Genomic DNA, 88,161 nt, shown 5'->3' on the forward strand with positions numbered 1-88,161 from the left:
GCCATCAAACAACGTGAAGTCGACGAGAAGATCACTCTGACCGACGACGACATAGTGGCAGTACTGACGAAAATGGTAAAACAGCGTCGTGACTCTGTGGCTCAGTATGAAGCCGCAGGCCGTCAGGATCTGGCCGATGTTGAGCATGCTGAAATCGCCGTACTGGAAGAATTTATGCCTCAGCCGCTGAGCGACGACGAAGTTGCCGCTCTGCTGGAAGACGCTATCGCCAGCACCGGTGCCAGCACTATGCAAGACATGGGTAAACTGATGGCTGTGCTTAAACCACAGCTGCAGGGCCGCGCCGATATGGGGAAAGTTAGCCAATTGGTCAAAGCCAAACTCGGTTAAAACTGCCCCAACTCTACAGCAAGCCGTGCTATCCTCTCGGGAATGCGCGGCTTGTTTGTATCTCTTCCCAGTTAATTTCAGGTAACACTCATTGTATGGCAGGAAAGATCCCTCGTTCATTCATCGATGACCTCATCTCACGGCATGACATAGTCGATGTAATTGATGCGCGGGTGAAACTCAAAAAGCAAGGCAAGAACTACGGTGCCTGCTGCCCTTTCCACAATGAGAAAACCCCGTCTTTTTCTGTCAGTCCCGATAAACAGTTCTACTATTGCTTTGGGTGCGGTGCAAAAGGCAACGTACTCGATTTTGTGATGGAGTTCGACCGGCTGGACTTTGTGGATGCCATCGAAGAACTGGCGTCTCAGCTTGGCCTTGAAATTCCGCGCGAACAAGGCACCAGTGGCCAGAGCAGCATCAAGCGACAAGAGAAACAAAGCCTTTATGACCTGATGGGTCAGGTCGCCCAATATTATCAATCGCTGTTGCGTCAGAGCGATGCGCAGGTGGCGATTAACTACCTGAAAGGACGCGGCCTGTCTGGCGAGATCGTCAAACAGTTCGGCATCGGCTATGTGCCTGACCAATGGGATCTGGTGCGCAGCCGTTTTGGCCGCAACGAGCAGGCACAGCAAGATTTAGTCAGCGCCGGCATGCTGATCGAAAACGAGCAAGGCCGTCGCTATGACCGTTTCCGTGGCCGGATTATGTTTCCGATCCACGACCGCCGCGGCCGGGTGATCGGGTTTGGTGGCCGGGTACTGGGCGAAGGTACGCCCAAGTATCTCAACTCACCGGAAACACCGATTTTTCACAAAGGCCGCGAGCTCTACGGTTTGTATCAGGTGATGCAAACCTACCGGGAACCTGAACGCGTTCTGGTCGTCGAAGGCTATATGGATGTAGTGGCCCTGGCGCAATACGGCGTCGACTATGCCGTCGCCTCACTGGGCACCTCGACCACAGGGGAGCACATTCAGACCCTGTTCCGGCAAACCGGTACTGTGGTGTGCTGTTATGACGGTGACCGCGCCGGTCGCGATGCGGCCTGGCGGGCGATGGAGCAGGCACTGCCCTACCTGACTGACGGCCGCCAGCTGAAATTTATGTTCCTGCCCGACGGTGAAGACCCGGACAGTTTCGTGCGTCAGCATGGCAAAGAAGCCTTTGAGCAGGCCATCACACAGGCGATGACCCTGTCTGATTTCCTGTTCACCACCCTGCTGCAACAGGTGGATACCAGCAGCCGGGAAGGCAAAGCCAAGCTCAGTACGCTGGCTGTGCCACTGATTGACAAAGTGCCGGGCGGCACCCTGAGACTATACTTACGGAAAGTTTTAGGACAAAAACTCGGTCTTCCTGATGAAGAGCAGCTCAAACAGCTGATCAGCGAACACGGAGACAACAAGCCGGTAAGAATGGCTCAGCCCGCCATCAAGCGTACACCAATGCGCATCGCGATTGCGCTGCTGCTGCAAAACCCGGGCTTTGCCACTGAACTGGGTTTGAATACCCATGACTTCGCCGGCACAGAGCTGGCGGGCTTAAAATTATTATTGAAAATAGTTGATAAATGTCGACTTCATCCCAATATCACAACTGGACAGTTGCTAGAAGATTGGCGTGAGACCGAGCAAGCATCGCTGATGGCCCGTTTGGCCAGCTGGGAAATACCGCTCGGCAGCGATGAAGACAGTTTACACACTGTATTTTTTGACGCGATGGATAAAGTTATCGATCAATGCGTCACACAACAAATTGAGAAGTTGCAGGCTAAATCGAACACCGTCGGCTTATCAGTCGAAGAGAAGCGGGAGCTTCAGCTATTGCTGTTAAATCGCCCCGTCTAAAAAGTAGTCAACAATTCTGACATTTGTTATAATTACTGGTTTGCATTTCTGCATCCTTTTTTCTCACTCAGACCCTAAGTTGGATATCGTCTATGGAGCAAAATCCGCAGTCACAGCTAAAGTTGCTTGTTGCCAAAGGCAAAGAGCAAGGTTATCTGACCTATGCCGAAGTTAATGACCACCTGCCAGAAGACATTGTTGACTCTGATCAGGTTGAAGACATTATTCAGATGATCAACGACATGGGTATTAAGGTGGTGGAAACCGCCCCTGATGCCGATGAACTCATGATGACTGAAGATAACGCCGATGAAGACGCCATTGAAGCGGCGGCTCAGGCATTATCGAGCGTAGAAAGCGAAATCGGCCGTACCACTGACCCGGTTCGTATGTACATGCGCGAAATGGGTACAGTTGAGCTGTTGACCCGCGAAGGCGAAATCGACATCGCTAAACGCATCGAAGATGGTATCAATCAGGTTCAGTGTTCTGTTGCTGAGTACCCGTCAGCAATCTCGCATCTGCTTGAGCAGTTTGACAAGGTTGAAGCAGAAGAGCTGCGTCTGACTGATATCATTTCAGGCTTCGTGGATCCTAACGAAGAAGAGACAGCCGCTCCGACAGCCACGCACATCGGTTCCGAGTTAAGTGAAACTGATCTTGAAGATGAAGACAAAGATCTTGAAGACGATGACGACGATTCAGAAGAAGAAGACGACGGCAGCATCGATCCGGAAGTGGCACGCGAGAAGTTCAAAGAACTGCGTATCTCTTACGAAAATATGGCCAAAGCCATCGATGCCAATGGCCGTCATCACCCGGACACTGAAGTCGCTATTGCCGAGCTGTCTGAAATTTTCAAACAGTTCCGTCTGATCCCGAAACAGTTTGACCGTCTGGTCAGCTCACTGCGTGATTCTATGGATAAGGTGCGTACCAATGAGCGCCTGATCATGCGTATGTGTGTCGACAACAGCAAAATGCCGAAGAAGACCTTCGTACAGCTGTTCAGCGGTAATGAATCTTCTTCTGCGTGGATCGACGAAGCACTAAACTCAGGCAAACCGTATGCCGAGCGCCTGAAAAACTACGAAGAAGACCTGCGTCGTGCCTCGCTGAAGCTGCGCATACTGGAAGATGAAACCGGCCTGTCGATTGAGCGTATCAAAGACATCAGCCGCCGTATGTCTATCGGTGAAGCCAAAGCACGCCGCGCCAAGAAAGAAATGGTTGAGGCCAACCTGCGTCTGGTTATTTCTATCGCCAAGAAATACACCAACCGTGGCCTGCAATTCCTGGATCTGATCCAGGAAGGTAACATTGGTCTGATGAAAGCGGTCGATAAATTTGAATACCGTCGCGGTTACAAGTTCTCGACTTACGCCACTTGGTGGATCCGTCAGGCAATCACACGTTCAATCGCAGATCAGGCACGTACGATTCGTATCCCTGTTCACATGATCGAAACCATCAACAAACTGAACCGTATCTCTCGCCAGATGCTTCAGGAGATGGGCCGTGAACCACTGCCGGAAGAACTGGCTGAACGCATGCAAATGCCGGAAGACAAAATCCGCAAAGTGCTGAAGATTGCCAAAGAGCCAATCTCGATGGAAACCCCAATCGGTGATGATGAAGATTCACATCTGGGTGATTTCATTGAAGATACCACGCTGCAGCTGCCAATGGACTCTGCCACGGCAACTAACCTGCGTGCGGCCACCAACGAAGTACTGGCTGGCCTGACCCCACGTGAAGCCAAAGTACTGCGTATGCGTTTTGGTATCGACATGAACACAGACCATACACTGGAAGAAGTGGGCAAACAGTTTGACGTTACCCGTGAGCGTATCCGTCAGATCGAAGCCAAAGCCCTGCGTAAACTGCGCCACCCAAGCCGTTCCGACGTGCTGCGCAGCTTCCTGGACGAGTAAGCCACTCACCAGAAACACCACATCACAAAGCGGGCTAAACAGCCCGCTTTTTCTTTGCCTGCCGCACATGCGACCTCGCTCACACCCCTTGCCACTCAAGGGCTTGCCCTGCATTTAACTGCCTAAGAAACAAACAAAACTTGCCCCTTCGCACCTAGACAATGCCCCACCCATCCCATATAATCGGTGGCACATTTGGCCCCTTAGCTCAGTGGTTAGAGCAGGCGACTCATAATCGCTTGGTCCCCAGTTCAAGTCTGGGAGGGGCCACCAGATTCCAGAAGGCTTATGGAGAAATCCATGAGCCTTTTTTCGTTCTGGCCGGTCTATATCCGGTCCGTCTTTCCTTCCGGTCACTCAGCTTTTAGTCCACTTCATCGAAACCTTGCATTAAGGTTCCATCACTCACCATTTCTGAGATTACATCCATGTACTGAATAGCTACGCTGATCTGTCTGTGGTTCATACATCACATTGATCAATATCCAGCCCCTTATCTAACAGCGCACTCACAGGAAAATTTCTAGCTGTTAATCAATAAATTGGTATTCATACTGGCAACGGCAATTCATGAGCAGGATCTGATTCTGGGAGCAATCTGCTATGAGTCTGGAGTGTGATTCTGCTGAGTTGATAGTGACGAGCTTAGCGGAAATTCAGATGTGATTTTGTCGTCGTCGACGACGGCAAACCGCCTAAAATCGGGGTTAAAGACCGGATCCGGACAGGAACGACGACAGCGACAGCAAATCAGTGGAAAAATTATGGGTTGAGAGTCAGGCAGTGTAAGGGCTGGGAGGTAGTGACTGGGCCTGTCTGGTGTGACCGACCCAGCGATCTAGAATTTCAGTGTGGAGGTAGCTCCTCTTCCAGAGCTTTTTGGGCAATACGATTCTCTCTGACCAAGATATCTCTTGTTGTTTGAAAGTAAAGAGGGGCATCTTCACCCGCCCATTTACGCAGCATAAACTTGAATTTCTTCATATCTTTAGACTTTCTGAAGGACGCTATCAACTTCTCAAAACTAATATGGACTTCTCTTCTTACAAGATTTAGTCGATCACAATTCAAATTAAGCTTTTCGAGAGTAGACTCAAGAAGTTCTGAGCTTGTTTCGAAATTATTGTGCTCGAATGCTTCTAAATTTGCAGCATCTACATTAACTTCAAGCTTTCCAGTGGCTAGAGAATAGTTAAACATATCACTACTCAAATTATCTTCTAAGGGAGATACAATTTTCCCTAGCCACTTTTTACTTTCGCTATGATTAGTTTCGAGGTGCTCTTTATATGAGTCGCATGACTTATTGTCTGGCATAACGAATTGTTCGATGTTATTTCTATCAGTTCCACCAATACACACTCCAATAACATTATTCCAATCTAGGTGCCAATTTGGCTGTGTTTCTCCTACAACCCACCCAGATTTAGAATTGAAGTGTTCAACTCTTCGATGGTGCTCATGAGTATTATTTTCAGATAGGTCAATTTCACAGTACGCGCAAATATAATGCTGCTCTTCAAAAATTTTCTTTTTTATTTTTTTTGCATCTCTACCATTATTACTTCGAAAGTTATCCCAAGTATCATCAGGATTACATATCGCATAAATAGTAAGCTCATTAGGAGCTTGAGACTTATTAATCTTCCTCATACTCTTTCTCCCACTTACGATTATCTATATATAAGTCTAATTGGACTAAGTCCTCATATGCAGAACCAAAATGGCGAGAGAGTTGTTTTCTCAATTCTAAAGCATCCTCAGAGTCATACTTGTCATCATAAACAAGCTCTCTATAACGCTCTAGATTTTTTGTTATTTCATCTTCTGGTGGGCGTACCTCAACCTCAAATAAGTTCTTTAATACCCAAGATGACACTGCCCCCCTAGTGCCTTTGGGAGCTCGATACTTTTTTCCATCCTTTAACAGCCAGATAGATGAACTATCGACAGTATGGCAGACTTGTGGACTGTGGGTTGTTACTACAAACTGAATGTTTGGAAAAGTAGACTCAAGCCTTTTAATAATTTTCTGTTGCCAAGAAGGGTGTAAATGCAGATCTACTTCGTCTATCAGAACGATTCCTGATCCCTCTAAAGGTGATAACGATTTAGGGTTAAGTAAAGTAAGTCTTCTCGCAATATCTGCAACTAAGGCCAATATGGTTTTTTCCCCTTGGGAAAGTTGCAATACACTTAGTTGAGTTCCATTCTTATCAAGCGTTAAGTCTAGAGGTTTTCTCTGGAGTTTCAAGTTACTAAAACCTGGCAGAAACTTATATATAGCACCCTTGACAATATCTAATGATTTCTCATCTATAGAGTATATAGTATTTAATTGTTTCTTATAGTTTGCCAATTCTTTTTTGTGAGAATCTAAAAGGTGCTCCAACTCAGGATGCTTAGTGATTAGCTCCTTCAATAGTGGGCTATTTATCTCTGCCTCTTTAGCTTGAATCTTTATTCTTAGCTCATCGGTGTTACTTGAAATTTCGTTATCACTTTCAATTAATTCCTTGAACCACCTAAAAAACAGCTTAAAATCTGCTTTACCAGATAAACTTTTACTGTATGCCTTAGCTTTATTCCATACATGTTCATCTTTAATTTCGTCAGATTCTTCTATGTCTTTGGTTGTAACATCATTTGCTCTTTCCACTGTATATGAGCAGAATAGGGGTAGTGATAGTTGGGGATCAGACTCATTTGCTTGCCGTAAAATTTGACATATATCGTTGATCTGCGTGTAACTGCCTCGAACTCTTTTTGAACTCAAAGAACTCTTCTGCATCAATTCCATATTGACGACTTGATTTTCTATTTCGAATTCCGTACTAATACTCGAGAAATCTTCACCATTCTTTATTTCAATTTCATCTATCAGATCACCATTTGTTGATTTTGTTCCTAACCTAGAATTGAGATGAGTTAAACATTTTTTAATGGCTTCTAGTACAGTTGACTTACCACAGCCATTATTTCCCACTAGCACAGTAGTGGAGCTTTCAGTGGAAAAAGTCAAATCTAAAAAATCGAATCCTTTATAGTTGTTCAGCTTGATTGATTTTATTCGAAATTTATTGTCTTTCAGTTGATTAGCGCAAACGGTTAAGTAGTGTTGTGACTTTTCTTTATCTCTTTCTACACTAAAGCCTTCATCATAAGATTGTGCTAGTTGGAAAGATGCGGAGAAATCACCTTTATCAGATCTAGACATCAAACGTCGAATTATTTTACTAACTTTTTCTTCCATCTAATTACCACCACCGCATCTGAATAAATCAATAAAAACTTTTTCACCATATCGAATTTTCATTTTATCTAAAAAACTTGGTTCTACCATTTTAGCAAAGCCAACAAGCCCTTTTAAATGATTTATATCCTCTTCATTTTCAAGTGATTGTATAGAAAACTTATGCAATAAAGCTCGAATATATCTTTTTCTATCCCGGCCAAGAGATAATTTATTATTATTAGATAATGTTATTCCAGTAACGTGACGATTGTGAGCCTTGGAAGAAAAAAATGACTTAGCGTGATTTAGTTTTATTTTTCTATCAAACAAATCACGTAAAGTACTTTCTATAAACTTAGGGATAGTAAATAATACATTCTTCTCTGAAGTGGAAAACGTCAAATCATCAGCATATCTGGAATAGTTAATATGTAACTTAGTGCAGTGGCTTGTAACTACTTTGTCAAACTCATACATGATAAAGTTCGATAGAAAAGGTGAAGAAGGAGCTCCCACGCTAAGTACGAGGTTAGGATTTTTCTTTTTAGTCCTGTTCCAGAATAGTAATTCCATCAACGGCTCAACATCTTTATTAATCAACTCTATCTCCTGATAGTTAAGAGCACTCAGAAACATAAATGGTGTTAGACTATTAAAGAAGTTTTCCAAATCCAATTTTAGCAAATAGCTGGACTTAACATGTACACTCGCATTATCTTTAATGTTGATCCCTTCTACATAAGCTTTAGCTGAACTATGAACCTGCACGTAAGGCTTCATCTGTTCAACTATAGCTCTCTGAATGCGTTTTAACTCAGGCGTAGGTTGTGCTATCACTCTAAAGCCAAATGTTCGTTTTGGAATCTTATAAACTTTATAGTGACCCGAAGGTTTCTTAGCCAAATAATGGCTAAATTCACTAGGAAAAACTTCAGGTGGTATGCGGCTGAGGACTGGAAGCTTCATTGATATAGTTGCTTACTTTGAAAAATAAGTGTGATACAGGTTTCCCTGTATCACGATAGCTCTTTACTTAAAGACGCGGAGCGGCATTTCCGATCTGCAATCGTTGCGAAAAATGAGTAACTATTGCAGTTCGGAAATGACGTTCCGCAGCTGCAAAACCACTCAATAAATTAGAGTTTGGCGCAACGCCAAACTAGATTAAATCATAAACTTAATCCAAATTACGCTAAAGAGCCTCTTCAAGTTAGCTCATTTTGGCATCCAAATCAATCCTAAAAGAAAGCATTGAAACTAAGGTCTCCATGGTTCTAGAAAACTTTCTAAAACAACTACTTCTCAGGGTAACTACATCATAAACCAACTCAGTCACACTAATGCTCACCTCCCTCAACCGGCTAGAAGCCAAATGAGCATACCTCGTACTGGTCTGCGGAGAGTGATGCCCTAACATCATAGAGCGTTACATTCCCTGAGTTGAGCAGTATCAATGCAAAGCTATGCGTTAAATCATGAATTCGGAAGTTGTCTGTAATCCCAGCAGCTTTCTTGATTCGATCACATACCTTCTTAGGATGAGCGATAGATCTACCTGCCGTTATCGCGTTCCGGTTCTCTTTCGGTCTTAAGCTGCGTTTTAAGACGCTGTATAAATATCGAATGAAACCTGATAGTTTGGCTGGAACACCTGCGCTTCTCGTTTGCAGAACACACCACCAAGCTACTGACATTGCCCTTTCCCCAGCACACTACCGAGTAAACACCACATTTCGCCCATCATCGAAGTATCCTTTTTTCACCTCGCTATATTGAGCCAAACACACTGACATTCAGAAGGATAAGACAATGATCGCGGTTCTTTTTGAAGCGACAGCCGTGCCTGAAAAGCAGGCTCGCTACTTCGAGCTGGCTGAACAGTTGAAGCCGCTGCTGAGCCATGCTGAGGGGTTTATTTCTGTTGAGCGCTTTCAAAGCCTGACCCATCCAGAAAAATTTCTCTCGCTGTCATGGTGGGAGAACGAGGAGGCCATTTTGCAATGGAAGCACAACATGCTGCACCGATCGGCACAACAGGAAGGAAAGGAGTCCATTTTCTCTTTTTATCGCATTCAGGTACTCAGCCTGATCAGAGAATATTCATCATCCCAGTAAGCAAGGAAGCTATCGCTATGTATGACATTCATGTCGTTTTGAAGAATCTGCCGGGAGAGCTTGCGCGGTTAGGCGAAACACTCGGATCAAATCACATTGGCTTGGAAGGTGGCGGCGTCTTTTCCGTCAACCAGCAAAGTCACGCCCACTTTTTGGTGGAAGATGGCGAAAAAGCCAGAGCGGTACTCATCGAACAGGGTTTTGATGTCATAGATATCTGCAGGCCGCTGATTCGGAAACTCAGGCAGGAACAGCCGGGCGAATTAGGCGCTATTGCCAGAGTGCTGGCGGATAATGGCGTCAACATCATCACCCAATACAGCGACCACGCAAACCGTTTGATCCTCATCACTGATGACTATAAGGTTGCAGAAACAGTAACCCGACACTGGATGGTCTGATTGTGAAGCCTCACCCGCAAGTCCCGCAGGAACAGGAAGAATTTCAGCAGGAGTTATCTATGGCAGCCCTTGCGGCTGCTATGTCTGATGCGTCACGCATGAAAATTCTTTGTGCGCTGATGGATGGCCGCGCCTGGACAGCCACTGAATTAAGCGCTGTGTCTGATATCGCACCGTCAACCACCAGCGCGCATCTGTCCCGATTGCTGAAAGCCAATCTCGTCACTTGTTTATCGCAAGGGCGTCACCGGTATTTTCGTCTCTACAGTGCCAGTATTGCCGCCCTGCTTGAAAATATGATGGGAGTTTCGTTTAGCGCGATGCAGCCACCAAAAACACGGGTGCCGGCCGAATTACAACGGGCACGAACCTGCTACGACCATCTGGCAGGCGAAATCGCCGTCGGTATTTACGATTACCTTTTCGCGAATGCATGGATTACCAGCGACGGAAATGCGTTAACTCCTTTAGGTAAGGCGCAGTTCAGTCAATTAGGTGTCATGCTCGATGCAAAGACCAAACGTAAAAAGTGCTGTGCATGTTTAGACTGGAGTGAGCGAAAATTTCACCTTGGCGGCCATGCCGGGGCGGCACTTTTTCAGTGCTTTGAGCAGCAAGGATGGATAGAAAAAGTGCCGGGATACAGGGAAGTCACAGTGACAGCAAAAGGCCAGGCGGCTTTCAGCCAGTATTTTGGCTTGGCTAACGTTCTAAACTAAACACGCAGATTACCGTGCAGTCTCCAACTTTCTTCTTTTAAAATTCTCTCTTCTTTTCAAATTAAAGTATCAGATCTAGTCTGAACTAATACCGTTTCCAGTACTGACGTTTATCATCTGCCTGAGCCTGCATTTGATATGTGCTGATATCGGTTTCTGATAACACAGCCGTGAGCATGAAACATTACGGCCTCTGTAGGCAACATAGTTTCCAGCCCTATCAGCGCTAACATTGAAAATCAGGAAGCAACATGGATAAGCAACCAGAACAGCATCAAAACAAAGTTTTCATCGGCAATATGGTGGAATCCGCGATCCGTATCGGCTTACTGCTGGTACTACTGATGTTCACGTACGACATCATCAGGCCATTTATCATTCCTGTGATCTGGGGGGCCATTATCGCTGTCGCTCTGATGCCACTGACGTTGAGAATCCAGCGCTGGTATGGCAATCGCCGCGGATTAGCGGCCACAACCGTTGCCCTGTTAGGTATTGTGCTATTAGTGACGCCGTTAGTGATGATCTCGGTTTCCGTCTACCACGCATCAATCCAGATACTGGAGACGCTGCAACAGGGTCAGGTGACTCTTCCGGGGCCAGACAGCAGGATTGCGGATATTCCGGTTATCGGCGATAAGCTGTTCGACATGTGGAGTATGTTCGCCAGTAATCTGGAAAAAGCCATTCAAACCTTCCTGCCGGAAATCAAGTCTGCACTGTCCGCTTTAATTGGTGTGCTGGGCGGTGCGTTGGGCGACATGCTGATATTCATCCTATCGCTGGCTATCGCTGCCGGTTTTATGACTTACTCAGAAAAAATTACCGCCTCGTTAAAGACCATTGCAGTGCGCGCAGCAGGTACTAACGCCAGGCATTGGACTTCACTGATTGCCGCAACGATCAAAAGCGTCTTACTTGGGGTTGTTGGTGTGGCAGCCATTCAGGCGCTACTGATTGGTGCCGGCTTCTTTGTTTTTGGCGTCCCGGCGGCTGGCCTGCTGACGTTACTCCTGATCATTTTATGTATCGCCCAGTTGCCGGCTCTGATAGCCGTTCTGCCCGTGATCATTTACATGTACCTGACCCAGGACGCCACCACAGCAACACTGTTTACCGTCTGGGTCGGTATCGGTTCGCTGTCTGACAACGTGCTCAAACCTATGTTGATGGGCCGCGGGGTAGCTGTACCTATGCCCATCATACTGATAGGTGCAATTGGCGGCATGATGTATTACGGCATGACCGGCCTGTTCCTCGGCGCAGTCATTCTGGCTATCTGGTATGAACTGTTTGTTTTTTGGATCAAGTTAGAGAAGCAGGAAGCAACAGAAGCCAGTATATCCCCTCAACAAGACGCCATAAGTTCAGAGAAATCTGACACATAACGGATTTCTATACCACGCTGAGAACACGTACCGGGATACAGAGAAGTCACAGTGGCAGAAAAAGGCCGGGCGGTTTTAAGCCAGCACTTTGAAATGGCTTAGTATTGAAGAACAAGCTAGCAGCGAAGCGCCACATTGAATCACAAAAAAGCGCTGCAGGTTGCCCCCGCAGCGCCATATTGAATGGTATTTCGGTATTGATTACAGGTAGTAACGCATACCGATAATCCACATATCATCTTCAGGAACATTGATATCGTTACCCAGATCAAACTGGTAACCACCGAAGCCGACGAAAGTTGGTGTGAAGTTATATTCTGCCTGCAGCGCCATCTGGCTGAAGATGGTGTTGCTGTTCTTGTCATCTTCAACAGATTCGTAGTTCACGCTCAGGTTCAGGCTGCTTGGCAGGGCATAGGCCAGCAGGCCTTCAATCGCCACTGACTCTTCGAGACCACGGTTCATGTATTCGTTCATCGCATACACAACCGCCACGTACAGGCCGTCACCATAGGTGCCGTAATTGGCACTGAACATGTGTGAAAGCGCGGTTTCATCAAATGTTGTATTTGGTATCTGAACATCACCGGTGTTGAAGGCATAGTTCAGGCCGAAGCCCATGATCGAGTAGTTCAGTGCAATCTGGAAGCGGTCATCATAGTCTGCTGCCGTACCTGCCAATTCCTCACCCGTTGTTGCCCCCTGCCAGCCCAGACCAAACAACAGATCGCCGGCATCATTTAAGCTGAGGCTATTGCGGTAGGAGATCATACGCTCGGCACGTGCCGTACCCAGCGGGCCTTGATCGTCATACAGGAAGTCGTTCGCAAACGCGATAGGCAAATCGGCGATCCCTGCACCATCATAGTAAGGTGACCATTGCGTGCCCACCACGCCGCGGCCATAAGCATTGTGTGAGACACCAATGTAACCCAGACGGGTGGAGAACGTCTCTTCGCCGCCTTCCAGATAGTTCAGCGCCCATTCGCCTTTTGCATCGGCGGTAAAACCGTTCCCGATATCTTGTGCCGCATTAATGTTGATACGCGGCGACACTTGCTTCACTTCCGTTTCGCCCTCTTCAGAGCCGCCAAGACCCACAGAAACATGACCACCTATGGAGAGCGTAGTATCACCTTCGTTGTATAACTCAACCGCGACTGCCTGAGATCCATAAAATGCAGCTGCCACTGCAATTGCCAAGTGCTTTTTATCCATAATCATCTTTCCATCTTTTGTTGTGTTCTTATGCGCCGTTACACAGCGTTATGACAAAAATGTGAACATTTGAAACGAGCATTGAAAGCGTAGATAAGGAATGACATAAACACATAAAATAACGACAACAAATTTATTCAAAACTTGTGTTATGTCCCATTTGTGAAAGGTATGTGGTGTGAGCATACTTTGAACACATTATTGAACATGTGCCATAGCAAGAGGTTGAACGCGATTTGGGGTCAATACGGGCTTTAAGCCTGCCCGGCTGGGTGAGCGGATGTATTACACATCATGATGACGTTTTTGTGCTTGGCGAGTGAGAAGTGTGTTGTTTATTTGAGGGTTAGACGAAAAAGCCGCTGTCGTTACACACTGGATGACAGATAAAAGACAAGAGTTCAAAAATCCCAGTCCGCCATGATCTGAACGGACTGGGAACAGCGTTTAGCGGTGCTTCACAAACCTTTGTTATCGCTGACCCAGAAAAGCCAGCAAAGATTTCACTGCGCCCAGAAAGAAGGGAATAGCGATCAGGCCCGAGCCGATAGAGATAGCAATATAGGTGTAGCTGGTGCTGGTTGACGTATATTGAAAGGAGGCTAAAAAGTTCTGGTATGCCTGCAGGCAAAAGAAAAAGCAACCTATGGTTGCAATAGTCATTCCCAGTAAGCTTTTGATCTTAGACCATAAAAAATCATTGTTCGCGATATTATTTTCTTGCATCCGGTACTCTCTTCAAGATCCAAAGCCAAATCGGTCTACCCGGATGATCTCAAACTCGCCCGTGCAGGTGCCGGTACCTTGAGGTCACCCGAATGTCAGGCACTACTCTCATAATGCGGATGTTTTCCACTCAGATTAAATCAGCAGCCGTCTCATTATCGGACCCGCCGGGTAATGTCTTGTCTGAACAGGACAATTCACTCTGAAGCATGCCGTTGCGTATGCCATACTTGGGAGCAAGGTTTGAATCGTGGAGCGAGACTATGTCAGCAGATAAGCCGTCAGAAGAAAAAACGCAGCGCAGTTCAACAATCCTGATCCCCGTCTTTATCCCCGCCGTGGCGGTCATCTTACTCATGGTGATAGGCACCATCAGTAATCCGACTCTGGCCGGAAAAGTTTTCTCGGAAACCCTCAGTTACGTTACCCAGAGCTTTGGCTGGTTCTATATGCTGTCCGTCGCCATCTTTCTGTTTTTTGTCGTCGCCGTCGCACTGACTAAATGGGGAGAGATCAAGCTCGGTCCGGACCACGCCGAGCCGGAATACAGTTTTCCGGCCTGGTTTGCCATGCTGTTCTCGGCCGGTTACGGGATTGCCCTGCTGTTCTTTGGCGTCGCCGAGCCTGTGCTGCACTATGCCTCGCCGCCTGATGGTCCGGCCATGACAGTGGATGCCGCCAGGCAGGCAATGCAAATTGCCTTTTTCCACTGGGGGTTTCACATCTGGGCCATTTACGGCCTGGTCGGGCTGACACTGGCCTATTTCGCCTTTCGTCATGGCCTGCCGCTATCGATGCGTTCGACGCTGTATCCGCTCATCGGCGAAAAAATCCACGGCCCGATTGGCCATACCGTGGATATCTTTGCCATCCTCGGCACCCTGTTCGGGATTGCGACCACGCTGGGCTTGTCGGTGGCACAGATCAATGCCGGGCTGAATTATCTCTGGCCATCGATACCTGTGAATACCACAGTACAAATCATTGCGATTGTGGTGATCACCGCACTGGCGATTTTCTCTGTGGTCGCCGGCATGGACAAAGGGGTTAAGCGCCTGTCGATCCTGAATATGGTACTGGCGATATCGTTAATGTTGTTTGTGTTTGCCGTCGGACCTACCATCTTCATCCTCAATACTTTCATGCAAAACACCGGCAGTTACCTGAGTAATATTGTCGAGCGTACATTTAATTTACAGGCTTATACCGCCAGCGACTGGATTGGTAACTGGACATTATTTATCTTCGGCTGGACTATTGCCTGGGCGCCTTTCGTCGGCTTGTTCGTGGCGAAAATCAGCCGCGGCCGCACCATTCGCCAGTTCGTGGTCGGGGTGATGGTTGTCCCAACCATTTTCACTTTTCTGTGGTTCTCGGTATTCGGCGATACCGCGCTTCATATGATCATGGTCGATGGCTACACCCAGCTAATTGAAGACGTGCAGGCTGATCAGGCCATTGCGCTGTTTAAATTGCTGGAACAGCTACCACTGACTTCGATCGTGTCCTTTATTACTGTCCTGCTGATCATCACTTTCTTCGTCACCTCGTCAGACTCCGGCTCGCTGGTTATCGACTCGCTGGCCTCTGGCGGCGTTGCCCATACACCGGCCTGGCAACGGGTATTCTGGGCTTCGATGGAAGGGCTGGTCGCCGCTGTACTGCTGCTGGCCGGCGGCCTTGGTGCTCTGCAAACAGCATCGATTGTCAGTGCGCTGCCCTTTGCAATCATCATGCTGATCGCGGCAGTTGGCATGTGGCGGGCGCTGGTGATTGAAAGCCACCACAGCCAGAGTCTGGAGCAGCACGTGCAATCCCGCTCGCGACAGAGTGGCGGGAAAACCGGACCGGGATACTGGAAAAAACGTCTGGCCAATATTGTCGATTTCCCCGGACGCCAAGAAGTCTCAGGCTTTATTCAGAAGACAGTCTACCCAAGCATGGAGAAAGTAGAGCAGGAGCTTGAGCAGCAGGGCTGGGTGGCCGAAGTGATTTACGATGAAGATCAAGGCAGAGCCAAATTCGAGGTCTATCAGGAAGGCAAACTGGAATTTCTGTACGAAGTCAGACTGCGGGGCTACCTTATGCCTGATTTTGCCTTCCCTGAAACTGATCATAACCCGGAAGATCCGGAGCATTATTACCGGGCGGAAGTCTTCCTGCGCCGCGGTGGCCGGGCCTACGATGTTTACGGCTATGAGCAGCAGGACATTATTTCCGACATTCTGGATCAGTTCGAAAACTACCTGCACTTCTTGCATGTGTCGCCCGGCATCCTGCCGTGGAACATGGAAGAAGAGGAAAACGACGATCAGCAACAGGCGAAAGAGTAATCAAAGCCGCCCTCTCGCTGCGAGGGCGGCTTAGCTTAATTTTCCCAGCGCTTCCCGTAGGCCGCGCGGTAATCCGGCGTCGGGATCGCTTCGTGCAAACCCGCCGTCGCTTTGAGCGGGCCAACCACAGTACGATACGGGATAAAACCCGCCCAGACCGGCAAATCCAGATCCGCCGGATCGTCGCCCACTTCTTTATTGCTGATTTTCACCGAGGCCTCGTTAAGCGGCATCCGCAGCACAGTCGTCGCTGCCAGTTCCTTGCTATTACTCAGCCGGATGTCCTGCGTCCGTCCGGGGGCGATCTGCTCAACAAAATGGTTCAGCACCCTGTCTTTTTCAGCGTTATCCTCAATCACCTCAAACTGGCCGAACACCACAGCCGAGCGGTAATGGGCGCTGTGATTAAACGCCGACCGCGCCAGCACCCAGCCATCAAACAGGGTGAAGGTTAAACAGGTTTGCACCTCCTGCCTGAGCTTGCGCAGCAAACGGCTGTTGTTGGCGCCATGAATATAGACAAAATCCCCCACCCGCCACGCCAGCATAGGGATCACCACTGGCCCCTGTTCTTCCTGTATCGCCACATGCGCCACCAGGCTTTCATCGATGATCTGATACAAGGCTTCCTGTTCAAACACCGCCTTGTGGGCTCCTTTCTTAATGTCGGTTCTCTTGCTGGTCGATAACATAGCTGTCCCTGATTCCACTGCAACTCAAATAACCATGAAAAGATACCGGCAAACCGGTATGATTTTCATAGCCAGTTTTAACCAAATGACAGGTCCAGTTATGCCTCACATTACTCCTACACTCATAGAAACCGGCGATCTTTCGATCACTGGTGGTTCGGGTACGCGCCAGGATCGACTTTTTCACGCGATCCGTGAAAAGATTGTCGGTAATTTGTGGCCAATGGGCGGGAAATTACCGTCAACGCGCAAACTGGCTGATGAATTATCCCTGAGCCGCAATACCGTCACGGCGGCTTATGAGCAACTGGTCGCGGAAGGCTATATCGAAAGCCGGTTGGGCTCGGGATTTTACGTCTCTGTTGAGCTGCCGGAACACTATCTGACGGCGCAATCACCACGAGTCGAGAGCAAGCCGCCAGCCACCGCGCAGACCTTTCATCTGAATGCGCCTTTTGCGCCCGGTGTGCCGGATCTGGATGCATTTCCGGCGGCCAAATGGCAAATCTTATTGCAGCGCCACGCTGGTCGGCAATCACTGATGGGTAACCAGGATTTGCAAGGGTTACCCGTACTGCGACAGGCGCTGTCTGACTATCTGGCTTCCAGCCGCTCGGTTCATTGTGATCCCGATCGAATCATCATTACCAGCGGAGCACAGCAGGCGCTGTCTCTTGCCCTGCTGGCGACACTCAACCGGGGTGATCGGATACTGATGGAGCAGCCGGGCTACACCCAGATGCGCAAGATCATCAACTGGCAGGGTTATCACTTACAACCGCTTCCTGTGCGGGCATATCAGGGGCTGGATGTAGAATCCGTGCTGGCCTGTGAGTCAGAGGCACTCTACTTAACCCCCAGTAATCAGTACCCGATGGGCACGACTCTGAACACAGAACAAAGACTGAAGCTGATTAAGTGGGCTGTACAGGGCAAGCGCTGGATCATCGAAGATGACTACGACAGTGAATTTCAGTTTGCCCACCGCCCTTATACCAGTCTGCAGGGGCTGGCCGGCCAGATGGGCTGTGATGATCAGATACTCTATGCCGGCTCATTCAGCAAGGTGATGTTCAACAGCCTGCGGCTGGGTTATCTGGTGGTGCCGCCCTCGCTGGTATCACCTTGTCTGATGATCAAAGATGCCCTGACCGGCGACACCCAGGCGCACACTCAGGCCGCACTGGCCGATTTCATTCAGGAAGGTGATCTGCTGCGCCATATCCGAAAAATGCGTCGGCTGTACAAAGAAAAGCATCGCTTGATGCTGGATGCCATCAGCCGATTTTTCGGGGATCAGGTTGAAGTGATCAGCCAGCCTGCCGGACTGCACATTACGCTCAGGTGGCAGGGCGGGATCAATGAGCATGACTGGGCGGAGCAAGCAGCGGCCGCCAGCATAGTGCTGCGGCCGCTGAGTTATTACGAACACCAGCAGCACCAGGCCAGAGACTGGCACGGAGCAGTGCTCGGCTTTGGCAATGTGGCTCCCGCAGACATCGAACCGCGGGTTGCCCGCCTGGCTGCACTGTTCCACAGCCAGCCATGACGGACAATCTCTCCGGGATCAACGTATCTGGTCGCCGCGGTACTGAATGCGCCCTTGCGGCCCGACATCGATCTGATAGGGCGTGGCATGTACGCCATACGCTTTGTACAGTGCATTGTCCGTATCAAAGATCAGCGGGGCCGTCAGTCCAAATTTTTCCGCAAAGCCTGCTGCGATGCCGGCATCAATGTAATATCCGCTGATCACGCCAACCCACTGGCGTGATTGATCCGACTCGACCTGCTGCTGCCACTGTGCCAGCTTGTCCTCACAATCCGGGAAGTGCGGCATCGGGCACAGGGCATCAACAAAGACCAGAGACACAGATTGCTTGCCTTTGTTTTGCGCCAGCAATCCCGCCAGCGACACAGTCTGATCAGATAAAGTCTGGCGCTCAAACCGGGGCGCTTCAGCACCTATCTTCGGCACCACATAAGACGCAGGCTGTTTACGCGTCATACTTTCTGATTCAGTTGGCGGCTGGACCGCTTTCCAGGCGTAGGTTTCTGCATCCCGCGCCGGGGGCGCTTCAGCCTTGGCCGCTGGATTCAGGTAAGCCAGCAGGGCGTCATTCCCGCCCGAAAACACGACTTTTCCGTGCTCAATCAGCACATGTGCCGGGGTTTGCCAGAAGCCGAACTGCTTGAGCAGCGCCTGCTGATGGTCGAGCACCAGTGGTGCGACTTGCGGATAATAGCTCTGAAATTCCTGCAATTGCGCACGCGTCACATTAAATTCCGGCTGTATCCAGATTTGATGTGTCGATTGCCGGAATGATGCTGGCAGCTGTTCAACAAAAGCCTCCGTCCCCCCACCGGCATAGCTGGTCCAGATATCCAGAAACACCAGATGGGTTCGTGTCTCATCAGACAAATCTATCGGCTGGCCGGACAGGGTTTGTTGCCGCTCCAGTAATGCCACGCCTGATTCAGCCTGAGTCACCGCCGGTGTCAGCAGGCAGGCCAGCACAGAAAATGTGTATAAAAAACCCGATCGTTTCATGCGTTCATCCTCTCATTTTCGTTCGTAGAACACTTCAGTCCTGAGCCCATTGCTCGATGATCTGATCCAGCTGGTCAGTGGCCAGAAAAGTGCGGTAGGCCACTTTTCCGTCTTTGTCGATCAGAATATGGTGCGGGGTGCCCACCACCTGATACTTCTGGGTGATCTCCCCGTTGGCATCAAAGATGGTCGGAATGTCATACCCTTCCTGACTGAAAAACTGCTGAATATTTGCCACCGAATCATTGAAACCAACATTGATCGACATCACTTTAATCTCATCACCAAATTGCTGCTCAATGGCATTCAGATGCGGCATCTCAGCTTTGCAGAAGCTGCACCAGGTCGCCCAGAATTTGAGATAGACAGGTTGTTTGCCAAGGTAATCCGATAAATCGAATGCTTGGCCAGACAGAGTTTTAGCCTCAAACAGCGGTGCGGTCTGATCCGTCTCCGCGGCCTGGACTGCAGACATTGACACGGCAACTGCCAGTACCATGACTTGCCACCCTTTGTTGATTAACACAGAAGCTTTCATATCATCTCCGTTTACATTACCTGAAAGAAAAAGAAGGTCCCGGCGCCGGCCATCAGAGCGGCCATCAGCCATTTCACCCGGTTCATCCACTGACCAGAACGCGGCAGCGACGTCAGCAGGCCACCGAAAGTGCCAGCCAGCACCAGCAGCGCGCTCATTCCGAGCGCAAACACAAACATCAGCAAAGCGGCCCAATACGCATTACCGGAGGAGGCGACGTACATCAGCAGCATGCCCAACACCGGAGAAGTACAGGGCGCCATTACCAGCCCTGAACAGGCACCGGCCAAAAATGTGGCAATCACGGGCTGACGGACAAACTGAGGCAGAGGCAGACCCAGCGAGAGGCCCGGTAACTGAAGCCAGCCGAGCATCCAGGCGGCCATGGCGAAACAAAACATCCCCACCAGCATCAGGGTGATCGGGTGGCTGGCCACAACACCAAACAGTTGCCCGGTCGTCGCCGCCAGTACCCCCAGCAAGGCGTAAATCACAGCAAGGCCAATCACATAACTCACAGAAAGGCCGAAGGACTGCCAACGTCCTTTGGCATGGCTGCCAACCACAGAGACAGTGATAGGCAGCATGGGATAAACGCAAGGAGTCAGGCTGGTCAGCAGCCCGGTAAGAAATACTGCGCCAACAATCCACAACCCGAATTGCTGATTGAAAAGCGCGGTCTGAATAGCGGTTTCCATAGGAGGTCGCATCCTTTGTTAATAAAGATGCAACGGTTATATCGAACAACTCAGTTTGAGTTCTCAAATCGGCCTAAAATGGCGGTAAAATCTAAATGAAATCAATATAAAACAAAAATAATCAATAACTTAAAGCTTGAGCATTTTCCACTATCAGATTGATTTCAAGTTGTTTGTCCGTAAAATGAAGCATCATAAATCAACACTCAACCGGACAATTTATGGCCTGCTTTCAGTTTGCTGCCTTTACGTTTGATCCCGAAACAGGACAGTTGTGCCAGCAGACGTCCGCAGGTCAAACCGACATCCACCTGCGCCATAAAGTGTCACAGTTACTGACCTATTTACTGACCCATCCGGATCAGCTCATCAGCAAAGACACCCTGTTGGACGCTCTCTGGGAGCACAGCGAATACCGGGAAAATTCCCTCACACAAAGTATTCGTGAGCTGAGAAAAGCGTTGGGTGACAGTGCCCAGAACCCGCAGTTCATCCGGACCTATCCTCAGCGGGGATATCAGTGGATCTGTCCAATCAGCGAACCGAGGCGTCAGGACGTACCATCACCCACACGACAGGAAGCGCGGCCTGAAAAACGAACCCGCCAGATATCCAGACCCGTTCTGCTCTCAGGCCTGTTCACTTTACTGGTTCTCATTTCCGGATTGTGGCTGATGCAACGCCCGGTATTTCTGACGGCTCATAACCCGCCGCCACTCAACGCCCATCGCAGCACCGGGCTGGTCGTGTTTCCCATGATCAATGACACAGGCAAAGCCGAGTACGACTGGGTTCAGCTCGGGCTGGCCGATATGCTGTCAGTGCAATTGAATCAAAACGGACCACTGAGCGTGATTCCGCCGGCCCTTGCTAAAGCCTGGCTTCTGGATGCGGAGCTCAGCTGGCCTGCACTTCCGGCTCAGATACGCACGCTGCTCAAACAGCGGGGCTACGAGGCAGCATTGTTTGCCAGCGTCCGCCTGCACAATAAGCAGCAGGTGCTGACATTTCAGGTGATTTATGCGGACGGCCGGACTCAGCAAGGCAGTATGAGCTATCCGCAACTGGCATCAGCCATGCATTCAGTCAGTCACCAGCTAAACCGACTGCTCAGCCCCGGCGACATACGGCCCGAACCTCAACAGGCTCCGGCGATTGCCGTACAGACGCTGGCACAAGGGCGATCATTGCTGCAAACACAAGGCGCTCAGGCGGCCAGGAAATACTTCGAAGCGGCGCATATTCTGGAACCAGAGAGTCTGTGGACTCAGATCCAGCTGGCCGGTACGGAAGTACTGCTGGGGCAGTGGCCGCAAGCAGCGCTTCGGCTTCAGGCTCTGCCGGAAGCACTGGTGCGTAAGGAACCGGCTTTGTATGCGGCGCAGCGCTACTGGCTGGCTGAACTGAGTTACCGACAGGGCGATTCGGATGCTGCCACTTTGACTGATGAGGCTGTTCGTGCCGCAGATCAGTCGAATGATCCACAGATGCGCATCATGGCTTACCAGCTACAGGCGCAGCTGGCGTGGAATGAGATGGACTGGGAAACCCATAACCAGATCACGCAACACATCACTGCACTGTTAGGAAAAGGACAGGCACTGCGTCAGGATGCCGATCAACAGTTTTACCTCGGCCGTCCCGCCAGTGTCGGGCTGGAAAGAAGCCCAGACAATGACCTTGCGGCCAATAAAGAGCGCCTGTTTAAGGCACTGAATTTTTATCGTCAGCTTGCTGATCAACCACGTCAGGCTGCTACATTACTGGCCATCGCACAAAATGATCAGATTGAGCCACCGATCCGCGAATCTTCCTTGAGCGAAGCCATCGCAATGTACCGTGATCTCGGCCAGCCTTATGAGCTGGCGCTGGCATTGATTTATCAGGGATTTTATTTAATGCAGTCCCATCAGGGCCGAGCTGCGGACACTTTTTTCACTGAAGCCAGGGCTTTGGCTGAACAGCTCGGTGCGCGACGCTTGCTCCTCGACAGTGAGTTCTACCAGGCCTTTGCCACCATGGATCAAGGGTTGGATCTGCAGTGGCTGGGCAAACACGGGCAACAACCCCAACAACTGGCACGCGCTGAGAAAGCTTTTTCACAACTGCTGACAAAAGGGGTATCTCCTCTTTTGCAAGCCAATATCGCTTTATTTCAAGGCTGGATCGCAGCCGATCAACACCAGATATCGTTGGCAATGGAACATCTTGATCGTGCCGGGCACCTGGCACAATCGCTGAACCTCCCGCTGACCCAGAGCTATATCCGCTACAGCAAAATGCGGATTCATTTAGAACAGGGCAACTATGCTGCCGTGATTGCATTGAGCAGTGTCACGCCTATCACCCGACTTGAAGCAATTTACACCGCCCGGGCCCATTACGAGCTGGGGCAGCCTGCCCGGGCAATTGCCACTCTGGCACAGTTTCAGTCAGATTTTCCCGAGCAATGGCAACCTGAAGACGAACAGCGGCAGCAACACTATCAACAGGCTTTACAAGGCCGTTCTATCGTACTGTCAGCTGAGCCCAAAGCCCATCTCGTCTATTGCGAGAGCGGCTGGTTGTAGACTTCACGAACGATCGCCCCTCCGTCTAACCCTGAGCGCCGAAAGCTGATCGGGACGGTAAAGGTCAAGCGCTCACCCGCCATACCGGACGGCGGCCTGGGCAGAGGCTCGGCCCGTTTAACCAGCGCCTGAGCTGACCATGCATAGGCGCTGTGATCGCCTCGGCTTTCTCTTGGGCTTTCACGCCTGTTGGCGCACTGGCCGCTGTTGCCGCCGCCTGTTGTGCTGCCGCGGTCGGTTCAGCGGCTTTCACGGTTTTGTCAGGCTGTGGTTTAACGGGTTGCTCTGGCGGCGCTTTTTCAGCAGATATTTGCTCCACAGCATGGTAAGCAGGCCAAAACCTCATAAAATTCAGCGCCTGTCATGAAACAGCAATCTCTCTTCAACAGAATTGGTTATTTGATAAAAATCTTTTTTCGGCCGGGTGAGCCCCCAATCCTGCTGATGAGTAGGTCAATGCCTTATCGTCTGTGGCTTTTATCGAGGAATCAGACGCATAGATATCTGGTCGGGTCAAAAAGTTGACACAACTCACATGCTGGTAAGGAAAAGAAACTCTGCTATACTTACGACCTTGTTAATTCAGCCACTTTGTGGCACTGGCAGCGGATCTCCACAGCCCTTGTGTCGACGATTCAGTCAGTCTGTAAGCCTTTTCGTCAGCTTTATCAAAGCAATGCAACTGCTTTTATAAAGCAAGTAATGTTGCCAAACAATTTGTATGGCTCAGTGATACCTTTCAGGACTTTGTTGATAAAAACACGATCATGATCTCATTTTGTAGCTATGATTCAACATCAACAGATCACCCCTTTGAGGTATAAAAGCGCCAGAAGTTTCCTTCAAGTTCTCGGAGAATATTCTCAATGAAAAAAACCAAAATCGTCTGCACGATTGGTCCTAAGACAGAATCTGTTGAAATGCTGACCAAACTGGTTAACGCCGGTATGAACGTTATGCGTCTGAACTTCTCGCACGGCGATTTCGCCGAGCACGGTCAGCGTATCCAGAACGTTCGTGAAGTCATGGCGCAAACCGGTCAACCTGTAGCCATTTTGCTGGATACCAAAGGGCCTGAAATCCGCACCATCAAACTGGAAGGCGGCGCAGACGTTTCACTGACAGCTGGTCAGGACTTTACTTTCACCACTGATATCACAGTTGTCGGTAACCAAGACCGCGTGGCCGTGACTTACCCTGGTTTTGCCAACGATCTGAGCGCAGGCGACACTATCCTGGTTGACGATGGCCTGATCGAAATGGAAGTGCTGGCGACGACCGACACAGAAGTGAAATGCCGTGTACTGAACAACGGCGATCTGGGCGAAAACAAAGGTGTGAACCTGCCTGGCGTGTCTGTCAAACTGCCGGCACTGGCTGAGAAAGACAAAGCCGACCTGAAATTCGGTTGTGAGCAAGGCGTTGACTTCGTTGCCGCTTCTTTCATCCGTAAAGCAGAAGACGTTAATGAAATCCGCGAACTGCTGAACGCCAACGGCGGCGAGAAGATCCAGATCATCTCTAAAATCGAAAACCAGGAAGGTGTTGATAACTTCGACGCGATTCTGGAAGCTTCTGACGGCATCATGGTTGCCCGTGGCGACCTGGGTGTCGAAATCCCGGTTGAAGAAGTGATCTTCGCACAGAAGATGATGATCGAGAAATGTAACCGCGCCCGTAAAGTGGTCATCACTGCCACTCAGATGCTGGATTCTATGATCAAGAACCCGCGTCCGACCCGTGCGGAAGCCGGTGACGTTGCCAACGCCATCATGGACGGTACGGATGCCGTGATGTTGTCTGGTGAGTCCGCGAAAGGTAAATACCCTATTGAAGCCGTGACCATCATGGCGCAAATCTGTGCCCGTACCGACTCAGCAATGCGTGCGTCACTGAGTGCGCGCCTGGACAGCCCTCGCCTGCGTATTACTGAAGCCGTCTGTAAAGGTGCGGTAGACACATCCGAGAAACTGAATGCGCCACTGATTGTTGTAGCGACCGAAGCCGGTAAGTCTGCCCGCTCTGTGCGTAAGTACTTCCCGACGGCCAACATTCTGGCTATCACCACTAACACCAAAACCGCCGCTCAGCTGTGCCTGACTAAAGGCGTCACGCCAGTGGTTGTCGATGCCATCGAAAGCACTGATGCCTTCTACGCACGCGGTAAAGCGCTGGCGCTGGAGTCTGGTCTGGGTGCAAAAGGCGATATCGTGGTCATGGTCTCTGGTGCGCTGGTACCTTCAGGCACGACTAACACTGCCTCGGTACACGTACTGTAATTTCAGCCGTTACGGCAATTGCTGCATATAGCAAGGCGCATAGAAAACGGGAGCTTCGGCTCCCGTTTTGTTTATCTGCCCGACTGTTTCGCGTTACCCGACAAAAGGTTCACCAGCCAAAGATTTCCTTGTGATGCGTATTCAGTAACAAGACAGCCAGCAGGAAATACAAGGCACTGACGTGAAAGCCGAGCCAACACAGCAACAATGCCATACAACGAACTAAAACGGTATTGAACATCGACCTGCCCTCCACGCATGCTGTCTGCCAGATAGAAAACATCTGAAATCCAATGGCACAGCCACACGGTCAACCGAAAATGTCTCCGCACTCCTTATTAGACTTTAGTCTAATGTCGACAAAAAAGGCCACTACGAAAAAGCCCGCCAGGTATTGCCTGGCGGGCTTGAAAAGGAAGGTATTTTGCTGGAAGGATCAGGCTTTCAGTGAACGCTCACCGCGGGCAATGCCGACCACGCCGCTGCGGGCAACTTCAATGATTTCAGTCGCTTCGCTGACCGCGTCCAAAAACGCATCCAGTTTGTCACTGGTGCCGGCCAGCTGAACGGTATAAATCTGGCTGGTAACATCCACAATCTGACCACGGAAAATATCCGATGTCCGCTTCACTTCGGCACGGGCATAACCGCTGGCTTTAACTTTCACCAGCATCAGTTCACGCTCAACATGTTCAGAGTCGGTCACATTACTGACTTTCAGAATATCGATCAGCTTGTGCAAGTGCTTCTCGATCTGCTCCAGCGCCGCATCTTCCACACTGGTGGTGATGTTCAGCCGCGACAACGTCGGGTCATCCGTCGGTGCCACAGTCAAAGATTCAATGTTGTAACCACGCTGGGAGAACAGCCCCACCACGCGTGAAAGTGCACCTGGTTCGTTTTCTAATAATACTGATACAATCCTGCGCATTAGGTTCTCTCCGTTTTACTCAGCCACATTTCACTCATGGATCCGCCTCGGATCAGCATTGGGTAAACGTGCTCTGTTTCATCCACGCTGATATCGACAAAGACTAACTTATCTTTCATTGCTAAAGCGCGTTCCAGCTCACTTTCCAGCTTCGCCGGATCCGAAATTCGGATACCGACATGGCCATAAGCTTCTGCAATAGCGGCAAAATCAGGCACTGAATCCATGTAGGAGTGCGAGTGGCGGCCCTGATAAATCATGTCCTGCCATTGTTTTACCATGCCCAGAAAACGGTTATTCAGGTTAATGATTTTCACCGGAATGTCGTACTGGAGGGCGGTCGACAATTCCTGGATATTCATCTGAATACTGCCGTCACCGGTCACGCAGAGAACTTCCGCATCAGGAAAGGCGAACTTCACGCCCATCGCCGCCGGCAGGCCAAAGCCCATGGTGCCCAGACCACCGGAGTTTAACCAGCGCCGCGGCTTGTCGAACGGATAATACAGGGCCGCAAACATCTGGTGCTGACCCACATCCGATGCCACGTAAGCATCGCCATTGGTTAATTTATAAACCGTTTCAATGACTTGCTGAGGCTTGATGCGATCACTGTCAGTTTGGTAGCTCAGACACTTGCGTGCCCGCCAGGATTCTATTTCGCTCCACCATTCATCCATCGCGGCTTTATCGTTGCTGTCCTGCTGCTCTTCCAGCAGTTTCAGCATGCTGTTGAGCACCGCATCTGCCGAGCCGACGATCGGAATGTCGGCTTTAACTGTCTTCGAAATCGACGACGGGTCGATATCAATATGCATGATGGTGGCGTTCGGACAGTATTTTTCCAGATTATTGGTGGTACGGTCATCAAACCGGACGCCGATACCAAAAATCAGATCAGCATTGTGCATGGTCATATTCGCTTCATAGGTACCATGCATACCCAGCATACCCACGCTGTTATGGTGCGTGCCGGGGAAAGCGCCCAGCCCCATCAGGGTACTGACCACAGGAATATTCAGGCTTTCTGCCAGTGCCAGCACTTGCTGCTCACTGTTCGACATGATGACACCGCCACCCACGTACAGCACCGGCTTCTTAGCGGCCAGCAAGGCTTTCACGCCACGCTTGATCTGACCTTTGTGGCCCTGCAGGGTGGGATTGTACGACCGCATGCTGATCGCTTCCGGGTACTGGTACGGATAGGCTTTTGACGGATCCAGCATGTCTTTAGGGATATCAACTACCACAGGTCCGGGACGGCCGCTGGCTGCGATGTAAAAGGCTTTTTTGATGATGGCCGGAATATCTTCTGTTCGCTGCACCAGAAAACTGTGTTTAACAACCGGACGGGAAATACCGACCATGTCGCATTCCTGGAAAGCATCGTTACCAATCAGGTGGCTCATAACCTGACCGGACAGTACCACCATAGGGATTGAATCCATATACGCGGTGGCAATACCTGTGATGGCGTTGGTTGCACCCGGACCGGATGTCACCAGTACAACGCCGACGTCACCTGTAGCGCGGGCATAGCCGTCAGCCATGTGAACAGCTGCTTGCTCATGGCGCACTAATACGTGCTCGATGTCGCTCTTTTCATGCAGCGCATCATAAATATCCAGAACAGAACCGCCAGGGTAACCGAAGATATGCTTCACGCCTTGGTCGATCATCGAACGGACGATCATATCAGCGCCGGACAACATTTCCATATTCTTGTCTCCAGGTTGCGTATACCTGCGTCTGTACCGGAGCACCTGACCTTGTGTGCCGGGTATGATGGCGAGCTGGGGCTGTCTTTCTGTGCCGGAGCAGCAGAAGGGCAGTCATACCGGGTTACGCCAGCATACCGAACGGGTTTGCTTAACATTCGTCGCCGTCAGCAAGACAGCGGTAGGGAGCAGACCAACAGTGTCAGTGGTACAGACGGGTATAACATAGTTAGGGCTTATCTTTAGCCTAAAGAAATCCAGTGTGTTTTCGTACTATGTGACTGCCAATGGACATTCCCACCAGCAGTAACCCAGTCGCCACCTTAACGTTTTTTAACCGCTGGCGTCCATTCCCCACAGCTATTTCATGGTTATTTTCTGTACTGACTATAAATAACCTTATTAACGGCCAGAGAATAAACACAGAGCGGGATAATGAACCAAAATCACACTAAAAAATCAGCATATACACCCATCACTATCCGTTACAAAGCAGGAATGCTGACAGAAAATCATGAAAAGGCAGGCGAGAGTATGACAGGTAAGACAACGGCCTGCCGGCAGGCCGCTGGTTGCGGAAAGGATTTCGGACTGTAGCCGCTTAACGCTTCGGTGGCTCCTGGCGCGGGTTCTCGTGATACATGGCTTCAATCTGCTGATGATAGCGTTGAAGGATCACCTTGCGGCGCAGCTTCTGCGTCGGTGTCAGCTCTCCATCATTCATAGAGAATGCCTTGGGCAGTAACGTAAACTTTTTCACCTGCTCAAACTTGGCGAGATCTTTTTGCAACTCGGCAATGCGTTTCTCGACCATGGCCATAATCTGGCTGTGCCTGAGCAGCTCCAGACGGTTGTGATACTTGATATTCAACTCGCGGGCGTGATTTTCCAGGGTGTCGAAGCAAGGCACCACCAGGGCAGAAACAAACTTGCGGGCATCGGCAATCACCGCGATTTGCTCGATCATCGTATCCTTGCCGATCGCGCCTTCAATCACCTGAGGCGCAATATACTTACCGCCTGAGGTTTTCATCAGCTCCTTAATCCGGTCGGTGATGAAAAGATTCCCCTGTGCATCGAATTCGCCGGCATCACCGGTTTTCAGGAAACCGTCCGGGGTAAAGTTCGCGGCGGTTTCTTCCGCCAGCTTGTAGTACCCGCGCATCACCATGGGCCCGCGCACCAGAATTTCACTGTTCTCACCGATTTTCACTTCCGCACCTGGCATCAGGGTACCAATCGAATCGGCGTTAAAACCCATATCGTCCCAGCAGGAGACGGTGGCCGTGGTTTCCGTCATCCCGTAGCCCAGCTTGACGTTGATGCCTATGGCATGAAAGAAACGTCCGATACCGGCATCCAGCTTGGCGCCGCCGCAAGGCATGAACTTAATGCGTCCGCCCAGCACATCACGCAGCTTTGACAGCACCAGCTTGTCTGCCGCTTTGTGGGCGATGTTTAACCAGACCGCCGGCCGCCGGTTCTGCTGCCGGCATGCCGCCATACGGTGACCAATGGCCAGCGCGGCGTGAAACAGCGCCCGGCGGTGAACAGGCGCTTTGGCCACTTTGGCCTGCACCGCACCGTAAATTTTCTCGTAAACACGCGGCACCGCTGACATCACATTCGGACGCACTTCCACCAGCGCCTCACGCACGGCATTGGTATCGGTCAGATAACAGTTGATACCACCGCGGTGCAACACATAGAAGCTCCAGGCGCGTTCGAACACATGGGACAATGGCAGGAAACACAAAGAAACATCCCCTTCACTCAGGGCCAGTCTCTGATCATGGCCTTGCAGCTGCGCAGCAATATTGGCGTAATCCAGCATCACCCCTTTGGGCGTACCTGTGGTGCCAGAGGTGTAGATCAGCGTCAGCAAATCATCCATCCGGCAATCTGCCAGACGGGCCTGCAGCACCTCTTCATCCCCGCTTCTACCCTGGGCGACAAACTGCTGGTAATCACACACCAAAGCATGATCGGTATGGTCACTGTGCCCATCCATCAGCACGATACGTTCCAGCTGCGGGCACTCTGCCGCTATCTGCAATACCGCATCCAGTTGGGCGGCTTCGCCCACGAACAGTACCTTGATGTCGGCGTTATTGATGATATAAGCCGCTTGCTGAGCGGTACTGGTCGGATAAATCGGCACCGTCACCCCGCGCAGGTACAAGGTCGACAGATCGGCGACCGTCCAGCGGGCCATGTTGGGCGAAAAAATCCCGACTTTATCCTGAACGCCGATGCCCTGAGCCAGCAACGCCAGTGAGAGCTGGTGAATCTGCTCCCCCAGCGTCTGCCAGCTGATGTCCCGCCACTGGCCATCATGATGATAGCGAAGCGCGATACGGCTCCCCAAACGGGCGATCTGGTGCTGAATACGGTGAACTATGTGGTAGTCAAGTTGTGACATAAACGGCTCTGTCATGAAATTAGCTTACAGCTGTTCGCTGAAGGAGCGGAGAGTCTACTGATCGGACATCAAAAGGCAACAGAGATCATCAGAGTGACAGGCAGAATGCTGCATGGCTCTCACTCCTTAAGATGGCATAAAACAATTCGGCGACAATCCGCACTCAATTCCTGAGCCCGAAAAAAAGAAACGGCTGTTTCCCCGAAGAGAAATAGCCGTATTCAACACATTAGACGTTGCGATATTTAGCAGGTGACTTGATCACAGATAGCCAGTAGCTGGTCGCGCAGCCACTGGTGGCCCTTATCTTTTTGCGATGAGTCATGCCAGCTCAGATAACCGCTGATGGTTTTACCTTCAAACGGCAGTGTCATCAGCTGGAGCGACAAGGTATCCGCCATGGATTGCGCCAGCCATTTTGGCATCACGGCAATCAGATCGGACTGGCCGACCACGTACATCATATTGCTCAGGCTACCGCCCTGATAGGCGGCGTGACAGCCCGGCGCCTGATGGTATACGGCCTCTGCAAACCCTCGCGCTCCCTGCACTGGCTGAAGCACAGCATGCTTTTCAGCTACGAACTCGCCGGCACTCAGCGTCCCCTGAATGCGCGGGTGGTTACCGGCGGCGACCACCACCAGCTCGTCTTTAAACAATTCAGTAGACGTGAAGCCCTGATCATCGAAACGAAGATAATCGATAACGAAATCCAGTTCCTGATAGCGCAGTTTTTGCACCATGTCACTTTCAATACCCGCTTCCAGCGCCACCTGTGCCTTGGGGGCCAGATCGCCCAGCTGACGCAGAATATGGGGGGCGAAACGGATATCCAGCGGATTACACACCGCCAGGCGGAACAAGCGGTTCGATGTTTCCGGCAGGAAAGTCGAAGACGGCAGTTCATTTTTAATAAGCTGTAGCGCCTGACGCACGGGACCAAATAATTGCTTGGCTCTGGTGGTAGGCTGGATTCCCCTTCCATGGCGAATGAACAGCTCATCGTCAAAGGTCGTTTTCAGTCGCGCGACGGCATTACTCACCGCTGGCTGAGACATACCCAGGTTATGTGCTGCTCGGGTGATGTTCTGCTCCTGCATCACCGCATCGAATACTGTCAGCAAATTCAGATCTACATTCCGCAGGCTCAAGCCCATGGAGAGATTTTCTGCTGCTTGGAAAGACATACCTCTACGCGCCATTTCTGACCTCTTCTGCGAATAATCCGGAGAGTCTTGCTCCCGCTAACCAGGGCACAACACCCTCACATACCCATTAGAAAATTGGGGGTAATCAGTATTATTCAAAAGAATGATGACACCAATACCCTGAGAGCTCCCAACCTGGTTCTAACAGTATGATATGGGTCAATATTGAACGATAGTCCAAACAAAAACAAGCAGATAAATTCGTTATAAAAATATCTAAAAAGATATAAAACAATATGACTAGAAATGAATTTCAAGCACTTAGAAGGAAGTCAGACTCCTGACGTGCCAGCCACGTCAGGAAGAGGAGGTGATCAATAAGTCCCGGTGATTAATGATCGCTTACTGGAGATCCCGGCCTCTGAGCCGAAATCCGCCACGGTTTCAAGAACAGGCTCCGGAAAGCTGACAGGTTCCCAGAGTGACTGACACAGCGCCTCCACTGATGGACGGTTTTCTTCCTGTAGCCAGCGGGCAACGGCCAGCGCCACATCCGGCCAGATAACCTGTCCCGGCGAATGGCTGTCGAGCCAGTTGCGTATCGCGGCCGCATCCAGCGAATGCATACCAACCGCCAGCCCCATCAGCTCCAGCGTTGCCACATTGCTCAGTTGCTCATACTGGCCTTGCAGCGGTTTGAGCAACAATTTCTTGCCCAATGCGATAGCTTCTGACGGCAGCTCAAAACCTCCATTAGCAATGACGCCGTCACATACGGCTAACCGCTGATGAAAGCCAGTCCTGCTCAGCGCGCAGACATGGACATTGTCTTGCTGATAGCTCTGGCGCACAGCGGGGTGATAACAATAAAAGGTCACCGCTGAAAAACGGGACAGCATCTCCAGCACCTTATCCAGCCCTTCAAACGGCAGGTATACCAGCACTGACCCGTCAGATTGCGCCGGGGAATCAGTTTGCTGAGGCACAATCGGTGGCAGGATCGGAGCGCCGAAATGGTACCAGTGCAGGCCCAGTTGTTGATCCGTCGGTGCAAAATAACGGATCAGCTTTCTGTCCAGCCAGCTTTCTCCCTCTTTCGGCACATCATACAAAAACGCGCTCTGGTGACTGAGCCCCAGACTGGGGATCCCTTGCCGGCGAGCGGCCCAGGCAGACACTGGCTCAAAATCATTGAGCACCAGATCATAACCGGACAGATCCATGGCCTTAACCTCCCGCCAGAAATCCAGCAACGAATTCTGCCTGAAGGTTTGCCATTGGTTCACCTTGCCGCGCTCTGTGATAAAAGTCAGCCCGCGGGAGGTGTGATAATCGCCGAAGCACTCCATATCAAAATAGTGTTCAGCCTGGCGGCCGGAGAAATGGAAATCGACGGTCACGCCAAGCTGGGAAAAGGCTCTGGCCATTTCCCTGGCCCGGGAAATATGGCCGTTACCGGTTCCTTGTACGCCGTAAAGTATCTTCATATCGCCCCCTTGACGACATCAAAGCACATCATGCCCAGCAAAGCGCCCGCCACAATGTCGGTAATGAAATGCACACCCAGCAGCACACGGGAGAATCCGATCAGTATCGCCCAGGGCCAGACCAGCCAGGCTGCTGCCGGGTAAAAGGTAGAAATTAACGACGCCATCAGAAAAGCAGCGGCGGTGTGTCCGGATGGCAGACTGTATTTGTCAGAAGGTTGAATAAAACTGGGTAGCTGCGCCGGACGATCTCGTTTGAAGGTGTTTTTCAACAGCAGGTAGACAGGCAATTCCAACAGAAATGCCAGTAATCCCAAGCCTAATACCTGTCCGCCCTGTTGCCGGTCAAATACCCAGGCCAGCAAGCCGAACAGTAAGTATAAAGGCCCGTCCCCAGAACGGGAGACCATCCGGCTCAGTGTCGCCACCGGCTGATTAAAGCGGTGACACAGACATAAACTGGAAAAGGCGTAATCAAAGCGCTGGATAGGTACCAATACAGTCACTGCCATAGCACTATTCTCCTCTTAACCTGTGCAGCCAGATTAAGAAGCAGATATGACATGCGGGTGACGATTTCGAGGAGGGATAATGACAATCGCCGTCTTTGCGCTACCGGATGGTGCCGGCCACTGTTGCGCTATCGCCAAAAGGAGTCAGACGCCTCCGCTCTCCTATCGAAAATGCATAAAGATACAATTATCGCTTGACGCTAGTCTGTACAATTTGATATTCCTTTGGTCAACAACACAGCGGATCAAAAAAACAATGCAAACACAATTCACCCTTCTCCTCAGCCTACTCCTTCTCGTGACCAGTCGCGTGGGTAGCTGATGGGTGAAATTCACCGCTAAAAATTCAGATTAACCCGCGCCCAAGCGCGGGTTTTTCGTATAAAGGCCCGGCGTACAGGACGCGACCCAGCCATCATAGACAGGCAGGCCAACTAAAAAGGAAGCAATCATGAACGATCAGGTCATTATATTCGACACCACCTTGCGCGACGGCGAACAGGCCCTGTCCGCGAGCTTAACCGTGAAAGAGAAGCTGCAGATTGCCTACGCACTGGAGCGTCTGGGTGTAGATATCATTGAAGCTGGCTTCCCGGTGTCCTCGCCGGGCGATTTTGAGTCGGTGCAGACCATCGCCAGGCACATCAAGAACAGCCGCGTCTGTGCCTTGTCCCGTGCCGTGGCGAACGACATTGATGTCGCTGCCGAATCGTTAAAAGTTGCCGAAGCCTTCCGAATCCACACTTTCATCTCCACCTCCACCATCCATGTTCAGGACAAACTGCGCCGCAGCTACGATGATGTTATCGACATGGCGGTGGCTGCCGTTACCCGTGCCCGCAAGTACACGGACGATGTGGAGTTTTCCTGCGAAGATGCCGGCCGTACCCCGATAGATAATCTGTGCCGCATGGTCGAAGCCGCCATCAAGGCCGGTGCGACCACAGTTAACATCCCCGATACCGTAGGCTACACCCTGCCCAGCGAATTTGGCGGCATTATCAGTCAGCTGTTTAACCGGGTGCCAAACATAGACAAAGCAGTCATTTCGGTGCACTGCCACGATGATTTGGGCATGTCGGTCGCCAACTCCATGGCCGCCATTCAGGCCGGTGCCCGCCAGGTGGAGGGAACGATTAACGGGATTGGCGAACGTGCCGGCAACTGTGCGCTGGAAGAGATCGCCATGATCATCAAAACCCGCGCCGAGCTGCTGGGTGTCAGCACCAATATCAAACACGAAGAAATTTCCCGCACCAGCAAGATGGTCAGCCAGCTGTGCAACATGCCGATTCAGTCCAATAAAGCCATTGTCGGTGCCAATGCCTTCAGCCACTCGTCGGGTATCCACCAGGACGGCGTACTGAAGAACAAGAACACGTACGAGATCATGACACCGGAATCAATCGGCCTGAAGAACCAGGCGCTGAACCTGACCAGCCGATCCGGCCGCGCGGCCGTCAAGAGCCACATGGACAGCATGGGTTACAACGACAACGAGTACAACCTGGACACCCTGTACGCCGACTTCCTGAAGCTGGCCGACCGCAAAGGCCAGGTGTTCGATTACGATCTGGAAGCCCTGATGTACTTCGCCAACATGCGCGAGGAAGACGATTACTTCAAGCTGAACTACCTGAGCGTGCAATCGGGCAGCGTCATGGCCACCACCAGCATTAAGCTGCAGTGCGGTGACGAAGAGAAATGTGAAGCGGCAGTCGGTAATGGTCCGGTGGATGCGCTGTACCAGTGTATCTACCGCTTAACCGGCTATGAGATCGCCCTGGATAAGTTTGACCTGACCGCCAAAGGCGAAGGGGAAGACGGCCTGGGTCAGGCGGATATCATTGCCAATTACAAAGGCCGTAAATACCACGGTACCGGTCTGGCAACCGACATTGTTGAAGCGTCCGGACAGGCTCTGCTGCATGTGATCAACAGCATTCACCGCGCCGAGCAAATTGCAGAAATTAAACAGAAAACAAAAATGGAGACAGTATAACCATGGCAGGTCAACGCTATAAAATTGCCGTGTTATCCGGCGACGGGATTGGTCCGGAAGTCATGCGTCAGGCACACAAAGTGCTGGACGCCATTGAAGCCCGTTTTGGCTTCACCCTGGACCGTGAAGAATATGATGTGGGTGGTATTGCCATCGACAATCACGGCTCGCCGTTACCGGACCACACTCTGAAAGGCTGTGAAGCTGCCGATGCAGTGCTGTTCGGCTCGGTGGGCGGCCCGAAATGGGAACACCTGCCCGCCAATGAACAACCGGAACGCGGTGCGCTGTTGCCGCTGCGTAAACACTTTCAGCTGTTCTGTAACCTGCGACCAGCGCAGATCCACAATGGTCTGGAAGCCTTTTCTCCATTGCGTGCCGACATCTCCGAGCGTGGTTTTGACATAGTAGTGGTGCGTGAGCTGACCGGCGGCATCTACTTCGGTCAGCCAAAAGGCCGCGAAGGGGAAGGCGCGATGGAAAAGGCCTATGATACCGAGATCTATCATCGCTATGAAATCGAGCGTATCGCCCGTATCGCCTTTGAATCTGCCCGTCTGCGCCGCAAGAAAGTCTGCTCCATCGACAAAGCCAACGTGCTGCAAAGCTCTATCCTGTGGCGCGAAGTGGTGGAAGGGATCGCCAAAGATTACCCGGATGTCGAACTTAGCCACATGTATATAGACAACGCCACCATGCAGCTGATCAAAGATCCGTCGCAGTTTGACGTCATGCTGTGTTCCAACATCTTCGGTGACATTATTTCCGACGAATGCGCCATGATCACCGGCTCTATGGGCATGCTGCCTTCGGCCAGCCTGAACCAGGACAAGTTCGGCATGTATGAGCCGGCAGGCGGTTCAGCGCCGGATATCGCCGGTAAAAACATCGCCAACCCGGTGGCACAAATCCTGTCGGCGGCCCTGATGCTGCGCTACAGTCTGGAACAAGAAGAAGCGGCACGCGCCATTGAGCAAGCCGTCTCCCAGGCACTGGAAGCCGGTGAGCTGACCGCCGATCTGGCCGGCAGCCGCCCAGCCCTGTCTACCGACGCCATGGGCGATAAAATCGCCGCCTACATCCGCCAGGCGTAAGCCGAACGACGAGGAGCAAACGAGCAATGTCAAACACAACACACACAGCCAAAACGCTGTACGAAAAAGTCTATGATGCCCACGTCGTGGTAGCCGCCGAAGGTGAAAACCCGATCCTGTATATCGACCGCCACCTGGTGCACGAAGTCACTTCGCCGCAGGCCTTTGACGGTTTGCGTGAAAAAGGCCGTCAGGTTCGCCAGACCGGCAAGACCTTCGCCACTATGGACCACAACGTCTCAACGCAGACCAAAGACATCAATGCATCGGGTGAGATGGCCCGTATCCAGATGGAAACCCTGGCTAAGAACTGTAAAGATTTTGGCGTCACCCTGTATGATCTGAACCATAAATATCAGGGCATAGTCCATGTCATGGGGCCTGAGCTGGGTATTACCCTGCCGGGCATGACTATCGTGTGTGGCGATTCCCACACCGCCACCCATGGGGCGTTCGGCGCGCTGGCCTTCGGTATCGGTACGTCTGAGGTTGAGCACGTTCTGGCCACCCAGACCCTGAAACAAGCCCGCGCCAAAACCATGAAAATTGAAGTCAGAGGCAAAGTGGCCCCTGGCATCACAGCCAAAGACATCATTCTGGCGATCATCGGCAAAACCACAGCCGCCGGCGGTACCGGCTATGTAGTGGAATTCTGTGGCGAAGCTATCACGGATCTCAGCATGGAAGGCCGGATGACGGTCTGTAACATGGCGATTGAGCTGGGTGCCAAAGCGGGCCTGATCGCACCGGATCAGACCACCTTTGATTACATCCAGGGCCGTAACTTTGCCCCGACCGGCGCCGACTTTGAAGCTGCCGTTGCATACTGGCAGACAATGAAATCCGATCCCGGTGCACAGTTCGACCACGTAGTGACCCTGGATGCCAAAGACATCAAACCACAGGTCACCTGGGGCACCAACCCGGGTCAGGTAATTGCCATTGATGAGCCGATTCCGGCACCAGACAGCTTCAGCGATGCCGTTGAGCGCTCTTCTGCCGCCAAAGCACTGGCTTACATGGGGCTGGAAGCGGGTAAAAAACTGGCGGATTTCCCGATTGATAAAGTCTTCATCGGTTCTTGCACCAACTCACGTATTGAAGATATGCGAGCGGCCGCCGCTGTCGCCAAAGGCCGCAAAGTGGCCCCCAATGTGCAGGCGCTGGTGGTTCCCGGTTCTGAGCAGGTCAAAGCACAGGCCGAGCAGGAAGGGCTGGACAAGATCTTCATCGAAGCCGGTTTTGAATGGCGCCTGCCTGGCTGCTCTATGTGTCTGGCGATGAACAACGATCGCTTAGGTCCGGGTGAGCGCTGCGCTTCGACCAGTAACCGTAACTTTGAAGGCCGTCAGGGCCGCGATGGCCGCACCCATCTGGTCAGCCCGGCGATGGCCGCCGCTGCTGCCTGTGCCGGCCACTTCGTCGACATCCGCGAGCTGGACAAAGCCACCGTCGCCACCGCCTAATTTAAGAGGGAACAACCATGGCAGGAATCAAACAACACACAGGACTGGTGGTGCCGCTGGATGCCGCGAACGTCGACACTGACGCCATCATTCCAAAGCAGTTTTTGCAGAAAGTAAACCGTACCGGTTTCGGTAAGCACCTGTTTCACGACTGGCGCTTTCTTGATGACGCCGGCGAACAGCCTAATCCTGAGTTCGTTCTGAACCACCCGCGCTATCAGGGTGCCAGTATCCTGCTGGCCCGTGAAAACTTCGGCTGTGGTTCATCACGCGAGCACGCGCCCTGGGCGCTGGCTGATTACGGTATCAACATCATCATTGCGCCGAGCTTTGCCGATATTTTCTATGGCAACGCGATCAACAACCAGATGGTACCTGTGCGCCTGACAGATGCCGAAGTTGATGAGATCTTCCAGTTTGTCGACGCCAACCAGGGCGCCGAAGTGACAGTAGATCTGGTAAGCATGACGGTCAGCGCCAACGGCAAGTCCTACAGCTTCGAGATTGACGAGTTCCGCCGCCACTGCCTGCTGAACGGTCTGGACAACATCGGCCTGACCCTGCAGCACGAAGATAAAATCGCTGAATATGAAAGTAAGATCCCGGCCTTTCTGGCCTGATCTATACTGTCATTGCTGACTGGCTCAGACACCCTGCTCCGGCAGGGTGTTTTGTTAAGCGCCTGCACCGGAAAGAAACACCCTCTTGCTTCGGTCTGTTGAATATCAATCTTTTTACAGAGGTGTTCACATGTATCCGCTACGCCAAACCCTGACCGTCTTGCTCCTGATGACATTGCTCAGCCTGTCTTCAACGGCACTGGCCGCCCCCAAAGCCGATCTCTGGCCTTTGTGGCAAGCCAGCAACCCCAGCAATACCGCAAAAATTGACCACACTCTCTGGCAGGGCCTGCTCAACGACTATCTGCTGGTCGCCCCCAAACAGACCCGCTTTCGTTATGCCGCGGTCAGCCAGCAGGATAAAGCGGCTCTGGCACGCTATCTGAGTGAACTCACCGCGCTGGATCCGCGCCGCTACAACCGCAATGAACAATTTGCCTACTGGGTAAATCTGTATAACGCTCTGACCGTCAGAGTGATTCTGGACAACTATCCGGTCAGCTCGATCACCAAACTCGGCGGCATATTCAACTTCGGTCCCTGGGATGAAAAACTGATCACTATCCGCGGACAAAAATTGTCGCTCAATGATATTGAACACAGGATCCTGCGCCCTATCTGGCAGGACGAGCGTATTCACTATGTGGTGAACTGTGCCAGCTTGGGCTGCCCGGATCTGCTCCCTGAGGTCATGCAGGCCGATAAGCTGAACGAGCAGCTGGATGAAGCTGCCAAGCGCTTTATCAACAGCGAAAAAGGGGTTGATGTGCGCGGCCAGAGTGTCCGTCTGTCGTCAATTTATGACTGGTATCAGAGTGATTTCGGTACTCTGGCTGAGCTGCAAAAGCATCTGAACACTTACCTCAACCGGCCGGTGACGCTGGTATCGCCCAGTTACGATTACGACTGGCGGCTCAATGAGATCAAATAGCCTCGCCTGACAATTTAACTTGCAGCTCAGGAATCACAGCCAGCCGCAATTGTGGCTGGCAACCTGTGTCGGCCACGTTTACAATGAGAGCCGTTCTCATGGGGAGCCTTAGGGCTGAGATCGTACAGCGTACGGGACCCATTGAACCTGAACCAGATCATGCTGGCGGAGGAATTGAGAAAAACTGAGAGACAAGAAAGCACACCTTTATCCCCGGTTCGTGCCTTTCCGGAAACCTTCCCTCTCACTCAACCCCGCGCCTTGAAGAAATCGGAATTCCCTGTCTTACAGGAACTCAGGAGCGCTTTGTGAAACACTTACTGTTAACCTTACCCCTGCTGGCTGCCGCCACGTCTGCCGCCGCCGCTCAACCGACCTTGACGGTTTACACCTACAGCTCTTTTACCGCGGATTGGGGACCGGGTCCGGCCATCGAAACCGCGTTTGAGAAAGAGTGCGGCTGCGATCTGCAGTTTGTCGCCCTGGATGATGGTGTATCCATCCTCAACCGTGTCCGTCTGGAAGGCAAAAGCAGCAAAGCCGACCTGCTGTTAGGGCTGGATAACAACCTGATGACGGAAGCCAAAAAAACCGGGCTGCTGACCACTCACCAGGTGGATACCGCGGCGGTCACTATTCCGGGCGGCTGGCAAGATGACACCTTTGTCCCTTTCGATTACGGTTACTTCGCTTTCATTTATGACAGCAAGAAACTGAATAACCCGCCAGACAGCCTGAAAGCGCTGGTTGAGCGCGACGATCTGACGATGATTTACCAGGATCCCCGTACCTCAACGCCGGGACAGGGTCTGATGCTGTGGGTGAAATCTGTCTATGGTGACCAAGCCGCCACTGCCTGGCAGCAACTGGCGAAAAAAACCGTGACTGTGACCAAAGGCTGGTCAGAGGCTTACAGCATGTTCCTCAACGGCGAAGCCGATCTGGTGCTCTCTTACACCACATCACCGGCCTACCACCTGATTGCCGAACAAGAAGACAAGTACAAAGCCGCCAACTTCAGCGAAGGCCACTATATGCAGGTGGAAGTTGCCGCTAAGCTCAAAAACAGCCGCAACAGTGAGCTGGCCGAGCAGTTTCTTAACTTCATCCTGACGCCGGGCTTCCAGTCACACATTCCAACGGGCAACTGGATGTATCCGGTCACCGGCCAGGAGCTGCCTGAAGGGTTCAGCAGCCTGACCTTGCCTGCCAAGTCGCTGGAATTTTCCGCCGATGAAGTCGCGAAAGAGCGTAAAAGCTGGATTCGCGAGTGGCAGACGGCCCTGACCCAGTAATGCAACTGTAGTGCAATAGGACAGCTCTTGTTACTCTCCCGTTCCAGCCTGCCCGGCCTGTTAAGCGCCGGGCTGATACTGCTTGTGGTCGGCGGAGCGCTCAGCGCGCTGCTGAGTCAGGCCACCGAACTGCAACCGCTCAGCTTGTGGCAGGATCCTTACCTGCGTCATGTCACGGTCTTCAGCTTTAAACAGGCCCTGTTATCAACTCTGCTCAGTGTGATTCCGGCAATCCCTGTTGCTTACGCCCTGTCCCGGCGGCGTTTTCCGGGCCGGACTGTATTACTCAGGTTGTTTGCCATGACGGTGGTGCTGCCGGTACTGGTGGCGGTGTTTGGTTTGCTGGCTATCTATGGCAACAGCGGTTTGCTGGCACAAGCACTGGCAAGGCTGGACATGACCCTGCCGTTCAGCATCTACGGTCTGAACGGCATTCTGCTCGCTCATGTCTTTCTCAACCTGCCGCTGGCGAGCCGGTTGCTGTTGCAAAGCCTGGAAAGTATTCCGGCCGAACAGCATCAGCTTGCAGCCCACCTGGGCATGAAAGGCTGGCCACTGTTCCGGCTGGTTGCCTGGCCGCGGCTGCGTCAGCAACTGCCTCAGATCGCCGGGCTGGTGTTCATGCTGTGCTTTACCAGCTTTGCGGTGATTATGTCGCTGGGCGGCGGCCCGAAAGCCACCACGATTGAGCTGGCCATCTATCAGGCGCTGAGATACGACTTTGATTTAGCCGCTGGTGCCATGCTGGCATTATGGCAGATGCTGCTGTGTTGCTCGCTGGTGCTGCTCGGCCAGCGCTTTGCCAGACCGCTGTCCACGCTCAGCGGCCGGGTTCGCCAGGGGCATCCGAATTATCTCGACAGTCGCACAGCAAGGGTATGGGACGGATGCTGGATTGGCTTAGTACTGCTGCTGGTACTGCCGCCTATGCTGGCAGTACTGAGCGCCGGGCTCAATGACCAGCTGCCACAGCTGCTGAGCACCCCCGCCCTGTGGCAGGCGATCAGCCATTCATTGCAAATCGCGCTGCTGGCCTGCCTGCTGGCACTGATCAGCGGTATCGCCATACTCTGTGCCAGCCGTTACTGGCGGCTGCAGCGCTACCGCCTCTCTGCCGACGGGCTGGAGCTGATCGGTACCATTATTCTGGTCACACCCGGGCTGGTGATCAGCACAGGTCTGTTTCTGCTGCTGCGCGAATTCACCGACGTCTTTGCCTCGGCATTCTGGGTGGTAGTGGCCGTCAATGCCCTGATGGCACTGCCTTATGTCATCAAAACCCTGAGCCAGCCAATGCTGCATCTCGCGCAGCAATACAACCCGCTGTGCCAGAGTTTGGGCATGCGCGGCCTGTCGCGCCTGTATCTGGTGGAATGGCGGGCACTGCGCAAACCTATGGCCCAGGCGATGGCGATCAGCTTCGTGTTGTCACTGGGCGATCTGGGTGCCATTGCTCTGTTCGGCAGCCAGGATTTTCAGACCCTGCCCCTGTACCTGTTCCAGCTGATGGACAGCTATCAGATGGATGCTGCCGCCGTTGCCGCCCTGCTGCTGCTCTTGCTCAGCCTGGGTATTTTCACTGTGGTGGAAAGCCTGTTATTGTCCCGACATCCCTCGTCTGACCGCACTGCTAACGGATAACTTATGACCTCACCTATGCTCGCTTTATCTCAACTGAGCCATTGCTACCGTCACCATAATCAGGAGTCTATGCAGCTCAGCTTTGATTTGTCGGTCGCGCAGGGAGATATTCTGGCGGTGATCGGCCCCAGCGGGGCGGGCAAAAGTACCCTGCTGGCGATGATCGCCGGTTTTCTCAAGCCGGACAGCGGCGAACTGAGGATCAATGGTGAAGTGATCGACAGGCAGAATCCGGCCGAGCGGCCGCTGTCGATCCTGTTTCAGGATCACAACCTGTTTCCGCATCTGAGCGTGTTTGACAATATTGCTCTGGGTATCCATCCCGGGCTGCGCCTCAGCACCGCTGATCAGGCTCAGGTCAAAGATGCGGCAGCGCGGGTCGGCATCGCTCATTATCTGGATCGCCTGCCTGAGCAGCTGTCCGGCGGCCAGAAACAGCGGGTGGCCGTGGCACGCTGCCTGGTCAGACACCGCCCTCTGCTGTTACTCGATGAGCCGTTTTCCGCACTGGATCCGGCGCTGCGGCAGGAAATGCTGGATCTGATCGCCAGTCTGGCCAAGGAAGCCGGGATCACTGTGCTGATGATCACCCACAGTCCGGACGATGCGCTAAAGATTGCCGATCACTGTGCCTTTGTCGAGCAGGGTGAAATCCGGGTATGCGGCCCCACCCAGCAAGTGCTGGGGGAGCCGGAAGATGAAAGATTAAGGAAGTACCTCGGGCGATGAATGCTTAAGATCCGCTCAGCGTATCCCGCCCAGTGAATTACAGATTTTCTTCAGCAAATTCCGCCAGACGGCTGCGCACCACACCATTGAGGTAAATGTTGGCGCTGCCCTCGAAATTCTTAAATCGTTCAACGATATAGGTTAAGCCTGATGTCACAGGCGACAGGTAAGTGGAATCGATCTGCGCCAGATTACCGGAACAGACCAGCTTAGTGCCCTCACCACAGCGGGTGATGATGGTCTTGATTTGCGACGCGGTCAGGTTCTGACACTCATCCAGCAACACGAAAGCGTTCTGGATAGAGCGGCCGCGCATAAAGTTAATCGATTTGAACTGGATATTGGCTTTTTCGAAAATATATTTCATCGAACCGTCAGTGCAGACATCGTGCTTATGCAAGGCCTCCATGGTGTCTGTCACTGCCGCCAGCCAGGGCATCATTTTCTCTTCTTCCGTGCCCGGCAGGAAACCGATAGATTCAGCAATGTCCGGGGTATTGCGGGTGACAATGATCTTGTCGTACATGCCTTTTTCTATCACCAGCTCCAGTGCGGCGGCCATCGCGAGGATCGTTTTACCACACCCGGCCGGGCCGGTCAGGATCACCAGATCGATATCAGGATCGAGCAGCGCGTCCATCGCCATTCCCTGATAAATGTTCTTCGGATGAATACCCCATGCCTGGCGGTGCATCAGGCGCTCATGCCCCAGATCTTTCAGGGTGACCATTTCCCCGTCCAGACTCTGAATCCGGGCAGCGAAATCGGTATCTTCATCAATCAGGTACTGGTTGACGAAAGGCGAATCAAACAGCTCTTGCGGCAGCGTATGCAAGGTCGAACGGCCGCGTTTTTCAGAATGGCACTCACCCACACGCTCCCAGAAACTGGCCGGATAGCGGTGGAACCCTTTGGTCAGCAGGCTGACATCATCAATCAGCTGATCTGACCGGTAATCGTCGACGTAAAACACCCCGGCGCCTTTGGCACGCAGGCGCATATTGATGTCTTTAGTGATCAGCACCACCTTGCGCGGCGCATAATGATTCTGGAGGTAGAGCACCCCATTGAGAATACGGTTGTCACCGGCCTTGTCGGCAAAGGCATGCACAGTTTCGTGGATTTCGTAATCGGCGAAAATCGCGATACGGCCTTTGTGATCACCTTGCTCAGTCAGGGGGATCCCGGCTGAGATTTGTTCCGGCGTGGCATCGTGGAAGATATCTTCGAGGGCGCGGATAGCAACACGGGCATCGCGGGCAACGTCGCGTTTGCTGTCTTTGATCCGGTCGAGTTCTTCCAGGACCGTCATGGGAATCACTACGTCGTGCTCTTTGAAAGAGTAGATGGCGAGGGGTTCATGTAACAGGATGTTGGTATCAAGTACAAAGACTTTCCTATCAGCATCGTCCATAGACGTCTCCTTGTTCACCTGAAATAGCCATTGGCAAAGGCTATCATTAATAAGCCTAAACCCGCTTTTCATTAATGACCGCAAAAAATGAAAATATTGTGACAATTTTCTCACTTGATGGGTCCATCACTTAGCCCGTGACCTGGCTCCCATCATGCAGTACCATTAGCCCCCTTTTTTGCCGGCGCCATTTGTGGCTTACACTTAATTTCAGTGTAGTTGATTTATTCATCGTCGCCGGGATCCAATTCTCCTTGATTTCAAATATTTAGAAGGTTTTTTCCACTATGCCATTTGCTTTGGGTCAACGCTGGATCAGTGACACGGAAAGTGATTTAGGGTTAGGAACTGTGGTCGCCATGGATGCGCGTACTGTCACCCTTATGTTTGCCGCCAGCGAAGAGAATCGCGTGTATGCCCGCCATGATGCCCCTGTCACCCGCGTGATGTTCAACGCCGGTGATGTGACTGAGAGTCAGGAAGGCTGGTCGCTCAGGGTCGAGCAAGTGGAAGAACAACAAGGGGTGCTGACCTATGTCGGCACCCGTACCGATACCGGGGAAGAAAATGTATCGTTGCGCGAAATCTTCCTCAGCAACCAGATTCGTTTTAACAAGCCGCAGGACAAGCTGTTCGCCGGTCAGATTGACCGCATGGACCGTTTCGCCCTGCGCTACCGCGCCCTGAAAAACCAGCACCAGCAGCACAAGAGTCCGCTGCGCGGCTTGTGCGGGATGCGTGCCGGCCTGATCCCGCACCAGCTGTTCATCGCCCATGAAGTGGGCCGCCGTTTTGCCCCCCGTGTCCTGCTGGCCGACGAAGTGGGCCTGGGTAAAACCATTGAAGCCGGGATGATCATCCACCAGCAGGTGCTGGCGGGACGCGCTGAGCGTATTCTGATCCTGGTGCCGGAAACCCTGCAGCATCAGTGGCTGGTTGAGATGATGCGCCGCTTCAACCTGTATTTTTCTATCTTCGATGAAGAGCGCTGTGTCGAAGCCATTGCCGATGCGGCCAATCCGTTTGATACCGCGCAATACGTGCTGTGCTCACTGGATTTTCTGCGCAAGAGCCGCCGCCGTTTCGAACAGGCGCTGGACGCCGACTGGGATCTGCTGGTAGTCGATGAAGCCCACCACCTGGTGTGGAGTGAAGAGGCGCCAAGCCGTGAGTACCAGGTGGTGGAAGCCCTGGCCGAGAAAACCCCGGGCTGCCTGCTGCTGACGGCCACGCCGGATCAGCTGGGCCATCAGAGCCACTTCGCCCGCCTGCGCCTGCTCGACCCGGATCGCTTCTACGACTACGATGCCTTTCTCGATGAAGAGCGCCAGTACGCCCCGGTCGCCGATGCCGTGTCAGACCTGCTGGCCGGCAAAAAACTGGACGACGACAGCCGCGCGACACTGATCAATCTGCTGCCAGAGCAGGACATTGCCCCGCTGCTGGACACACTGACCACGCAGGGCGACGAACACGCCCAGCATGCCGCGCGACAGGAGCTGGTCGACAACCTGATGGACCGCCACGGTACCGGTCGCGTGCTGTTCCGTAACACCCGTGCAGCGGTGCAGGGTTTTCCTCAGCGTCACCTCAATCTGTACCCGCTGGCGATGCCGTCTCAGTACAGCACGGCCATGCGTGTCGCCGGCATGATGATGGGGAAAATCAGCGAAGAAGAAAAAGTGCTCAAGCTGCTGTACCCGGAAGATATTTATCAGGAATTTGAAGGCGAATCGGCCACCTGGTGGAACTTCGACCCGCGGGTGAGCTGGCTGCTGGATTTCCTCAAAGCCAACCGCAATGAAAAAGTGCTGGTGATCTGCTCCCGCGCGCAAACCGCGCTCAATCTGGAGCAGGCACTGCGCGAAAAAGAAGGCATCCGGGCCACTGTGTTCCACGAAGGCATGTCAATTCTCGACCGCGACAAAGCGGCTGCTTACTTCGCTCAGACAGAAGACGGCGCGCAGGTGCTGCTGTGCTCGGAAATCGGCTCTGAAGGCCGCAATTTCCAGTTTGCCAACCAGCTGGTAATGTTCGACCTGCCGAACAACCCGGATCTGCTGGAACAACGTATCGGCCGTCTGGACCGCATCGGCCAGCAAAGGGATATCGAGATCCATGTGCCGCACCTGCAGGGCACCTCGCAAGCGCTGCTGGCGCACTGGTATAACGAGGGCCTCAATGCCTTTGAAGAAACCTGCCCGACAGGCCGTGCTGTGTATGAAGCCATTCAGCCGCAGTTGATCACTCTGCTGGCCAGTGAAAACCATAGCGCTGAGGCGCTGGACTCGCTGATTGCCGACAGCGCTCGCATGCACACTGAGCTGAAGAGCAAAATGGAACAGGGTCGCGACCGTCTGCTGGAGATCCATTCCAACGGTGGCGATGCCGCCCGTGAGCTGGTCGAGCAGATTGCCGCCAAAGACGGCGATACCAATCTGGTGACCTTCGCGCTGGGGCTGTTTGACACTGTGGGCCTTAATCAGGATGACAGAGGCGAAAATGCCCTGGTTATCACCCCGTCTGAGCACATGCTGGTATCGAGTTTCCCGGGTTTGCCGCAGGATGGCTGCACCATTACCTTTGACCGCGATACCGCCCTGTCGCGTGAAGACATGCACTTTATCAGCTGGGAACACCCTATGATTCAGGGCGGGATTGATCTGCTGCTGTCGGAAGGTGTCGGCACCACTGCGGTGTCTTTGCTCAAGAACAAGGCACTGCCCGCCGGCACACTGTTGCTGGAGCTGGTGTACGTGGTTGATGCCCAGGCACCGAAACAATCCGGCATCGGCCGCTTCCTGCCGCACACGCCTATCCGTATCCTGCTGGATGCCAAAGGCAATAATCTGTCGGATAAAGTCGAGTTCGAAGGCTTCAACCGCCAGCTGAGTCCGGTCAACCGTCATCTGGGCAGCAAACTGGTGAATTCGGTCCAGAGAGACATCCATGCCCTGATTGCCGCTGGCGATCAGCTGATCGAACCTGAGCTGGCCAAAGTGCGCCAGGCCGCGCAACAGGATATGGAAAACACCTTAGGGGCAGAGCTGGCCCGTCTGCAGGCCCTGAAGTCCGTTAACCCTAACATCCGGGACGATGAGCTGGAGTTGCTGCAAAGCCAGATTCAGGATCTGACCGCTTACATCAGCAAAGCCCAGATTCAGCTCGATTCGCTGCGTGTCATCGCCGTCAGCCATAACTGATACGGCAATATCCGGGCGGTAGGTACTCCCTGCCGCCCTGTGTTACCATTTCGCCGCTGCCTGTGCGTACAACCTGAGATAGCCCGAACATGAACCCCTTACCACCGCTGGACTATAACCCGCCTGCCGATCCCTGGCTGGATGTTCTGTATGTCGACCGCGATATCATAGCCGTCAACAAGCCTTCCGGTTTGCTGTCAAATCCCGGCCGCGATCCGGCTCATGCCGACAGCGTGTTTAACCGCGTGCTGGCCGAGCATCCCAAAGCGCAGATTGTGCATCGTCTGGACATGGCCACTTCCGGCCTGATCATACTGTCGCTCAACAAGGATGCCGAACGGCACCTCAAAGCCCAGTTCCGTGATCGTCAGACCGAAAAAGTCTATTACGCCCGGGTCTGGGGCACGCCAGAGCAGCTAAGTGGCACCATAGATCTGCCGCTGATTTGCGACTGGCCCAACCGCCCGATGCAGAAAGTCTGTTTTGAGCACGGCAAACCCTCAGTGACCCATTATGAGGTGATTGCCAGTGACGGCCAGAGCAGCTTAGTCCGACTGCGCCCGGTCACAGGACGCTCTCATCAGCTTCGCGTCCACATGCTGGCGCTGGGCCACCCGATCCTGGGCGATGGTTTCTATGCCCATGATCAGGCCAAAGCACTGGCCCCCCGCCTGCAACTGCACGCGGCGGAACTGAGCTTCTTCCACCCCTACAGCAACGAAGCACGTCATGTGTTCGCACCGTGCGAATTCTATCCCGACGCGCCCGAGCGGACGCTGTAAAGTACAACCGGCCTTAGCTGCCGACCTCTGAGTCGGCAGACTTGTTTGCCCAACTTGCAGCCTGCCCCTCGCTGGTGTTTACTGTGTGCCATCAACCACAGCATCAGCAGGGAGCCAGAGTGATGCACCAGATAGTTTTTCTCGACCGCGATACCATCCCCCATCAGATCACCCTGCCCCGCCCGGCCTTTGCGCACCACTGGCAGGAATACCCGACCACCTCTTCGGCGCAGGTTGCTGAACGGCTGCAACAGGCCACCATAGCCATCACCAATAAAGTGGTGCTCAATGCTGACACGCTGCGCCAGTTGCCGCAGCTGAAAATGATCGCCATTGCCGCCACAGGCACCAATAATGTCGATCTGGACTACTGCCGCGAGCACGGCATAGTGGTCAGTAACATTCGCGGTTATGCCACCGGCTCGGTACCAGAGCACGTCATTGCCATGCTGTTTGCGCTCAAACGCAACCTGTTCGCGTACCACAGAGATATTCAGGCCGGCGTCTGGCAGGAGAAGAAACAATTTTGCTTTTTCAGCCACCCGATTGGCGATGTGGCCGGCAGCACGCTGGGGGTGATCGGCAGCGGCAGTCTGGGGCAAGCGGTCGCTAAACTGGCCTCAGCCCTTGGCATGAAGGTGGTATTTGCTGAACGCAAAGGCGCGGCATCATGCCGCGACGGTTACCTGCCTTTTGAGCAGGTGCTGCAAACCGCCGATGCGATTACGCTGCACTGTCCGCTCAGTGAGGAAACAACCAATTTGATTGCGGCACCGGAACTGGCACAAATGAAGCCCGGCAGCCTGCTGATCAATACCGGCCGCGGCGGACTGGTTAACGAAGAGGATCTGGTTGAAGCACTGCGATCCGGCCATCTGGGCGGTGCCGGGTGCGATGTGTTTACCCAGGAGCCCGCCGACGAATCTAACCCGCTGCTGGCAAACGCAGCGTTGCCAAACCTGCTGCTGACACCCCATGTGGCCTGGGGAGCGGACTCGGCCATTCAGGCGCTGGCCAATCAGCTGATCGACAATCTGGAAGGCTTTGTCGCCGGCCACCCTCAGCACTGTGTCTGAGGGTCTGGCCACTTACTTAAAGCCTTTTTCTTTTTTTATCAGCTCGTAAGCTGCCGTCAGTTCCTGGGCTTTCTGCTTTGCCAGCTCCATCATCTCTGGCGGTAAACCTTTGGCCGCCAGTTTGTCAGGATGGTGCTCGTTCATCAGTTTGCGGTAAGCCCGTTTCAGATCTTTCGGACTGGCCTGTTGTTCGACGCCCAGCAGTTCATACGCATCACTGAGCTGATCCCGGGTTGGTGCCTGTCGAAAACCGCCCTGCTGTTGCTGTGACTGCTGGCGATAAAAGCCCCCGCCCTGCTGAAAGCGAAACGCCGCTTCTTGCATATGCAGCCGCCTTTCCAGCTGCTGATCGGAAAAACCCAGGGCACGGCCAATCACGAACAGTAACTGACGTTCTTTCGGATGCAGGCTGCCGTCGGCAAACGCGGCCTGGATCTGCAATTCGAGAAAAAACTGCAACAAATCAAGCCGCCCCGTCCCTTGCTGACGCACCCTGGCCAGCACTTCCTGAAGGGGGAAATCTTCTGATTTGCCGTCACGAAAAGCTTCCTGAGCCAGCCGGCGGGCATCACCATGCAGCTGCATTCGGTCCATAATCGCGCTGGCGACGCGGATTTCATCCTGGGTCACCCGGCCTTTCGCCTTGGCCATATGACCCATCACAGCAAACGCCGCATGAAAAAACGCCGCCTGACGTTCATGCTGATCTGCCTGACCCTGGCTAAAACGACCAAAACTGCCGCCCTGATAAACACCGGCACGCGCCCGATCGAACTTATGACCCAAAAAGATGCCTAATAACAACCCGATAGGTCCACCAAGAAGGAAACCAAAAAATGCCCCTAAAATCTTGCCCAACACCTGCATGTTATACTCTCTGGTAATTTGCTAAATTGTGCCCACGAATGCCGTCTAGTCTTACGAAAAGAGATAGGTCTGTCAGCGTGACTTGCTGTCATAAAGCACAGCGCCGTCCGATAAAGACCTCGCGGCATAATAGCAGAAAAAACAATAATGAATTTATCCGGTCCGATGATTACAGAGCCCCATAGAGATGCCGATAAGCAGAAATTGCTTTATCATAGCAGCCTTTATTGCGGGGACGGCAGGGCCGGTCTGGACACCTTTGCGCTATATCATGAACACAGGAAATTAAATCTCAATGTCATTCACTTCTCGCAGCTTATTGGCGACCATGATCAGCATAGCTTTATATGGCCCGTCAGCTTTCGCCAATGATGCCCTCATTGAGAATGAAGCCAGCCCGACGGCAGAGGAAGAGCTTGCTCTGGTCAAAGGCATGTGCCTGGCCCCGGATCCCAGTGACGGTGATCCCAATAATGCCCCGATCAGAATCACCGCCGATAAGGCAGAGGCGGACAGCGACGCCAGTGTGACCTACTCCGGCGATGTGGTGGTTCGGCAATCCAACCGGACAGTGGCGGCCGATGTCGCCACCATGAACCAGCAAAATAATACTGTCAGTGCCAAAGGCAACGTGTATTTCCACGATGGCAGCATTGAAGTTTATGCTGACAACATGCACAACAACCTGGATACCGACGATGCAGAAATCAACAACGCCGTCTATAGCCTGACCTGTGAAGCCGGCCGGGGTGAAGCCACTAAAATTGAAAAGCAGGGCATGACCTACTATCGCCTGCGCAACGGCACTTACACCACATGCCCGCCCGGTGATAAAAGCTGGCAATTTACTGCCACCAGCATTGAACGTGAAGCTGATTCACCGTTTGCTGACCTGTATAACGCCCGGTTCGAAATACTTGAAGTGCCGGTGTTCTACATGCCTTACCTGCGTGTACCTGTTGGTGACGAACGGCTGACCGGTTTTCTCTATCCAACCGTGAGTTACGGCTCTCGTGACGGTTTTGAGCTGGAAACCCCGTTTTACTGGAATATTGCCCCCAACTACGATCTGACCTTTACTCCGAAATACATGAGTAACCGCGGCTTGCAGCTCAACAGCCAGTTCCGTTATCTCACTGATCTGGGACAAGGCAGCCTGAAAGGGGAATATCTCGGCAGCGATGAAGCCTCCGATACTGACGATGCACGCTGGGCCTACAACTGGTCCCACAGCGGCCGGTATCAGGATAACTGGCTGTTCAACATTGATTACAGCAAGGTCAGCGACGTGACCTATTTCTCGGATGTCGATTCAGAGATCGGCCGCCGGGAAGACAACAACCTGCTGCAAACCGGCGAAGTGACCTATCAGGAAGAAAAGTGGAACTCAACTTTACGGGTCAGGAACTTCCAGCCGCTGACGCCGGGTGTGTCATCCAACTACCGTTTGATGCCGCAGCTGACCTTCAACTACTACGAGCCTGAACTGGGCTATGATCTGGACTTTGGCTTCCTGAGCCATATCAGCCGGTTTGAAAATGACGATTCGACGAAACCATCTGCCGATCGTGTCCATTTAGAGCCGTCTCTGACGCTGCCGTTCGCGACTCCCTGGTGGTCAATGACCACGGAAGCCAAGCTGATGTACACCTACTACAATCAGGAGTTCGATCCCACAATCGCCGGTCTGGAAGATCTGGAAGAAACAGCGTCCCGGACTGTGCCCAGTCTGCGAATGCTGACAGGCTTGTATTTCGAGCGGGATACTGACCTGTTCGGTGATGCTTATGTCCAGAGTCTGGAACCGCAACTCCAGTACCTGTACATCAAGGATGTGGAGCAGAGCGACATTTACGGCTCATACGACACCACTATCCTGCAAACCGATTATTACGGTTTGTTCCGTGATCGCCGTTACTCCAGCGTCGACCGCATTGCCGCCGCCAACCAGTTTACTGTCGGTGCCACCACCCGCTTTTTCGACAATAATCTGAAAGAGCGCTTCAACCTCGCCTTTGGCCAGATTTTCTACCTCAACGATTCCGGCCGGAATTTGCAGGAAGAAGGCGAATCTCAGCCGAATTATTCGGCCTCGGCGTTTGAGTCTGATTTCAACTTTAATGACTGGCTCTTCTTTCACGGCGGCCTGCAATATGATGCCAGTGAAAGAGACATGCAGTTTGCCAACGCCGCACTGGAATACCGCGAAGGCGGCCTGTTCAGCCAGCTGAACTACCGCTACGTGTCAAAAGAATACATCCAGCAGAGCCTGCCGGATAACAACCAGATAGATAATTACACCCAAGAAGGTATTTCTCAGATTGGCTTCTCAACCGGATTCCCGATTCACGCCGGACTGAGTGTACGGGGGGATTACTACCACGATGTAACAGAAAACCAGATGGTGGAAGGCCAGGTCTCACTCAATTACCGCTCCGACTGCTGGATGATCACGCTGGGCTACAACCAGTACATGGTGGCGCGCAGCAACGTCAACACCCAGCCGGTTGAGTACGAACAGAACTTCAGTATCTCGTTCTCACTACTTGGCCTGGCAGGGGTTTCCGCCGTCGGCGCGTCGTCAGCCAGTGGCAATGCCATTGCATACGGACGACCTTTCTACCTGAACAATTAACAGGCCGGGCCAAGGCCCGCCCTAACCAACCGCGCATTGAAGCGCCCTGGATACGGATATGAAAATGTGGAAGTCTTTTATTCTCGGCCTGACTCTTCTGGGCCTGACAACCGGTTCACTGGCCGCCCTGCAGCCACTGGACAAAGTGGTCACTATTGTTAACGACAGCGTTATCCTGCAAAGCGACGTCGATGCGATGCTGAAAACCGTCCACCTCAATGCGGCGCGTCAGGGCCAGCCTCTGCCGGATGACAGCATTTTGGCCAATCAGGTGATGGAAAAGCTCATCATGGAAACCCTGCAGCTGCAACAGGCAGAACAATTTGGTATCCGTATTGATGACAACCGCCTGGATCAGGCGATCAGCCAGATTGCAGCCGAGCAAAACATGTCCGTGGCCCATCTGCAGCAGGAGCTGGCAGCCGGTGGCATCAGCTACCCGATTTTCCGCGAACAAATCCGCCGTGACCTGACTGCCAGCGAAGCCCGTACCATTATGGTGCGCCGCCGGATCAACATTCTGCCGCAGGAAGTGGACAGCCTGGTGACCCAACTGGGCCAGCAGCAGCAGGAAAGCGTGCAATACAATGTCAGCCATATCCTGATCCGCCTGAGCGAAGGTGCCAGTCAGTCTGAGCGCCAGACGGCCGAGCGCAAAGCCAACGAACTGCTGGCGCAATTGAATCAGGGGGCTGATTTCACCAACCTGGCCTACAGTGCGTCAAATGGTCCCAAAGCTCTGCAGGGGGGTGCCTGGGGCTGGATGAGCCCGGAAGAAATGCCGACTATCTTTGCCGATCAGATCCAAGGTCAGGGGAAAGGTGCTATCATAGGGCCATTCCGCAGCGGTGTGGGTTACCACATTCTCAAAATCAATGATGTGAAAGGCCAGGAGACTGTCTCAGTCACTGAAATCAATGCCCGCCACATCCTGCTGAAAACTTCTCTCATCCTTAGCGATGAAGGAGCGAAGAAACAGCTCGAGCAGGTTCGCCAGGACATTATCGCCGGTCAGCGCAGCTTTGCTGATGCAGCCCAGGCACTGAGTGCCGATCCGGGCTCTGCGGCCAATGGCGGTGAACTGGGCTGGCAGACGCCAGATATTTACGTCCCTGAATTCAAACAGCAGGTTGAAACCCTGCCTGCAGGCACCATCAGTGAACCGTTCCAGACGGTACACGGCTGGCATATTGTGGAAGTGCTGGATCGCCGTCAGGTTGACCGCACCGATGCGGCCGCGAAGAACCGTGCTTACCGGATTCTCTTCAGCCGTAAATTTAACGAGGAAGCCCAGGCGTGGCTGCAGGAACTGCGGGCCGGCGCCTATATAGAACAACCAGGATTTGATGATGAACAAGGTTAAACGTATTGCCATCACGCCGGGAGAACCGGCGGGTATTGGCCCGGATCTCGTCGTGGCGCTGGCACAACAGCCGTGGCCGCACGAGCTGGTAGTTTGTGCCAACGCCGAACTTATGGCAGAACGTGCGGCCCTGCTGGGCTTACCGCTGGAAATCATCAGCTATGATCCAAGCCGTCCGGCTCAGCCACATCGTGCAGGCACTCTGGTGGTGGACAGCCACCAACTGAAAGCCAGTGTGACCCCAGGCCAGCTTGACGAGCACAACGGACATTATGTGCTGGACACCCTCCGCCGTGCTGCCGAAGGCAATATGGACGGCGAATTTGCCGCACTGGTCACCGGGCCGGTGCATAAGGGCATCATTAACCGTGCGGGCGTATCATTCAGCGGACACACAGAATTTTTCGCCCAGCAGGCACAATCCAACCAAGTGGTGATGATGCTGGCAACCGAAGGGTTGCGTGTGGCGCTGGTAACCACCCACATTCCGCTGGCTTATGTGGCCAAAGCGGTGACTGAAGATCGTATTCATCAGGTGATTCGGGTGCTGCATGCCGATCTGATCAGCAAGTTTGGCATCAAACAACCGAAAATTTATGTTTGTGGCCTCAACCCGCATGCCGGTGAAGATGGCCACTTGGGCCGTGAAGAGATCGAAGTGATCACTCCGGCCTTGAATGTTCTGAGAGAGCAGGACGGTATGGATCTGGTTGGCCCGCTGCCAGCCGATACGATTTTCCAGGATAAGTACCTGGCCGAAGCCGATGCCGTACTGGCAATGTACCACGATCAGGGTCTGCCAGTGCTGAAATTCAAAGGATTCGGTAATGCCGTCAATATCACTCTGGGATTACCTTTTATCCGAACATCAGTTGATCATGGTACCGCATTGGAACTCGCCGGTACCGGACAGGCGGACACAGGGAGCCTCTGGACAGCGCTTACCCACGCCATCGAAATGGTAGATAAAAAACAATGAGCAGTGATCAGGTCCATTTAGGCCACCGCGCCCGTAAGCGCTTTGGCCAGAACTTCTTGCACGACGAATACATCATCGACAACATTGTCGCCTCAATTAACCCGAGACCGGGCCAGAATCTGGTTGAAATCGGTCCTGGTTTGGGCGCTCTGACCGAGCCAGTCGGTAAACAAGTCGATAAATTTACGGTGATTGAACTTGACCGCGATCTGGCCGAGCGGTTACGCAATCACCCGGATCTGTCTGGTAAGCTGACTATCCATGAAGGCGATGCCATGCGTTTCGACTTCACTCAGCTGATCAGGGAAAACAACAAACTGCGGATTTTTGGCAACCTGCCTTACAACATTTCAACGCCGCTGATGTTCCACCTGTTCAGTTTCCATCAGCATATTGAAGATATGCATTTCATGCTGCAAAAAGAAGTGGTCAACCGTCTGGCTGCCGGCCCGGGCACCAAAGCCTATGGCCGCCTGACCGTGATGGCACAATATTACTGCAAAGTGATGCCAGTGCTTGAAGTGCCGCCCAGCGCCTTCAAACCCGCACCTAAAGTAGATTCTGCTGTGGTTCGACTGGCGCCGTATGAAACATTACCGCATCCTTGTACTAACCTGAAATGGCTGGACCGTGTTTGCCGGGATGGCTTTAACCAGCGCCGTAAAACGGTGCGTAACTGCTTTAAAGCCATCATGGATGTGGACACGCTGGAAAGCCTGGGCATTAACCCTGGCTCGCGTCCGGAAAACCTGACACTTGAACAGTTTGTGTCTATGGCTAACTGGCTGGATGCCAACCACAGCCACTAAGTAATATGCCGGGCCATGGCGCCCGGCAACTGCCTTGCACAAAGGCATTGTCGTATCAGAAAGGAAGCAGCAAGGTGAACAACAAAGTTATCCCTACCATCAAATGCCGGGTCATCACCCATTACATTGATGATCAGTCTGAGCCTGAGCAGAACCGCTACGTCTTTTCGTACACCATTACCATTTGCAACCTGGGCCAGGGCAACGCACAACTGCTTCGCCGCCGCTGGCTGATCACAGATGCCAATGGCAAGAAGCTGGTAGTTGAAGGTGAAGGTGTCGTCGGTGAACAACCTACCATAGCCCCCAATGATGAATACACCTATACCAGCGGCACCATCATAGAAACGCCACTGGGTGTGATGGAAGGCCATTACGTCATGATTGACGACAATGGTAACGAGTTCAATGCCGAAATCGTGCCTTTCCGTTTGGCTATCCCCAATATTCTTCACTAAACAGGGTCGATCATGGCAACCTATCTGGTCGGTGATATTCAGGGCTGTTACCGTGAACTCTGCACGCTTCTCGAGCGTGCAGGCTTCAGTGAACAGCACGATGAACTCTGGCTGGCCGGCGATCTGGTTGCCCGCGGGCCGGATTCTCTGGCCACCCTGCGTCTGGTGAAATCACTGGGTAACAGTGCCACCTGCGTGCTGGGTAACCACGATTTGCACTTACTGGCCGTGGCCCGGGGCATAGGCAAGGCCAAGCAGAAAGATCGGATTGATCAGATTTTGCAGGCCAGCGACGGTGAAGCATTACTCGATTGGCTCAGCCGCCAGCCTCTGCTGGCCGAACACCCCACACACCCTGTTGTCATGGTCCATGCCGGTATCCCGCCACAATGGCAACTCGACGATGCCCGCCGCTGTGCACGTGACGTCGAGGCCATGTTACAAAGCGAGCAGCAGCAATGGCTGCTGAGCAATATGTACGGTAATGAGCCTGAACAGTGGGATCCTGCATTGGCGGGACTGGATCGGTTACGCTACACCATCAACGCGCTGACCCGGATGCGCTATCTGTATCCCGATGGCCGGCTGGAGATGCATTGCAAGCAGCCACCGGGCGAACCGGGCACCGAGCATCTGCAGCCCTGGTTCCAGTTTGCGCGCTCGCAGCCGCTGGGAAAAACCATTATTTTCGGCCACTGGGCCTCTCTGATGGGTTATCAGGATGAAAATGCTATCGGACTGGACACCGGGTGTGTCTGGGGCCATCAGCTCACTATGCTGCGCTGGGAAGACCAACAATGGTTTAAGCAAGACAGGCTCTGACAGGGCCAAGGTTTTTTCTCCACACACTCAGTGCTCAGCTCGCCGCTTAACCCTTGAGAGCCGCGAAGACCGCCTGACGGGTTGCCGTCATTTCCTGACGTAACCAGTTGAGCAGTGCTACCACCCTTTCATCGGCCTCGATCGCGATAGGTGATAACAGATAGTAAGATGAGCCGTCCGCAATAAAGCCGGCAGGGGCGACCAGACGGCGATGTCTGATGTCGTTACCCACCATATACACCGAACTTAACCCGTAGCCACCGCCTGCCTGAACCGCTTCCAGCATGATATAGAAATGCTCGAACCAGACATCTTCTGCCACATTCACCGCCTGGTTAGCCTGATGCTGCCAGTCAGCCCAGGCCGCAGGCCGGCTTTTGGTATGCAGCAGAGTGGTCGGCGAAGTCAACGCCTCTCCTTGCGCATACTGCTCAGCCAGCACCACGGGCCCGACATACTCAGGGCCTATCGGCTCGGCATGATAACCCTGCTTCCAACTGAAGTCATTGCGACGAATGGCGACATCCGTCTGGCTTTTCACAAAGTCGATCGGACCACCCGATGCGTTAAGGTGCAGCTGAATATCAGGATGGGCGGCCTTGAAATCAGCCAGTCGGGGGATCAGCCATTTCATCATGATGGTCGGTTCACAGGAAATCACCAGAGGCGACTGGCTTTCCTCCGCTTTCAACTCTCTGAGGGTGTTTTTCAGAATCGACAGCATTTCATGGCAAGCTGTTTTGAGTTTCTGTCCCTCTGAGGTCAAAAAGATCCCGCGGTTACGTCGCTCAAACAAAATGACGCCAAGGGCACTCTCCAATTGCTTGATCTGACGGCTCACCGCTGACTGGGTCACACACAACTCATCCGCGGCTTTTACCAGGCTCTGATGACGGGCTGCAGCTTCAAACACCCGCAATGTATTTAACGATGGCAGATTCATAATCGATGACTTTTTCGCATGGATTTCGATGACAACTTATCAATATTCAATGGGTTGTATTTCATCAACAATAGTAACCAATTCATCCATCCGTTACTCATCATTATTCAGGGAAATATACACATGGCCGAACTTTTTGCTGTCGCGTTAATTACAATTCTCGCGGTGATCAGCCCGGGCGCTGATTTTGCAATGGTGACACGAAACAGCTATCTGCACGGTCGTCGTGCGGGTCTGTATGCCGCGCTGGGCATTGCGCTGGGGGTGCTCATCCATGTGGGCTACACCATGCTGGGGGTAGGGGTTCTTATCGCCACCTCCCCAGCCCTGTTCACCGTCATCAAGTATGTCGGGGCTTTGTATCTGGTTTACATCGGTTTCTGTACTCTGCACAGCAAGACTGAACTCACGCTGGCCACTGACAATATCGCGGTTTTATCCGGCTTTGCTTCGTTCAGACAAGGATTACTGACCAATGCCCTGAACCCCAAAACCACGCTTTTTGTGCTGAGCACTTTCACCCAGATTGTCAGTCCGGACACCTCACTCTTGCTGCAAAGCGGCTATGGCTTATTCATGTCTCTGGCGCACTGGATCTGGTTCAGCCTGGTTGCCTTGTTCTTCTCCCAGCAAGCACTGAGACATAAAATGTTGAGCAAACAAGGGCCGATTAACCGAACCATTGGCAGCATACTGATGTTATTAGGGGGATCGCTGGCCTTATCGCCGATGGCCGGCTAGCTGGCACACGTTACCATGCCAACTGTTGGCATGGTAACGGCTAAAACCGGAAGCAAAAAAACAGCGGCAGGCAGGTTTACTGGCGCTCCAGTATCACAAATTCCATGTGGTGGGCATTTTTCTCATCGGCCGCGTAGTGCTCGCTGTGCGTCTGCCGCCAGCCGTCTCCCCAGTCCGGGAAGCAAGTATCTCCCTCGACACTGAGATCGATAAAGGTCAGATAGAGACAGTCTGCGACCGGCAGACATTCTGCGTACACGCTGCCGCCACCTATGATCATCAATTCATCGACCTGCCCTGCAGCCACCTGAGCAGCAGGGAGATCGGCCACCACCGTCACGCCGTCGGCGGCAAAGTCCGGGTTACGGCTGATCACAATATTGTGGCGTCCCGGCAAAGGCCGGCCAATGGATTCAAACGTTTTGCGTCCCATGACAACAGGTTTGCCCATGGTGACTTTTTTAAACCAGGCAAAATCGGCTGGCAAGTGCCAGGGCATGGCGTTGTCTTTGCCAATCACACGATCTTTTGCCATGGCGGCAACCATACTGATCTTCACACGTCGACTCCCTTTTAAATCACTGGTCGGCGACGATAAAACATTAAGCCGGGCATTGCCAGTCCTATGGCCAGCGCTGCCACGGTAAAGGCTGCGGTGATCCCGTTTTCGGCCATACGCTGCCAGATCTCAGGAGAAAAACCATGCTGATTGAGATCCACCAGCGCAATCATGGTCTTAAAAGCATAAACACCGGGCACCATGGGGATCACGGCCGCCACGGTGAACACATGAGGTGGCGCCAGCAGCCGGCGCGACCCGATGATTCCTGTCATCCCGACCAGCAAAGCGGCAAAGAAGCTCGCCCATTCAATCAGCATGCCCTGATGCATAAGCACAAAACGGCAACCGTGACCGAGCGCCCCCGCCATGGCGCAGTACTTCAACGCCCTGACCGGCACATTAAATACCATGGCAAACCCGACAGCCGGAATCGCGGCCAGCATCATATCTGCAGACAGTGTGTACAGCCATTGCCAGAACGTCATGTCAGCCACCCCCAGACATTAAACAGGTTCATCGCCGCCACTATGCCCAGGCTGGTCGACAAGGTCAGCAGACTGGCCATCACCCAGCGGGAAATACCCAGATTCACGAAACCTGACACCATATCGGCGACAGCATTAATCAGCGGAAACCCCGGCACCAGCAATAATACCGACGATGCCATCGCCAGAAAGGGCTGATTACCCAGCTCGAACAAAGGGGCAGACGCGGAGACAGCCGTCGCGACAAACGCGGCAGCAGCAAAAGTCAGCAGCGGATTGAAATGATGATGCGCCATCATCAGACGCAGCGCCATGGCGGCAGATGCGGCGAACAAGGTAATCAGGGCCACCGTCAGATCGCCGCCGGCCAGAAGACAGAATGCGGCACAGGACAGGCCGATCATCAGGATCACCAGCAGCGGCGGATAGCGCTGGGGCTGAAGGGCTAACAGACGCTTCGTCATAGCCGCAGGATCCAGCAGCCCCTTTTCCGCCATGATGCACAGATGATGGATCCGGGTAACAATCGCCATATTGATCCCATGATCCCGGCAGCGGCGCGTGGTCGTCAGACAATGATCTTCCACATGCACAGTGACCACAATGGCATTGGCGGTCAATGCAATGTTGACCTCATCCACCCCCAGTGCCAGGCCGACACGCTGGCTGACATCCACCACCACCGCAGATTCCGCGCCATGCTGTAACAGCCGCTGACCAACCTGAGCGACTATCCGGGCAATCTCCCGTTCCGTTTTAACTGTAACCGGCTGCATCTTGACTCCCTCAGAGCTTTTCTGTTGATCATTATCTCCGCTATGAGAAAGACCAATTTGATGAGGCACAAAAAAACCGCTCCAAAGAGCGGTTTTTCACATCAGACGGCCAGTTACGGCTTGTAAATGATTTCGACGTCGTAATCGTCTTCGTTCCAATCATCCCAGTCGTCATCGTCGTCATCGTCATCACTTTTCGCAGCACTTTTCTTCAGCTGCTGCTCGTGGTAATCGTCCCACTTGAAATCGACTTTGGTTTCTTCGGTTTCGTCTTCTTCAATCAGAGCCTGAGGAATGGAGTCAATCAAATCCATCAGCTCATAGGTCAATGGCTTGATACCGGTACGGTTCAGCGCAGAAATACAGAAGTACTTCTCATCCCATGCCAGTGCTTCCAGCACTTCCTGGATCTTCTCCTGAGCTTCCTCTTCCTGCAGCAGATCAACTTTGTTAAAGATGATCCAACGCGGCTTGTTCACCAGCTTCTCGCTGTACTGCTCCAGCTCATTAAGGATAGTGAAGGCGTTTTCCACCGGATCCGAGCCGTCTGCCGGCAGCAGATCGATCATGTGCAGCAGCACACGGCAACGCTCCAGGTGTTTCAGGAAGCGAATACCCAGGCCGGCACCGTCGGCAGCACCTTCGATCAGACCGGGAATATCAGCGACCACGAAACTGCGCTCGCTATCGACCCGTACCACACCCAAGCTAGGCACTAAGGTAGTAAACGGATAATCCGCCACTTTTGGCTTAGCGGCCGATACAGCGCGGATAAAGGTCGATTTACCGGCATTCGGCAAACCCAGCATGCCGACATCCGCCAGCAGCAGCAGCTCCAGACGCAGGTGACGAATCTCACCTTTGGTGCCCATAGTCTTCTGACGTGGCGCACGGTTGACCGAGGACTTGAACCGGGTGTTACCCAAACCGTGGAAACCACCTTTGGCTACCATGATCTTCATACCGTGCTGGGTCAGATCGGCGATCACTTCACCGGTTTCTTCGTCCACGGCACGCGTACCCACAGGGACAGACAGTACCTGGTCATCGCCTCGCTTACCGGTACAGTTACCGCCGCGGCCGTTTTCGCCGCGCTCAGCTGCATGAAAACGTTCGAAACGGTAATCGATCAGCGTGTTGAGGTTTTCATCGGCCAGCAGGTATACATCACCGCCGTCACCGCCGTCACCGCCATCAGGCCCACCTTTGGGGACATATTTTTCACGGCGGAAGCTGACAGTACCGTTGCCGCCATCACCTGCATCCACCCGGATTACCGCTTCATCTACAAATTTCATCTTATTCTCCGCACTCTGGCGTTCACTTCGCCAGCCAGGGATAGTCACCACCTGACTGTCTTTATTGTAATACCAATCGGAATAATTCTCAGGGCTTTACACCCGCAGGCACTCAAACTGATATTGTCCTGTGCCATAACAAAAAGCCCCGCCAATAGGCAGGGCTTTCACGTTCTTAACGAAACTGAATTTATTCAGCAGATTCGATAGAAACGAATTTACGGTTTTTAGGACCTTTCACTTCGAATTTCACTTTGCCATCAGTCAGAGCGAACAGAGTGTGGTCTTTACCCAAACCTACGTTGTTACCAGCGTGGAACTTAGTGCCACGTTGACGAACGATGATGTTACCTGCCAGTACAGATTCGCCACCGAAACGCTTAACACCTAGGCGTTTACTTTCTGAGTCACGGCCGTTACGAGTAGAACCGCCAGCTTTTTTGTGTGCCATCTCTAAACTCTCCTATTATTAAGCGCTGATGCCAGTAATTTTGACTTCAGTGAACCACTGACGGTGGCCCATTTGCTTACGAGAATGCTTACGACGACGGAACTTAACGATTTTTACTTTATCGCCGCGACCGTGCGTAACAACTTCAGCAGTCACTTTACCACCCGCAACGAATGGTGCACCAACTGTTACTTCTTCACCGTTAGCAACCAGCAGAACTTTGTCAAATTCAACGTTCGCACCAGTTTCAACGTCCAGTTTTTCCAAGCGTAAGGTTTGGCCTTCGCTTACTCGGTGTTGCTTACCACCACTTTGGAAAACAGCGTACATGTCTTACTCCGCTTATCCGCATAGGCCATTTGCCACGGCAAAATTGGGCAATGGGTATGCGCTTAATCTTGTCATCAATAGGGCGCGAATATTACTGGAAAACGCCGAACATGGCAAGCCGTTGGCTAAAGAAAATTGGTGAAAAGCTGCTCAACAGAAAAAGTCGCCTAAATAGCTGCAATGTAGGTTAGGAAGCCGGGAAGATTTTAGTGTAGTATGCGTGCATAATTCTTATTTTGATTGCGCCGATACGGCTAACAATTTTGCTGGATGTATCATGGATTTCAAAGCTATCCAAGCACTCACCGCTGACGACATGGCGGCGGTTGACGCAAAGATTCAGGCCCAACTCACTTCAGACGTCGCCCTGATCAACCAACTGGGATTTTACATTGTCAGCAGCGGTGGCAAGCGTTTGCGCCCCATTCTGGCAATTCTGGCCGCCCGGGCTCTTGGTTACCAGGGTGAAAAACACATCACCGCTGCGGCATTTATCGAATTTATTCACACCGCCACTTTGCTCCATGACGATGTGGTGGACGAATCTGATATGCGCCGCGGGAAAGCAACAGCCAATGCCGCATTCGGCAATGCGGCCAGCGTACTGGTCGGTGATTATATCTACACCCGCTCCTTCCAGATGATGACCAGCCTGAGATCCCTGAAGATCCTGGACATCATGAGCGAAGCAACCAATGTGATCGCCGAAGGTGAAGTCCAGCAGTTAATGAACTGCAATGATCCTGACACTACCGAAGCCAGCTATATGCAGGTGATCTACTCCAAAACGGCGCGACTGTTTGAAGCGGCAACCCAGGTGGCAGCCATTCTTTCAGATGCGCCAGAATCGGTAGAGCAAGCGCTGCAAGACTATGGCCGTTATCTTGGGACCGCCTTCCAGCTGATTGACGATGTGCTTGATTACAACGCCGATGGCGAGGAGATGGGCAAAAACGTGGGGGATGATCTGGCGGAAGGCAAACCCACCCTGCCGCTGCTTCACGCCATGCACCACGGTAACCCAGAGCAAACCGCCATGATTCGCGCCGCGATAGAGCAAGGCAACGGGCTGGATAAACTGCAACCGATTCTGGCCTGTATGGAAGAGCACGGCTCTCTGGCTTACACTCAGCAACGCGCTGAAGAAGAAGCAGATAAAGCCATTGCCGCCCTGTCGGTACTGGCCGAAAGCGAGTATAAAGATGCCCTGATCGCGGTCGCCCGGCTGTCGGTCAATCGCACCAAATAAACCCGCCCCTTCAGCGAAAACGGCCTGACTCCTGTCCAGGCCGTTTTTTGTTGCACTCTCTTGCTACACAGCCCCGGCAGCCAAGCTGTTCGACACGATTTTCACTCACGGAATGGCTCTGCACTGAGCTCAAATTCTCTTTACGCTATAGTTATACAAGGTAAAGGGATACCTGTGCCCTGACCGTTTCTTCCCAAGACGGAGGTGACGCATGCAAGCCAATCAACTGAAAAAAGGAATGTGGGTAGAATACCCGCAAGGGATCGCTGAAGTGATCGAGATAGATCCGGATCATGACACTGCATTGATCGAGAATCTGAAGGATCATAAAAGGATCCATATCCCGTGCAGTGAACTGACCGACGAGCCTCAGCTGCACAGCGGCTGCGGCGACTATTACTGAGCAATCTCCCTTATATGCCAATGCCAGAAACAACAAAGCGGCCGGAGGGCCGCTTTGTTCATTGTCGTCAGGCCATGACGGCCTGGTGTCGGTACGCCGGCTTTATTTTGCCGCGAACTCTTCACCCAAAGCGATATCGCCTTTCAGGGTATCCAGCATGCTGTCCAAGGCATTCTGCTCGAACGCGCTCAGGCTGCCGTAATCCAGCACTTCTTCCACGCCGTCTTTACCCAGACGAACTGGCTGAGCAAAGAAGCGAGCGTGCTTGCCGTTGCCTTCCACGTAAGCGCATTCAACCACATTTTGCTCACCCTGCATGGCACGCACCAGTGCCAGACCAAAACGGCAAGCCGCCTGACCCATAGACAGAGTGGCAGAACCGCCGCCCGCTTTGGCTTCAACCACTTCCGTACCCGCGTTCTGGATGCGAGGAGTCAGTGCTTTCACTTCTTCTTCAGTGAACTCAACACCTTCAACCTGAGACAGCAGAGGCAGGATAGTCACGCCTGAGTGGCCGCCGATGACAGGCACATTCACGTCACGCGGGTTCAGGCCTTTCAGCTCACCAACAAAGGTTTCTGAACGGATGATATCCAGCGTAGTCACACCGAACAGCTTGCGCTTGTCATAGACGCCGGCTTTTTTCAGAACGTCTGCTGCGATAGCCACAGTCGTGTTAACCGGGTTAGTGATGATACCGATACAGGCATTTGGACAGACAACCGCAATTTTTTCAGCCAGTGATTTCACAATACCAGCATTGACGTTGAACAGATCCGCACGGTCCATCCCTGGTTTACGGGCAACGCCAGCAGAAATCAGCACCACATCCGCACCTTCAAGTGCAGGGGTTGGATCTTCACCAGCATAACCTTTGATAGAAACAGGAGTTGGTATGTGGCTCAGGTCAGCAGCAACACCAGGGGTAACAGGGGCAATATCATAAAGTGCCAGGTCAGAGCCGGCAGGCAGTTCATTCTTCAGTAGCAGAGCCAAAGCCTGGCCGATACCACCAGCCGCACCAATAACAGCAACTTTCATTTTCGTTCTCCTTTACGATAGAAGTCAGGGTTCATCAGACAGACCCCTTCAGATAGAATTCAGGCCGTATACCCAATGTTTCAAACCCTTACTAATGTCTCTCAGTTTCTCGGGCTCCAAGACGGTATAGCAAGCCTAAAAGAAAAACAATCATGCCCCCTCAGCTTTGCGAAGTTGCGCAGGGGCCAGAATTGTTTTTTCTTCCACCGAAAAAGACAAAAACTGTCTCAATAGTGGATTTATTTAATAGTTATGCAGTCGGCTAAACTATTAACAGTAACCTAGTTCCAAGTTCGAATGAACATTGTTTGCTACCTACTAACAGGTTGTGACAAAATACGGACCCTCTCCCTGTACATGAAATTTACTTATGCGTAGTTCTGATAAACAAGAACGCTTGATAAAAGCATTCAAATCCATACTCAAGGAAGAAAAATTCAGCTCTCAAGGTGAGATAGTCGATGCCTTGAAAGCGCAGGGCTTCGATAACATTAACCAGTCGAAAGTGTCACGGATGCTGACCAAATTCGGCGCGGTACGTACCCGCAACGCTAAAATGGAAATGGTGTATTGCCTGCCCGTAGAGCTGGGCGTACCGACCATCAGCAGTCCGTTGAAAGAACTGGTCATGGAAGTGGGTTATAACCATGCCATGGTCGTGATTCACACTGGTCCGGGCGCGGCGCAAGTGATCGCCCGTTTGCTTGACTCACTGGGCCGCGCCGAAGGTATCTTGGGTGTTGTAGCGGGGGATGACACGATTTTCATCACACCAACCCTGACCACAACCGCTGAAGAGCTCTTCGACTCTGTCTGCTCGCTGTTTGATTACAGTAAGTAAGTCAATCTTCAGGCAACGCCCTCTCCGTTTACCCTGAGAGGGCGGGCTTCTTCCCCCTTCCCCGCCCCGTCTTTTCCCGCTTGGTTACCCTGCTTTACAGTGGATAGTTATGCTCTGAAATATGGTCAGTTGTCGCAATATCATTACTTTTTCACAAAAAGGTTTTTACATTATTTCAATAATACGCCGATCGTTTGCTATTATCTCTTTGATTTGTTTAAAGCATTGCGGGCCGTGTACCTGCAGCACTGATAAGAAATAACACAACAGGAAGGGATCACAATGGCGTTTACAAAACTGTTAAAAGTCAGCGCATTATCTGCCACCGTTCTTGCCTCAGGATTGGCGCAAGCGGAAGAGTTCATCACTATTGGTACAGGTTCTGTCACCGGTGTGTATTATCCTACCGGCGGTGCTATCTGTAAGCTGGTGAACAACGATCGTAAAACCAATGGCATTCGCTGCTCTGTCGAATCAACCGGCGGGTCTGTATACAACGTGAACACTATGCGAGCCGGTGAACTGGATTTCGGCGTGGTGCAGTCTGACTGGCAATATCACGGCTATAACGGTACCAGTGAGTTTAAAGAGTTAGGTCCGTATAAAGAAATGCGTGCTGTTTTCTCACTGCACACAGAACCGTTCAACATTATTGCCCGTACAGATTCAGGCATTAATAACCTGGATGATCTGAAAGGCAAACGCGTCAATATTGGTAACCCGGGCTCTGGTGACCGTGCCACCATGGAAGTAGTGATGACTACCATGGGCTGGAGTAAAGATGACTTCAAACTGGCGGCCGAGCTGAAGGGCTCTGAGCGCTCTCAGGCCTTGTGTGATAACAAGATCGACGCCTTTGTTTACGTAGTTGGCCATCCGAACGGTTCAATCAAAGAAGCAACCACTTCTTGTGATGCCAAACTGATTCCGGCTACAGGTGCTGCTATCGACAAACTGGTGGCCGACAATCCTTACTATGCAAAATCGACCGTACCGGGCGGCATGTACCGTGGTACCGACAGCGACGTCAACAGCTTTGGTGTTGCCGCGACGTTAGTTTCTTCAACCAAAGTATCGGATGATGCGGTGTATGCGCTGGTCAAAGCCGTGTTTGAGAACTTCCATGTTTTCACTCGCCTGCACCCAAGCTTCGCCAACCTGAAGAAAGAAGACATGATCAAAGCCGGTATTTCCATCCCATTACATCCGGGCGCAGAGAAATACTACAAAGAAGTGGGTTTGATCAAATAAGCCAACAGCTGTTCATCCTGCAAAGTGCACCGTCTTGACGGTGCACTTTTTGTCTGTCAGAGCACAAAAATGTCCCCTGTCAGATCAATTAGCCAGACTACAATAAAAACTGAAACCTCAAACAGTTAATAACGGATCGCTCCTGAAATAAGGAAGTAGCATGACAAAAACCAACCATGACGATGTCCAGAACATGGTGGCACAGGCGGATACCGGCGCACGCAGCCCCAAAGGGGTGCAGGGACAAGTTCTGTGGGTTGCCGCACTTTGCTGGTCATTGTTCCAGCTTTGGTATGCCTCTCCGCTCCCTTTTATATTTAATGTCGGCATCTTCAACGATACCGAAGCACGTTCAATCCATTTGGCATTTGCCACTTTTTTGGCCTTTACTGCCTTCCCTGCCCTGAAGGGTTCACTCAGGGATCACATTCCACTGCAAGATTGGATCCTGGCGCTGCTGGCGAGTTTTTCTGCCGCCTATATCTACCTGTTTTACGAAGTCTTATCCGGGCGTTCCGGCGCGCCAACCACGCTGGATGTCGTCATATCTGTGCTAGGGATGCTGTTGCTTCTTGAGGCAACGCGACGGGCACTGGGCCCTCCACTGATGGTGGTCGCCTCTGTTTTCCTGCTGTATACCTTCGCCGGCCCTTACATGCCGGATGTCATTGCGCACAAAGGTGCCAGCCTTAATAAAGCCATGTCGCACTTGTGGCTGACCACTGAAGGCGTCTTCGGGGTTGCACTGGGTGTCTCTACCGCCTTTGTTTTCCTGTTTGTGCTGTTCGGCTCGATGCTCGAACGGGCGGGTGCTGGCGCCTATTTCATCAAAGTTGCCTTTTCGTTACTTGGTCATATGCGCGGCGGTCCAGCAAAAGCGGCCGTGGTCGCATCCGGCTTGTCTGGCCTGGTATCCGGCTCGTCCATTGCTAACGTGGTCACCACGGGCACCTTTACTATTCCGCTGATGAAACGGGTGGGCTTCCCTGGCTACAAAGCCGGAGCTGTTGAGGTTGCGGCCTCAACCAACGGCCAGCTCACGCCGCCCATCATGGGTGCAGCGGCATTTTTGATGGTGGAGTATGTCGGCGTCTCTTATGTCGAAGTAATTAAGGCTGCTATTCTGCCGGCCCTGATCTCTTATATTGCCCTGCTTTACATCGTCCATTTGGAAGCATGTAAAGCCGGTATGACAGGTCTGCCCCGTCATTATCAGCCCACGCTGGCGCAAAAACTGACCTCTTTTGTTGGTACCATAGTCGGCCTGATGGTGCTCAGTGCCATAGTGTATTACGGCATCGGCTGGACCAAAGACGTGTTTGGCGCTGCTGCCACACCTATCATAGCGGTTGTGATCCTGATTGCTTATGTCGCTCTGGTTCGTCTGGCGGCCAACTATCAGGATCATCTGCTGGAAGATCCTGATCAGGCACTAACCGAAGTACCGGATCCCGGTCCGACAGTGAAATCCGGTTTGTACTTCCTGTTGCCCATCGTTGTGCTGGTCTGGTGTCTGACCGTTGAGCGTTTCTCGCCAGGCTTATCAGCTTTCTGGGCAACGGTGTTTATGATTTTCATCCTGCTGACCCAGCGTCCGCTCATGGCTATCTTTACCAAAGAGCAGACGCTGACAGAAGCAGGTCAACAAGGCTGGCACGATCTGCTGGAAAGTCTGGTCACCGGCGGGCGTAATATGATAGGTATCGGTGTCGCCACTGCCGCCGCCGGTATTATCGTGGGCGTGGTGACACTGACGGGCGTAGGCCTGGTGATGACCGACTTCGTCGAATTCATCTCAGGCGGCAACATCATGCTGATGCTGCTGTTTACCGCCGTGATCAGCCTGATCCTCGGTATGGGGCTGCCAACCACGGCGAACTACATAGTGGTGTCGACCCTGATGGCGCCGGTTATTGTCACCCTGGGGGCTGAAAACGGCCTGATCATTCCGCTTCTGGCCGTACATCTGTTCGTGTTCTATTTCGGTATTCTGGCTGATGATACCCCGCCGGTCGGTCTGGCTGCATTTGCGGCCGCCGCGATTGCGAAAAGCGATCCTATCCGTACCGGTATTCAGGGTTTCACCTATGATATCCGCACCGCCATCCTGCCCTTCATGTTCATTTTCAATACCCAGCTCTTGCTGATGGACATTGATACCTGGTGGCACCTGTTCCTGACCGTAGCGTCCGCTGTCATTGCCATGCTCACCTTCTCTTCGGCGACCCAGGGATGGTGGTTCACCAAAGTCAAATGGTGGGAGTCCATCCTGCTGCTGTTGATCACTTTCTCGCTGTTCCGCCCCGGTTTCTGGTGGGACATGGTCTATCCGCCCAAACACGAAATGCCGGGAAGCCTGATTGTCGATGCCGCCGATAAACTGGCCATTGGTGAGCCGCTGGAAGTCCAGGCGACAGGGATGGATTTGATGGGCGATCAAGTGACCAAGCATGTACTGCTGCCGTTTGATAAGCAGGCTGTCGATCCGAATGAGAAAATTGCCTCGACCGGACTGATGCTCAAGCAGGAAGGCGAGAAAATGATGGTTGAATTGGTTGAGTTTGGCAGCCCGGCCGAGCAGGCGGGTATTGATTTTGGCTGGGAGATTGTCACTGTCAGCCTGCCGGCGGCCAGACCAATGAAAGAGTGGGTCTTCGTACCAACGCTGGCTCTGCTGGCTTTACTGGGCTGGAATCAGCGGCGAAAAGCCAAACGTGACGCTGCCGTCAAAGGTGAAACACACAAAAATGCGGAACAAGGCTAAACTCTAGTCAGCACAGAAATTCAGCCACAGGTGCCAACACCGGCCTGTGGCTGCCTGACAGAGAGGATGCTATGTACACCCACATTCTGGTGCCTGTCGATCTCAACGAGGAAGGCTTTGGTGACAAAGCAGTTGAGCTTGCCGTCTGGCATGCCCGCCAGTCAGACGCTGTTATTCACTTACTCAACGTTCTGCCGGGCATTCATCTCGCAATGGTGTCTAACTATTTCCCCAAAGATGCCGCGCGCAAAATGCTGCAGGACACCCAGCAGAACCTGAAACACTTCGCCGAACAACATATTCCCGCCGATGTCCGTCATATTGAAACCGTGTCGGAAGGAAAAATCTGGTCCACCATAGTTGATCATGCCCGCCAGGTAAAAGCGGATCTGATCATTATGCCCAGCCACCAGCGCTCCACGATAGATAAACTGGTACTGGGTTCAGTGGCGGCCAAAGTGGTGGAAAATGCGCCCGGCAATATCCTGATCATCAAACCAGAAGGGTTATGATTCAGGACGGGCGATGATCATAGCCCCAGCGCGGAACCAGTCCTTGCCCGACGCCAAGATGATCCAATATGCGCGCCACCATGAAATCGACCAGATCGTCGATAGACTTCGGCTGATGATAAAAGCCGGGGGCGGCCGGCATGATGGTTGCTCCCAGGTTGGAGAGCTTAAGCATATTTTCCAGATGCAGGGAAGAAAACGGGGTTTCCCTGACCACCATCAGCAGCTGACCGCGCTCTTTCAGCACCACATCCGCGGCGCGTTCCAGCAGATTATCCGACAGGCCGTGAGCTACCGAGGCCAGAGTACCCGCAGAACACGGGCAGACCACCATTTTTTTCGGCGCGGCAGAGCCGGACGCCACCGGAGAAAACCAGTCTTCTTTTCCGCAGACCGTCAATTTATCGCCCTGGTAATTCAGGTGCTCTGTCAGTACCGCCTGTGCCGCTTCGGGGCCTGCAGGCAGTTTCAGGCCATGCTCGGTAGCCAGAACCACTCTGGCCGCTGAGGATATCAGCAGGTAAACCTGGTAATCGGCCGCGAGCAGGCACTCCAGCAAACGCAGCCCGTAAGGTGCACCGGATGCCCCTGTCCAGGCCAGTGTAATGCGCTTATCCTGCATATTGGTCTCCCCGTGCCAGCGCGGCAAGCAGCTTGTTATGAATACCGCCGAAGCCACCATTGCTCATCACCAGGATAGTATCGCCGGGACGGGCGGCAGCCACTATGTGTCCGACTAAAGCATCAATGTCGGCGTCGCACACCGACGGCTGCGGGCAAAGATCAGCGATGTCCTGTACCGACCAGGGAATCGTGTCCGGCTGAAACAGGAAAACTGCATCCGCTGCTGACAGTGCTGGGGCCAAATCGGTTTTATGCACACCCAGTTTCATGGTGTTTGAGCGCGGCTCCAATACCGCCAGAATGCGCGAATCCCCCACCTTGGCACGTAATCCGCCCAGAGTCAGTTCCACGGCTGTCGGGTGATGGGCGAAATCGTCATACACTTTAATGCCATTCTGCTCACCTTTCAGCTCCAGCCGGCGCTTGGTATTGACAAAACGCGCCAGCGCCTCGCAAGCCAGCTCAGGGATCACGCCGACATGCCGCGCGGCGGCGATCGCCATCAGGGCGTTGCTGACGTTGTGATCCCCTATCAGATCCCAGCGCACAGTGCCCACGGTTTTACCGGCAAAAATCACATCAAATTCACTGCCGTCCGGCTTGTGCTTTTTCGCTTGCCAGTCACCGTTTTCACCGCTGTATTCCAGCTCGCTCCAGCAGCCCATCGCCAGCGTTTCATCAATGGCAGGCACGCCGTGTGGAGCCAGAATCTTACCTTCCCCCGGCACAGTACGGACTAAATGATGAAACTGGCGCTGAATGGCGGCCAGATCCGAAAAAATATCTGCGTGATCGAACTCCAGATTGTTCATTAACAAGGTACGTGGTCGATAATGAACAAACTTAGAACGCTTATCGAAAAAAGCACTGTCGTATTCGTCCGCCTCAACAACAAAGAAACAACTCTCGCCTAAACGTGCGGAAACACCGAAGTTTCCCAGCACACCACCCACCAGAAAACCGGGCTGGTAACCACAGTCTTCCAGGATCCAGGTCAGCATGCTGGCTGTCGTGGTCTTACCATGGGTACCCGCCACCGCCAGTACCCAGCGGTCATGTAACAAAAATTCCTGTAACCATTGCGGGCCTGAGGTATAACGCAGGTTTTTATTCAGCACATACTCAACGCATGGGTTGCCCCGGCTCATGGCATTGCCAATCACCACCAAATCCGGTGCTGGCTCTAGCTGCGAAGGATCATATCCCTGAATAATTTCAATGCCTTGTGACTCCAGCATTGTGCTCATCGGCGGATATACATTGGCATCACTGCCGGTCACTCTATGGCCAAGCTGCTGTGCCAGCATGGCGGCTCCGCCCATAAAAGTGCCGCAGATTCCGAGAATATGGATATGCATAACTGTCAGCTCACAAAATAAATATTGGTCACGACCACGCTTCAGTGTTACTTCGTTACCATAAAAAAGATCTTTAGATACAATTGCATCAAACAATAACTGGCCAATGGCCAAGGGTACAGTTCAATTGCCCGAAAAGAGGCATTGTACCGAATATTTATCCCCCCATGACAACACGATGCAAGGATTGTATATGTCCGATATTAGAACCCTTGGCGAGTTCATTGTCGAGAATCAGCATGACTTCCCCCATGCCAGCGGTGAACTGTCTTCTCTATTGGGTTCCATTAAACTGGCGGCCAAAATCGTAAACCGTGAAATCAACAAAGCAGGCTTGGTTGATATCATTGGTGACGTTGGCAGCGAGAATGTCCAAGGTGAAGCCCAAAAGAAACTTGATGTGTATGCCAACGAGAAATTCAAAGCTGCACTGGAAGCCCGCGGTCAGGTCTGCGGTGTGGCCAGTGAAGAAGAAGATGAACTCGTAGTATTCAATAAAGAACTGAACCGCGAAGCAAAGTACGTGGTATTGATGGACCCACTGGATGGTTCTTCGAATATTGACGTAAACGTTTCCGTCGGGACGATTTTCTCCATTTACCGCCGCGTTACTCCGGTTGGCGGCCCGGCTGAGATTGAAGACTTCCTGCAGCCTGGTGACAAACAAGTGGCGGCGGGTTACATCATTTATGGTTCATCCACCATGCTGGTGTACACCACAGGCAATGGCGTTCATGGTTTCACCTATGATCCGTCACTGGGGGTATTTTGCCTGTCGCACGAAAATATGACGATCCCGGATGATGGCCAAATCTACTCCATCAATGAAGGTAACTATTTCCGCTTCCCGCAAGGCGTGAAAAAATACATCAAGTTTTGCCAGGAAAACGAGCCGGAAGATAACCGCCCTTACACCTCGCGCTATATTGGTTCACTGGTCGCCGACTTCCACCGCAACTTGCTGAAAGGCGGCATTTATTTGTATCCAAGCACAGCGACCCACCCTAACGGTAAGCTGCGCCTGTTATACGAGTGCAACCCGATGGCATTTTTGATCGAGCAGGCGGGCGGTATTGCCTCTGACGGTAAAAATCGCATCATGGAAATCAAACCGACTGAACTGCACCAGCGCGTGCCTTTCTTTGTCGGCTCAACCAAGATGGTTCGCAAAGTGGAAAGCTTCCTGGAAGCCTTCCCGGACGCCGAGTAATCCCGTTGCTATGCCCGGTCTCAGCACCGGGCATTTTTCCTGTCTGACCCCGCATCTCTCCCTCTTGGTGTTAGAAGCTGTTTTTTTCACAGCGACTGGTTATAATTCCCGGCGACAAAATCATCTGAAACTATTAAGGAATTCATCATGAGCCTGAACAACGTCCCTGCAGGTAAAGAACTGCCAGAAGACATCTACGTTGTCATCGAAATCCCGGCAAACGCTGATCCAATCAAATACGAAGTCGATAAAGACTCTGGCGCGGTATTCGTAGACCGTTTCATGTCTGCGCCTATGTTCTACCCATGCAACTATGGTTATGTTAACCACACCCTGTCTCTGGACGGTGACCCGGTTGACGTTCTGGTTCCGACGCCGTATCCGCTGCACCCTGGTGCCGTGATCCGCTGTCGTCCGGTTGGCGTTCTGAAGATGACTGATGAGTCAGGTGAAGATGCGAAAGTGGTTGCTGTACCGCACAGCAAGCTGACCAAAGAATACGATCACATTAAAGATGTGAACGATCTGCCAGAGCTGCTGAAAGCGCAAATCACTCATTTCTTCGAACGCTACAAAGAGCTGGAATCTGGCAAGTGGGTGAAGGTAGACGGCTGGGCTGACGTTGAAGCCGCTAAAGCTGAAATCCTGGAATCTTACAAGCGCGCTCAGGAAAAATAATCCGGCGTGATTGTTATCCAGTGAAAAACGCTCCCGAGGGAGCGTTTTTTTGTGGGCGAAGCCATCACAGTGAAGGCCAGCTCGACCAGTCTCCCCGCGGGATCAGCAAAGCACGGTCAAGCGGCTGCAGGTAGAGGTAGATCCAGGCCAGTCCGAACGGTGTCTCCACTTGCTCGCGGCAGTATTCTTCTCCCAGCCCTTCCAGAATATCGAGTTCGCGGAAAGTGTCGGCATCCACGTCATACACTTCGCCAAACAGCATCCCCTCAGCCCCTGGCTGTTGTATCGCGGCAGGGTAAGGGCCGAGATCATACATGGCATAACCTGCAAGCTGGCACTCTCCCAGATAATGGGCCCGACACAGCAACCCATGATTAGACTGGCCGCGACGCAAACTGCCGTAAACAAAAACCCGTGTGTGCACAGCTAGCAACATCCTTATTAGTTAAACTCAAACTGATACAGTAAATCGACGGCACTGTCGAGCCCCGATACCGCTTCGATATACAAATCCTGCAACAGCTTGTACCTGACGGTAAACTCACCGATAGGGCTAAAGATACCCACGCCGTATTTAACCTGTAGTCCAGGATAGACATAACCGCTAATAGTGACCTGAGAGTCATCGCCGGCACCCGCCGTATCTAGCGCCAAATCCTGAATACCGAATGCCTCGCCGACATTGCCGACCAGCTGGCTGCTGCGTGACAGCCCCATGCTGATCAGCGCCGTGGTCATCGCACCGCCCCCTTCCGGCGATTCGCTGTCGAGATCCCGACCGCGTAATACGTATGACAGCGCATTCTGTTGCGGCATAGCCGGATCAGAGAAAATATCCACCTTGGGCTCATCGGCCGGGCCAGTAACCCGGATACCGGCTGTCACATCGTCTTCAATGTTGTTCGGATTCCGAATTGCTTCCACCGACAGGTAAGGCTGATCCGCTGGCCCATTGAAGGTTATCTGGCCTTTACGAATCACCAGCTCCTGACCAAAGGCCCGGTACGTCCCGTCGTCGACTCTAATTTCACCATAGACTAACGGGGCTTTGTCCTGCTGGTTGACTTTCAGATTCCCTGACAGCCCGGCATCCAAACCGAAGGCCGATAAACGCACATCCGGGCCAATCTTCACCATCACATTGGTTTTGATGGCAAAAGGCACCTTGTTGCCAGTATCCACCGGCTTGAGATCATCGGTCAGCAGGATTTCATCATCGGAAACCTGTACCGCAGATTCCGGCAGACGGTCTACTGTGATCCTGCCCCATGGAATTGAGACTGTGCCGCTGATTTCAGCCACCTGGGGTGCTGCACTGATCTTCAGATTAGGCGACACCTTCATGGCAATCATAGGCGGTACGTTCACTTCAAGCTCACGCCCGTTCACCTTCAGATTGGTACTCCAGTTAGCCATATCGGCCCAGTTCGCATCACCTTGCAGCACCAAGCGCCCATCCGGGGTATCCAGCTTACCGCGCAGTATGGCGCTATAGCCACTGAACGTGGCGACGATCTCGCCTCGTTCAAGATCCAGCGGGACTTTTCTGCCAATCGCTTTCAGCTCGGTAACTTTGAATACGCCGTTAACCTGGGGCTGCATAATCGGCCCGGTTAAATGCAAATCTGTGTCCACCCGACCTTTAAAAATGTCGTAATCAGCGACCAGTGGTTGCAGAAAATCCAGCCGGAACGTATCCAGTTTTACTTTGGCATCTATCTGCTGTTCACCTGATAACTGGGTAATGCGGGCATTGCCTGACAAATCTCCGTTATCTTTAACGGCCACCAGCCAGTCTGCCGTGAGCACGTCATTGCGCATATCCGCATTGAGGGTGATTTTATCCCAGCCAAGCGCCAGCGGTGGCTGATCTGCCGCCGCCTGTTGTCTGAATCCGCCAGCAGGCAGGGTTACCTGAGCCTGCAAAACAGGCGCTTGTTGCGGTGACCAGCCGGCGTTAACTGTCGCATTGGCTTCACCGTCCAGTTTTATCTCAGGTGGCAGGAATGGCTGCAGGATGGAAAAACCGAGTTTATTGATGGCCAGGCTCGCCTGGCCACTCGCGCCAGCATCCAACGGCTGAGTCAGACACACAGAGGCGTCTTGTTGCTGCCAGCAATGCGGTGCGACAGAGACACTCTGCTTTCTCAAGTTGTATGCCAGCGCCGTGGGTTGATTCAGCCGCCACGGGCCAACAGGGGTTTCGAGGTTGCCGCGTTGCAGCATCCCCTGCCAACCTTGCTGTCTGTCCAGGCTGCCTTGCAGCGCCAGAGCGGTACTGACAGGTTCACCACTCAGGTCCACCCGCAGTGTGTGCTGGGCTTCGGTTCCCTGAAAAGTGATATCCAAGGCTTCCAGCTTGGCCGCATCCTGGTAACTGCCTTCTCTGGCACTCAGCGTAATATCTGCCGTCAGGGCAGGAAGTGGCGTCACCCGGCCGGTCAGGTTCAGGCTTTTTAGCTGTGCCAGATCCTGCCAGCCCAGTGCCTGTCCCACTAAGTTCAGATCGATTGTTGGCTCGGCCAGCGTGCCGCTTAATCGCACATCGCCATTGACCCTGCCGCGTAAACCGGGCACAGACTGCGCAAGGTCGGGTGCATTGACCAATGCAGACAGATCCCAGGTTTGCTTCAGGCTCCCTGTCGCATTCAGCCCATTCGGCCCGTGCTTCAGCACCAGACCTTGCGTCACCAGCTCCAGATCCCCTTTGCCGCTCACATCCTGGGCATCAAGCTGGCCTGCCAGAGTGAAAGGCTGACCTATTACTTCACCATCCACATTCAGTTCGGGCAATTTGACAAACCAGCCACCTGCCGCCGTTAATCCGCCTGAGGTACTGAGCTTACCACTCAGCTTACCTTCCACTTCGGGCCATTCCAGTCCAGGTTGAATATCGCTAAAGGAAAGGTTGCCCTGCCAGCTCACGGTTTTGGCCCAGCTCGCCTGAGCGTTGCCCGTAACCTGACCACCCAGGCTATTGACGGTCAGACTTTCCAGTACAACATCAGCCAGAGAGCCTGTTCCCTTCAGGCTGACATCGACGGCCGGCATAGGCTCGCCGTCCGCCTTGGTTGCGGCGTCAAACCTAAAGCTGTCTAAGTCCCCATTTGCATTGATGGCCGTCTCTTTGACAACGAAATCAGGCTTGTCATCAAGCGGCCACTGTAAGTGACTACTTACCACCTTGAAGTCAAAAGGAAGGTCGGCATCCAGCGGAGACAGTTTTCCCGTCACCTTGGCATCCAGTTTTCCACTGAGTGCAATATCCAGCACCAAATGCTGCAATGACCCTGACGCCGACAGATTGATATGGTGTCCCTGCACCGGCTCCAGCGCAATGTCAGATTTGGCTTTCAATGTCAGCGGGTACTCACCACTTAATTCAGCTTTCCCTTCGGCATCAAGTGTGGCTTGCGGTACATCAACAAACAAGCGGGTCAGTGTTACCGTGCTTTTTTCTGCTTCTGCGATCAACTCCAGTTCATTCACTTTCTGCGGCGTTGCACTTTCCAGCAAAAAGTCTTTCACGGTAAAGCGCTCCACTGTGACTTTCAGCGGCAACACCACCTCAGGCAGCACTATGCGCTCACGCTTTTCCTGGGTATAGGCTTCTGCGACATCTTCTGCCTGTTCTTCAGTCTGCTCCTGAATCTCTTTCTCAGCCGGTGGTGCCAGGTTCAGCACTATGCCTTCCCAGTCTGTGGGTTTCAGGGTCAAGTGGCTGCCCTGCATCTGGGCAGCTGAGCTGAAACGCTGCCAGCGCACTTTATTACCCAGAATATTCAGATCGATGTCATTCAGCGTCAAACGATCCAACCGGACCGGGACAGACAACGCGATTTCTGTCAGTGGCTCACCCGGTTCTTCTTCCTCCGGCGAGCCTGGCGGTAAATCGGGCATAGAGAATGTCAAGCCACTCAGGCTCAGCTCTCGCACGCAAAGTGCCGGAATCGGCAGACAATCATCATTGATAGCCAGGGTGAGGCTGTCGCTATTGAGCGCCAGCAAATCATCCTTGTAGCGAACACCACTGAGTGTAAATCCTTTCAGCAGGGCGCCGGTGCTGTCTTGCACTGTGAGTGCAGGTACGGCCTTCTGGGCTCCCCACAAAGCAATTCTGACGCCAACATGAGTATATAACAGGGCCCAAAGCGCCAGTGTTAACAGTAATACGAACGTCAGCAGGCCAATGGTCAATCTTTTCAGCCAGATCATAATTCAGGCCCCAGCACGAAGTGTATTTGGAAACGATCGTCAGGTTTATCCAGCCCCCAGGCGAAGTCGAGCCGTATCGGGCCAACCGGCGACGCCCAGCGTATGCCCACACCGGCCCCTGCCTGCCAGTCCGGGTTATCTGTCCAGGACGAGCCGTAATCGTAGAACAGAGCTCCCCACCAGTTGCCAGTCAGCCGGTACTGATATTCCAGCGTAGACGCCAGCATAAACTCACCACCAATTTGCTGACCTTCGCTGTCACGGGGAGAAATGGACTCGTAGCTGTAGCCACGCAAGCTGTTATCCCCACCAATGAAAAAACGCATGGACGGCGGAATGTCTTCTATCCTTTCCGCCCAGATAGCCCCGGCGTCCAGACGGGCCAGCCCCCGGTGATCGTCAGCAAAGGTGCGAATCCAGGCACTGCGTCCGCGCAGCTTTGCCAGGCGGGTATCAGAACCCAGGGCGGGGTCGGAATACTCCAGTTTCAGCAGTTGCTTGTCTCCCCAGGTCGGCCAGCTGCCACCGCGCAACCGGGTGCGGTCAATGCTGACGCCGGGAATAACCATAAAGGCGGAGCCTGTCTCAAACGCGCCCTGATTGTAGTCCTCATATAGCAAACGCACAGAGGCCACCCCGTTCCAGACCTGATCAAAGTTCCAGTGACGTTCAACGCCAAGATGGTACTCGGTACTGATAGTGTCGTGGTTGTCCACGTAGCGAATCGCCCCGATTAACTGGTAGTAATCATCCAGCACATTTTCGAGCGGAATTTTATAGGTCGCTTCAACTTTCGGCTGCACTTTAGAGATCTCGGTGCGGACATCCAGACTATGACCTTCACTGTTTATCCAGGGTTTACGCCAGTTGAATTTCAAACGCGCACCGACATCGGTCGAATAGCCGATACCAGTTTCGATTTTATTTCTCACTTCCGGCCTGAGGTTAACCTGAATAGGCACCACATCCCCTTCCAGATCGCTCACATCCCCGCCGACGAAAATGGAAGAGAACCAGCCCACGGTCGACAGGCGCTGATTAAACTCCCCCACTTGTGAGACCAGATAATAGTCACCTTCATCAAACGGCGCTAACGAACGAACTTTCGCTTCATTGATCTGGCTGCCGGTGATGAAGATATCGCCGTACTTATAACGTTTGCCGGAATCAAATTCGATATGAATAAAAGCCTGATTACGGCCGGGTGCCACTTCCAGCCGGCTGATTTTCAGCTCGGCATCAAAATAGCCTTTGCGCAGCGCCAGGCTTTCCAGGCTGGATTTGAACGAATCGTACTTGCCGTGGTTAAGGGTTCTGCCCAGTTCTAAATCGCTGTCGCGTTTGAGAACAAAGAAATCCAGATCATCAGCGGCTTCACCCTTGATCTGAATATCACTTCTGGCAATTTTGGTACTCGGGCCGGCATCAACCGTGACAGTCAGGGTGCTGTCCTCGCCGTCTTCTTCAACACTAAAAACGATATCAGGCTGATAGCGCCCCAGTGCTTTCAGTGCGGTACGGATTTCTTTTTCAACCTGGCCTTTGAACCTTAAAGACGTGCTGTAATCTTCCTTAGCAATGGCAGCAATATAAATATCCACATTTTTCTTCAGACTGCCTTTCAGCCCGACAATAGTAAGTTCTGTCTCTGCCAAAGCTGGCATTGTTACCACTAAAGCGACGACTGCTAACAAGCAGCGCCGAAACAAGATTATCATTCTTATTTGTCTTCACTTATTAGAATGTTATTAGATTACGCGCATACTTTATTGTGACAAGAGCTGAGCGAAGTGCCAACCTTTACGCACGAAAGAAAATCACCATGTCAAAGCCGGTCTGCACATGAGCAGAGTCACTCTCCTATTGATTGTCAGTCGTGAATCCTCTACTTTCAGGCTTATTAACAGTGCAATTAGGAAAACAGTGTGATGGATAAACAGCAGATAATCTCTCCGGAAGCAGCCCTGCCAGGCCGTTCAACGCCAGTGATCCCCTCTGAAATTCACGCCATCTTTGGCACCCGAATAGATGCTGCTGTACCTGATGGTATGGAAGAAATCGTGCTGGGGATGGGATGTTTCTGGGGCGCGGAACGCCTGTTCTGGAAACAGCCTGGTGTCATCAACACAGCAGTAGGCTACAGTGGCGGCTTTACCCCCAATCCGACCTACCAGGAAGTCTGTACCGGACAAACGGGACATACTGAAGTGGTCCGCGTAATTTTCGACCCGACACAAACCACACTGGACAAGCTGCTTGCTCAGTTTTGGGAAAGCCATGACCCAACACAGGGCATGCGTCAGGGTAACGACATTGGTACCCAGTATCGCTCTGTTATTTATACCACCAGCCAGGAGCAACAGGCTCAGGCAGAAAGCAGCAAGGAAAAATACCAGTCGGCCCTGCAGGCAGATCAGCGAGTTGCCACTATCACCACTGAAATCTTACCTGCCGCTGCATTTTACTACGCAGAAGATTACCACCAGCAGTATCTGGAGAAGAATCCGCAGGGCTACTGCGGCCTGGGCGGAACAGGTGTTTGCATGCCTCCTCAGTAAATTTCTCAGCCAGCGTCAGGTCAGCCCTGGCGCTAGCTGCTATAACTGGCGGCTGCCAGTACCTGAATTTCTTTGTTCACTTCCGACAACACGTTCAATGCTTTTTTATTGCGACTGGCAGGGGGGAGTAACCGTCCGCAGTCAAACTCGAAAGCCCCGATACCTACGATGAACAACCGGCCCCGAAAGTAGCTTTTCACATAACGTGCAATCTGGTTTGGACGATATTGTTTAAATATTTTCAGCATAATATCCCTCAACACACAGAACTTGTGACCCTTAATAGACAAAAAAGTTGCCTCGTTTGTGTCAAAAATACGCAAAACGCCTGCCAGTTGTATTTTATTGTTCTTAATGCGACGCGACTGACTCGCCCAACTTTAGGACATGACGCTTCAATCTGCCCAATTTCTTTGCCAGGGCGGTATTTCACTCCTCACATTTCTGGCAACTGACAGATGAAAACAGTGATACGCTTCAAGGATAACAAACTGGTTCTACCAGTTATTGAAAACTCAACTACTATAAGGCAGCACAACCATAAACAAGGAATAACATTCATGACCATGAAGTCACTGCTATCACTTTGCGCATTGTTACCCGCACTCACGTTACCGGCTCATGCCCATAATCTGACAGTCGGTCAGCCTTTACCCAGCACCAGCGTTGCTGATAAAGGTGAGCTGATTCTGCAAGGCAACGACATTGTCTATCAGCCTTGGCAAACCAGCCAGCTGAGCGGTAAAGTCAGGGTGATTCAAGCCATTGCCGGACGAAGCTCAGCCAAAGCGCTCAATGCCCCTTTTATTGAAACCATCAAGTCCGCCAACCTGCCCAATGATAAGTACCAGACCACTACCATCATCAATCAGGATGATGCAATTTGGGGGACCGGCAGTTTCGTTAAGTCTTCAGCAGAAGACAGTAAAAAGGAATTTGCCTGGTCATCTATTGTCCTTGATGCTAACGGTCAGGTTCGTTCCCGCTGGGAGCTGAAAGAAGAAAGCTCTGCCATTATCGTGCTGGATCCAGCAGGCAAAGTGGTGTTTGTGAAAGAAGGCGAGTTAAGCCGCAGTGACATTGATCAGGCAATGTCAAAAATTCAGTCTTTGCTGTAATCTGCCTTCCGAGCAAGGGTGTAATAATATATCATTACACCCTCTTTTACGTATGGCAGGAACAGGGAAGTGCATATCCGGGTCGATAAGGCATGGCATAAAGGCATTTTGGCATTGGTCTTCGGCTTGTTCATTCTGGCCAGCCCCATCCAGATCCTGCACGATTTCAACGCACTGAATCCAGCGGTACACTCAGAACATCCATGCCCATACTGCCACGCATTTCCTGCAGGATTACCGACGGCAACCCCTAGCTTACTGCCAGATTCTGCGATCCCCATACAGCACAGCATTATCAGCCTCTGGCATGCCGACTGGCTGAGCCCGTTTCCGACAGCCAGAGATCCCCCCGTCAACGTCCAATAATCCGGCAATTTAGCCCTCAACATTATTCTTATTATTGGAGTTTTACATGCATACTCACAAGTTACGTGCTGCTTCCTGGCTGCTGGCGTCTACAGCTGTCTGTTCTTTGCCCTCTTGGGCCAACACCCAGCATGATGCACATGTGCACGGTCAGGTTGAACTGAACATTGCTCAGGATGGGAACGATCTCTTATTGGAAATCACAGCACCGGCATCTGATGTTCTTGGTTTTGAACATGCACCCCATACAGAGGCTGAGCAACAAGCCCTGAGCACCGCGCTGCAGCAACTCAAGCAACCCGCCTCGCTGTTTGCTCTGCCGGCGGAGGCCAGATGCTCACTGCAAGACAGTCATATCACTCACACATTACCGTCACATTCTGATGATGAACATGAAGGTCATGACGAGCATGAGCATGAGCATGAGCATGAGGACCATCATGGCCACGCCGAATTCAGTGTCCAGGCAGTTTATCGTTGCGAGAAGATTCAAGAGCTAGGGCAGCTGACACTGAACTGGTTCTCACATTTTCCCGCCACTGAAAACATCCAGGTTCAAGCAATCAGCGATAAGGGCCAAAAAGCCGCAACCCTGAATGCTGCTCAACCTGTATTTCGTTTTTAAGTTAGCTTACAGCAAGGGAGTCTGCAGGCTCCCTTGCATCGGAGACAATCATGACTGTCATGTCTTTGGAAAAAGTACGTTTTCGCTGGCCAGATCAAGACACCGACACCCTTAACATTCCGGCATTTTCTCTGGCAAAAGGGGAGAAAGTCTTTCTTAAAGGGCCCAGTGGCAGCGGGAAATCCACTCTGCTCAGTGTCATGGCGGGGATACACAAGCCACAACAAGGTTCCATTCACTTGCTGGATCAGCCTTTCAGCAATCTGTCTTCTTCGAAAAGGGATCGTCAACGCGCTGATCATATTGGCTATATATTCCAGCAGTTTAATTTGCTTCCCTATTTATCCGTTCTGGACAATGTATTACTACCCTGTCATTTTTCAGCACGCCGCAGGCAGGCGACTCAGCACCCGACCCAGGAAGCGCGCCGTTTGCTGCAAGCGCTGCAATTACCTGCCGAGTGTCTGGACCGCCCTGTCACACAGCTCAGTATCGGGCAACAACAGCGTGTTGCCGCCGCCCGTGCTTTGATTGGCCAGCCAGCCCTGCTTATAGCGGATGAACCGACATCGGCACTGGATCATGAAAACCGTAATCACTTCATCCGATTGCTCATGGAAGAGTGCCGGCAAGCCAATACCAGTCTGCTTTTTGTCAGTCATGATCCGACACTAACGACAGATTTTGACCGTGTGCTGGATCTTACCGATATGAATATGCATAAGCCGGGGGACAGATCTTGAAAACCATGATACTCCTTGCATGGCAAAGCCTGCTTAACCGCAGGGCCACAGCGTTACTGACTATTCTCACCGTCGCCATTTCCACCACCTTGCTGCTCGGTGTAGAAAAAGTCCGTACTCAGACCAAAGCCAGTTTTGCACAAACCATTTCAGACACAGACCTGATTGTTGGCGCACGCTCAGGGCAGGTCAATCTGCTGCTCTATTCCATTTTTCGAATTGGTAATGCCACCAATAATATTGACTGGAAAACCTACCAGACACTAAGCGAACAGAAAAATGTGAAATGGACAATCCCCATTTCACTGGGGGACTCTCATCAAGGCTTTCGTGTTATCGGCACCAATCAAGATTATTTCCGCCATTATCGTTATGGCAGCAAGCAGCCACTGTCTTTTAGTCAAGGTGAAATGTTTCACGGCCTGTTTGAGACAGTGATCGGATCTGAGGTTGCGCGAAAACTGGGGTATCAACTCGGTGACAAGATAATCATTGCGCATGGGATCAGTGATAAAGCTTTTACTCGCCACGATAACCTGCCCTTCGTGGTGACCGGTATACTGGCGCCAACCGGCACCCCGGTCGATCGTAGTGTACATGTGTCGCTAGGTGCCATAGAAGCCATTCATGTGGGATGGGGGACCGGAACCCGCCTGACAAATGCCTCCCAAATCGGAGCACTGGATCAACAATATTTCGAACCGAAACAGATCACTGCTGTTCTGGTGGGACTTAACTCGAAAATTCATACTTTCGCACTGCAGCGCTTCATCAATAATTTCCCAGATGAGCCCTTAAGCGCCATTATGCCAGGAGTCGCCCTTCACGAACTGTGGGGAATGATGTCAGTTGCGGAGCAGGCACTGATGGTTGTGTCTGTTTTCGTTGTCATAGCTGGTTTACTTGGCATGTTATCCAGTTTGCTGACCAGCCTGAATGAAAGACGACGCGAAATGGCTATTTTACGTGCAACAGGAGCAAGACCGGGCTGGATAGCAGGGTTGCTCTTTCTGGAAGCAAGCGTACTGACATTAACAGGGATCGTTACCGGAATGGGGTTACTGTATAGCGGCCTTTGGCTCTGCCATGACTGGTTGCTTGAAACTTTCGGCCTCTTCTTACCTTTCAGTCCACCGAGCATTTACGAGTGGATTCTGATGGCCCTTATTTTATCGGCAGGCATGCTCACTAGCCTGATTCCGGCACTTCGTGCATACCATTTTTCATTAGCCGATGGCATGACCATTCGCATTTAAGGAGATCACATGAAATACTGGTTGTTTGCTTTATGCTGCTGGTTCCCTCTGACAGTTGCAGCCCAGGAACCACTCACGCTGGATTGGTTAGATTTAATACCCGAGAAAGAAAGAAACCTGTTTAATCAGCAAGGCATGCCTGTTACGAATCATCAAGGTGATCAAACGGCTATTCAGCAACAGATAGGATCAGTTCGAACTGAACTGGACGGAAGTCTGGTGAAAATTCCCGGTTTTGTTATTCCTCTGGAAGGCGATGAAAACACCATTACCGAATTTTTACTCGTACCTTATTTTGGTGCCTGCATCCACGTACCACCTCCACCACCGAACCAAATCATCTATGTGAAGTTTCCTAAAGGCGCCCCCATTCAGCAACTCTGGGATGTTGTCTATGTTGTAGGAAAGTTAAATGTACAAACCATGGAGCACGAGCTGGCTGAAACCGGTTACCTGCTCCACGGCTCACAGATTGAAGAATACGACGATGCCGGATAAATAACCTTACTGACATTTGGCTTATCTTACACATGTGCAGCAAGGTAAGCCAAAATCACGACATACCCAAGCAGTAATAACACCTCTGTTAATCGCTTACTGAATTTTTTCGTCATCAGCCCCTCCTTGATAGCACAGCTTCATCACACCGGGCGACCCATAAATTTAACCATCTATTAACACAAAAGTCACGCCTCTTGCCAAAGATTACGATCAAATGTAAAAACTATAGGTATAACTGTTGAGAGTGAAACTTGTATGCAAACCGAAAGTCAGGCCAGTAATAAGCCAAGCCATGTAGTACCGGTAACAGATAAGAAAAGTCATTCAAAGAATGCCATAAAAAGTAGCCGCTTTCGGGTTCAATCCATAGCTCGTCATAATGACGTGAATGCTCAGATCGACGAAGATCACGATAAAACGCTACAAGAACGCAGTGAAAATCGCCAACAAAACATACGACAGCGGCAGCAACAGAATTTAGAGCGTATCTTCAGGCTTTGTTATGACAACTGCTCAGATGAAACAGCAGGAGAGCCTGATCCTGACTGGATCCATCATTTCATTACCATCGCCCAGGATATTTACAGCCCCTCAATGCAGAAGCTATGGAGCCGTATCCTTCGTCAAGAAATTATTACCCCTGGCTCTATTTCACTAAAAGCGATGATAACCTTCCAGCAGATGACGCAGCGTGACGCTCAATTATTTCGGCGAGCCTGCTTGTTAGCCTGCCATTTCGGCCAAGATAGCAGCAAAAAGCTGCTAACAGGTCTGAAGTATCGTACAGGTTTCCTTCTTAAGCAGCCATCCATCGACAGGCTCAATCTGGGACACTACCAGTTACCGTATTCACATTTGCTGGAGCTAATGGGTTTGGGGTTGATATTAAACACTGAATTAGAGTCGGGAAAACTCCAGAATGGTACGCCCCTGCCTTTTCATTATCAGGGGAATGAGTATCAAATCCAGCCTGCCCAAAATGGCTTAAGCTTGCTATATTACCGCTTTTCTCCTGTCGGTCAGGAGATTGCTCAGCTACTTGGAAATCACCGTAATGAAGAATATAAAATTCACCTGACTGAGCTCCTCAATAAGCATTTTATCGTTACAAGTGATGCGTTTACGCACCACCCAGTAATCTAAGCCTATTTCTGATGGTACTAGCCCAGCCCCTCGCAAGTAAGTAGACGACTTCCTCTACAAGCGGTGGAGTAAATACCAAGTAGCAAAAACCAGCCATTGCTGACTGGTTTGCTC

The 88,161-nt window shown here is 52.3% G+C and carries 78 protein-coding genes, 1 tRNA gene, 1 pseudogene and 1 riboswitch (1 of these 81 running past the window's edge); of the genes and pseudogenes, 47 read left to right on the top strand and 33 right to left on the bottom strand.

All coding sequences use genetic code 11. The features are described from left to right. From KCG43_RS04310 to KCG43_RS04325, 4 genes are all read left to right on the top strand, one after another. On the top strand, positions 1-351 hold the 3' portion of the coding sequence (locus KCG43_RS04310) for a GatB/YqeY domain-containing protein (protein ID WP_027251933.1). The gene continues 93 nt to the left of window position 1, outside the view; only the last 351 of its 444 coding nucleotides appear in the window; its start codon lies beyond the left edge, outside the window; it ends in the stop codon at positions 349-351. Between the two features lie 95 nt (positions 352-446). Further along, positions 447-2,204 (top strand): DNA primase, encoded by a 1,758-nt coding sequence (gene dnaG, locus KCG43_RS04315; RefSeq protein WP_218383516.1) that lies wholly within the window; start codon positions 447-449, stop codon positions 2,202-2,204. Positions 2,205-2,296: 92 nt separating this feature from the next. After that, positions 2,297-4,138: an RNA polymerase sigma factor RpoD gene (gene rpoD, locus KCG43_RS04320; RefSeq protein ID WP_218383517.1), complete on the top strand. Its 1,842-nt coding sequence runs from the start codon at positions 2,297-2,299 to the stop codon at positions 4,136-4,138. 197 nt (positions 4,139-4,335) lie between these two features. Further along, positions 4,336-4,411, top strand: a tRNA-Ile gene (locus KCG43_RS04325). Between the two features lie 573 nt (positions 4,412-4,984). On the opposite strand, the gene ptuB is transcribed toward KCG43_RS04325, so the two are convergent. The 4 genes and pseudogenes from ptuB to KCG43_RS21375 all read right to left on the bottom strand — a co-directional run. After that, positions 4,985-5,791 carry a retron Ec78 anti-phage system effector HNH endonuclease PtuB gene (gene ptuB, locus KCG43_RS04330; RefSeq protein WP_218383519.1) on the bottom strand — a complete coding sequence of 269 codons (807 nt, stop codon included), beginning with the start codon at positions 5,789-5,791 and terminating at the stop codon, positions 4,985-4,987. Then, complete coding sequence (gene ptuA, locus KCG43_RS04335; protein WP_218383521.1) at positions 5,778-7,391, bottom strand: retron Ec78 anti-phage system effector ATPase PtuA; 1,614 nt, start codon at positions 7,389-7,391, stop codon at positions 5,778-5,780. Before ptuA ends, ptuB begins: the two co-directional genes overlap by 14 nt. Further along, complete coding sequence (locus tag KCG43_RS04340) at positions 7,392-8,339, bottom strand: retron St85 family RNA-directed DNA polymerase (RefSeq protein ID WP_218383523.1); 948 nt, start codon at positions 8,337-8,339, stop codon at positions 7,392-7,394. A gap of 346 nt (positions 8,340-8,685) precedes the next feature. Beyond that, positions 8,686-8,929 (bottom strand): annotated as a pseudogene (locus KCG43_RS21375) (tyrosine-type recombinase/integrase); the annotation flags it as partial. Positions 8,930-9,182: 253 nt separating this feature from the next. Between KCG43_RS21375 and KCG43_RS04345 the strand changes: the two are divergent. The 4 genes from KCG43_RS04345 (at position 9,183) to KCG43_RS04360 (ending at position 11,996) form a co-directional block, all read left to right on the top strand. Then, positions 9,183-9,488 carry an antibiotic biosynthesis monooxygenase gene (locus KCG43_RS04345; RefSeq protein WP_161459848.1) on the top strand — a complete coding sequence of 102 codons (306 nt, stop codon included), beginning with the start codon at positions 9,183-9,185 and terminating at the stop codon, positions 9,486-9,488. A 17-nt stretch (positions 9,489-9,505) separates the two neighbouring features. Then, positions 9,506-9,889 (top strand): amino acid-binding protein, encoded by a 384-nt coding sequence (locus tag KCG43_RS04350; protein WP_218383524.1) that lies wholly within the window; start codon positions 9,506-9,508, stop codon positions 9,887-9,889. A gap of 59 nt (positions 9,890-9,948) precedes the next feature. Further along, the gene (locus KCG43_RS04355) at positions 9,949-10,608 is read left to right on the top strand and encodes a helix-turn-helix transcriptional regulator (protein WP_218383525.1); all 660 of its coding nucleotides are present in this window, start codon (positions 9,949-9,951) and stop codon (positions 10,606-10,608) included. A 251-nt stretch (positions 10,609-10,859) separates the two neighbouring features. Next, the gene (locus KCG43_RS04360; protein WP_218383526.1) at positions 10,860-11,996 is read left to right on the top strand and encodes an AI-2E family transporter; all 1,137 of its coding nucleotides are present in this window, start codon (positions 10,860-10,862) and stop codon (positions 11,994-11,996) included. A 201-nt stretch (positions 11,997-12,197) separates the two neighbouring features. Here KCG43_RS04360 and KCG43_RS04365 read toward each other — a convergent pair whose 3' ends face one another. Then, complete coding sequence (locus KCG43_RS04365; protein WP_218383527.1) at positions 12,198-13,214, bottom strand: porin; 1,017 nt, start codon at positions 13,212-13,214, stop codon at positions 12,198-12,200. A gap of 471 nt (positions 13,215-13,685) precedes the next feature. Next, the gene (locus KCG43_RS04370; RefSeq protein WP_192015443.1) at positions 13,686-13,940 is read right to left on the bottom strand and encodes a hypothetical protein; all 255 of its coding nucleotides are present in this window, start codon (positions 13,938-13,940) and stop codon (positions 13,686-13,688) included. Positions 13,941-14,203: 263 nt separating this feature from the next. On the opposite strand from KCG43_RS04370, the gene KCG43_RS04375 reads away from it, so the two are divergent. Next, positions 14,204-16,273, top strand: coding sequence for a BCCT family transporter (locus KCG43_RS04375; RefSeq protein ID WP_218383530.1), 2,070 nt, complete (start codon positions 14,204-14,206; stop codon positions 16,271-16,273). 35 nt (positions 16,274-16,308) lie between these two features. Here KCG43_RS04375 and KCG43_RS04380 read toward each other — a convergent pair whose 3' ends face one another. Beyond that, positions 16,309-16,965, bottom strand: a complete 657-nt coding sequence (locus KCG43_RS04380) for a pyridoxamine 5'-phosphate oxidase family protein (protein ID WP_218383532.1) — start codon at positions 16,963-16,965, stop codon at positions 16,309-16,311. A 100-nt stretch (positions 16,966-17,065) separates the two neighbouring features. Between KCG43_RS04380 and KCG43_RS04385 the strand changes: the two genes are divergently transcribed. Next, positions 17,066-18,514, top strand: a complete 1,449-nt coding sequence (locus tag KCG43_RS04385) for a PLP-dependent aminotransferase family protein (RefSeq protein ID WP_218383534.1) — start codon at positions 17,066-17,068, stop codon at positions 18,512-18,514. Between the two features lie 18 nt (positions 18,515-18,532). On the opposite strand, the gene KCG43_RS04390 is transcribed toward KCG43_RS04385, so the two are convergent. From KCG43_RS04390 to KCG43_RS04400, 3 genes are read right to left on the bottom strand one after another with little or no spacing between them, the layout of a single operon-like run. Next, positions 18,533-19,516, bottom strand: a complete 984-nt coding sequence (locus tag KCG43_RS04390) for a peroxiredoxin (protein WP_218383538.1) — start codon at positions 19,514-19,516, stop codon at positions 18,533-18,535. A 34-nt stretch (positions 19,517-19,550) separates the two neighbouring features. Continuing rightward, positions 19,551-20,054, bottom strand: a complete 504-nt coding sequence (locus KCG43_RS04395; RefSeq protein ID WP_218383541.1) for a TlpA disulfide reductase family protein — start codon at positions 20,052-20,054, stop codon at positions 19,551-19,553. 11 nt (positions 20,055-20,065) lie between these two features. Further along, the gene (locus KCG43_RS04400; protein WP_218383543.1) at positions 20,066-20,752 is read right to left on the bottom strand and encodes a cytochrome c biogenesis protein CcdA; all 687 of its coding nucleotides are present in this window, start codon (positions 20,750-20,752) and stop codon (positions 20,066-20,068) included. A gap of 221 nt (positions 20,753-20,973) precedes the next feature. Here KCG43_RS04400 and KCG43_RS04405 point away from each other — a divergent pair, with 221 nt between their 5' ends. Beyond that, entirely contained in the window at positions 20,974-23,322 is a 2,349-nt protein-coding gene (locus KCG43_RS04405; protein ID WP_218383546.1) for a winged helix-turn-helix domain-containing protein, read from the top strand. Between the two features lie 64 nt (positions 23,323-23,386). On the opposite strand, the gene KCG43_RS04410 is transcribed toward KCG43_RS04405, so the two are convergent. Beyond that, positions 23,387-23,668 carry a hypothetical protein gene (locus KCG43_RS04410; protein WP_218383548.1) on the bottom strand — a complete coding sequence of 94 codons (282 nt, stop codon included), beginning with the start codon at positions 23,666-23,668 and terminating at the stop codon, positions 23,387-23,389. A 520-nt stretch (positions 23,669-24,188) separates the two neighbouring features. Between KCG43_RS04410 and pykF the strand changes: the two genes are divergently transcribed. Next, positions 24,189-25,601 carry a pyruvate kinase PykF gene (gene pykF / locus KCG43_RS04415; protein ID WP_192015434.1) on the top strand — a complete coding sequence of 471 codons (1,413 nt, stop codon included), beginning with the start codon at positions 24,189-24,191 and terminating at the stop codon, positions 25,599-25,601. A 436-nt stretch (positions 25,602-26,037) separates the two neighbouring features. On the opposite strand, the gene ilvN is transcribed toward pykF, so the two are convergent. Together ilvN and KCG43_RS04425 are read right to left on the bottom strand one after the other, a co-directional pair. Next, complete coding sequence (ilvN, locus tag KCG43_RS04420) at positions 26,038-26,532, bottom strand: acetolactate synthase small subunit (RefSeq protein WP_027251784.1); 495 nt, start codon at positions 26,530-26,532, stop codon at positions 26,038-26,040. Beyond that, positions 26,532-28,250 (bottom strand): acetolactate synthase 3 large subunit, encoded by a 1,719-nt coding sequence (locus KCG43_RS04425; RefSeq protein WP_192015433.1) that lies wholly within the window; start codon positions 28,248-28,250, stop codon positions 26,532-26,534. The genes ilvN and KCG43_RS04425 overlap by 1 nt, the downstream gene beginning before the upstream one ends. 15 nt (positions 28,251-28,265) lie before the next feature. Here KCG43_RS04425 and KCG43_RS04430 point away from each other — a divergent pair, with 15 nt between their 5' ends. Continuing rightward, entirely contained in the window at positions 28,266-28,496 is a 231-nt protein-coding gene (locus tag KCG43_RS04430; protein WP_218383550.1) for a hypothetical protein, read from the top strand. Between the two features lie 355 nt (positions 28,497-28,851). Here the strand turns inward: KCG43_RS04430 and KCG43_RS04435 are convergent, their stop codons facing one another. The 4 genes from KCG43_RS04435 to KCG43_RS04450 all read right to left on the bottom strand — a co-directional run bounded on the left by KCG43_RS04435 (position 28,852) and on the right by KCG43_RS04450 (position 33,819). Next, on the bottom strand, positions 28,852-30,672 hold the full coding sequence (locus tag KCG43_RS04435; RefSeq protein WP_218383552.1) for a long-chain fatty acid--CoA ligase: 1,821 nt from the start codon (positions 30,670-30,672) through the stop codon (positions 28,852-28,854). Between the two features lie 245 nt (positions 30,673-30,917). Beyond that, positions 30,918-31,874 (bottom strand): transcriptional regulator LeuO, encoded by a 957-nt coding sequence (gene leuO / locus KCG43_RS04440; RefSeq protein ID WP_192015431.1) that lies wholly within the window; start codon positions 31,872-31,874, stop codon positions 30,918-30,920. A 320-nt stretch (positions 31,875-32,194) separates the two neighbouring features. Continuing rightward, entirely contained in the window at positions 32,195-33,307 is a 1,113-nt protein-coding gene (locus KCG43_RS04445) for an MJ1255/VC2487 family glycosyltransferase (protein ID WP_218383554.1), read from the bottom strand. Beyond that, complete coding sequence (locus KCG43_RS04450) at positions 33,304-33,819, bottom strand: phosphatase PAP2 family protein (RefSeq protein WP_192015429.1); 516 nt, start codon at positions 33,817-33,819, stop codon at positions 33,304-33,306. Before KCG43_RS04450 ends, KCG43_RS04445 begins: the two co-directional genes overlap by 4 nt. Positions 33,820-34,270: 451 nt before the next feature. Between KCG43_RS04450 and leuA the strand changes: the two genes are divergently transcribed. From leuA to thiQ, 8 genes are all read left to right on the top strand, one after another. Next, the gene (gene leuA, locus KCG43_RS04455; RefSeq protein WP_218383556.1) at positions 34,271-35,821 is read left to right on the top strand and encodes a 2-isopropylmalate synthase; all 1,551 of its coding nucleotides are present in this window, start codon (positions 34,271-34,273) and stop codon (positions 35,819-35,821) included. 2 nt (positions 35,822-35,823) lie between these two features. Beyond that, positions 35,824-36,915, top strand: a complete 1,092-nt coding sequence (gene leuB, locus KCG43_RS04460; protein ID WP_027251791.1) for a 3-isopropylmalate dehydrogenase — start codon at positions 35,824-35,826, stop codon at positions 36,913-36,915. A gap of 26 nt (positions 36,916-36,941) precedes the next feature. Continuing rightward, positions 36,942-38,381: a 3-isopropylmalate dehydratase large subunit gene (leuC, locus tag KCG43_RS04465; RefSeq protein ID WP_218383558.1), complete on the top strand. Its 1,440-nt coding sequence runs from the start codon at positions 36,942-36,944 to the stop codon at positions 38,379-38,381. A gap of 17 nt (positions 38,382-38,398) precedes the next feature. Then, complete coding sequence (gene leuD, locus KCG43_RS04470) at positions 38,399-39,001, top strand: 3-isopropylmalate dehydratase small subunit (RefSeq protein WP_192015426.1); 603 nt, start codon at positions 38,399-38,401, stop codon at positions 38,999-39,001. Between the two features lie 151 nt (positions 39,002-39,152). Further along, positions 39,153-39,932: a DUF547 domain-containing protein gene (locus KCG43_RS04475; RefSeq protein WP_370630666.1), complete on the top strand. Its 780-nt coding sequence runs from the start codon at positions 39,153-39,155 to the stop codon at positions 39,930-39,932. Positions 39,933-40,021: 89 nt separating this feature from the next. Next, a riboswitch (TPP riboswitch) is annotated at positions 40,022-40,124 on the top strand. Positions 40,125-40,240: 116 nt separating this feature from the next. Then, on the top strand, positions 40,241-41,227 hold the full coding sequence (thiB, locus tag KCG43_RS04480) for a thiamine ABC transporter substrate binding subunit (RefSeq protein ID WP_192015425.1): 987 nt from the start codon (positions 40,241-40,243) through the stop codon (positions 41,225-41,227). Positions 41,228-41,254: 27 nt separating this feature from the next. After that, positions 41,255-42,868, top strand: a complete 1,614-nt coding sequence (gene thiP / locus KCG43_RS04485) for a thiamine/thiamine pyrophosphate ABC transporter permease ThiP (protein WP_218383559.1) — start codon at positions 41,255-41,257, stop codon at positions 42,866-42,868. Positions 42,869-42,871: 3 nt separating this feature from the next. Continuing rightward, entirely contained in the window at positions 42,872-43,597 is a 726-nt protein-coding gene (gene thiQ / locus KCG43_RS04490; RefSeq protein ID WP_255557857.1) for a thiamine ABC transporter ATP-binding protein, read from the top strand. A gap of 37 nt (positions 43,598-43,634) precedes the next feature. Here thiQ and KCG43_RS04495 read toward each other — a convergent pair whose 3' ends face one another. Continuing rightward, the gene (locus KCG43_RS04495) at positions 43,635-45,011 is read right to left on the bottom strand and encodes a PhoH family protein (protein ID WP_192015423.1); all 1,377 of its coding nucleotides are present in this window, start codon (positions 45,009-45,011) and stop codon (positions 43,635-43,637) included. A gap of 287 nt (positions 45,012-45,298) precedes the next feature. Between KCG43_RS04495 and rapA the strand changes: the two genes are divergently transcribed. The 3 genes from rapA to KCG43_RS04510 all read left to right on the top strand — a co-directional run bounded on the left by rapA (position 45,299) and on the right by KCG43_RS04510 (position 50,072). Beyond that, complete coding sequence (gene rapA, locus KCG43_RS04500) at positions 45,299-48,214, top strand: RNA polymerase-associated protein RapA (RefSeq protein WP_218383560.1); 2,916 nt, start codon at positions 45,299-45,301, stop codon at positions 48,212-48,214. Between the two features lie 89 nt (positions 48,215-48,303). Next, entirely contained in the window at positions 48,304-48,996 is a 693-nt protein-coding gene (gene rluA / locus KCG43_RS04505; protein ID WP_218383564.1) for a bifunctional tRNA pseudouridine(32) synthase/23S rRNA pseudouridine(746) synthase RluA, read from the top strand. A 122-nt stretch (positions 48,997-49,118) separates the two neighbouring features. Beyond that, on the top strand, positions 49,119-50,072 hold the full coding sequence (locus KCG43_RS04510) for a D-2-hydroxyacid dehydrogenase (RefSeq protein WP_218383610.1): 954 nt from the start codon (positions 49,119-49,121) through the stop codon (positions 50,070-50,072). A gap of 12 nt (positions 50,073-50,084) precedes the next feature. On the opposite strand, the gene djlA is transcribed toward KCG43_RS04510, so the two are convergent. Then, complete coding sequence (gene djlA, locus KCG43_RS04515) at positions 50,085-50,939, bottom strand: co-chaperone DjlA (protein WP_192015420.1); 855 nt, start codon at positions 50,937-50,939, stop codon at positions 50,085-50,087. 295 nt (positions 50,940-51,234) lie between these two features. On the opposite strand from djlA, the gene lptD reads away from it, so the two are divergent. The 6 genes from lptD (at position 51,235) to KCG43_RS04545 (ending at position 58,005) form a co-directional block, all read left to right on the top strand. Next, on the top strand, positions 51,235-53,574 hold the full coding sequence (lptD, locus tag KCG43_RS04520) for an LPS assembly protein LptD (RefSeq protein ID WP_192015419.1): 2,340 nt from the start codon (positions 51,235-51,237) through the stop codon (positions 53,572-53,574). A 58-nt stretch (positions 53,575-53,632) separates the two neighbouring features. Further along, positions 53,633-54,937: a peptidylprolyl isomerase SurA gene (gene surA, locus KCG43_RS04525; RefSeq protein WP_218383566.1), complete on the top strand. Its 1,305-nt coding sequence runs from the start codon at positions 53,633-53,635 to the stop codon at positions 54,935-54,937. Then, positions 54,924-55,916, top strand: coding sequence for a 4-hydroxythreonine-4-phosphate dehydrogenase PdxA (gene pdxA, locus KCG43_RS04530; RefSeq protein ID WP_192015417.1), 993 nt, complete (start codon positions 54,924-54,926; stop codon positions 55,914-55,916). Before surA ends, pdxA begins: the two co-directional genes overlap by 14 nt. Continuing rightward, positions 55,913-56,725 (top strand): 16S rRNA (adenine(1518)-N(6)/adenine(1519)-N(6))-dimethyltransferase RsmA, encoded by an 813-nt coding sequence (gene rsmA, locus KCG43_RS04535; RefSeq protein ID WP_218383568.1) that lies wholly within the window; start codon positions 55,913-55,915, stop codon positions 56,723-56,725. The genes pdxA and rsmA overlap by 4 nt, the downstream gene beginning before the upstream one ends. A 74-nt stretch (positions 56,726-56,799) precedes the next feature. Continuing rightward, a complete protein-coding gene (gene apaG, locus KCG43_RS04540) occupies positions 56,800-57,183 on the top strand; it encodes a Co2+/Mg2+ efflux protein ApaG (RefSeq protein WP_303459140.1) in 384 nt (127 codons plus the stop codon). A 12-nt stretch (positions 57,184-57,195) separates the two neighbouring features. After that, positions 57,196-58,005, top strand: coding sequence for a symmetrical bis(5'-nucleosyl)-tetraphosphatase (locus KCG43_RS04545; protein WP_218383571.1), 810 nt, complete (start codon positions 57,196-57,198; stop codon positions 58,003-58,005). A gap of 46 nt (positions 58,006-58,051) precedes the next feature. On the opposite strand, the gene KCG43_RS04550 is transcribed toward KCG43_RS04545, so the two are convergent. Then, a complete protein-coding gene (locus KCG43_RS04550; protein ID WP_218383573.1) occupies positions 58,052-58,948 on the bottom strand; it encodes a LysR family transcriptional regulator in 897 nt (298 codons plus the stop codon). A 123-nt stretch (positions 58,949-59,071) separates the two neighbouring features. Here KCG43_RS04550 and KCG43_RS04555 point away from each other — a divergent pair, with 123 nt between their 5' ends. Continuing rightward, positions 59,072-59,689: a LysE family transporter gene (locus KCG43_RS04555; protein WP_192015413.1), complete on the top strand. Its 618-nt coding sequence runs from the start codon at positions 59,072-59,074 to the stop codon at positions 59,687-59,689. Between the two features lie 76 nt (positions 59,690-59,765). Here KCG43_RS04555 and folA read toward each other — a convergent pair whose 3' ends face one another. From folA to rplU, 6 genes are all read right to left on the bottom strand, one after another. Further along, positions 59,766-60,248, bottom strand: coding sequence for a type 3 dihydrofolate reductase (gene folA, locus KCG43_RS04560; RefSeq protein WP_192015412.1), 483 nt, complete (start codon positions 60,246-60,248; stop codon positions 59,766-59,768). Positions 60,249-60,262: 14 nt separating this feature from the next. Continuing rightward, a complete protein-coding gene (locus tag KCG43_RS04565) occupies positions 60,263-60,736 on the bottom strand; it encodes a threonine/serine exporter family protein (RefSeq protein WP_255557859.1) in 474 nt (157 codons plus the stop codon). Then, positions 60,733-61,512 carry a threonine/serine exporter family protein gene (locus KCG43_RS04570; protein WP_218383575.1) on the bottom strand — a complete coding sequence of 260 codons (780 nt, stop codon included), beginning with the start codon at positions 61,510-61,512 and terminating at the stop codon, positions 60,733-60,735. The genes KCG43_RS04565 and KCG43_RS04570 overlap by 4 nt, the downstream gene beginning before the upstream one ends. Positions 61,513-61,625: 113 nt before the next feature. Beyond that, a complete protein-coding gene (gene cgtA / locus KCG43_RS04575) occupies positions 61,626-62,810 on the bottom strand; it encodes an Obg family GTPase CgtA (protein WP_218383578.1) in 1,185 nt (394 codons plus the stop codon). Positions 62,811-63,000: 190 nt separating this feature from the next. Beyond that, positions 63,001-63,261, bottom strand: coding sequence for a 50S ribosomal protein L27 (rpmA, locus tag KCG43_RS04580; protein WP_027251812.1), 261 nt, complete (start codon positions 63,259-63,261; stop codon positions 63,001-63,003). An 18-nt stretch (positions 63,262-63,279) separates the two neighbouring features. Continuing rightward, a complete protein-coding gene (gene rplU, locus KCG43_RS04585; RefSeq protein ID WP_027251813.1) occupies positions 63,280-63,591 on the bottom strand; it encodes a 50S ribosomal protein L21 in 312 nt (103 codons plus the stop codon). 277 nt (positions 63,592-63,868) lie between these two features. Here rplU and ispB point away from each other — a divergent pair, with 277 nt between their 5' ends. Further along, on the top strand, positions 63,869-64,840 hold the full coding sequence (gene ispB, locus KCG43_RS04590) for an octaprenyl diphosphate synthase (RefSeq protein ID WP_192015409.1): 972 nt from the start codon (positions 63,869-63,871) through the stop codon (positions 64,838-64,840). A gap of 211 nt (positions 64,841-65,051) precedes the next feature. Then, entirely contained in the window at positions 65,052-65,243 is a 192-nt protein-coding gene (locus tag KCG43_RS04595; RefSeq protein ID WP_218383580.1) for a hypothetical protein, read from the top strand. Positions 65,244-65,345: 102 nt separating this feature from the next. Here KCG43_RS04595 and mdh read toward each other — a convergent pair whose 3' ends face one another. Then, positions 65,346-66,284, bottom strand: a complete 939-nt coding sequence (gene mdh / locus KCG43_RS04600; RefSeq protein ID WP_192015407.1) for a malate dehydrogenase — start codon at positions 66,282-66,284, stop codon at positions 65,346-65,348. A 370-nt stretch (positions 66,285-66,654) separates the two neighbouring features. On the opposite strand from mdh, the gene argR reads away from it, so the two are divergent. From argR to KCG43_RS04620, 4 genes are all read left to right on the top strand, one after another. Then, positions 66,655-67,125 (top strand): transcriptional regulator ArgR, encoded by a 471-nt coding sequence (argR, locus tag KCG43_RS04605; protein WP_027251817.1) that lies wholly within the window; start codon positions 66,655-66,657, stop codon positions 67,123-67,125. Positions 67,126-67,407: 282 nt separating this feature from the next. Then, positions 67,408-68,376 (top strand): TAXI family TRAP transporter solute-binding subunit, encoded by a 969-nt coding sequence (locus KCG43_RS04610; protein ID WP_192015406.1) that lies wholly within the window; start codon positions 67,408-67,410, stop codon positions 68,374-68,376. A 160-nt stretch (positions 68,377-68,536) separates the two neighbouring features. Further along, positions 68,537-71,140, top strand: coding sequence for a TRAP transporter permease (locus tag KCG43_RS04615; RefSeq protein WP_218383582.1), 2,604 nt, complete (start codon positions 68,537-68,539; stop codon positions 71,138-71,140). A 71-nt stretch (positions 71,141-71,211) separates the two neighbouring features. After that, positions 71,212-71,652, top strand: a complete 441-nt coding sequence (locus KCG43_RS04620) for a universal stress protein (protein ID WP_192015404.1) — start codon at positions 71,212-71,214, stop codon at positions 71,650-71,652. 1 nt (position 71,653) lies between these two features. Here the strand turns inward: KCG43_RS04620 and KCG43_RS04625 are convergent, their stop codons facing one another. Together KCG43_RS04625 and mpl are read right to left on the bottom strand one after the other, a co-directional pair. Further along, complete coding sequence (locus KCG43_RS04625; RefSeq protein ID WP_192015403.1) at positions 71,654-72,274, bottom strand: flavin prenyltransferase UbiX; 621 nt, start codon at positions 72,272-72,274, stop codon at positions 71,654-71,656. Continuing rightward, positions 72,264-73,634, bottom strand: a complete 1,371-nt coding sequence (gene mpl, locus KCG43_RS04630; protein WP_218383584.1) for a UDP-N-acetylmuramate:L-alanyl-gamma-D-glutamyl-meso-diaminopimelate ligase — start codon at positions 73,632-73,634, stop codon at positions 72,264-72,266. The genes KCG43_RS04625 and mpl overlap by 11 nt, the downstream gene beginning before the upstream one ends. Positions 73,635-73,827: 193 nt before the next feature. Here mpl and fbp point away from each other — a divergent pair, with 193 nt between their 5' ends. Both fbp and ppa read left to right on the top strand, forming a co-directional pair. Then, a complete protein-coding gene (gene fbp, locus KCG43_RS04635) occupies positions 73,828-74,844 on the top strand; it encodes a class 1 fructose-bisphosphatase (protein ID WP_192015401.1) in 1,017 nt (338 codons plus the stop codon). A gap of 147 nt (positions 74,845-74,991) precedes the next feature. Next, entirely contained in the window at positions 74,992-75,522 is a 531-nt protein-coding gene (gene ppa / locus KCG43_RS04640; RefSeq protein WP_027251823.1) for an inorganic diphosphatase, read from the top strand. 64 nt (positions 75,523-75,586) lie between these two features. Here the strand turns inward: ppa and KCG43_RS04645 are convergent, their stop codons facing one another. The 3 genes from KCG43_RS04645 to KCG43_RS04655 are packed head-to-tail and all read right to left on the bottom strand — an operon-like array spanning position 75,587 to position 81,401. Beyond that, a complete protein-coding gene (locus KCG43_RS04645) occupies positions 75,587-75,946 on the bottom strand; it encodes a gamma-glutamylcyclotransferase (protein WP_303459165.1) in 360 nt (119 codons plus the stop codon). Positions 75,947-75,963: 17 nt separating this feature from the next. Then, positions 75,964-79,737 (bottom strand): translocation/assembly module TamB domain-containing protein, encoded by a 3,774-nt coding sequence (locus KCG43_RS04650; RefSeq protein WP_218383588.1) that lies wholly within the window; start codon positions 79,735-79,737, stop codon positions 75,964-75,966. Beyond that, positions 79,734-81,401 carry an autotransporter assembly complex family protein gene (locus KCG43_RS04655; RefSeq protein WP_225445128.1) on the bottom strand — a complete coding sequence of 556 codons (1,668 nt, stop codon included), beginning with the start codon at positions 81,399-81,401 and terminating at the stop codon, positions 79,734-79,736. Before KCG43_RS04655 ends, KCG43_RS04650 begins: the two co-directional genes overlap by 4 nt. Positions 81,402-81,662: 261 nt before the next feature. Between KCG43_RS04655 and msrA the strand changes: the two genes are divergently transcribed. Continuing rightward, complete coding sequence (gene msrA, locus KCG43_RS04660) at positions 81,663-82,295, top strand: peptide-methionine (S)-S-oxide reductase MsrA (RefSeq protein ID WP_218383589.1); 633 nt, start codon at positions 81,663-81,665, stop codon at positions 82,293-82,295. A gap of 32 nt (positions 82,296-82,327) precedes the next feature. On the opposite strand, the gene KCG43_RS04665 is transcribed toward msrA, so the two are convergent. Further along, complete coding sequence (locus tag KCG43_RS04665; protein WP_192015396.1) at positions 82,328-82,543, bottom strand: DUF1107 domain-containing protein; 216 nt, start codon at positions 82,541-82,543, stop codon at positions 82,328-82,330. A gap of 312 nt (positions 82,544-82,855) precedes the next feature. Between KCG43_RS04665 and KCG43_RS04670 the strand changes: the two genes are divergently transcribed. From KCG43_RS04670 to KCG43_RS04700, 7 genes are all read left to right on the top strand, one after another. Then, positions 82,856-83,413: a YtfJ family protein gene (locus KCG43_RS04670; RefSeq protein WP_192015395.1), complete on the top strand. Its 558-nt coding sequence runs from the start codon at positions 82,856-82,858 to the stop codon at positions 83,411-83,413. A gap of 69 nt (positions 83,414-83,482) precedes the next feature. Then, entirely contained in the window at positions 83,483-83,779 is a 297-nt protein-coding gene (locus KCG43_RS04675; protein WP_192015394.1) for a hypothetical protein, read from the top strand. A 46-nt stretch (positions 83,780-83,825) separates the two neighbouring features. Continuing rightward, positions 83,826-84,404, top strand: coding sequence for a DUF2796 domain-containing protein (locus tag KCG43_RS04680; RefSeq protein WP_218383590.1), 579 nt, complete (start codon positions 83,826-83,828; stop codon positions 84,402-84,404). Between the two features lie 50 nt (positions 84,405-84,454). Further along, the gene (locus tag KCG43_RS04685) at positions 84,455-85,147 is read left to right on the top strand and encodes an ABC transporter ATP-binding protein (protein ID WP_218383591.1); all 693 of its coding nucleotides are present in this window, start codon (positions 84,455-84,457) and stop codon (positions 85,145-85,147) included. After that, a complete protein-coding gene (locus tag KCG43_RS04690) occupies positions 85,144-86,403 on the top strand; it encodes an ABC transporter permease (RefSeq protein WP_218383592.1) in 1,260 nt (419 codons plus the stop codon). Before KCG43_RS04685 ends, KCG43_RS04690 begins: the two co-directional genes overlap by 4 nt. A 9-nt stretch (positions 86,404-86,412) precedes the next feature. Next, the gene (locus tag KCG43_RS04695) at positions 86,413-86,901 is read left to right on the top strand and encodes a DUF3299 domain-containing protein (RefSeq protein WP_192015390.1); all 489 of its coding nucleotides are present in this window, start codon (positions 86,413-86,415) and stop codon (positions 86,899-86,901) included. Between the two features lie 258 nt (positions 86,902-87,159). Further along, positions 87,160-88,047, top strand: coding sequence for a TIGR03899 family protein (locus KCG43_RS04700; RefSeq protein ID WP_218383594.1), 888 nt, complete (start codon positions 87,160-87,162; stop codon positions 88,045-88,047). Positions 88,048-88,161: the final 114 nt, after the last annotated feature.

Source organism: Photobacterium sp. WH24, assembly GCF_019204055.1.
Taxonomy (GTDB): Bacteria; Pseudomonadota; Gammaproteobacteria; order Enterobacterales; family Vibrionaceae; genus Photobacterium; species Photobacterium arenosum.

Excerpts from the sequence above, each read along its gene's own strand:
- dnaG (WP_218383516.1), top strand. The coding sequence starts at position 447 with ATGGCAGGAAAGATCCCTCGTTCATTCATCGATGACCTCATCTCACGG.
- rpoD (WP_218383517.1), top strand. The coding sequence starts at position 2,297 with ATGGAGCAAAATCCGCAGTCACAGCTAAAGTTGCTTGTTGCCAAAGGC.
- ptuB (WP_218383519.1), bottom strand. The coding sequence starts at position 5,791 with ATGAGGAAGATTAATAAGTCTCAAGCTCCTAATGAGCTTACTATTTAT.
- ptuA (WP_218383521.1), bottom strand. The coding sequence starts at position 7,391 with ATGGAAGAAAAAGTTAGTAAAATAATTCGACGTTTGATGTCTAGATCT.
- KCG43_RS04340 (WP_218383523.1), bottom strand. The coding sequence starts at position 8,339 with ATGAAGCTTCCAGTCCTCAGCCGCATACCACCTGAAGTTTTTCCTAGT.
- KCG43_RS04345 (WP_161459848.1), top strand. The coding sequence starts at position 9,183 with ATGATCGCGGTTCTTTTTGAAGCGACAGCCGTGCCTGAAAAGCAGGCT.
- KCG43_RS04350 (WP_218383524.1), top strand. The coding sequence starts at position 9,506 with ATGTATGACATTCATGTCGTTTTGAAGAATCTGCCGGGAGAGCTTGCG.
- KCG43_RS04355 (WP_218383525.1), top strand. The coding sequence starts at position 9,949 with ATGGCAGCCCTTGCGGCTGCTATGTCTGATGCGTCACGCATGAAAATT.
- KCG43_RS04360 (WP_218383526.1), top strand. The coding sequence starts at position 10,860 with ATGGATAAGCAACCAGAACAGCATCAAAACAAAGTTTTCATCGGCAAT.
- KCG43_RS04365 (WP_218383527.1), bottom strand. The coding sequence starts at position 13,214 with ATGGATAAAAAGCACTTGGCAATTGCAGTGGCAGCTGCATTTTATGGA.
- KCG43_RS04370 (WP_192015443.1), bottom strand. The coding sequence starts at position 13,940 with ATGCAAGAAAATAATATCGCGAACAATGATTTTTTATGGTCTAAGATC.
- KCG43_RS04375 (WP_218383530.1), top strand. The coding sequence starts at position 14,204 with ATGTCAGCAGATAAGCCGTCAGAAGAAAAAACGCAGCGCAGTTCAACA.
- KCG43_RS04380 (WP_218383532.1), bottom strand. The coding sequence starts at position 16,965 with ATGTTATCGACCAGCAAGAGAACCGACATTAAGAAAGGAGCCCACAAG.
- KCG43_RS04385 (WP_218383534.1), top strand. The coding sequence starts at position 17,066 with ATGCCTCACATTACTCCTACACTCATAGAAACCGGCGATCTTTCGATC.
- KCG43_RS04390 (WP_218383538.1), bottom strand. The coding sequence starts at position 19,516 with ATGAAACGATCGGGTTTTTTATACACATTTTCTGTGCTGGCCTGCCTG.
- KCG43_RS04395 (WP_218383541.1), bottom strand. The coding sequence starts at position 20,054 with ATGAAAGCTTCTGTGTTAATCAACAAAGGGTGGCAAGTCATGGTACTG.
- KCG43_RS04400 (WP_218383543.1), bottom strand. The coding sequence starts at position 20,752 with ATGGAAACCGCTATTCAGACCGCGCTTTTCAATCAGCAATTCGGGTTG.
- KCG43_RS04405 (WP_218383546.1), top strand. The coding sequence starts at position 20,974 with ATGGCCTGCTTTCAGTTTGCTGCCTTTACGTTTGATCCCGAAACAGGA.
- KCG43_RS04410 (WP_218383548.1), bottom strand. The coding sequence starts at position 23,668 with ATGAGGTTTTGGCCTGCTTACCATGCTGTGGAGCAAATATCTGCTGAA.
- pykF (WP_192015434.1), top strand. The coding sequence starts at position 24,189 with ATGAAAAAAACCAAAATCGTCTGCACGATTGGTCCTAAGACAGAATCT.
- ilvN (WP_027251784.1), bottom strand. The coding sequence starts at position 26,532 with ATGCGCAGGATTGTATCAGTATTATTAGAAAACGAACCAGGTGCACTT.
- KCG43_RS04425 (WP_192015433.1), bottom strand. The coding sequence starts at position 28,250 with ATGGAAATGTTGTCCGGCGCTGATATGATCGTCCGTTCGATGATCGAC.
- KCG43_RS04435 (WP_218383552.1), bottom strand. The coding sequence starts at position 30,672 with ATGTCACAACTTGACTACCACATAGTTCACCGTATTCAGCACCAGATC.
- leuO (WP_192015431.1), bottom strand. The coding sequence starts at position 31,874 with ATGGCGCGTAGAGGTATGTCTTTCCAAGCAGCAGAAAATCTCTCCATG.
- KCG43_RS04445 (WP_218383554.1), bottom strand. The coding sequence starts at position 33,307 with ATGAAGATACTTTACGGCGTACAAGGAACCGGTAACGGCCATATTTCC.
- KCG43_RS04450 (WP_192015429.1), bottom strand. The coding sequence starts at position 33,819 with ATGGCAGTGACTGTATTGGTACCTATCCAGCGCTTTGATTACGCCTTT.
- leuA (WP_218383556.1), top strand. The coding sequence starts at position 34,271 with ATGAACGATCAGGTCATTATATTCGACACCACCTTGCGCGACGGCGAA.
- leuB (WP_027251791.1), top strand. The coding sequence starts at position 35,824 with ATGGCAGGTCAACGCTATAAAATTGCCGTGTTATCCGGCGACGGGATT.
- leuC (WP_218383558.1), top strand. The coding sequence starts at position 36,942 with ATGTCAAACACAACACACACAGCCAAAACGCTGTACGAAAAAGTCTAT.
- leuD (WP_192015426.1), top strand. The coding sequence starts at position 38,399 with ATGGCAGGAATCAAACAACACACAGGACTGGTGGTGCCGCTGGATGCC.
- thiQ (WP_255557857.1), top strand. The coding sequence starts at position 42,872 with ATGACCTCACCTATGCTCGCTTTATCTCAACTGAGCCATTGCTACCGT.
- KCG43_RS04495 (WP_192015423.1), bottom strand. The coding sequence starts at position 45,011 with ATGGACGATGCTGATAGGAAAGTCTTTGTACTTGATACCAACATCCTG.
- rapA (WP_218383560.1), top strand. The coding sequence starts at position 45,299 with ATGCCATTTGCTTTGGGTCAACGCTGGATCAGTGACACGGAAAGTGAT.
- rluA (WP_218383564.1), top strand. The coding sequence starts at position 48,304 with ATGAACCCCTTACCACCGCTGGACTATAACCCGCCTGCCGATCCCTGG.
- KCG43_RS04510 (WP_218383610.1), top strand. The coding sequence starts at position 49,119 with ATGCACCAGATAGTTTTTCTCGACCGCGATACCATCCCCCATCAGATC.
- djlA (WP_192015420.1), bottom strand. The coding sequence starts at position 50,939 with ATGCAGGTGTTGGGCAAGATTTTAGGGGCATTTTTTGGTTTCCTTCTT.
- lptD (WP_192015419.1), top strand. The coding sequence starts at position 51,235 with ATGTCATTCACTTCTCGCAGCTTATTGGCGACCATGATCAGCATAGCT.
- surA (WP_218383566.1), top strand. The coding sequence starts at position 53,633 with ATGAAAATGTGGAAGTCTTTTATTCTCGGCCTGACTCTTCTGGGCCTG.
- pdxA (WP_192015417.1), top strand. The coding sequence starts at position 54,924 with ATGAACAAGGTTAAACGTATTGCCATCACGCCGGGAGAACCGGCGGGT.
- rsmA (WP_218383568.1), top strand. The coding sequence starts at position 55,913 with ATGAGCAGTGATCAGGTCCATTTAGGCCACCGCGCCCGTAAGCGCTTT.
- KCG43_RS04545 (WP_218383571.1), top strand. The coding sequence starts at position 57,196 with ATGGCAACCTATCTGGTCGGTGATATTCAGGGCTGTTACCGTGAACTC.
- KCG43_RS04550 (WP_218383573.1), bottom strand. The coding sequence starts at position 58,948 with ATGAATCTGCCATCGTTAAATACATTGCGGGTGTTTGAAGCTGCAGCC.
- KCG43_RS04555 (WP_192015413.1), top strand. The coding sequence starts at position 59,072 with ATGGCCGAACTTTTTGCTGTCGCGTTAATTACAATTCTCGCGGTGATC.
- KCG43_RS04565 (WP_255557859.1), bottom strand. The coding sequence starts at position 60,736 with ATGACGTTCTGGCAATGGCTGTACACACTGTCTGCAGATATGATGCTG.
- KCG43_RS04570 (WP_218383575.1), bottom strand. The coding sequence starts at position 61,512 with ATGCAGCCGGTTACAGTTAAAACGGAACGGGAGATTGCCCGGATAGTC.
- cgtA (WP_218383578.1), bottom strand. The coding sequence starts at position 62,810 with ATGAAATTTGTAGATGAAGCGGTAATCCGGGTGGATGCAGGTGATGGC.
- rpmA (WP_027251812.1), bottom strand. The coding sequence starts at position 63,261 with ATGGCACACAAAAAAGCTGGCGGTTCTACTCGTAACGGCCGTGACTCA.
- rplU (WP_027251813.1), bottom strand. The coding sequence starts at position 63,591 with ATGTACGCTGTTTTCCAAAGTGGTGGTAAGCAACACCGAGTAAGCGAA.
- ispB (WP_192015409.1), top strand. The coding sequence starts at position 63,869 with ATGGATTTCAAAGCTATCCAAGCACTCACCGCTGACGACATGGCGGCG.
- KCG43_RS04595 (WP_218383580.1), top strand. The coding sequence starts at position 65,052 with ATGCAAGCCAATCAACTGAAAAAAGGAATGTGGGTAGAATACCCGCAA.
- mdh (WP_192015407.1), bottom strand. The coding sequence starts at position 66,284 with ATGAAAGTTGCTGTTATTGGTGCGGCTGGTGGTATCGGCCAGGCTTTG.
- argR (WP_027251817.1), top strand. The coding sequence starts at position 66,655 with ATGCGTAGTTCTGATAAACAAGAACGCTTGATAAAAGCATTCAAATCC.
- KCG43_RS04610 (WP_192015406.1), top strand. The coding sequence starts at position 67,408 with ATGGCGTTTACAAAACTGTTAAAAGTCAGCGCATTATCTGCCACCGTT.
- KCG43_RS04615 (WP_218383582.1), top strand. The coding sequence starts at position 68,537 with ATGACAAAAACCAACCATGACGATGTCCAGAACATGGTGGCACAGGCG.
- KCG43_RS04620 (WP_192015404.1), top strand. The coding sequence starts at position 71,212 with ATGTACACCCACATTCTGGTGCCTGTCGATCTCAACGAGGAAGGCTTT.
- KCG43_RS04625 (WP_192015403.1), bottom strand. The coding sequence starts at position 72,274 with ATGCAGGATAAGCGCATTACACTGGCCTGGACAGGGGCATCCGGTGCA.
- mpl (WP_218383584.1), bottom strand. The coding sequence starts at position 73,634 with ATGCATATCCATATTCTCGGAATCTGCGGCACTTTTATGGGCGGAGCC.
- fbp (WP_192015401.1), top strand. The coding sequence starts at position 73,828 with ATGTCCGATATTAGAACCCTTGGCGAGTTCATTGTCGAGAATCAGCAT.
- ppa (WP_027251823.1), top strand. The coding sequence starts at position 74,992 with ATGAGCCTGAACAACGTCCCTGCAGGTAAAGAACTGCCAGAAGACATC.
- KCG43_RS04650 (WP_218383588.1), bottom strand. The coding sequence starts at position 79,737 with ATGATCTGGCTGAAAAGATTGACCATTGGCCTGCTGACGTTCGTATTA.
- KCG43_RS04655 (WP_225445128.1), bottom strand. The coding sequence starts at position 81,401 with ATGCCAGCTTTGGCAGAGACAGAACTTACTATTGTCGGGCTGAAAGGC.
- KCG43_RS04665 (WP_192015396.1), bottom strand. The coding sequence starts at position 82,543 with ATGCTGAAAATATTTAAACAATATCGTCCAAACCAGATTGCACGTTAT.
- KCG43_RS04670 (WP_192015395.1), top strand. The coding sequence starts at position 82,856 with ATGACCATGAAGTCACTGCTATCACTTTGCGCATTGTTACCCGCACTC.
- KCG43_RS04680 (WP_218383590.1), top strand. The coding sequence starts at position 83,826 with ATGCATACTCACAAGTTACGTGCTGCTTCCTGGCTGCTGGCGTCTACA.
- KCG43_RS04685 (WP_218383591.1), top strand. The coding sequence starts at position 84,455 with ATGACTGTCATGTCTTTGGAAAAAGTACGTTTTCGCTGGCCAGATCAA.
- KCG43_RS04695 (WP_192015390.1), top strand. The coding sequence starts at position 86,413 with ATGAAATACTGGTTGTTTGCTTTATGCTGCTGGTTCCCTCTGACAGTT.
- KCG43_RS04700 (WP_218383594.1), top strand. The coding sequence starts at position 87,160 with ATGCAAACCGAAAGTCAGGCCAGTAATAAGCCAAGCCATGTAGTACCG.